The sequence below is a fragment of the Streptomyces sp. NPDC054796 genome, assembly GCF_053611545.1.
On sequence record NZ_JBSHAO010000022.1, the window covers coordinates 20,270 to 135,612 of the forward strand.

Here is a 115,343-nt window from a genome sequence, read left to right on the forward strand (position 1 = left end):
GCTTCCCCCCCAACATGTTGGTGTTTTTATGGGGCCTCACCCCCGCCGGGGGGGGGCGGGGGGGGACCGCGGGTCTCAGGTGGCGATCTCGACGGTGATCTTCAGACCGAGACAGTCGGCCGCGCGCTTGTTCAGCGCCTCGCGCTCCAGGGCGTCCACGGACAGTTTCCAGCGGGTCTTGGTGCTCACCCAGTCGGCCAGGTAAGGGCAGGACGCGCCCTTGGCAGGTACCCACCACTGGCTGGGGTCTTTATCAGCTTTCTGCCTGTTGTACTTCGCCGTCACCGCGACCAGCGAGCGGGGCGCATCGAGATCGTTGGCGTAGTGCATGCGACGGTCCGGCTTCCACTTCGCTGCACCGCTGTCCCACGCCTCCGCCAGCGGTACGACATGATCAATATCGAGCTTCGACGCATCGTTGATGACGGCGTCGTCGTAGTACGAGCGCCACTCGCCACCGGAGATCTTGCAACCGGGGCCGACCTCGGGCTTCCTCGTGGCCTCGCCGAGCAGGACCTCGGCCCTCGTGTGGCAACCGTCCTTGTCCTCGTCGATCCAGTGCTTGAAGCTGGTGCGCTTGTACCCGGTCCGGTCCTCCTTCGCCAACGGCAGCGCGGCAATCGCCTCGGCAACGGGCATCGACACCCGCTCCGGGCCGGGGACGGGCCCGGCGCCCGCGGGCGCGGCGGCAGTCAGGAGGGACGCGGTGAGGGCGGCGGCGGTCAGGCCGCGCACAATCATGATCATGAGAGCAGGAAGCCACGCCACTGCCCGTGAGCACCGCCTGACACCACCGGATTCACTCCTTCCGGGGACCGGTCACCGCAGTCACGGGCACACGCCCGCTCAGTCTCCTGATGGCCCGACGGCATCAGGTCACGCAGATTTCACGCCCCGGCATCTACACGCGCAGACCCGTGCGGGCCAGGATGGTCCCCGCACGGCCCTTCCCTGCTGTCCTCCGAGCACAGGAGTCGGTCCCATGCGTACCTCTCTCCGCCGCAGATCCCTCGCCGCGCTGACCACGGCCGCCACCAGCGTCGCCGTGGCCTTTGCTGTTGCCGCGCCCGCGCAGGCCGCGCTGCCCACCCCCATCAGCGCGAGCACCGCCCGCTCCTACCTGGCTTCGATGACCGCCGTCGCCGAACCCCCGCGCTCCGGCTACGACCGGGATCTGTTCCCGCACTGGATCACCATCAGCGGCACCTGCAACACCCGCGAGACCGTCCTCAAGCGCGACGGGACAGGCGTCACCACGGATGCGTCCTGCGCCTCCGTCTCCGGCAGCTGGTACTCCCCCTACGACGGGGCCACCTGGAGCGCCGCCTCGGACGTGGACATCGACCACCTCATCCCGCTGGCCGAAGCCTGGGACTCGGGCGCCAACACCTGGACCACCAGCCGCCGCCAGTCCCTCGCCAACGACCTCACCCGCCCCCAGCTGCTGGCCGTGACCGACAACGTCAACCAGTCCAAAGGCGACCAGGACCCCGCCACCTGGTGGCCTTCCCGCACCGCCTACCGCTGCACCTACGCCCGCGCCTGGGTCCACGTAAAGCACTACTACGGCCTCGCGGTCGACCCTGCCGAGAAGAGCGCCCTCACCTCCGTCCTCAACAACTGCTGACCGCCTCCGTCTCCCGCCGGACGAGCACACGGCCGCGTGGGTCCCGGCGGTGATGTGCGCGCCGCCTGATCGCAGGTGTCCGCACCCCCAGTACGGCTGGGCGCATCCGAAGACGGGGTCGGCGTGTTTGGCACCCGGGAGGCTTATGCGACGGGCAGTGTCGTTTCGGTGTGTCCGGGGGCGTTCTGCCAGCCGTAGGTGGAGTGGGTGTGGCCGTGAGCGATGTGGAAGAGAGCGGTGGTGTGGTAAGGCACGCATGCCTGCGGTGGCCGGCTCAGGGGGAACCAGTCGAGTCCGTCGCACTTGTCCGGCTCACGGATCTGGGGCTCTCCGCTCCAGGAGCGGGCACGGTAGAAGAACCCGAGACGGGGGTCCTCGCCGGGAGCGCGGTGGTCGATGAAGTGGACGAGTTCCAGCTCGCCGCTCTCGGCCTGGATGCCCAGTTCTTCCTCGCCTTCGCGGGCAGCGCCAGCCGCGGTGTGCTCGCCGGGTTCCAGGTGGCCGGAGGGCACGTGCCACAGCCCTGCGGCGTAGCCGCCGCGGCGTCGGCTGAGCAGCACGTGGTCGTCGCGGATGAGCAGGAGGTGGACGTCGCAGATGCGGTGGTGCCGCTGGCGGTGGACAGCTGTGCTCACGGTGTGCGCCGTTCCTTGTGGTGGACGTGGGCACCGCTGATTATGGCGAGTCGGCCGCGGCGGCGGGTGCGGTTCGCCACGTGGGTGAACGAGGGGGTCACGCCTGTTCGCTGCGCAGGAATGCTTCCGCTTCTTCTGCCGCGGACTGGACGGCGCGCAGGATGTGCCGCGGGAGCCGGGTGAACAGGTGGGTGCGGACTCTTCGGGTCTGTTTGTCCCAGTGCCAGGTGCCCTGGACGCGTCCGCCGAGGGTGATGGTGGCCCGGACTTCCCCGATCGGGTTGAAGGCGGCAGTGGCGTGCGCGGGATCCAGGTAGCGGTGCCGGGTGGTGAAGTACCCCTTCAGTGCGGGGCCTTCGAAGGCCAGCAGGCGTACATGGTCGTCGGGGAGGGGCTCGGCGGTGCGCAGGTGGTCGATCTGGTCGCTGAGGGCGAGGAGTTCCTCGTGGGTGCCCGTGAGGCGTACCGGGGCACAGGGTGGGGCCTGGTCGCGCTGACCGCGTGCGTGCTCGGACTCCTCGCCGGTCGGTGGACAGGCTGGTGGTGGCTCCGTTGGTGAGAAACGACAGCGTTTGTCGATCAGTTTCGACACCACCCGCCGCTCGCCGGACGTCGTGTCGATGAGATTCGGCAGCACGGCTCGCATGTCGGCTGACGTGCTCGAAGTCCCGACACGAGGGGCCGACTGCTCTCGGTTCTGACCGACACCCGCGTCGGCCGTTCGACGGTGGTGCTGCCAGAACTCGCCGACATCCGCTGCTGCTTCTCACCAACGGAGCCAGGTGGCCCTCCCCGTATCCGACGGTGGTCGACCTCGTCGGCGTGCCAGTGCTTCTCTCCTACGCCGTGTGGGCCCAGCAGCGCGTCGACCGCGGCAAGTGGGACTCAGCCGTCGCGGAGAAGCCGCGGCTGGAGATCGCGCTCGAAGATCTCGACGGCCTGGGCCACGAGGAGTTCGAATTCGCCGTACGGGATCTGCTGCGGCGCGACGGTTTCACAGCGGAGCGCGTCGGCGGGACCGACGACGACGCCTGTGACGTTCGTGCCGTGGATCTCGACCATCGGATCTGGGCGGTGCAGTGTAAGCACCGGAAAGCGGGGAGACGCGGCGACGCGGTCGATGTCCGCGTGGTCCGGGAGTTGAAGGGCACTGCCAGTGAGGTGCACAAGGCAACGTTCGCCGTGATCACGACCAACGGGCGGTTCACCAGCAAGGCCGTTCCCCAGGCTCGGCGACTCGGTGTCCACCTGGTCGACCGGGACCTGCTCGGACAGTGGGCCTCGGGACGTCCGCTGTGGGATTTGCTGGAGCATGTTCCACCGCCTCTGCGTCACCCTGCGGACGGTCGGCGCATGGCCCGCATGGCCGCATAGGCAGCACCACTTGCAAAGTCTCCCCAGCGCTACAGGCGCGAAGAGCTGGAGCGAAACGCTCTTCAGGCTGCGCAGGAACTGCTGAACAGCCGACTGGCCGGGACACCGTAGCCATGACAGCCAGGCGCGCTGCGTTACCTGCATACCCCAGCGCCACTTTCTCCGGATGCACGCTTCGGGAGTCGTAACGGCCGGGCTGCGATCTGCCGACGGGCCATTTCCCAGATCTCCTCGAACTCCGTAAGGGTTAGCGTCTCCGGATGATGGCCTTCCCACTCGGAAACGGGCAGTTCCGCAGTGAGCCCGAATCTGTCGTCATACTCATCGAGGCGACTTACGTCGCAGGCCCGCTGCCATTCCGCGAGCGAGGCAGCTGCGATCGAGGTCAGCTCAGGCCCTTCGAGCTCGATCTGCCGGATCACCCATCCTTCGTCATCGACCTCGAAGTAGAACCAGATGTCTTCCTCGCCCCAGTAGCAGCGCGTCCACGTCGTCATATGGCCATGATGGTGGCGAAGGGCTGTCCAGAGGCAATGCCGAAGCAGTCTTTCCTTCCACTCTCAGATGGTCGGCGAGGACAAGCGAGCGGCACACACCACCGTCCTGCACCAGGCCGCGCAACTGGTGGCCCTGCCCGACCTCCAGCAGCAGGCCGACCCACGCGCCATCGACCTGAGCGACCACCCGGAACTCCGGGACCAGGCCAGAGCCCTGAGCCACGCGATCAACGAGGCGGTGACAGCCCGCCGCCCCGCACCCTGGACCGCCCCGGGTGCATCCGGCCGCTTCCTCCCACCTGACCCGCCGATCCCCCGAGCCCGGTTCCACCGGCACGGTCGGGACGGTCGACCGAAGTCGAACATGTGTGTGGTTCAATGCGAGACATGGCACCGCGCTTCCCCCACGACCTGGTCACCGCACAGCGCGAGTGGCACCGTACGTACGCTGCGCTCGCCGCCCCCTCCCCCGCCGATCCCGCCGCGCTGCGCCGCCGCCTGCTGCACCTGTCTACCCGGATCTGGTGGCACCCGGCGTGGAACACTTCCATCTGCCCCACCGGCCGGGGCCCCGGCACGGCCGCGCTGCGCCGCCACGCCCGCCCAGCGGAACAGCGGCTGTGAGGCCCCCGGCGGGCCATCTGAGCAAGCGCCAGGAAGCGATCCTGCGCTTCCTGCGCGCACGGATCGCCGAGACCGGCGACCCGCCCTACCTCCGCGAGATCGCCGACGCTGTCGGCCTCTCCAGCCGTTCCACCGTCCACCATCACCTGCGGCTGCTGGAACGGCGGGGCCTGGTCGTACGGACCGACACCCACCGCCGCGGCTACCGACCCGCCTGACCGACATGAGGGGGCCAGAGCCGGTCGTGTCCCGCCAGTGGCGCCTGGGCATCGCCCAGGCTGGGGCCATGGAGGACGAGGTGGTGGTGCGACCGCCGGTAGAGGTGATGCGTCCGAGCGCGGCCCAGGTGCTGCCCGCGACGATGCCCGGCGGGATACAGGTCAGTTGGAAGCTGGACGGGTTCCGTTGCGTCGCCTTCGCCCTGGGCGGCGGAGCCGCCGTCCTTCAGTCCCGGACGGGCCGCGACATGGCCGCGGAATTCCCGACGATCGCGCATGCCGTCGGCGAGCTGCCCGCCGGCGTGGTCCTCGACGGTGAGCTGTGCGCGGTCGATCCGGACGGACGCATGGCCTTCCACTAGCTCCTGCGCAGCCGGACCGCGCGCGAACGCGACGGGATCAGGCTGGTCCTGGTCATGATCGACCTGATCGCGCTTCCCGGCCAGGACCTGCACGAACAGCCGCTCCGCGACCGGTTCGCGCTGGAGCGCGAGACGCTGGAGTCGGTGCCGCTGCCACTCCAGGTCCTCACCACCCTGCATCGTGACCAGGCGCTGCGGGTGTGGGAGAAACTGCCGGAGCTGGGCGTCGAAGGGGTGGTGTGCCGCAGCCTGGCCAGCCGCTACCGGCCCCAGGACCGCCGAGCCTGGATCAAGGTCAAGCACGCCGACACGCAGGACGCCTGGCTGATCGGCATCGTCGGCTCCCCGCAGCGGCCCCGCGCGGTGCTCCTGGAGCTCGACGACGGCCGCCGCACGCTCTCCCCCGCGCTCGACGCCCTCCAGCGATACCGCATCGGCGAGGCCGTGGCCACGGCCGGACTTCAAAAGGGCCCGCCTCGGGGCGACGTGCGGCTGCTCGCCACCCGCTGCGGGCCGAGGTCGCCGTCGGCAGCACCCAGGGCGCGCGCACCAGGTTCGTACGGCTGCGCGGTGGCGACTGAACCCCGTAGGCCGGGACCGTTCAGGGAGGTCCACTTCGGCGTGCACCTGCGCCTCGATCGCCCGGTTCTCGGCGAGGTGGCAGACGGACCAGCGAGCGCTCGGGCAGTGGTTTCGGTGCCGGCGGCGAGGAAGCTCATGATCTGGTCGTGCACTTCGAGGTCGGTCAGCGACCGCCCGTCGGGCGTGTGCGAGGTCGGGAAGGTGTCCAGCAGGTCGCCCCGTCGCGCTCCTGGGACATCGTCCTCCTTGCGGCAGATGTCCCCGAGGGTCTTGCGGCATCCGGCCACGCTGTGGTCGACGAGCAAGGCGCGGCGTTCCTTCTACGTTGCGAGGGCTGTTGCGGCGCGTTCGCGGAAGTCCCGTACGGCGGGGATGGCGGCCCTGTCCTTCATGTTGTGGGTCAGCTCGCGCAGGGGGCCGACGGCGCGGTGGGAGCTGATCTCTTCGGTGAGGTCGAGCGCCTGGTGGGCGGTGGCGCAGGCGCGCTCGGGGTCGTCCTGTCGCCATTGGGCGTCGGCGCGCCGTGCCAGGAAGAGAGCTTCGGTGCGTGCTCGCGCGCCTTCGCCGGGGAAGAGGGCGGCGGCTTCCACGAACGTGTCTTCCGCGCGGGCGGGGTGGTCCAGGTCGAGGTAGGTGGAGGCGAAGGCGCCCAGCAGTTCGCTCTGGTCGAACCAGGCGACCCATTCGGGGTCCTCTTCCTTGGCCTGGTCGGCTGCGGTGAGGAGTTCGGCGGCGCGGTCGAGGTCGGCCAGGGCGGCGGGGTTGTGCAGGTGTGCGCGGGCTCGGGCGCGGCGTGAGAGCAGCATGGCCTCGACGCGGGGTGTGGTGCGGCCTCGGGCTGCGGAGAGGGCAGCCAGGGTCATGGTTTCGGCGTCCTGGGCGCGGCCGGTGTTGTAGGCGGCGATGGACCAGAACGCGAGGATGTGGCTTCCGAGTGCGGTGTCCGATGAGGAGTGCGCGGAGCGCAGTGCGGCGTTGAAGGTGTGGTCGTCGCAGGTGTCGTGGACGTCGAAGCTGGCCCAGGCGTGCATGCGTGCCAGGTCGGCGGCGGCGGCGTGGAGGCGGGCGCCGTGGGCGTCGGTGTAGGAGCGGTCTTTCAAAAGCCGTACGACCAGGCGGAGGCTGGAGTCGGTCTCGGCGAGGAGTTGTCCGCCGCCGTCGATGTCGTCGGCGTGACGCAGGTAGCGGACGCGGGACTCGATGTGCGCGACGGCGGATTCGCCCAGGCGGCGGGAGTGGGCGATTTGGCCTGCTGCGGCGGGGTCGGCGGTCAGCCAGGCCCACAGTGTGGTGCTCAGGGTGGTTCCGGTCAGGAGGGTGAAGCGCCTGCGGTCCATGGTGGTCTCCCTTCCGGATACCTCTTCGAGTGCCTGGATGGCCCCGGCCGGGTCCCAGGGGTAGGGGGTGGGCTGTTGGAGCGGGTCGAGTGCCAGCCAGTGGGGCCAGCAGTCTGGACGCGCCTTCTCTCGCGGGATGTTCAGCAGTTCGGCGATGAGCTGCTGGGTGCGCGCGTCCGGGCAGCGGCCGGCTTCCCACCGGTAGACGCCGTCCTTGCCGGTGCCGACGGGGATGCCCCGTTCCGTGCCGAGGTCGCATAAGCGGCGGGCGAGTTCGGGCGCACTCCAGCCGCGCACCGTGCGTGCTCTCTCCAGCGGGTGTGTCATCGGCCCCCGCCCCTCGGAAGTCGGGCCTTCGGAATCCGGGACGAACACATCGACGGTAATCGCCCCGGCTGCTGGTGCGGAACACCGCCATCGGGTGCTGTGTGGGTGCTCTTACCCGCACCCGCACCGCACCCGCCGTCCTGCTTCCGCGGCGTGCCGGAGGCGAGGACGGTGTCGTCACAGCCGCTGCATCGCTCCCCGGCCGGATGCCGGACTCCGCGGGCGATCGGCGGAATCCCTGTTCGGAGGCATCCCCATGGACAACGAGGCCAGCGTTTCAGCCCCTGCGACCCGCGCCTACATCCCGGCCCAGGTGACGCCGTTCGGCACGGTCACCGGAGCAACGCTCGGTAACAAGCAGCACGACCCGGCCGACGACACCCAGTACTGGAACGCGAGCTGACCAGCACTCCCACGGTGATCGTGGACTGAGATCCGCGCCCGGGGCCGCCGTGCACACGACCGGCCGCCCCGGGCGCCCTCGCATGCCCAGGACGCTTTCACGAAGATGATCAGGAGCCAGGAATGCATCGCTTCATCGTCGGGAGACTCGCCGCCCACCCTGCTCCCTCTCATGCGGTGCCCCGCGAGGGCACACCGCTGGTCTCCGAGGCTGGATGCCGGGCGTGGAGCGTCGGTCACGACGCCGCGGAGACCTCCGTCACCCCGGCCGGAGGGCCAGGGCCCCGGCTGGTGACGGCCGGGCACTGCCTGGCCACCGACGCCGAGCGCCACTCGGCCCTGGCGGCGGGGTGCCGGGGTGATCTGCGGCCCGCGCTGCTGCTGTCCGGTTGCCACCTCACCGTGGTGATCGCCGAGGGGGAGGTGCGGGTGGCGGGGGACGGGGCCGGTGTGATCCCGCTCTACTGGCTTGAGGACGAGCGCGGCCTGTGGTGGGCGACCGCCGCCACACCGCTGGCCGCGCTCGCGGACGCCGCCCCCGATCTGTCCTGGCTACTGGGCGGTCTTGCCCTGGACGGGGTGGACTTCCGGATGCGCGGCGCCCCCTTCACGAAGCTCCGCCGCGTGCCGCCGGGGAGCGCGCTGGTGTGGCGCGGCCGGGCCGCACCCGCGGTGGTCTCCGTCTTGAACGAGAGTCCCGCGCTGTCGCGGCGGGCGGGGGCGGCGCAGTTCCGCGAGGTCTTCAGCACGGCGGTCGCACGGCGGACCCGCGGCGCCCAGCGGGTGACCACTGATCTGTCGGGAGGGGTGGACAGCAGCTCGGTGACCTCTCTGGCCGCGCGCGAACAACGGGTGCTGGCCGTCACCTACACCGATGCGCGCACGGCTGATGATGACGATGTCCTCTACGCCCGTCGGCTGGCCCGTGAGGTCGAGGGCATCACGCACCGGGTCATCAAGGGCGGGCAGGTCGCGGCAGGGCACTTCGCGGGGCTGGAGGACCCGGCGGCTGTGCCCGCAACGGACCTGCCGTCGTTGTCGATCGGCGTGCTGCCGGTGCTCGCCGCGCGGCTGGCTCCGGTCGCCGAGTACGGCTCGACGGCGCATCTGACCGGGCGCGGCGGCGACAACGTGCTGCTCTCGGCCAGCAGCCACAGGGTGGATCAGCTCCTCGCGGGCCAGCGCCTCCAGGCGGTGGCCCGTGCCGCCGACTTCGCCCGGACCGTGCGGATCGCGCCGTGGCGTGCCTGGCGACAGCTCGCCGGTGCGGCCTTCACCTCGTATCCGCGCGCGCTGGGACGCCTGGCCGACCAGCTCGGCTCTGCGCTGCCTGCCGCCTGGCGTCCCGGGCCGGAGACCGACCTGGGGTGGTGCGGGACCACCGCGGCGGCGCGGTGGCTGACACCGGCGGGCCGCCGCGCGGTGGCCGAGCTAGTGGGCTCCGGAGCAGCGCACGCTGCGGGGTGGGCCCGTCCCGCCGAACTGCACGACCGGCTCGCGCTGGAGTGGATGGCCGCCGAGCACGCCACGTTCGACGCCCTCGCCCGCCAGCGGTGGGGCGTGCCCATTCACGCGCCGTTCCTGGATACGGCGGTGGTGGAGACCTGCTTCGCCATCCCCCCGTACGAGCGGGTTCAGCCAGGGGTCTACAAACCGCTGGCCCGCGCGGCCCTGTCCGGGCTGGTGCCCGACTGGCTGCTGAGCCGCCAGACGAAGACGCTGTTCACCACCAGCGTGTTCGACGGCCTGGCCGCCAACGCCCCCGCGCTGCGGCGCATCCTCGCCGGCTCCCGCCTGGCCCAAGCAGGGCTGCTCGACGCCGCGCGGGCCGCCCGTGATCTGGAGGCAGCGGTCGCGGGGGCGCCCGCTCCTCTGGGCGCCCTGCACGCGCTGCTCGTCTCCGAGCTGTGGCTCGCCCGCCTCCCGGCCACGACCGACCCCGCCACCTGGTGGACCTCGTGGACTTCCGCCCCGGAAGGGGGGACACCGTGCCGGTGACTCCCAAGCTCTACACCGCCCGCCTGCCGGGCGGCGGCGCGGCGGTGATGGACATCCGCACCGGCCGTGGCCGCTGGCAGCACCTCAACAGCACCGCTGCCCTGCTGTGGCAGCGGCTCCTCGAAGGGGAGCCGCTGGAGCAGGCCGTCGACGACCTCACTGCCTCCTTCGCCGCCCAGGGCGCGGACGCCGAGACCGTCCGCACCGACCTGACCGCGTTGGCGCAACAGTGGCACCAACTCGGCCTGACCACCGCATCTGCGGCCCCGGCCCCCGACCCCGGCGAAGTCCCGGTACGCGCTGCGCTGCCCGGCGACACGCCGCTGGGCGCGGCCGACCGCGCCGCCGGGCTGACAGGGCTCGCCGTCGCCCTGGTCCTGCTGCACTGCGCACCGATCCGCGCCAGTATCCGTGCGGCCCGCCTCCTCGCCCGCGTTCCCCGGCGTGTGGCCAGCCCTGAACGCGCCGATCTGCTCTTCGCCGCCGTGCGCCGCGCAGCACGCCTGTGGCCGGGCCGATCTGCCTGCCTGGAGGAGTCCCTGGCCTGCTACGTCGCCGGGGTGATGCGCGGTGCCCACGTGGCGTGGGTGATCGGCGCGCGCACCGCTCCGGCCGCCGCCCACGCCTGGAACGAGGCCGGTGGCTGGGTCATCGGGCAGGACCTGGGAGACCGGGTATGGCCCTACGCCCCCGCGATACGCCTTCACCACGCCGCGCACGGGAAATAGGAATCGCATTCGCCACCCTCCGCCACGCGGGGGGACCGTGACACCCCTTCGGGTGGTTCGTTGGCGCAGGCGTGACGACCTCTGCGCCCTCATCACCCGAGCCACCCGCCACCCCGGCCCAAAAACGCCGTACTCGGCGACGTCCGGAAAGCGTGGTCATCCCCCGCTACACCGTCAGCGGCGAGCGGCACGACGACGCGCTGGACACCTCGTGGTGGACGATCGCCCGCCGCCTGCCCCGCCTCTCCGGCATCGCCCTCCGGCTGGCCTGGCAGGCGGCCCCGCGTGCGGTGGCGCTCAGTGGTCTGCTCCAGCTCGTCTCCGGCGCGGTCACCGCACTCGGCCTCTACGCCACCACCAACGCCCTGGCCCCCCTGCTGGCCACCGGCCCCACCGGCGAGCGGGTACGGGACGCGCTGCCCTCCCTGATCATCGTGACCGTGGCCGCCTGCGCGCGCTCCGTGGTCGCGGCGCTCACCGTCGCCACGACCGCCCGTATCGGCCCGCGGGTCGACGGCATCGCCGAGACCCGCTACCTGGAGGCCGCCACGAAGGTGCCGCTCGCCGCGTATGAGGACCCCGCCTGGTCGGACCAGTCCGAAGCCGCCTCACGAGCGGCCAAGGACACCCACCTGATGGTCGAATCCCTCACCACGGTGACCACCGCCGTGCTGTCCATCGCCGCCGCCGGCGGCATCCTCGCCCACCTCCACCCCGTACTGCTGCCCCTGCTGCTGCTCGCCGTCCTGCCACGCGGGTGGGCGGCCGTGCGCGCCGCCCGCGCCGCCTACTTCGCCGACCGCCACACCCTTGCCGACCGCCGCCTGCGGCACTCCGTCATCTTCGAGACCTCCAGCCGGGAGAACGCCCTGGAGGTCCGGGCCTACACCCTGCGCCCCTGGCTCCTGGGCCGCTTCCGCGACGTCGCGGCCCGGCTGGAAGAAGCAGCGGCCACCGTGGGCCGCACCTCCGCCCGCTACCAGCTCCTCGGCGACGCCGTAGCAGGCTGTGCGACCGGCCTGGTGTACGCGACGCTGCTGTGGCTCACCGCGAGCGGACGCATCCCGCCCGCCGCGGCCGGAACCGCGTTCATCGCCGTCCAGACCAGTACACGCCTCCTCATCAGCCTGGTCAAAGGCGCCAACACCACCTACAAGACCGGCCTCTACCTGGGCGACTGGGACGCCTTCCTCGCCGACGCCGCCACCCGCATCCGCCTCCCGGCCACACTTGAGCCAGTGCCCGCCGAGCCCCGGACGATCGAGGCGCACAACGTCACCTTCTGCTACCCCGGCAACGAGCTGCCCGCGCTGCACAACGTGTCGGTCCGCGTGCGCCGTGGTGAAGTCCTGGCCATCGTCGGCGCCAACGGTTCGGGCAAATCCACCCTCGCCAAGCTCCTGGCCGGCCTCTACACCCCGACCACCGGAGCGGTCACCTGGGACGACACCGACATCGCCCGCACCCACCCCGAAGACCTCTGGCAGCACCTCGCGATGCTCCCCCAGGACTTCAGCCGCTGGCCCGTCACCGCCAGAGACAACATCACCCTCGGCCAGGGCCCCCAGGACGAAGCGAGCATCACCGCCGCCGCCACAGCAGCAGGCGCCGACACCGTCCTCGCAGCACTACCCGACGGACTGGACACCAACCTCGCCCCCTCCTGGTGGGGCGGACGCGACCTCTCCAGCGGACAGTGGCAACGCATCGCCGCCGCCCGCGCCTTCTACCGCAACACACCCCTGCTCATCTGCGACGAACCCACCTCCGCCCTCGACCCCCTCGCCGAACAAGCCGTCTACCGGCGCATCCAGACACTCGCCGAGGACAGAACCGTCATCCTCATCAGCCACCGCCTGGGCTCCACCCGCACCGCCGACCGCATCATCGTCCTCGACGGAGGCCAGATCATCGAAGAAGGCACCCACGACACCCTCGTGGAACACCCCCAGGGCACCTACGCCAGCATGTGGCGCGCACAAGCCGAGACCTACGCAGGAAACCCGGCCTGATCTCATCCGCTTGCTTCTGCTGCCCAGTCCCCTGGTCGGGCAGTTTGAGAGGCATGCGCCGTCGGCAGTCGGACGAGCAGACGTGGGTGCGAAAGACCGGGCGCCGACTCCGTCTGCCGCACGTCCAGGACACGGTCGACGTCGTGGCCTGCTTCCTGGACTGTCCGATCACCCTGGGGACCGACTCGGGCGTTATACCGGGCCCCGGGACGACAGAACGGCCACCTCGACTTCACGGAGCCGCTGGAGCACGAGGCCGAGCACGTGGCCCGCTCCCTGACCCACGCACCTGCAAAAGTGCGCCGACCCCAGCCTCTTCGGGGCCTCGCCGTCGAGGTTCGTCAACCGGCGATAGCACCGGCGCCCTGCATCGGTGGCGCGAGCGCGCTGCGCTTGGGTCGGGCCGATGCCAGGAGTGGATGCGGCAGGCGCCATCAGCTGCTTGCCGCGGTCGTGTCGAGCCATCCGGGGACCGTTCGCCGACTGACAGTGATGATGTAAGTGGTGGTTCTGCTGATGCGTCTGACTCGCCGACTGACTGACGTCTTCGACTGTCCTGTTTCGGATTTGTCGGCGCATCGGTGGAGCCACCACGCACGCGGCCGGACGGGCGTTTGTGACCTTATAGGAGCTTGGTCCAGAAGCCCCGTCACTGTCTTGTCCACCCGCCCGACCGGCGCGTGCCGCCCTCGGAACGGACACGCAAGGACGGACATGACCAGCATGACGCACGACGGCCCGGAGATCACCGGCGGAGTCGACACCCATGGCCTGACACACCACGCAGCGGTGATCGACTCCATCGGACGGCACCTGGCCGACCGCGAGTTCCCCGCCTCCATCCGCGGCTATCGTGACCTGCTGGAGTGGATGCGCTCCCATGGCACGCTGACGGCGGTGGGAGTCGAGGGCACCGGCGCCTACGGGGCCGAACTCGCCCGCGTGCTGACCGCGGCCGGGGTCACAGTCGTCGACGTCGACCGGCCGGACCGCAAAACCCGGCGGATGAAGGGCAAGTCCGACCCGATCGACGCCTACGCCGCGGCGACGGCCGTACTGTCCGGCCGGGCCACCGGTATCCCCAAGAGCCGGGACGGCGTGGTCGAGGCGGTGCGGGTGCTGCGGACCGCGCGCCGCAGCGCCGTCAAGGCCCGCACCCAGGCGATGAACCAGATCCGCGGCCTGCTCGTCTCGGCCCCCGCGATGCTCCGCGAGCAGGTCGCCGGCCTGGAGCGGGCCGTGCTGATACGTACCCTGGCCCGACTGCGGCCCGGCGATGATCTCTCCTGCCCGCTGGCGGCGACCCGGGCAGCCCTTCGCCGCCTCGCCCGCCGCCACCAGGCCCTGGACGGCGAGATCACCGAGCTGGATGCCCAGATCGGCCCGCTGGTCAAGCAGGCCGCCCCCCAACTGCTGGAACTGTTCGGCGTCGGTCCCGAGACCGCCGGGCAACTGCTGGCCTCGGCCGGGGACAACCCGGAACGTATGCGGTCCGAGGGCGCGTTCGCGCACCTGGCCGGTGTCGCGCCGATCCCGGCCTCATCCGGCCGCACCCACCGCCACCGCCTCAACCGCGGCGGCGACCGGGCCGCGAACAACGCCCTGCACACCATCGTGCTGACCCGCATGCGCTTCGACGAACGCACCCGCGCCTACGTCGAGCGCCGCACCAAGGAAGGTCTGTCCAAGAAGGACATCATGCGCTGCCACAAGCGATTCGTCGCCCGCGAGGTCTACCGCGCACTGACCACCAAACCCACGGAACGAATCACTCAAACCGACCTCGCTCCAGTGGCTTGACAACCATAGGAGCATCCGGAGAGTGCGGACAGCCGGGTGGGGCCGGTTCCGTGGGCGTGCGCGTTGTTGAGGTGCCGCCGGACGTCCTCGTCGACCCATCTGAGCTCATTCAGCAGCAGGTGTCGGCGAACCCCGGCCAGGGCCAGGGCCTCATCTGGGGTCAAGGACGGGGAGGGGTTGGCTTCGCCCCAGAAATAGATCTCCTCGGCCAAATCGCTCCAGCGGTAGGGCTGTGGCGCCGCCACCTTCAACCCGCTGTCGGACAGCTCTTTCGCCCATGCCTCATCTTTCAGCAGCTTTTCGGGCGGAACGGGTTGGGCCCGCAAGGTCTGCGGGTCGGTCAGGTCGCGCCATGCCAGGTGCAGGCGATCACCGCGATCTGGCGTACGTTTTCCCTGCGCACGGTGCAGGCAAGCGCGTACACGACCTTCGCAGCGCGGCAAGCTGACGGGGAGAGGGATCCTCGCAAGCGGCGTGTTCGCCCCCGCAGAGCATCGGGATTGCCCAGGTCAGGACGTAGGCCGCGTGTGTGCCGCGGAAGCCGCACGCGTCGTCGTCCTCGTGCGGGGTCACGCGCATGAGGGGCGAATAGTTCGCCTCCTGGGCAGCGCCATCGCGCGTGGTTTCGACCTCGAACTCGCAGTATTTCAACCCGCCGATAAGCCCGCTGACGGGGGCCGCGTTCGGCCACTCCTCCACCAACACGTCCGCCACGTGTACCCCGTTCCCTTCGGCGGCGGGAAGGGCTTCCCGCCGTGTGCCGCAGGGTGTAGCAGGACGCCGAAGCATCACGCAATGACCAACGGGGGCCATGCCCTCAGCAGGGTGAATGCATCAGCCGAATGGCGCACAGCGGGCTTGTTCGACAGCGCCGCCGACTCACCCCGGGCGATCTTCTCGGACCGGGGGAAGCGCTGTCGACTCAGATGGCAGCGGCCAGGACTCGCCCTCGGGGCTGTCCAGCCAGGCGAGGTGCTGGTCGGAGTCCCTGGCAGTGATGCCGAGACGGTCGATACCGTCAGCATTCATTTCTATGCGAGCACGGGACGGCGTACAGGACGGGGAGAGCGGAGCCGTCGGCACCCTGCTCCCGCCGTTACTCCCGTCGCTGGACGCCACGACAACGTATCCAGCACCGAATGGCAGGACATGCCCAACGGAGTGTGACCTCGTTTCTTGGAATCCGGTGCGCCAGTCGGTTATGTCGCCACATGTGCCGACGGGAACCTTACAGATTTCTTTAGTGAGCCCCTTTCACGCCACATCAGCCTACCTGGCGACTGTTTTGAGTCTCGCAGTTCCCTCCCGGTGGAAGATCTACCGGGAGGGAGCCCACGATGTCCAGAGCCGTTGAACGCAGGGGGTCCAGATGGGTACACATGCTGAGGGGTATTCGGCCAGCGCTGATTCGATCGACAACAGCTCACACATCCTGGTGGAGCTTGCGGGGCTGCTGTATCAGGGGAGACCGGACGGTCAGATTTCCGTCGAGGCTCGCGTGCCACGGTCCCACCGGGAAGTATCCGACATTCTGGATAAATTTGCGCGTTTCAGCAACGATCAATTCCTGGATACTGTCTCTCTCCTGGTCGCTCTCTCCTCAAAGCTCACGTCGGCCGGAAACGCCTATACGGAGACCGACCGTGAGACTCGGCAGGCGTTTGGCGCGCTTCTGACCGAAGGCGTCTTCGTGCGTCCGGAAGACAGGTGAACGGTGTGACCTACCGAGCCGACGTCGATTTCCTTGATCTGTGCAACCCGATGTTGATCAAGAGAAACGCGCATGAGTTCCGTCGCCTTCACCGATTGCTGGACTCCGCTGACGAGGCGTTCCTCAAGGCCACGCGGACGCAATGGGTGAGCGAGGCGAAGGACCGCTACGTCAAGCGCTTGGGGGAAGCCGAAACACTGGCCACCCATCTTTCCGAGGCATATCGCACGACATGGAAGGCGCTGGAAGGGTACGGCGAGGCGGTCGAGACGGCAAAGGGGCACTACAGTGATGGTTTATCGAGTGAGGGGAAGCTCTCCGAGGTCATGGCAAGGGTGGCCGAACCTGTCACGGAAAAGGCACAGAAAGCCGAACCGATGAGGCAGTGGGAGGACCTGCGGAAACGTACAGGTGTCCTGGACTGGATGGCCGAGGTCACGGCAGACGTGGACGAGATCCGCGAAGAGGCCGAAGGCTACTACAATGCGACGGAAGGAAGCTATGCGGACGCCGCGCGGGTGGAGAGGGAGGCGCGGGAAAGCTGCGTCCTGCGCTTGATGAGGGCCTACGAAGGGTTGCCCGACTTCCGCGGCGACCTTCCCCACCCCAGAGAATTTCTCGACAGGATTCCTGATTTCAAACGCGAAGTCGGTGAAGCTGAGGACGATCCCAACGTGGCGTTGCCCGGCTCCGGGCCCAAAGTTGACGGAATCCTCGCCCAGGCAGGCGACAAACGGGTTTCGCCGAAGCTGGCGGAGATAAGAGCACAGATTGACGGGCTGCCCTCAGCCATGGAGAACAATTATTGGCTGCCTTCCTTCTCGGACGATGCTCGGCGCGAGTGGATACAAGCCAACCGTGATCACATCAGGTACGCGGCAGAGTACTCCGAGCTGCCGCCGGACGTGATTGCGGGAATTGCCTGGCAAGAGGTTGGAGGAGACCCGGGCGTGGCCGACGATGTCGCCCAGCAGTACCGGCAGCATCAGCATGAAGTGTGGCCAGAGTTCCAGGCAGTGGCCGAAAAGATGGGCATGGGAGGTGAGGAGGATGAGACATCCATGGGTCCGATAGCAGTTCAGTTGCGGCGTTCCGCGGAAGTCTTGGGATACGACCCGGAGAACATGTCCCGGGATCAATGGAATGAGGTCGAAAAGGCCACGCAGGATCCCACCACCAACATCTACATCGCATCCGAATACCTGGCGCAGTGCAAGGCGGAGAGCAGCTTCGCCGACGTGCCGTCACACGAGATGACGGATGAGCAGTACCAGGAACTTGCCGCTCGCTACAATGGCGGACCCTACTGGGAAGGCGACGACGCTCAGGGGTACGGTCGCGGATTTATGCTGAAAATCGACGAAGCCAGGCAGGCCCTCCGTGACTGATTCACCAGCGGTACCTCATGCGCGTAAGCGGTCGTCGCCACTGACAGTGGCTGTATGCGCCGTCGGACTGCTCGCCGTGCACGTAGTGGGAGGCTACTTCGTGCTCTACGCGTACCTGCGCAGGTCCCAAGGAGCCTGGGACGTCGGCGTGACGAGGACGGTCCGGGCCGTCGCCACTGTTGGCGTGCTCACCGAACTACTCGCGTTCGGGCTCACCGTCGCGTTCATCGGGCTCGCAGGCTTGCGGCGGTGGTGGTATGCGCTGCCGGGGGCGTTGATCCTGCTCGCCGTCGCGCGCCTGATCTTCGCCCCCAGTCCTTGAGAGGTGCGGCGGGAACTGGTCCGCGCCATACTCCTCGTCTCGCCGCTCGCGTTCCCCACGGCCTCACTCCGGGGCGATGGTCGGCGCCGAGAGCATCGTCGCCATCGAGGTGGACGGCGACACACCTCTCCTCCACCGTCGCCGTGCGCCGCATCCCACCGGCCTGGATCGCCCAGGCCCAGCCCGGAGGCATCATTGCCTTCCCTTCCACACCCGCCCCGCCCCCTACGGCCTGCGCGGATAGGGAGGTTTCCGTCGATAACGCGCCCGAGCTGGACGAGGGCGATATCGAGGCCGAGTGACCGGACTGATGTTCGCCCACCGCCGAGGGGGATCCCGCGCGGAGGAAGGGCCCACTTGTTGGAGAGTCCACGCGGGCTCGCCGTATTCCGCGACGAAGACCCGCGTAGTTTTCGGCATTGCCCGCCCGGCCGGCCCCGGGGGTGAGGCGCAAATTCAAGGAGGAAGTCGGCGCTTCCCGGCCACCGTCTGCGACCTCATCGGTCACGATTATCCCCAGACCCAAGCGGATAAGTCGCGGGGGTCCCGATACCCGATACGCCCGCTAAGCGGGGGACGGCGGACGCCTGCCGCAGCAGTAGAGGTTGCTGGTAGGCGGCAGGTAGAGCGGTGGCCTGCCGGGCCAGGATCGCGCGGGGAACCCGGCGCTCCCAGATACCGTAGGCGCGCGGGGAGCCATCGAGGCGGATGACGACATCGTGCGCTGTGGCGCGCACGATCACAACGCGTGCGCCTCCGGCCTGGAGTCGGGTTCCCACCGTCCACCGCGTGGGGACCGGCCGCCGGGCCCGGTGCACGGGCGTCGAGCACACCGCCCCGCTTCCGTGGGACGCATCACCGAGCCGCCGCCATGCAGGCTGGCCCCGCTCTGGCCTCGGATGCCTTGCAGGGCGACCGCGTCATCCTGCACTGGTGACTTCACCAGTAGCAGTCGAGATCGACGATACCGACACACAAGCCAGTAAAATCGCCCTGGGATAAACGGGGTTCGGGCGAACAGGGGTGGCTCGGATGGACGTGTATTTAGGTGGCCGATGGACGGGTATCCCGGTCGGCAAGGTCACCAGGGACGGCACCGTCATCCAAGGTGGCCGATGGACGGGCCTCACAGTCGGCAAGGTCACCAGGGACGGCACCGTCATCCAAGGTGGCCGATGGACGGGCCTCACAGTCGGCAAGGTCACCAGGGACGGCACCGTCATCCAAGGTGGCCGATGGACGGGCTACCGCGTCGGCTACGTCACAGGGATGACCGACATCCGCAGGGCCGGCGGGGCGGCCCTGCTTCTGCTGCTGAGCTGACCCCGCCGTTTGCGGCTGACGACACGGTTCTTACCGACACCCGAAGTGCCAACAGCTCATCTGTCCAGCTCAGCAGCGGTTAGACCTGTTGGAGTCAACAGGTCCATCACCCGGCTGAGTCGGCTCCGTGGCGGGCGGTGAGCAGTTCCTCCAGGAGCGCGAGGACCTCGTTGCGGGCGGCGACAGCCTCGGTACTGGCGGGCGGCTCGGCGCCGTGGGAGACGAGGATCGGCCGCAGTGACTTGAGCCGGGCGGCGAGGTCGGGCCCCTCCAGCTCGCGGTGCCAGGAGAGCAGCCGCTCGGCGGGGGCGGCGGGGGCAAGTCGCGGCCACGCGTCGTTGAGGCAGGCCAGGCTCCACACGGCGGCGCGCAGGTGGGGCTCGTTGTCCCGGCACCAGGCGTCACCGGCCCGCTCGGCGCGCTGCCGCTCGGGGTAGCGGTCGCCGCGGTAGCTGGCGGCATCGCGCCCCAGGCGCACGAACCGGCTCTCCACACTCGTACGGAAGCCCTGGCCGGTGGCCCTACGAGCTTCCCGTAGAGCCACCGGCCAGGGGTGTTTCGTTCAGCAGCGGATGGCGTCCTTGCACTCGCGCAGGGCCTCTTCGACATCCCGGCTCCACTTGCCGGGCTGGGGCCCGGTGGCAGGGTCGGGCGCCGTGGGGGGCACGGCAGAGCCCGTGCGGGCGGGCAGCGGCCCGGGTGACGGTGCGGCGCGCGGCTGCGGGGAGGCGCCGTGGGTGGAGATGGCCACCACGAGTTCGGCCAGATCGGTGTCGGGCAGCGGGAGTTCGAGGTCCTCGTCGACGAAGCCGACCACGGCGGGCACGTATTCGATCAGGGCCAGCACGGTCTGGGACAGCGGCTTGTCCTGGCAGCGGCGCAGGGAGGCCAGGATGCGCAGGGCCGTGGCGAGTTCCAGCTCGGTGCTGGTCTCGGAGGGGATGGTGGCCGGGGTGAGGTGGGTGTGTCCCAGCCACCAGTCGGCCTGGCCGTCCTCGCCGTGGGAGCGGTGGTGGAGGTAGAGGCAGTAAGAGGAGATGGTGTCGCCGGCGCCTGCGGCGTACTGCCACCAAAAGCGCGCGCTGTCCTCGCAGGCGGCCAGGTGGAGGATGGCGCCCAGGGCCCGGGCCCCCTCCGGTCCGGGCAGGCTGGTACCGCAGATGGCGGCCAGGCTCTCCAGGGCGCCGGGGCGGGTGAGGACGGTCTCGCACAAAGCCCGCAGGTTGCGGGCCACGGGGTTGACCCGGTCCCGGCAGACGGGCGGCACCGTGACGGTGCGCGGTCGGCCCGGGGCGGGAGCCGCGCCGCTGCGGCGGGCGGCGACGCGGGCGGAGATGCGTTCCTCGGCGGCCTCGATGTCGGCCGGAGAGTACGGGGCGGTGGGCCGTAGTCGTGCGGCGGCCAGCAAGCGGTCGATGTCGGTGGTCATCAGCGCTCCCCTTCTGTTTCTGCGGCGCGGTCGTAGATCTCGCGCAGGCGGTGTTTGGCGTAGCGGTCGGTGGAGCGCACGCCGGCTTCGGTGATGCCCAGGTGCGCGGCGACCTCCGCGGTGGTGTAGCCCTCGCAGTGCAGCAGAACGGTCACATCCTGCTGGCGCTCGGACAGTTGGGAGATGGCGTCGAACAGGCGCAGGTTCTGCTCCACCTCCCCGATCGGGTCCGCGGTCTTGTGGAGGGAGGCGGTCTCGAAGGCGGCGGCGTCCACCAGGGCGGGGCGCCGCCCGCGGGCGCGGGCGTGGTCGACGACGCGGTTTTTCATCACCTGCCAGGCGTAGGCGGCGGGGTTGTCGGTGCTCAGGACGTGGATCCAGGTCAGGGCGAGTTGTTCGAAGGCGTCATCGACGGCCTCTTCGGCGTCCGCGCGGCAGTGCAGGTAGCGCTCGGCCCACCGCAGGTAGCTCTCGCGGTGCATCTGGTGGAAGGCGGAGAAGTCCAGCGGCAGCTTCTCCGTCACCGGGGCAGGGCCGGGTGTGGCTGGGCGCAGGGAGGGTTCTTCCTGGGTCACCGCCTCTCCCCCTCTCCCGGTTTTCCCGTGGGGCGGTGCATCTCACTCACGCCCACGCGTACACCGGCCGCCGCGAGCCGGCGCAGCAAGGCCACGGCGCCGGGGCCGAAGACGCGCAGGGCGAGCACGCCTATCGCCAGGTCCCTGACGAGCTGTTCGATCGGGTAGTCCACGGACCGTTCGGTCCTCTCTGTCCGGCGAGCCGGGGCCGGCCACCACCCCGAGGGCCCCGGAGGATGCTCTGTGCACCCTCTGCCACGAATGGCGTCCGCCGCGCGCGATTCGTGCATGCCAACAGCCGGAAACTTTCGGAACCAGCAACTCCGCATCCACGCGGTGAACACCGCTGACCACCACGGCCCCCGGAACTGCACAGGCGAGAGCGCTTACCGGGCACATGTCGCCCACTCATGCCAAACCGGCTGGCCCAGAAATCCCCGGCGCACGCCCCCACCCCGCGCGCCCCCCTGAAGCCCTCGGAACGCGGTCCGGCCGGGCCCACCGACGACGCCGCGGCCGTCACCGCCGACGTGTTGCGGGCCGTGGTCGCAGAGCTGGTCGCCGCCGGTCAACGCCCGCTCCGGGGCCGCCTGTTCACATGCCCGTGGCTTCCGTATGCCTGGGGTTCTGCCCGGACCAGGAAATCGAGTACCGTCTGGAGCGGCTGCACCCCGCTGAGCGCGATACCTTCGCCCACGGCGTCGCTCCCGCCCTGGCCGCCGAGGCCAGCCAGGCGCGGGCCGCGTTGATCAGGGTGGGTGCGGAGCGGTTCGACGGGAGGCCCGCCAGTGCCTCGTCCAGGTTGTCCGTCAGGTTCAGCGCGTCGCGGGGCTTTCCGATGTCGACGGTCGCCGCGAACTCGTGCGTGAACGCGTTCTGCGGGCCGAAGGTCAGGCCATAGACGTCGAGGGCTGCGTCCATGCCCTGGGCGGCGGAGATGGCGGACTGGATGTGCGACGCGTCTCAGTCGGAGTCCGGCATGGCGCGACCGTCCGTTCAGGAGGCGTACAAGAAGGCTTCCGCGGCGATGGTGCAGGGGCGGCGACTGGTCGGGCCGTCGACGGGGACCTCGCCGTCGGCGATCTGCGTGATCAGCGGAGCGAAAGGTCGGTAGACGGCCCGCAGCCACTGCCGAGGCCACGTTCTGCGGTCCATTCAGGTGTCGCGGACCGGCGTGTGGATGTCGGCGCTGATCTGCTGCTCGGACTCCGCGGTCGCAGTGAGGTGGAAGTTGGGCCAGCGCCAGCCGAGTTCCTTCCAGGAGCGACGAGTGCGGTGGGAGCGCAGGAGCATGAAGTTGACGCCGGCCACCAGGTGCCCGCGCGCGCCCCCCTGCCCGTCGGCCTCCAGCCGTGCGAGTCCGTCCATGCCGAGCGGGGTCGCGAGGGGGGTCAACAGCACTCCGCCGGGGCTCAACTGCCTGACCCAGGCTGCCGGGATCTGCGTGACGCACGCGGTCGAGATGATCCGGTCGTATGGCCCCTCCCCTTCACACCCGTCCTCGCCATCGGCGCACACCACCCTCACGCCGGTTCCCTCCAGTCGTGCGCGGGCGCGGTCGGCGAGATCGGGGGCGATCTCCACGGTCACCACTGATGCGGTGCGCTCGGCCAGGAGTGCGGCGTTGTAGCCGGTGCCGGTGCCGATCTCCAGCACGCGCTGGCCGGGCCGGGGGTCGAGATGGTGGAGCATCTGCACGACCACCGCCGGGCACGAGATGGAGCTGGTGAACTCGTTGGAGTCGGTGGGTCCGTCCTCGGGCCGTACGGCCCCATCGCGGATCTGCGTGATCAGCGGTGCCCGCGGGCGGTACACCGCCTTCAGCCACCGGCCCGGTTCATGATCCGCATCGAGCATGGGGAACAGGCCGTCGTCCCCCCGCTTGGGCCACCACACTTGCCTGGGCACGTAGTGGTGGCGTGGCACGTCGTGGAAGGCGCGCAGCAGCCACTCGTGGCCGGTGAAGTACCCGTAGTCCTTCGCGATCTGGGCGGCGCACTCGCTACGCAGAGTCGAAGCGTCCGGGGCAATTGTCATTCGGGGGGTGGTCCCGGGTCTTCGTCCCGGTGCCCGTTACCGGTATCCGTCTGCCCGGTGTCCTTGATGTCGCCCTCCTCTTCCTGCGGGTTGTCCTGGCTGCCGTTGGTGCGGTCCACCGCGCTCCTCCTTAGCCCTGTGCTCCCGGGTGCTGCTGACGGTAGCGGCCCCGGCCGGGCATCCGACAGGGCGCACGCGAGGGCGGGTTACGCGACGCCCGGCTCGTTGCCCGGGGCGGCGGAGCAAGAACGGGCCCCGGATCGGGGAGCACCGTTAAGGTGCCGCAGGTGGCATGTACCAGGCCAACGGATCGTTGTTGCTGTCGTGCCGGGCCGGACCAGGCGGGCCCTGGTCGTTCTAGTCCTCGGCCTGCGGAGCCGAGAGTCTTGAGGCAGTGAAGCGGCCTTGAGAGGCCCGATGCGGCAAGGTTTTCCCTGTAGCCTCTCGGTAAGCGGTTCGTGACTGGGGGTTGCTCTGCGCAGTGGCTGAGGACGGGAAAGAGGAAGGCAGCACGCCTGTGGGATCGTCAGGGATGATGTTGGGCATCAGCGATTGTTTCTTCCCGTCCCGTCGGCGCGCGCAGGGCCTGGCGGGCGTTCCTCTCCTCAGTTTCGTGGCACGTTAGCGGGAGGAGGCGAGCATGCGGAAGGTTCGGTTTCAGCAGCTTCTGCACCAGCGGCGCTGGGAGAGCTACGAGACGTTCTGTCATCATTATCGGCAAGCCGCCAAGGCTGCGGCGGAGCTGGATGGCAACCCCAAGCTCGCGTCTGCCTTCGTCTCCCATTCGACTTTCGATCGCTGGATGACCGGTGAGATCAAAGGTCTGCCCCGGTTCCCTTCCTCCCGCGTCTTGGAGCACCTTTTCGAGGAGAGGGTCGATTCCTTGTTCGGTCCGCCCGCCGTCATGATTCCCGAGCAGGCGACACCGCACCTTGCAGCGCTGGAGTCCTTCCGGATGGCTGACCGCCAGCTCGGTGGTGGGCACGTGTACTGGTCGGTGCTGCATTACCTCAAAACTGCCGTCCTACCGGCACTCTTCGACGACGAAACGGGGCAGGACTCAAATGGTGAGGAAGCGTTCCGCGCCGCAGCGGTCCTGACCGAGATGGCGGGCTGGATGGCGCACGATGCCGGGCTGGACGAGGTGGCCAGCTCCCATTTCTCCCGTGCCCTGCGACTGGGGCAGTCGGTAGCCGACACCTCCGTCGCCGCGAACATCAAGATCGGTATGAGTCATCTGGCCTTGCAGAGTTCTCGCGCCGGAGAAGCCGCCGAACTGGCGCGGTCCGGAATTGATGACATGGCCTCCGCTCCACCCATGCCGGTCCTGTCCGCCCGGCTGTGCGCGATGCAGGCCCGTGCGCTCGGCCAGATGGGCGAAGCCTCCGGTGCTCGGCGCGCGTTGGAGGGCGCGGAGGAGTATCTGCGGGCAGGAGAGCCCTCGGCCGCGCCCAGTTGGGTCGCCCCCTTCGACGAGGCAGCTCTGGCCAGCGAGAGTGCCTCGACTCTGCTGGATCTGGGGTTGCTGTCGCAGGCGGAGCAGGAGGCGGAACGGGCCTTGAGCCTGCGTGATGCCACCCGGGCACGCAGCCGCGCCTTCGGTCAGATGACACTCGCCCAGGTCCTGATCGCGCGGGGGCAGGTCGACGCGGCATGCACCGTCGGACACGAGGTATTGGGAGCATGCCAGTCACTGGGCTCTCACCGCATCAGCCGCCGGATGACGGAACTGGGGGCGTCCCTCGCGCCGTTCGGTGACAGTCGGTCCGTGCGGGCGCTGGTTGACCGCATGGCGGAGGTCGAAGGGCACCGCACGCTGCTGCTCGCCAGCCTCACTCTCCCGGGAGGCCGCCCGTCATGAGCGGTGCGCCAGCGCCTGGAGAGCCGGGCCGTGAGGCATACCTCGCCGAAGGCAACGCGCGGCAGGCTCGCAAGCGTGTCGCGGCTGACTTCCTCATCCGTGACGTGCGCGGATATCTGCTGCTGGTGAACCCGACATACAAGGCTGGGTGGGACTTGCCGGGCGGGATGGCCGAAGCCAACGAGTCCCCACTCGCCGCGGTGATGCGGGAGCTGGACGAGGAACTTGGCGCGGAGGTCACCTCACAGGGACTGCTGTGTGTGGACTGGGTGGAACCGCACGGTCCCTGGGACGATCTGCTCGCGTTCGTCTTCGACGGTGGCGTCCTGAATCCCTCGCAGGCGGCGCGGCTGACGCCCAGGGATGCCGAGGTGTCCGAGCATCGCTTCTTCGATGTCGAGACGGCGCTGTCGCTGCTCCCCGCCCGGCAGCGGGCGCGGGCTGCCCATGCACTGCGGACGCTGGAGGACGGCGTGCCGCGTTACCTGCACAACGGTGCCCTCCAGCGGGGGCCGAGCGGATTTCACTGACGGCCGTCAGGGCAGCAGCCGGTCAGGCCCGCAGGCGCTCCGTGGATCGGTCCGCTGCGGCCTCGCGCGCGGCGATTCGCAGATGCGCGAAGGCGTCGCGCACCACCGTCATCTGCCGCTCGGACAACGGGGTCTCCAGACTGGCGAAGCACCCCTCGACATGCCGGGTGCCGCTCAGGCCCACGGTGACAACAGCGTGAGGAGCGGTCTGGAACAGGTACTTCAGCGCCAGCGACGCGAGCACGCCGGGCTCGCGCCCGAAGTCGGCCGCGAGGCTCCCCAGGCACCGTTCGAGCGCCGCCGCTACCGGCCCCTCGGGCAGATTCTCCTGCCGGTTCCCGGCGAGGAGACCATGGGCCAGAGGCGAGGCGATGATCAGGCGCGCTCCGTGCTGAGCGGTGAAAGCACACAGGTCGTGTCCGCTCTCGATGCATACGGCCGGCTGCAAGGCGTTGACCTGTGCCCATACGACGTCCGGCTGGATGCGGCAGAACAGTTCACGAAAACGGCTGACCGTGCTCTCGGGCTCACCGTGTGAGGGCCCGCGCAGTCCGATCGCTCTGATCTGGCCGAGAGCCTGCATCGCACGCATCTGCTCCACCGCGCACTCCAGGTAGCGGTCGCCGGGACCGAAATCCCAGGAATCGAAGGTGTATACCGCGAGTTCGTCCTGGTAGAGGTTCTCCAGCGTCTGTTCCAGCTGATGCCGGATGCGCGGTCCCGCGTAAGGATGGGGCGCCGAGCCGCACAGGTGCCCGATCTTGCTGGCCACATGCACCCGGTGTCCTTGATACTCGCGCAGGACCTTTCCGATCATTCGCTCCGCATGGCCGTCGCCGTGACTGTCGGCGGTGTCCACGAAGTCCGCGCCCAAGTCGAGAGCGCGTCGTAGCCCTTCACGGAACTGGGCATCGACCACCAGGGGTGGCTGTGGTCCGGCCCATCGGCTAGAGCCGCTGCTCACGCCGAGCGCCCTCACCGTCACTTCCGCAGTCAATTGCCGGGAAGGCAGGCGGGCCGCGGTCATCCGCACACTCCTCTCGGCCGGGGGGAGAAGCCGACACCGTCACCTTCCTGCCATGGCTCCACACGCCAGGTGGCATCAGCATGCGTCGGGGGCCGCACGTGCCGGACGGCGGAGCCTCTCGTGGCTGTCGCGGGGATGAGCACCCTTTTCTTCTCCTTGCACTGCGCACATCGCCCCGAAGGGCGAGGGGCGGTGGACCCCTCTGACCAGCCTGGCCCATAGGAGAGCCCGGGTGGTACCGGGACAGCCCTCCACTTCACCCCACTTACCCGTCCGCCCACCCAGCCCCGTGCAGACCCCGGGCGCGGCTCGGCGCCCTCCTCTAGTTGTTCCGTCGCCCGCAGACGGCTGTTCCGTCGTCCGCAAGGCCACCTTGCCCCGCTCCATCGCTCACCAGGTGTGACCTGGCAAGACGCACTACCGATCCGTGCAGCGCTCGGGCAGGATCACATCACGAACAGACGCCCCAACATGCAGGGAAACCTCTGTCAAGCCCTTTCGGTGAAGTGGGGCAGAGTGGGGAGCCCAGCGCCCCGCCGCTCTCACGCTTCTCCAGGCCACAACGGGACGGCCGTGGCGACGTCCTGAATGTGCGCATATGTATCGCCTCGTACCTCCGGATCGACAGCCGTACGTGTCTCCGCTGGAGCCGTGAAGTGGGGCGGAGTGGGGAGCTCAGGCACTGTCCCCGCAGCTTCTTCAACGGCAACGCTGGCATCACACGCCTTCCGGTTACCCACGGTTCCTTCGGATCGAGCCGAGCACGCGGCCCGGACAGGTGCACCAGTCCGCTCGTGTCCTGCGCCCACGCGCCCGCAGAGGAAGAAGCCAGATGCCGCCGCTCACGCCTCTTCCCGGCTCATCACCGGCCGACCGCCCGGCCGTGACCGTCTGCTGGGCCCAGAGCACCTATCCCCACGACAAGGGGGCGGTCGGTACGGCGCGCGACTTCGCCGTCGATGCCCTCACACGGTGGGGGCTGCCCGAGGAACTGCGGGAGGACGTGCGGATGTGTGTGTCCGAGGCGGCCACCAACGCGGTGATCCACACTGCGGCAGCCGAGGGTTTCGATGTGTCTCTCGACCTGCTGCGGACCGAGGCGGAGTTGCGGGTGCATGTCGGTGACGGTGATCCCGACCGGGTGCCGGTACGGGCCTGCTCCGGGCCGGAGGGCGTCAACGGCCGTGGCCTGCATCTGATCACTTCGCTGGCGCACGACTTCACCGTCACCGTCACCCCCACTGGCAAGACGGTCTCCTTCAGCTTCGGCATTCCGCAGCGGATTCCGGGGGCAGCGCGGTGAGCTGCGACGAGACCGAAGTGGGGTGGGTGCGGTGCCGGTTGTGCGGCTGCCTGGTCGCACTGCACACGGTGTACCCCTACTGCTTCACGGTGGACGACGAGCCGCAGGATCGGGTGCTGGTGAGGTGCCGAGATGCGGCGGCGTGCGCCGGGCGCAGCACGAGCACCGAGCGCTGGGACCGGCTCCAGGTCACCGTGCCGGCCCGCGAACCGGGTCCGGGGGCTCCCTTGTTCTGCTGCCTCGTGTGCCAGGTGGCCCTCACCGCTGACGAGGCTGAAGTCGCCCGGGTCGAGGATCGCTGGGGCTGGTTCACGGAGGTCGTCTGTAGGGATACGGACGCCTGCGAGCAACGTCAGTGGCACGACGAGCCACTGCGGTCCGACTCGCCGTAGCCCGCACATGCCCCTGGCTGTGGCCCCCTTGCTTCTTCCGTTCGCCCGCTTTGCCGGATTGGACCTCCTATGAGTACCCGTGAGGAACACGCCCTCACCGACCAGCACGCCACTGCCCCGGACCAGGCGGTGGCCCCCTCGCGGCCCCGGCCCGCGACGGATACCCCTGACGACGCCGACCAGGTTGCGCGGCCCCGCCAGCCCGCATCCCCGCCAGGGCGGGGCGAGGGGCTGGTGGCGGCCGGCCGGTGGTGGGACGCGGTGCAAATGCCCTCCTACCTGGGGGAGCGGGTGCTCACCCGGCTCGGGCAGCGGTCCGGGCCGGTGATACGCGACCCCTACGCCCACTACCTGCACTGGCTCGTCGTCCCCGGGAGCGCCGAGCCGTGGCGTCTGCCGGGGTCCTCGCTGGTGCGGGTCCTGGGCCGGGGCTGCTGGGTGATGGTGCCGCCCGGCGGGTGCACCCGCTCCCCCGGCCCGCACTGGACCCGCCCCCGTGCCGACGGTCCGCAGCTCACCCCTGCCGGCCCGCTGCTGGCCGCGCTCACCGCGACGGTCGCCGACGAACTGGCCGCGGCCCCGGAGACCCACCCCGCCGTGTTCGGCCAGGACGAGGCCCCGGCCGTCCTGGGCCTGCTGCGCGCTGCTTTACCCGACCTCATCGACGCTGTGGTTGTGCGTGCCGCCCAACTCCCGGTCGGTGATGCGCACCGGCAGTTGGCCACCACCAGGCAGGACATCGCGGAGCGGTCCCTGCGCCTCGCCGATGCCTCGGACTGCGGCGTGGGCGGGGCCCCCTCCCTTTTGGCGCGGCAGCTGGCTCATCACCACCGTGCCCTGCGCGATTCCCTCTCCGCCCTCCCCGCACGGTCACTGCCCGTTCAGCCCCCGGAGGCCGTCGTGCCGTCTCTCCCGCGAGGCCCGGAGACGGTCGGTACCGACGCGGTCGGAGAGGTCTTGCTCGATCACGGGCACGTGCGGAAGGCAGCCGTCGCCTCCTCTCACGACGGTCCGCTAGCCCCGGCCAAGGGGTGACGGACACCCCCACCAGACCCCCTTGGCCGGTCTACACCGGCCGTTGGGACGCGGTGCCCTCCCCCGTCTCCGGTCCGTACGCCGCCCCGTCGGTTGCGGCCCGGGGCGCGTCCCGGCGGCCCTCCCTCCTCTGCTTGTTCCTTCGACCCGACGACCGTCTGAGGCTCCATGACGATGACACCCACACCCGATCACCGCGCTCCCCGAGCCCGGCGCCGTCTGCTGACTGTGCGGGCCCGGCTGATGCTGGTCGCGGTCGTCTCCATCACCGCCCTGCTGGGGTTCGTGGTGGTGGACGCCTGGGGGGACTGGCAGCAGCAGACCGCGCTGCGCAACGACTCCGCCACGGGCGAGCTGGGCGGTGAGGCGTCCCTGCCGTTGTTCGTCGGGGCTCAGGCCGAGCGCAAGCTAACCGCCGCTTACCTGGCCCGGCCCACGAAGGCCGCGAAGAAGGCGCTGGATGAGCAGCGGGCCGTCACCGACAAGGGCGTCGCCTCCTTCCGGCACCTGTCCGGTACGGAGCTGGAGACCAGCCGCCGCCACAAGTGGGAGTACGTGGAGCGGGTCTACCAGCGGATCGAGGGCCTGGAGGAGAACCGGCGGGCGGTGGACGCCCGCACCGGCGATGCGGAGGAGGCCACCGGCTACTACACCGCCCTCCTCAGCTCGATGGTGGAGTTCTACCAGGCGCTCAGCGCGATGGATGACGCGCAGCTCACGCAGGAGACCCGCCCGTTGGTGGGGTTGTTCTGGGCGAGTGAGGGCGCCAGCCAGCAGGACGCGCTAGTCGCCAAGGCCCGTGCGGCGGGCCGCATGTCCGTCGGGGACCGCCGCGCGTTCGCCGAGGCGTACGGTGCGCAGCGGGTGATGTACACCCGCTGGATCGTCCCCTACCTGCCCGAGAAGGACCGGGCCACCTGGGACCGCATCGTCTCCACCCAGGCGTGGCGCACCGTGCAGGACATCGAGCGGGACGTGATCGCCGCCCCCACGAGCACCTCGGCGGGCAACGGCGCCGTGGAGGACCTGCCCTCCTCGGTCGGGCGGTGGGATGCCGCGTACGGGCAGGTCGCCCAGCAGATCGCCGGTCTCAATTTGTCGCGGACGCAGGGGCTGCTGGCCCACGGGTATGAGCGGGCGGAAGAGATCCGTACCCAGGTGTATGTGAAGCTCGGCATCTCCCTGGCCATCGTGATCGCGCTCGCGCTGCTGATCTTCGGGATCATCCGCTCCGTCCTCTCCCGCCTGCGGGGGCTGCAATCGCGCGCGGAGGAGACCGCGACGCGGCTGCCCGCGGTCGTCGACCGCCTCCAGGCGGGCGCGGAGGTGGAGGTGCACGCGGAGTTCCCCCTCCCGCAGCCGCGCGGGGATGAGTTCACCGGGCTGGAGAACGCGCTGGTCTCCGCCCAGCACACGGCCGTGCACATGGCGCGGGCCCAGGCCGGCGACCGCCGTGGCTTCGCCGCCTTCGTCGCCGTGACCAGCGGGCGCGCTCTCAACCTCCTCGGCGTGCAGTTGACGCGTCTGGCCGTGCTGGAGACGAAGTACGGGCGCAAGCCGCAGGACGCCCCCGTCCTGGAGGATCTGATCAGCGTCGACCATCCCGGTGTCGCCACCCGCCGTCACCTGGACAACCTGCTGACCCTGGCCGGCGGACACGACGAGCCCTACACCCAGCCCAGGGCGCTGGGTGACATCGTCCACGACGCCGCCGCCGAGACCGATTCCCCCGAGCGGGTCACCAACAAGGTCCGCGCGCAGGTGTGGATCCAGCCGCAGGCGGTCAACGCCGTCATGCACGTGATCGCCGCGCTGCTCGACAACGCCCTGTCCTTCTCCCGCGCCACGGTGACCGTCACCAGCCTCAGCCCGGTCCACGGGATCGCCCTGCACATCGAGGACATGGGCACCGGCATGACGGCGGAGGAGTTCGAGGCGGCCAACGAGAAGCTGGCCGCCCCGCCCACCTTCGAGTCGATGGCCCAGCACCACGACGGCCGCCTGGGCCTGTTCGTGATCGGGCACCTCGCCCGCCGCCACGGCCTGACGGTCCGTCTGCGGCCCTCCGACTACGGCGGCACCACCGGCGTGGTCATGCTCCCGCACAGCATCCAGTGCGACCAGCCCGTCGCACCACAGCCCGAGAGCGACCCTGCCACCACGCCTCCCGAGCCGCAGCCCGCGCCCGCCTCCCGCACGCCGCTGCCCGCCCGGCCCGCACCGAGCCCCTCTTCGCCGCCCGAGCAGCACCGGCCCGCGCGGCCGACCCCGGCTCCTTCCGCCGGAGCGGACAACGCGGTGAGGACCGATCACGGCGCACCACCGCTGCCCGTCCGCGAGCCCCAGAAGAACCTGGCGCCGCAGCTCGCCCAGCCCTCGGCGCCCCTCCCGGCCTACGACCCCGCGACCGACGTGTCACCCGAGACCGTCGGCGCCAACTGGAGCGCCTGGCAGGCCGCAGGCCGGGACACCGACCACACCCCCGCATCCGCACAGACCGAGCAGAAGGACGAGAGCCGATGAGCACCCCCAACCCCGAGATCCAGCAGATCCTCGACAGTCACGTCGAGAAGATCTCCGGCGTGCTCGGCGCCGTGGTGGCCTCCGACGAGGGCGCCCACATGTACTGGAGCATCGTGGACCACGACACCGCCGAGCGCCGCGCCCCCCTCGCCTCCTCGCTGGGCCAGACCGCGATCCGGTATGCCATCGAGGAAAACGGCGGTGCGGTACGGCGCGTGTTGATCGAGATGGACGACGGCTACGTCTCGATCAGCCGCCTCGGCAATCTCGCCTTCCTCGTCCTGCGCATCGACAGCGGCGCGAACCTGGGCACCGTCGGCCAGGAGGCCGCGCTGCTGAACAAGCGCCTCGCCTCCGTGCTGGACACCCACCTGCGCACGCGCAAAGAGGAGCGGACCTCCTCATGAGCGGCCACCACCCCGCGCCCGGCCGCCCCTCGCGTCCCTGGGCCGCGACCGGCGGCCGGGTGCAGGACCTCGCCCAGGATTCCGACATCCGCCTCGACACCCAGGTCACCACCCGCGACGACATGGCCACCCCTCCCACCGGGACCGGCTACCTGCGCATCGTCACGCTGTGCCGCACCCCCCGCGCCGTGACCGAACTGGCCGCCGAGCTGGACGTGCCGCTCGCGATCACCGCGGCGATGGTGGCCCGGCTGCGCGACGACGGCCACGTCCTGGCCCGCGCGCCCCTGGACGCCGCCACCAACGGCGTGGTCACCGACGCCCTCCTACGACGAGTGAAAGACAGACTGCATGCCATCTAACCCGCCACCCGATACCGTGAAAGTCCTGATCGCCGGGGGCTTCGGCGTGGGCAAGACCACCTTCGTCGGTGCCGTGAGCGAGATCGAACCGCTCTCCACCGAAGCCCAGCTCACCGCCGCCAGCGAACCGCTGGACGACACCACCCAGATCGGGGCCAAGGCCACCACCACCGTGGCGCTCGACTTCGGCCGCCGCACCCTGGGCGACCTCGTGCTGTATCTGTTCGGCACCCCCGGCCAGGACCGGTTCTGGTACATGTGGGACGACCTGCTGCGCGGCGCCATCGGCGCGCTCGTCCTGGCCGACACCCGCCGCATGGACGACAGCTTCGCGAGCGTCGACTTCTTCGAGCAGCGCGGTGTGCCCTTCATCGTCGGCGTCAACTGCTTCGACGACGCGCACAACTACGCGGCCGAGGACATCCGCGCCTCCCTGCAACTGCGCCCCGAAGTCCCCGTCGTCCATCTGGACGCCCGCGACACCCGCTCCTGCCGCGATGCCCTCATCACCCTCATCGACGCCCGCCTCAACCGGCACACCACCGTCACCGCGTAGAAAGGCAGCCCCCTCGTGTCCGTCACCGCCGACGTCGTCCCACCCTCCTCCAGCATCGACCTGTTCGCCGACGCCGCCCTGCGCGACCCTCATCCGCTGCACGAGACGCTGCGCGAGATGGGCCCCGCCGTCTACCTCCACAAGCACGGCGCCTGGGCCATCCCCCGCTACGAAGAGGCCCGCGCCGTCCTCAAGGACGCCGCAACCTTCTCCTCCGACGGTGGGATCGCCCTCACCGAAGAAGCCAACGAGCACATCCTCACCGGAACTGTGCTCGCCTCCGACGCGGTCGACCACGCCCGGCTGCGCCGCCCCCTCTCCCGCCAGCTCAACCAGCGCGCCATGCGAAAACTGACCGCACCGGTCGAGGAGCGTGCCGAGCAGCTCGTCGCCGAGCACCTGCGCTACGGCTCCTTCGACGCAGTCGCCCTCGCCCGCCAGTTTGTCGCCGACATCGTCATGGACCTGATGGGCCTGCCCGCTTCCACCCGCGCCCGGCTCATCGACGGTGCCGCCGCCACCTTCGAGTGCTTCGGCCCCGACAACGCCCGCTACCGCCAGGCGGCGCCGGTGGCCGCCGCGGTCATCACCTTCCTCCACCAGGAAGTGACCCGCCACAGCGTCGCGCCCGGCTCGTGGATGGCCGCCCTCTATCAGGCCGCCGACGCCGGACAGATCACCGAGACGGATGTCGTCCCGCTGATGAGCGCGTATGTCGCCGCCGGGATGGACACCACCATCTTCGCGCTCTCCACCGCCATCCATCTGCTGGCCACCCACCCCGAACAGTGGACCCGGCTGCGCACCGGCAAGATCAGCGCCCAGGCCGTCATGCACGAAAGCCTCCGGCTGGAAGCCCCCGTGCAGGGCTTCGGGCGACGCGTCACCCGCACCACCCGCATCGGCGGCATACCCATCAAGGCCGACGAACAGGTGTGGGTGCTCTACGGCTCCGCCGGACGCGACCCACGCCGTTGGGGCCCGACCGCCGACTCCTTCGACCCCACACGCGCACGCCCCGAGGACCACCTCGCCTTCGGCGCCGGACCACACCTGTGCGCCGGGAACCATCTCGCCGCCCTCGAAAGCCGCAGCCTGCTGACCGCCCTCACCCGGCACTGCACCCACCTGGAGCCCGACGGCGAACCCGTACGCGCCCTCAACAACACCCTGCGCGGCCACATCTCCATACCCGTCAAGGCCGCCCTCGCCCGCTCTCCCACCACCGGCCCCGACGGACCTCCGCCTGCCGCATGACCCCCCAGAAACGACCGGACACACACCCGATGAGCCCGATCAGCCTCCTCGCTCTCGGCGCGCTGCTCTCGGTCATCCTCCACCGCCGCCGACGCCGCCGCGCTCGTCCCCTCCACCCCATAGAACGCCTCGCCCGCCTGGAACACGCCATGACCACACCCGCCGACCACCTGCTGACCGACCTTCACGCCCTGCAGTCCGTACTCCGCCAGTTCGGCCCCTGACCCACCACCGAACCACCCGCATGGACTCTCCACACACCCATGACGATCGGAATGTCCACATATGCACCAGATAGCTGAGCACTTCGCTCCGGCCGACCACCAGATCGCCGGTGCGCCCGCGGCCGTGCAACCCACACACGACCAACATCCTCTTGGCGCCGCCTGCCTTCGGGCTCTGCGGCTGAGGGACACGGAGCCCGCGACCGGCGCAGCCGACCCCGCGCGCAACGTGCTGGAGGTCTTCGCCGGGGGGGCGGCCCGAGACCGTGCTCCCCCTCCCGTAATCGCGTGATGGCTCAATCCGGACCGGTCCCGCACACACGGGCTCGAACGCCCCCACTACGACGAGGAGGAACCGCCCCGTGGAGACCTCCGACATCGTCCTACGGGCCGACCGCCGACGCCTGGAGCACGGCCTCTCGCGGTCCGGCGCTCCCCGACCATCCACCACACAGAGGGACGCTCGGTGACCACGTCGAACCACCTGACCGGTCAGGTCGCGGGCCACGCCGTGCAGGCCGGTGCGGTGCACGGCGACATCGTCGTGCGTCCGGCGCCTCTTCCCCTGCCGCTGCCGCGGCAGCTCCCGCCGGTCCCGGCTTCCTTCACCGACCGGGAGCACGTGCTGGGGGCGATGCGTGCCCGGCTTGCCGGGCTGCCGCCCGAGAGCGTGCACATCGCCGCCATCAGCGGTCCCGGCGGGGTCGGCAAGAGCACACTGGCCTGCCGTCTGCTGCACACGGTGGCGTCGAAGTATCCGGGCGGGCAGCTCTACGTCCACGCCCGAAGCCACCACCCCGATAGCCCGGCCGGCGACGCCGAACTGCTGGAGGCGCTCACCAGGTCCCTGCGCCCCGAACCTCTGCCGGGCACGCTCTCCGAGCTGGTGGCCCTGTGGCGCTCGGTGACCGCGGCCCGCCCGCCGACCGCCCTGCTCATCGATGACGCGGTGCGCGCGGACCAGGTGCGCCTGCTGCTGCCCGGGGGCAGCGGCCACCTCGTCGTGGTCACCAGCCGCGAACCCCTGATGGACCTGGTGCCCACCGGCGCTCTCCTGCACCCGCTCGCACCGCTGGATGAAGCCGCCGGAACCCAGCTCCTGGCCCGCCTCATCGGCGAAGAGCGCGTCACCACCGCGTCCGTCGCCGCCCGAGCCCTCGTGCGAGCCAGCGGCGGACTGCCCCTGGCCCTGGGGCTGTGGGCCGCGCCCCTCGCCGCCGACCCCGACCAACAACTGCCCTCCGCCCTCTCCGCCTTGTCCGTATCCCCACCCCGCCCCGCAGGAGCTGCCATGAACGCCCTGACTCGCGCCTACGAACGACTCGATGATGACGCCGACCGCCACGTCTACCGGCAGCTCGGCTGCCTGTTCACCATCGATCTCGACCTGCCGACCACCGCCGCGGCCTGCGGCCTGACGGAAGCGGCGGCGCACGAGCACCAGACAACTCTGGCGCGCGCCGCTCTCCTGACCACCGCAGAGGAGGACCCGGTACGCGGCCCGCTGTGGCAGATGCACGACACCACCCGACGGCACGCCCGCGGCCTCGCCGACACGGGTGAGCAGCAGACCGTACAGCGGCGGGCCCTGGAGTGGCTCGTGACCGTGACCCGGGCAGCGGAGCGGCTGCTGACCCCCCACCACCAGAGGCTGGAATGCTCCCTCCCGCCCCAGCAGGTCGGCCTCCCCTTCAGCGACGAGAGCGGGGCGGAGGCGTGGCTGGAGGCGCAGCATCCGAACCTGATGGCTGGCCTCCGCGCGGCGTATAAGGCGGGCCTGGACCAGCTCACGTGTGTACTCAACAGCAGCATGTGGCCGTGGTGGCACCGCGGCCACCACTACTCCCTGTGGATCGAGGCGCACACCCTGGCCATCGCCGCTGCGCGACGCAGCGGCAACGTGGCCGCCGAACTGCAAGCCACCAACACGCGCGGCGTCGGATACCGGAACTCCGGCCGCACCGACGAGGCCCTGGCCGCCTTCGACCAGGTTCTCACCCTCGCCCGGGAGAACGGCGAGGACTTCTACCTCGCGCAGGCACACCACGAGCTGGGGGCCACCCACCGCCAGACCGGCAACGACACCACCGCCCACAGCCATTTCACCCGTGCCCACCAGCTGCGCGAAGGGCTCGGGCTCCCGCGCGGCGCGGCGCTGAGCCTGCACGGCCTGGCCGAGATCCACGTTGCCCGCGGCGAGCTGAGTGAGGCCATCGACGCGTTCAGCCGCGTCCACGACCAGCTGCTGGCCCTGGACCCCCCGGAGCGCTTCGATGCCGCCCGCGCCCAGGCATGGCTCGGGCGCGTCCTGTTCACCTACGGGCAGCCCGGCCGCGGCCATGGCGCACTGGAGCAAGCACGTGACGTCTTCACCTCGGGCGGCACCCGCTCCCGGCGCTGGGAAGCCCGCTGCACCGAGTGGCTCGGCGAGGGCGCCCAGAAACAGGGCGACTACACCGAGGCCGCCGACTGCTATGCCCGCGCCCTGGAGATCTACCGCGAGCTCGGCCGCCGGGGCGACATCGACCGCCTCGACGAGCGCCAGCGTTCCCTCTCCTGTCCCTGACCGCACCGGCCCGGTGCAACGCACGAGCCCTCGCATGGCCGGCGTCGGCCTGGGCGAACTGCGACGAGCCCGTGTCGGGGTGTCTGACCGCGCCCCACTGCACGGTGCGGCTGCGCAGGCGGCCCGCCCTGTACCGCACCTCGAAGATCGTATGAAGAGGAATCTGTGCCCGGCCCTGATATCGATCACACTGTCAGCAGCGCGCCACGACTGTGGCCGCACCAGCAGGAGCTGGTCTCCGCAGCTGTCCGCACACTCGCCACCGAGCCCCGGACCACGGGCGTGATGGCGTGCGGTCTGGGCAAGACGCGCGCCGCCTGCGAAGTCGCCTACCTCGTCGCTGCCGATGACCGTGTGTTGATCGTCGCGCCGACCATCGACCTGGTCGGTCAGATCCTGCGCGACTGGAGGGACTACCGGGGTGCCGCCCACCTTGGCCGCGTCGTCGCCGTGTGCTCCGACGACAGGGTCCTCCTGGACCGCGACGGCCAGCCGCTGACATCTCAGCCGACGATGGTGACCACCGATCCGCAGCAGCTCGCCGACTTCACCAAGGGCCCCGGCCGGGTGACGGTGGCCATCACCTATCAGAGCTTGCCTACGCTGGCCGCGGCCCATGCTGAGCACGGGCTCCCGCCCTGGCGCATCATGATCGTCGATGAGGCGCACCGCAGTGCCGGAGCCGCCGGAAAGACCTGGGGCATCGTTCACGACAACGTCGTCCTGCCGGCCGAACGTCGCCTGTATCTGACCGCGACCCCGCTGATCACCGGCGAAAACGCCATCAGTATGGACGACTCGAAGATCTACGGGCCCATCTGCAAGAACGTCCCGTTCTCCCGCGGTATCGAGCTGGGCATGCTCGCCGACTACCGCCTCGTCGTCGCTGTGGCCACCAGCCGCGAGGTACAGGCGCTCGCCCAGGAAGAGACCCACTTCCGCGTCGGGCAGTCCGCGGTGTCCGCCACCATGCTGGCCCGGCAGATCGCCGTCCTGCGCGCGGCACGTGAACACGACATCAGGAACCTGATCACTTTCCACCAACGTGTCACCGACGCCGAGTGGTTCGCCGCGACACTCCCGGCCGTCGCGAGCCTCCTCGGCCCGGACGAACGCCCCACCGGACCGCTCTGGGCCGGCCACGTCCACGGCGGCCAGTCGGGCCACGAACGGCGCGGGGTCCTGGAACGGCTCCGCACCCGCGAGAACGGCCTGAAGGTGGTCTCCAACGCGCGGGTCCTTACCGAGGGGGTCGACGCGCCGGACGTCGACGGGGTCGCCTTCCTCTACCCCCGCGAGTCGGTCAACGACATCATCCAGGGCCTCGGACGCGCCATGCGCACCGGAGGCCGCACCGGCAAGGTCGCATCCGTCATCGTGCCGCTCCTCCTCAACGACGGCGACGACCCCGAAGAGGCACTGCTGGGCACGAAGTTCGGGCCTGTCCTGCGGGTCGCCCAGGCTCTGCGGGCCACCGATGACACCCTCGGCAGGCGGCTCGACAGCGCACGCCGGTCCCTGGGCGTCCGTGACAACAGCACTCTGGACCTCGACAGGCTGGACGACTCCGATCCGCACGGAGCCCTCCCCGACTGGCTGAGTATCAACGGGATTCCCGTGCCGCCGGACTTCGCCCGGGCCATCACCGTACGGATCGTCCGGTCCGCCAGCAGCAGCTGGGCGGAGGGAATCGCCGCCTGCGCCGCCTACCGCGAAGCACACGGCGACCTGGAGCCTCCCCGCGGCTGGACGACCGCGGAAGGGCTTCCCTTCTACAGCTGGCTCGAATACCAGAAGAACCGCCACCGCAATGGCCTGATGACGCCACAGGAGAGCGCTGAACTCGAACGGTACGGCATGGTCTGGAACAAGCACGACCGCGCCTGGGAGCAATTCCTCACGGACCTGGTCGCATTCCGCGAGGAGCACGGACATCTCGATGTGCCCAAGACATACGTGACACCGGCCGGCCGTCCCCTCGGGATCCAGGTGATCACCCGGCGAAAGAGCTGGGAGGACCTGGGCGCCGAGCGTCAAGCCGAACTCCTCGAACTCGGCTTCATCCGCAGCTTGCCCGAGTACCACTGGAACCAAAACTTCGCGGCCTGGCTGGAGTTCAAGCAGGAACACGGCCACCCGGTCGTCCCGCGTGACTACACCACTGCCAGCGGAGTGAGACTCGGCGTATGGCGCATCCTGCAACTCCGGAATCTCAAGACCGGCGACCTATTGCCAGAACGCGCCAAATCCATAACCGCCAACCATCTCCACCTCGGTGCGCGCGAGTTGAACGAACTGCGGCATGTGCAGGCGCTTGAGAACTACCGCCAAGTACACGGAAACATCGAGGTGCCCTACAACCACGTCACAGCCGACGGGCTGAAACTCGGGCGCTGGTTCGTCAACCAGAGAAGGAACATGCGCAACAACACCATCAGCGCATACCTGGCCCAGGAATTCTCCCGGCTCGGCGTACGAGCCGTAACCCGCAAACTGCCAGGACGCGGCTGATACCGAAAACACCATCCCCGTGCCGATCGGTTCGCACGGGGATGAGCCCCAACAGGAACACGGCAGCCGAGCCGGACCCGTCACGGCCCGAGGCGATAAGCAGCCCCACCACCACCACCGAAACCGGGGAACCCGTCATGCCTGAGGAAGCGCAGGACCCGTTCAACAACCCGCCTCCCCTAGACGTTGGTGTCCACGCCCTCACCACAAGGGACGCCCAACTGCTCCTGGTCAGCCGCCCCTCCACCGTGGCCGCCTCTCAGCGAGGACTCCCGAACGGCACGGCCACCGCGAACGAGCTGCCCCGGCGCGCTCTGAGCCGTCATCTCGACGAGAGGCTGACCTTGCGCGCCAGGACCGGACACATCCTTGCCCTGGACCACGTCCCCGAGCAGCAGGGACAGCATCCGGACGCCGCCGTCGAAGCGACGAACACCGACGTAACCGTTCTCGGAGACCGTGCATGCCCCTGTGGCCCCACCAGCAGCAAGCCGTCCAGGACCTCCGCAGAAGATGGGCGTTTCATCGGCGACTGCGGCTGATCATGGCCTGCGGCACAGGGAAGACCCGGGCCGGGGCCGGGACATTCAGCGAGGTCACGGCCAGCCGCCTGATCACGGTACCGACCCGCGAACTGCTCGCCCAGCACCTGCACGACTGGGAGGCCACGGTGGGGCGGGCGGCGATGGGCACCGTGATGGCCATCTGCGGCCACGGCGCCAGCATGCGCCGTCAGATGGAAGAGGACGGGAGCATCCTGGATGTCCAGGTCACGCGGGACCCCCGGGCACTGGCCGAGGCCGCCCGAAGCGGCGGTCCGCTCACGGTGGCCACGACGTACGACAGCCTGCGTATCGTCTCCGAAGCACACGAGCGGCACGGCCTGCCCCGCTGGGACGGCATCATCGCCGATGAGGCACACCGCACCGTCAACATGCTCGGCCGCGCCTGGACAGCCATCCACGACGACGCGCGCGTGCCGAGCGCCCTGCGCCTGTACATGACCGCGACCCCCCGCGTCGTGAAATCCTCGGGCGCCGCCACGGACCTGACCACCGTCGCGAGCATGGACAACGAGCAGCAGTTCGGCCCGGTGGGGCACTACCTCTCGTTCGCCGAAGCCCGGCGCAGAGGGCTGCTGGCCGACTACCGCATCGTCGTCTCCGCCGTCTCGGACGCGGAGGCTCTCCGTCTGGCCCGGCGGACCCCTCGGCACGCGATGCCGGACCCCTTCCAGATCAACGACACCCGGGCGATCTCCGCCCCCGTGCTGGCGGCCCAGATCGCCCTGCTCCGAGCCGCCGACGAACACGGCCTGCGCAAGATCATCACCTACCACCACCGAGTCAAGGACGCGGTGTGGTTCGCGCGGACACTCCCGGAAGTCGCGGACTGGCTGGGATACGACCGCATCGCCGCCCGCCTGCGCACCGGCAGCGTCTACAGCGAACAGCCCCGCGAAGCGCGGCGCACGACCTTGCAGATGCTCGGCGACGACGAGCCGGGAGTGGTCATCGTCGCCAACGCCAGGGTATTGGCCGAGGGGATCAACGCGCCCGCCGTCGACGGAATCATGTTCGTCGACGCCAAAGGATCACCGATCGACGTGATCCAGGCAGTGGGCCGCGCCATGCGGCTGGGCGACGCCGCACACAAGACCGCCACCGTGATCATCCCTCTGCTGCTGCCGCCCGGACACAGCCCCGAGCACCCGTGCGTGGAGTCGCTGTGGGCACCGGTGTGGAGCGTGGTACGGGCGCTGCGCGCGCATGACGAAACCCTCTCCGCCTCCCTGGACGGGCTGCGCCACGAGCTCGGAGCCAAGGAACCCCGAGCCCTGTACGAGCTGCCCGACTGGCTGAGCGTGACCGGGATACCCATCGACCCCGGCTTCGCCCGGGCCATCTACACCCGGACCGTCCGCGCCAGCACACCTCTCGTCGAAGAGTATCTGGGGGCCGCCCACGCCTACCGGGAGCAGCACGGTGATCTGCTGGTCCCCTACACCCACCACACCCCCAACGGGCTCGCGCTCGGCGCGTGGAACCACGCGCAGCGGGCCGCCTACCGCGCTGGCACCATCACCCCGACCACCCGCGACCGACTCACCGCGCTGGGCATGGTCTGGGACGTCGAGCGTGAACAGCGGCGGCAGCTGATGGAGGGCGCCCGCGCGTACGCGCAGCGCACCGGCAGCCTCGCCACAGTCCCCTACCGCCACCGCGAGGGCGGTGTGGACCTGCACACCGCCCTCGCACGGATCCGATCCGGCGACGTGCGCCTGCCTCCCGAGGACTACCACGAGCTGGTGCGGCTGGGCATGCCGAACACGCCCGCCGTCTCCCGCCGGGCACGCCGAGCGGCAATAGTCGCCGCGGCCGTCGACTTCGCGGCCGAGCACGGCCACCTGATCCCCCCGCCACACCACCTGGTCGACATCGGCGGCGAGCTCATCGACCTTGACTCGGAGCTGGACCGGATACGCAAGCGCTACTGGAACGGCCAGCTCCTCACCGAGCACCTCCAGGCCCTGGAAGAAGCAGGCATCATCTGGAGCCGCCGCGATCTCCTGTGGGAACGCTTCTACCAGGACGCCCGCGCCTACCGCAGGCGACACGGAAACCTCTTCGTCCCCGTCGGCTACACCACCCCCGACGATCCTCCCCGGCTGCTCGGGGCCCAGATCTCCCGCAACCGCGCGAGCTGCCAGGACACCACGCGCCGCGAGCGGCTGACCGCGCTGGGCATGTTCTGGGAAGCACGCCGCCGCGCCCACTACCAGCATCTGGAAGCCGCCCGCATCCACGCCCGCGCGCACGGAGAGCTGGCAGTCGCACCCGACGAAGTCGTCGTCCTGGACGACGGCACCACCATCCACCTCGCCCGGTGGCTCACCACCCTCGACGACACTGCGCTCCAGCAGGTCCACGACCACGTCGACGCCGCCCTGAAATGGCCTGCCGAATGGTGGCCCGACCCCAACCGCGAAACAGCCGCCCGAGTACCAACCTCTCTTCATTCAACTATTTCGAAGGATGGCATTAATGGAGTCTCTTGACGCGGAAGGCTGGTCCCAGCTTTTCAGCTCGTGCCGCAAATCGGCCTGTCATCTGGAAATGCGCGACCATTACGCGGTGGCTGAGGAAGCCGCCGACATCGAAAAGTGGCGGGCCGGGAAGTGGGGGCCCGAGGAGGATGCCGCGAGCAAGGCCGGTTGGCTTGAGCTGATGCGGGCCACCGCGGCACGCGGCGTCCGGCTGCGCCGGGCGCGCATCATCTCCGAACCGGCCAGCGAATACATTCGGTTTGAGCACGAGGGGACGCCGCAGAACATCGAGGCCGGAGAAGACGTCCGCTGGCTGCCCCGCACGCGGGCCTCCGGACTGGCGTTGCCGGGCAACGACTGCTGGATCTTCGACAGCGAGACCGTGCTCTTCAACCACTTCGCTGGCGAGGGCGGTTGGGTCGGCACCGAACTGAGCAGCGAACCACAGGTCGCGAAACTATGCGCACGGGCATTCGAGTCCGTCTGGGAACTCGGTGTCCCCCATGACGAGTTCGCCTTGATCTGATGACCGAGTTGAGGAGTGTCACCACTCCGCCGTTGGCCGGGGCTGTATCGCCCCGACCAACTACGACCTGAGCGCATAACCCCTCCCCCTTGACCGGTGGCCGGGACGGCTCCGCGCTCACCGCCCTCCCGGCCACCGGCACGGCCCCCTGAATGACCGGCCGCAGGGGAACCCCACCGCTTTCCGACTTCGTCAATCCAAGGAACAGAGATGACCCCTGGCACGCCACGCACACGACTCACACCCGCCGAGATACAGGAGGCCCGGGACCTGCATGCTGCGGGATTGTCGATCCGTGCCATCGCCGCAGAGCTGGAGCGGTCCTATGGCGCGATCCACGGCACGCTGACGAGGGCCAACGTCACCATGCGCCCCCGCGGCGGCCGGCATCCGGGCAAGTGACGTCCTCGGGGTGCCCGGCTCTTCCCGTTCCATCCCCTTTGAGGAGGAACCATGACAGATCTTGGTTTACCGGCCGTGCCGACCAGGACACGGCAACCGGTCACAACCGGAGTGGAGTACGCGCGCAACGGCCACCACTTCGACGCGGACCCCGCCCTCGACGTGGAGGCGGCTGCCCACGCGGCCACCGTGCCGCTGTCGGTGATCGTGCAGGTCACCAAGCGGTGCGACTTCGACTGCAGCTTCTGCTCGGAGACCCTGCAACTGCCGGACCCCACCCTCGACCAGCTCGACACCATCCGCCGCAACCTCGCGGGAGTCCCCCGCATCTTCCTCTCCGGCGGCGAACCCCTCAGCCGCCGGGACCTCGGCGAGATCGTGGAGATGTACCACCACGACCACATCCTCGCCGTACCCACCAACGCCACCCACGGATGCGACCACGCCCGCCGCATCGCCGGGAAGATCGCGTACGCCAACATCGGGCTCGAAGGCCCGCGCGCCACCGTCCGCCGCGTCCGCGGCGACTACGACAAGCAGATGGCGGGGGTGCGCGCACTCCAGGACGCCGGTATCCCGCTCGCCCTCTCCGCCGTCGTCTACCGCTCCACCCTCCGGGCGCTGCCCTTCACGGTGCAGATCGCCGACGTCCTAAACGCGGGCAAGGTCAAGCTCATCCTCCCGCTGCGCAAGGGCAACGCCCTCAACCTCGCCGACTACGAGTTCATCACCCAGGACGAAGCCGAGACGGCCTTCGCGAAGCTCACGTCGCTGCGCGCGGAGTACCAGTGGTCCCCCGCACTGCGGATGACCACCTGGACCCCGCGCAACGAGGGGCACATGCTCGTCGTGGAGCCCAACGGCGTCACCCGGGCCTGGCCCGTCTACGACGCCAAGGACCTGTGGGAGCCCCTGGGCAACGTCCTCCAGGAGCTGGTCACGGAGATCTGGAAGCGTTACCCGTACAAGACCAACCACTACGCGAAGTACCTGGGCCGCTCGCTCCACCTCGTGCCCCAGGGGGTGACGTGACGTGCGGGACCTCTCCAATCAGGGGTGGCGGGAGACGCCCTTCGGGTCGGTCACCAGCCCGGTGCACCACCCGGCGACCTGGCTCACCGGCCTGTCCCTGCTGTGGGGCGAAGCGGGCACGGAGCCGACGCTCATGGGCGCGGCAGGGGTCTTCATGAAGATCCACCGCACCTGCTCGCTGCCCGTCAGCGCCCCGCTCGCCCACTTCGGCTACCGCGTCCTGGTCCCCGAGGCGGTCACCGACGGGCAGAACCGCACGCTGCTCGCCGCCCTGGACGTCCTCCTCGTGCAGGCGCGGCGTCTGGCCCAGGTGATCGCCTGGCACAACGGGGCCGACGACCTCCACCTCCTCCGGGTTTTGGCCGACGGCGACTCCAGCAGGCGCCATCCCGGCATCACCGCGACGGCCGACGCCTGGCACGACCGGGACCACCGTGAACCGGGGACCGCGCGCTGCGTGGACACGGCCCTGGACCTGGGCCCGGCCGGGCTCATCAGCGAGACAGGAGTCGTCCATGGCCTGGAGCCGGTCGAGCAGTTCGCCGGCCCCCGGCAGCAGGTCCACGCACAGCAGGCGTGCGAGGCACTCGCCGAGGGCCGGGGCGGCGACGCGCGGGAGGAGCTGGCGGTGTCCGTCCTCGCCGCCGCCCTGGTGACCGCGCTGCTCGGCGGCCGTCACACCGACCGGCTCCACTGGGATGCGCTCCTGTCCGTGCGCGGGTTGCTGGAGACCGTGGCGTGGGACATGGCGCCTTCCGTGCTCGGCGGCGTGCCGCACCCGCACAGTCAGTAACCTCCGGCGGGTGCCGCACACAACCGGTGCGCGGCACCCGCCCACCGCGCAGAGGAACACCCCGAATGATCATCACCAGCAGCCGTCCAGACGCCCCGACGGCGCCCCCACGGCAACGGTCCGACGTCCTGCGCGTCGCGTCCATCGATGTCGAGTGGACCAAGAACTACCGCATCAAGAACGGCAACCGGCCCTTCTGCTACAGCATCGTCTGGCTCGACCTGCCCACCACCGGCAAACCGGCAGACCTGGCCCAGCAGCCGTGGGCGTACACCAGCGTCTACGTCGAAGACCCCGCCGAGACCCCGGAACTGGTCCGCTCCGCCTCCGAAACACTCCGCGCCGCCGCACAGAGCGCCGACCTGCTCACCGGCCACCAGGTCTGCTCCGACCTCGCCGTCCTGGAAGCCACCGCCGACCACCCCCACCCACCCCTCGCCGAAGCCCGCACCCGCTGGAAGCAGCGCCGCGCCCAAACCCCCGACGGGCCCGGCCCCCGCTGGTGCGACACCCGCTACGACGCCGGACACCTCCTCACCGGAACCTCACGACGCCTGGTGGACGTGTGCACCGAACTCGGCCTGGATGTCACCCAGCCCGAACTGCGCGGCACCTCCATGACCGCCCTGCACCGCCGCTGGCTGGAGACGAGCGACCCGCTCGCCCGCGAGCGCATCAGCGTCCTGAACTTGCGCCACTCCCTCTCCACCGCCTACGTCGCCGCCCGCGCCCAAGGGCTCGCCCACTGGAGCAGCAGCGGCCTGAACGTCAACCGCGCGCTCGCCACCGGCGCCGACAGCGCCTGGCCCTACCTCAACACCCCCGCCTTCACCGGCCTCCTGGAGGAACCATGATCCGCACCTGCACCGTGATCGCCGTCGAAGGCACCCAGGCAGCGGGCAAGACGACACTCGTCCACGCCCTGACCGCGCACCTGCGCGAGCGGGGCATCCACGTCGCCTGCACCGGCGAGCCCGCCCGCGAGGCCCCCTTCATGGAGGAGATCGTCCTGCACGGCCAGGGGCACTTCGACCTCCCGGCCGAGATCGACCTCTTCGGCCAGCAGCTCACCGTCCCCTTACGCGCCGCCCGCCACCACCAGCTCCTGATCGCCGACAAGACCCCGGCCAACGTGATCGCCCTCGCCTGCCTGCTCCTCGACACCAACGTCGAGCCGGGAGCCGGGAGCGTCCTGGCCGCCGCCGAATCCTTCTGCCGCGCCTGGATGCCCCTGGTCTACGACACCGTCATCTACTGCCGCGACCGCTACGACCAGCGGGCCGGAGGCGACCGGATGCGGCAGAACGTCCACAACCTCCAGGACCAGGCCGACGAGCTGATCTACAAAGTGTGCCGGGACACGGGCGTACACCTCCTGGAGATGCCCACCGGCCTCACCAACCCCGAGCGTGTCCGCTGGGCCATCCAGCACGTTGAGCAGATGGGGCTCGCCGCGACCTGATCCCGCTACAGTCCCGCCGACACCAGCAGCCCCACGGTGGGAGAACCCCCAGTGCCCCAGCGTTCCGTGAACGACGTCATGCTCATCCTCCAACGAACCGACAGCACCCTCTGCCTCGCCGAACGGCAGGGCACCGGCTACGCCGACGGCATGCTCAACCTCCCCTCCGGCAAGGTCGAACCCGGCGAGGACATCTACGACGCCATCCGCCGCGAAGCGCGGGAGGAGATCGGCATCGTCGTCGAGCGCGGCGCTCTCCGCGTCGTCCACGCCATGCACTTCCGCAACCCGGAGGGCGAGACCCGCGTCGGCTGGTTCTTCACGACCACCCACTGGGAAGGCGAGCCCCGCAACATGGAGCCCCACAAATGCACGGGCCTGAGCTGGCACCTCCCCGACCACCTGCCGCACCACACCGTCCCCTACAACGCCCTGGGCATCGCCCACTACCTCAGGGGAGAACCGTTCTCCGTACACGGCTGGACAGACACGCAGGACTGACGGCCGAAGACAAAGGCGACGGGACCGCCCCGCAAGAGGGTGTAACAGATCCAGCGCTCTTGACACTCCGCGCGGCGAAAAGGGACTGATCATTGTGACAGCAGTAATGCACAGGTGCCCTCTTCCTCAGAGTCATCCGCACAGGTCAGCCCCGGAAGATGAAGGTCACACTCGTGATCACTTCCTTATTTTCGTTCTCGTCCGTGGCATAGATCCAGACAGGACCCCCGAACGTTGAATCCGGGATCTTCACGTCCTTCTTGAATTCTCCGTCGTCGCCGACGCGAAAAGTGGCCAAAGAGGTGCCCCATGGTATATCCCATCGGATTGCGATCTTCTGGCCAGGGGTAAAATCGGTTCCGGATATGACGACGATGTCACCCATCCTGCCCTCGTCGGGGGAAGCGTTCAGGTCAGGCTCTCCTGCTCCCGGCGTCGATGCGGAGGAGCTAGGCCCCGGCGCCTTGTCAGCCGGTTCTGTAGCCGATGTCGAGCGAGTCTCCGACAGGCCGGTCGGCGTAGAACTCGTGGACTCGCCATCACCACCGCCGCTGACCGCCAACGTCACGACCGCTGAGATCACCGCCGCGACAACGGCGCCAGCCGCTCCGACCCACGCAGCTCCCATGACACTCCGATGGCCTTCTGGAGTTGGTCTCTCGTCCCGCTGTCCATCGGCCCCAGTCGGCATCTCTTCTTCTCCCCGCAGAGTGGACAGGATGATGACCCAGGGCTACATCAAGGGCAAGGAGGCGCCTATGGCAAGGGCATCGACCACATCTCGTCGACTCCACGATCGATCCGCGCCAAACCAGTGCGGAGTGCCAGCGGTTCGCGTCGGCGCGTCCCGCTGACGTCAACGGTTCCAGCAGGGTGTACGCAAACTGCCGCGGAGGCCGCCTCATCCAAAGGGCCAGTACAGCGCTGTGGTGCCGTAGCCGGGTCAGCCGAGTGCGTCGCCGAGCCCGGTCAGCAGGACGCGCTCACACGCTCCCGCCCCGTCGACCTGGTCCACGAGTCGGCGATCTGCACGAGTGCGACCGTCATCGCGCGCGACTCGCTGTCGGGGACCGGCCCGGCCTCATCTCGCCACGCCACCGGGTCGCGTCCCTCGAAAGCGATCTTCACGACCTGGCGCACCATCGGGAGGTCGGACGGCTCCACGCCCCCCTCCCACTGGCCGACCTTGTCCATCAGGATAGTGGTGAGCCGCTCGGCTATCTGCTCGCCGCCGGGACGGCCGGCGCCGATCTGGTCCAGCGCGCCCGCGATGAGGAAGACCGTCCCCCGCAGGAGTTCCCCCGCACCATAGAGGGCCGTGGCCGCCGCGATGCGCTCGCTCAGCGCGGGCCACGCCCTCTGGTCATCTGCCGAGCGCAGGATGATCACCTGATCCCACGCCAACGAAAGAGCCGATGCAGACGGCAGCCCCCTCCGCCGGACCAACCACCCTCTTGCCACACCCGATGACCCCCGGATACGTTCAGTGGCCCGATACCGTCTTCGTCAGAACTTCGCAGGCGCCAGATTGTCCGTCCCGTCCGCGGCCGTGGTGGACACCCACGCGATGGGGCGGGGCACGACGGTCGCGGTCAGCAGCTTGTAGAAGTCCCGGGTGGGCATGGCCTGGGGGTCGAAATCAACGCGCATGATCACCAGTATCCCCCGCGGGGCGGTCGCGCGGGCCGACCGGGGTTCCACGAGGCCGAGCGCGTGCCCGCGCCTCTCCTCCGGCCGCTTCGGCCCCGCGCTTGCACTCGCACCCGCATGTGAATGCACATGCGCACAAGAATTCACGGTGTTCACGCCGTCGGGGCGCGGCCTCCCCTTCCCCGGGAATCGGACTCCGCGCTTATCTGTGGGAGACGGGCCGATGCGGACCTGACCAGTTCGTTATCGGGGAGGTGTGTCTGGAAGCGCCTCTCCAGGCCGCTCCGATTCACATGTCCGTCCACCGATATCACTCGTCGGCTCCCATTCCCTACGCATTTCCGCGAAGCCCACGGTGCGGTGTTCCCCGGCCCCGGAGAGAGGTATGTCATGACCGCTGATGCCTTTACGCGGGGCACGGACCTCGTGGACGGCACCCTCCCACAGCGAACCGCCCTGGAGAACGCGCACCAATTGCTGCACCGGGCGCGCACGCTCACCACTCCGCTCCTGCGTGAGTGGGTCGGCCAACTGGACCCGCCGCTGCGGGACATGGCCGAATACCACTTCGGCTGGAAGGACGTGCGGGGCCGGTCCTGCGGGGAAGAGCGGCGCGGGAAGGGCGTGCGGCCGGCGCTCGTCTTCGCCAGCGCCGAGGCGGTCGGCTGCCGCCCAGGACGCGCGCGTCCGGCCGCTGTCGCCGTCGAGCTGCTGCACAACTTCTCCCTCGTGCACGACGACATCATCGACGGCGATCAGTTCCGGCACGGCCGTCGCACGCTGTGGAGCGCCTTCGACAGCGCCGACGCCACGCTGGCCGGGGACGCCCTGTTCACGCTGGCCTTCCGGGTGCTGGCCGAGACTCCGGCTCCTCGTGTGGTCCCGACGGTGCTGCATCTGTCGGCCGCGGCGCACGAGATGGCCACGGGTCAGGCGCGCGAACTGGTGCTTCAGCGCGACGGCGACAGCGGGCTGGAGCAGTGTGTGGAGGCGGCGCTGGGCAAGACCGGCGCGCTCATGGGAGGCGCCTGCGCGGTGGGGGCGATCGCCGGAGGCGCCGATGAGGAGCGTGCCGCGCACTTTCGTGCCTTCGGCAGGCAACTGGGGCTCGCCTTCCAGGTGACGGACGACATCCTGGGGCTCTGGGGCGATCCGGCCACGACGGGCAAGGCCGTCGGCGCCGATCTGGCGGTGCGCAAGCTGTCCCTTCCGGTGGCGGCGGCGCTCGCGTCCGGCACCGCGGCGGGGCGCGAACTCGGTGAACGCTACGCCGCGCCGCACCCGCCCGGGCCGGGTGACGTGGCTCGGATGACACAGCTCGTCGAAGAGGCCGGTGGCCGGGACTGGGCGTGGAACAAGACCGCCGAATGCCTGCGGAACGCCTTCGAACACCTGCGGCATGTGAAGCCCGCTCCGGGCCCGGCCTGTCATCTGGCGTCGCTGGCCGCCGCGGCCTGCCGGCGCAGCGCATGACCGTCGAAGAGCACGCGGACCCGAGACCTCCGCACGAAATACCCCGCACGGAACATCCCGTAGGAAAGGCCCACAGGAGAGGCCCACAGGAAAGGGGAGACTCATGACACACATTCAGCCCCCGAGGGACAAGCCGTTTCTGCCGAGGCAGTGGCTCCAGCGGTACGACGCGGTACACCTGACCCGGGGGTCCGACGACGAGGTACTGGAACTCCCCGTCGGCAGCTCCATTCTGTCCTTCCTGGACTACAACCCCCGCTGGTTCGTCGACCGGCTCGTGGAGACCCGCGGCAATACGCTGTTCACGCTGGGCCTCGACATGACCAACTCGTGCACCGACGCCTGCCCGATGTGCTTCACCATGGAGAAGCGAAAGGCCGAAGGGCTCCAGCTCCATCTCGATCCCGACGTGACACTGCGCCGCATGGCGCAGCTTCGCGAGTGGTATCCCGACACCTTCCGGCTCGTCATGATGTCCGGTTCCGGAGAGCCCCTCAATCTGCCGGGTGTGGAAGATCTGCTGGACGGAGTGGCGGAACTGGGGCTGGCCATCCGCGTCTACACCGCGGGCAAGAAGCTCCGCGTGGAACGTGTCCGTCGCGCCCTGCTGAATTCGGCCGTGGCCGTGCGGTTCAGTGTCGATGCCGTGCGCGAGGAGACCTTCCAGCGAGTGCACGCCGCGAGCGGGCTGGAGGAAAGGCTCGACGCCATCCGTCATCTGGTGTCCGAACGCGACGGTTCCGACAGCGAGACTCTGATCGGCGCGCACTTCGTCATTCAGCGGGACAACTGGGACGAGATCGTCCCGTTCGCCGAGCAGACGCGCCGGCTGGGCTGCGACTTCGTCTCGTACAGCCAGGAAACCTATGGAAACGTGGCCGGAGGTTTCACCTCCGAGCAGTTCCGGAGCATGGTCGCCGATCTCGCGACGGTGGAGGGCATGCACGACGACGATTTCGGGGTCATGGTTCCCACACTGACCGCGCGTCCCACGGTGCTGAACTTCGACAAGGAGTTCACCGCCGGCCAGTCCGTTCTCGACGGCTGTCACCACAGCCGTCAGCACATCTTCTTCGGCGTGCGCAACGACTTCTCCGCATGCTGCCTGGCGGGCATGGACTCCGATTTCAAACGCGAATCCCACATCGGCCCGCTGGACGAGGAATCCACGATGGACGGCGTCCGCACCGTGGTCGAGCAGGGAGTGGGCAGCGCCCTGGGGCGGCCCGCGAAACTGAGCTGCAACTCCTGCATGATGAACGGCTACAACGCCGTCCTCGACAAAATCTTCCGATTCCTCGACGGCGAACACCGGTGGGACTGCGAACTGCGCCCCTACGTCCCCGGCCGCACCCGCGCTGACGACTACGAACTCGTGGTCAAGGGGGCCTCGGACCAGGACCGGCTGACGGCGAGCACAGCCGCAGCGGACGGCCGCCACGCCCTCCTCCCGATCGTCGAGACCGGCTGAGCGCCACGGTTCCGTCCGCGCCCACTCAGCCGAGCCCATCGGGAGGTCCCATGGAACAGCCCCTGCCCTATCAGTTCTGTGTCGCCGTACTCGGAATTTCCTGGATCGTGGTGTACGGGCTGATCATTCACCACGGATTCCGTGACCGGGTGTACGGGATGCCGCTCGTCGCCGTGTGCGGAAACCTGTCCTGGGAGTTCCAGTTCGCCTTCATCAGGCCCTACGAAGCGGTCCAGCAGACCGCTGACGCCATCTGGTTCGTGATGAACCTGTTCATCGCCGCGACCGTGCTGAGGTACGGACCCCGCCAGTTCCCCGGCCTTCCCCGGTCCGGCTTCTACGCGCTGTTCGGCACCGGAATGCTGCTCGCGTTCACCGGAATGCCGCTGCTGGCCAGGGAACTGGGAGACATGGCGAGCATCTACACCGGGTTCGGCGACACGCTGATGATGTCCGCGCTGTTCATCTCCATGGCCATCGGCCGCCGTTCACTGGCGGGACAGTCCCTCGCCATCGCGTACACCAAGTGGCTCGGAACGGCCGTCGGAAGCGTGGCCTACTACTTCTTCGACGAGGATCATGCGGGCAACGCGCTCATCGGCTACGCGGGCATCGCCATCTTCGTCCTCGACGGAATCTATGCGGCTGTCCTGCACTGGCTCAAGTCCACCGGGCGGTCGCCCCAACGACACAGTGAGGTGTGAGCCGATGGAAATGCGGCAGTACCGCGAAATCATCGAGGACCGGGAAGCACGCGGTGCGCGATACCGCGACATGCTCCCCGCCTTCTACGAATTCGCCACGACGGCCTACCGCAACAACTGGGCGGAATCCTTCCACCTGCCGCCCTTCAAGGGACACGCCTCCCTCGCGGAGGCCCTGGCCGCCCAGGAGCACGAGCTGGCGTCGGCGGCCGGGTTCCGGCAGGGGATGCGGCTCCTCGACCTGGGCTGCGGTATCGGCGGCCCCGCCCTGTCGATCGCCCGGCACACCGGTGCGCACGTCACCGGCGTGAACATCGTGCCGATGCAGGTCCGCCTCGCACGCGCCAAGGCGTCGGAGCAACAGCTCTCCGGCCAGGCGGAATTCGAGGTCGCCGACATGACGGACCTGCCCTTCCCCGACGCGTCGTTCGACGGCGCCTTCTCTTTCGACGCCATCTGCCACGCACCCGACAAACCGGCCGTCTACGCCGAGGCCGGCCGCGTGCTCAAGCCCGGCGCGGTGTTCAGCGGCTGCGACTGGCTGTGCGCCGACGGGCTGAGCGCGGCCCGGTACCAGGAGTCCATCGAGCCCGTATGCGCCTTCGCGGCGCTGCCCTCCGTGCTGACCCTCGGCGAGGTCTCCCGGGAGCTGACCGCCGCGGGCTTCACCGTCGAGGAGTGCCACGACCTCGCCGACGAGGGCGACATGGCCCCCAACTGGGAGCTGTTCGAGCGCGCCGCCGCCACCATTCCCGCGCCGCGTACCGGCGCCTCGGACGCTCTGTGGCGGCACGCGACGTCCACCGCCAGGGCCGGCCGTTCCGGAGAGTTCCTCGTCGGCGCATGGCGCGCCCGGAAGACCCGCGACAGCCAGTGAAACCGGCAGAGCAAGCAAGGCCAGAGCAGTGACGACAGGAGAGAAGATGAGCCGCTACGACACCCTGATCAAGAACGGCACCGTCATCGACGGCCGGCGCACCCCACGCGTGCGCGCCGACGTCGCCATCAAGGACGGCAGGATCGCCGCCATCGGCAAGGTGCCCGCCTCCGACGCCGAACGCGTCCTGGACGCCGACGGGCTGATCGTCGCCCCCGGCTTCGTGGACCTGCACACCCACTACGACGCACAGCTCTTCTGGGACCCGTATTGCAGCATCTCCGGCTACCACGGCGTGACGTCCGTGGTCATCGGCAACTGCGGCTACGGCTTCGCACCCGTACGCCCGGACGCCCGGGACGCGGCCATGCGGACGCTGACCCGCGTCGAGCAGATCTCCTACGACTCCATGAAGCAGACGCTGCCGTGGACGTGGGAGGACTTCCCCGGGTTCCTCGACGCCGTCGAAGACACCCCGAAGGGGGTGAACGTCCTTCCGTACATGGGCGTCAACCCGCTCCTGAACTACGTCATGGGAGAGGAGGAGGCCAAGACCCGGCACGCCACCGCGGACGAGAACGCCGAGATCGCCCGGCTCTTCGACGAAGCCCTGGCGGCGGGCGCCTGCGGCTGGTCGGCGCTGCGGTGTCCGCCGGACTCCTACTCCAGTGTGCATCGCGACCACGACGGGACCTCCTTCGCCTCCGACCTGATGAGCGACGAGACGGCGCTGGCCCTGGGCCGGGTGATGGCCGAGCGCAACACCGGGTTCATCGAACTGACCATGGTCTCCAACGATCCGATGGCCGACATCGCCCATATGGAGGAGCTGGCGCAGGTCAGCGGCCGGCCGATCCTCTGGAACACGCTGGTGGTCGACGGCGCCGACCCCGACCGGCACCGCATGGCCATGGCCTGGTTCGACAGTTGCCGCGAACGCGGGCTCCCGCTCTACTGCCAGGCCACCACGACGGACGTGAGCATGCCGTTCACCCTCGATGTGTGGAATCTGTGGGACGCCAACCCCGCCTGGCAGCAGGCACTCACCGGCACCACGCCCGAGCGCATGGCCAAGCTTGAGGACCCCGCGGTGCGCAAGGCACTGAAACAGGAAGAGGTGGTCCTCTTCCCGCTGCGCCTTGTCACTCTGATCCACACCGGACTCGACGAGTACAAGCAGTACGAAGGACAGCTCCTGCCCGAGATCGCCGAGCGGACCGGCAGCGACCCCGTCGACGTTCTCCTGGACATCTCGCTGGCCGAGGGCCTGCGCACGCAGTGGAAGGTCGACCTGCTGGAGCCCGACTCCTCCCTCCTGCGCGAAGTCATCCAGCACCCCTGGATGATCCCCGGGGTCTCCGACGGCGGCGCGCACAGCAAGATGCTGACCTCCGGCCGTTTTCCCACCGAGCACATCGAGACCTACGTCCGCGACTACCAGTGGGTCTCCCTGGAGGAGATGCACTGGAAGCTGTCGGCCTTCCCTGCCTGGGTCGCGGGCTTCAAGGACCGCGGCACGCTCGTCGAAGGCGCCCCCGCCGACATCGTCGTCTACGACTACGAGAACCTGCGCTCGCTGCCCGAGGAGATCGCCCACGATCTGCCGGGCGGCGACTGGCGCCGGGTGCGCCGCGCCGAGGGCTACCGGTACATCCTCGTCAACGGCGAGGTCACCTTCGCCGAAGGCCAGTGCACCGGAGCGACTCCCGGGCGGCTCCTGCGGCACGGCGCGTAGCCCGCCGGAGCAGGTGGTCAGCGATGACGGCTATGACGGCCGACACTCAGGCAGGTGAACCCGTGGCGGTCGTGGGTGCGGGCATCGCAGGGCTGACCGCGGCCTTCCGCCTGCGGCAGGCCGGGTGCGCCGTGCGCGTCTTCGACGCCGCGCCTCCCCAGCGCGTCGGCGGACGCATGGCAACGGAGGAACGCGGGGGCTTCGGCATCGATCTGGGCGCTCCGCTGCTGGGCCGCTCCTACCGCCGCATGCTGCGGCTCGTCCTGGACGCCGGACTCGCCCCGGAGATCCTGCCCGCGTCGGACCTGATCGGGGTGGCCCACGACGGAACCGTCCACCACAGCCGGACCGGGACCCCGGTCCGGCTGCTGGCCGGTGAGCTGCTGTCGTCCCTCCCGCTCAGCGACCGGGCCAAACTGCTCGCCGACCTGCGCAGGCTCCGGCCGGCCCTGCACCCCACGGACATGTCCGCCGCCGCGCCCCACGACTTCGACACCCTCGCGCGCTACGCCCTGCGCCGAGGGCTCGCCCCGCAGACCCTCGAACACTTCCTGGACCCCCTCAACACCACGCTCTGTCTCGGCGAACCGGAAGACACCTCCGCGCTCGGCGCGTTCCTCTACCTGGCGTTCCTGCTCTCCTCCCGCGGGCTCTTCACCTCCGCCCACGGCAGCGGCTTCCTCCCCCAGGGGCTCGCCCGGCAACTTCCCGTCACCCATCACGCGCACGTGACCTCGGTGGAGGAGCACGCCGAGGAGGTCCGCCTCACCTGGCGGCACCCCGGGGAGGAGGAGCACACCCACCGCGCCCGGGCCGCCGTACTCGCCGTACCCCCGCCTTCCCTACCCGCTCTCTTCCCGCAACTCCCGCCCGCGCAGCAGGACTTCTTCCGCGCCACCCGGTACTCCAGGCTCCTCCAGGTCACCTTCTGCCTGGGACGCCGCACCCGCGAGAAGGCCGTCCTGCTGCACGCCTCCCGCACCGAGTGCCCGCACATCGCGAGCTTCCTGCTGCCGCACAACCTCTCCCCGGCGCGGGTCGCACAGGGCCGGGGAATGATCACGACCTATCTGCGCGGTGCGTCCAGCGCACGCTATTGGGACCTCGACGACGAGACGATCGCCGACCATGTGCTGTCCGGTATGGCACAGCTCGGGGTCCTGCCGGAAGCGGCCACCCACGGCGTCGCCGTCCACGTCGACCGCATCGACCCGTGCGTGGTGCGGCGCGGGGCGGGCGACTACCGGCATCTGGCCCGCGCGGCCGTGACGCACCCCCTTCCGGGCCACGTACAGCTCGCGGGCGGAGACCACTTCGGCCACTCCACCACCATCGGCAGTCTCGTGTCCGGCGAAGAATCCGCCCGGCGCGTCCTGGCCCGGCTCCGGCCCGGACCCGGGTCCCACGGCCCCTGACCAGGAAGGCCCGCCATGCAGGCACCCTCCTCGCCTCCCGCTCCCCCATCTCCCGTCTCTCCCCCTTCTCCCATCCTCGTCACCGGCTGCTCCAGCGGCATCGGCCGGGCGACCGCGCTGCGGCTGGCGCGCGCTGGCCACACCGTGTACGCGACGGCGCGCCGCCCCGAGACGCTCCAGGAGCTGCGCGACCACCACTGCCGCCCGCTGCGTCTCGACGTGACCGACGAGGCGTCGATGCGCGACGCCGTGACGGCCGTGGAAGCGGCGCACGGACGGGTCGGCACGCTCGTCAACAACGCCGGCTACGCGGAGATCGGCCCCGTCGAACACCTCACGGCGGACCGGCTCCGCCGGCAGTTCGAGACCAACGTCATCGGCGCCCTGCGCCTGAGCCAACTGGTGCTCCCTGGCATGCGGTCAGCGGGCGTGGGCCGCATCATCAACGTCGGGTCGATCGGCGGCCGGTGCGTCTTCCCTCTGTGGGGCGGCTACACCGCCTCCAAACACGCACTGACCGCACTCACCGAAACCCTGCGCATGGAGGTCGCCCGCCACGGGGTACGGGTGGTGCTCGTCGAACCCGGTCTGACCCGGACCAACTTCGCAGCCGCCATCGACCACAACATCACCCGCCACGCGACCGGCCCCGCGCCCACCGGCACCCCCGATACCCACGGAGCCCCCGACCCCTACGAAGCCCCCTTGGAAGGGTTCCGCGCACTGGTGAGGGGAGTGCTCGGCGACACCACCGGCGCCGCGCCCGCCAGGCTCCGCGCCGGAATGCTGAGGCGGATCCTCAAAGAGCCCGACGCCGTCGTCGCGGTGCTCGCCCATGCCGCGACGGTGCGACGGCCGCACGCCCGCTACTTGGTGCCTGCCCACGCCCGCGTCGCCGTCGCCGCGCGGCGCCTGCTGCCCGCCTCGCAGTGGAACGCCCTGGTCTCCGCAGTCTTCCTCGGACGGCAGCGGCCACCGGACCCGGCAGGCGGGCCGGGAGGCCCTGCCGTCACTCCCGCAGGTCCTCCGCCTTGACGCCGACGAGCAGCAGGACGACCGCCAGCAGCACGATCCCCGCGCTGATCTGGAGGCCGAGGGCGAGGCTGCCGGTGCTGTGCTGGATGAAGCCGAGCAGCGACGGGGACGCCGCAGCGGCGAACGAGCCCATCGAGGTCACCAGCGCGATCCCGGTGGCGGCGGCCCGCTCCCCCAGGTAGATGGAGGGGATGGAGTAGAAGACGGTGAGGCCCGAGTAGTGGGCGGCGGCGAGAACCGCCAGGAGCGGCACGACGACGGTGACGCCGTCCGCGGTGAAGGAGAGGGCCAGCATCGCGAGCGCCGCGACGGTCCAGCTCAGTGCGGCGTGCCAGCGGCGTTCCAGGGTGCGGTCGGAGTGCCGCCCGACGATCAGCATGACCACGATGCCGAGCAGGGGCGGCAGGGCCGAGAAGAAGCCGAGGTCGAGGACGTCGCCGACGCCCGCCTCCGCGATGATCCGCGGGGTCCAGAACGACACGGCGTTGGCGAGGGTGTAGGCGCCGCAGGCGCAGAGGCCGATGATCCACAGCTTCGGGTCGCGCAACGCGAGGAGCAGTCCGCCGTGGCCCTTGCCGGCCGTCTCGCCAGCCGCCCCTTCCGTGCCCTTCCGCCGCTGGTCCGCTTCGAGGTCCGCGCGGACGGCGGCGCGCTGTGCGGGGATCAGCCAGCGTGCCTGTTCGGGGCCGTCGAGGAGCCACAGCAGGACGGCGCCCGCGAGCAGGACGGGCGGGACGCCCTCGATGATGAACAGCCACTGCCAGTCGGCGAGGCCGCCGACGCCGCCGAAGGAGTCCATGATGGCGCCGGACATGAGGGACCCGAGGACGCCGGAGACGGGGACGCCCGCGAAGAACACGGCGGTCATGCGGGTGCGCCTGGCCGAGGGGAACCAGAGCGAGAGGAAGTAGAGGGCGCCTGGGAAGAACCCGGCCTCCGCGATGCCGAGGAGGAAGCGGGCGAGGTAGAAGGTGATCTCGTTCTGCACCAGCGAGGTGGCGACGGTGATGACGCCCCAGGACGCCATGATGCGCACGAGCGTCATCCGGGCGCCGATCCGGGCGAGCAGCGCGCTGCTCGGCACCTCGAAGAGGATGAAGCCCACGAAGAAGAGGGTCACGCCGAGGCCGTAGACCGCGGAGCCGAACCCGAGGTCGCGCTGGAGCCCCTGCTGGGCGATCCCGATGTTGGTGCGGTCGATGAAGCTGACGATGTAGCAGATGACCAGGAGCGGCATCACACGCCAGGCGATGGTGCGGTAGGTCGCATCGCGGTCGACCTCGGCTGTGCCGGGGGTGCCCGGTGAGGAGCCCTGCGGGGAGTCCTTCGGGGAGTCCGGTGGTTCGGTGAAGGTTGACGGGTCGGCCACGACGTACGGCTCCTTTGCTGAACAGTCTCGCCGGAGGCGGCGGGCGCTGCGAGTCTCAGCCGCTTAAGTTGATAAAGTCAACACCTTGGACGGCACCGCCTAGGCCGGGGATACCATGCCGCCCATGGTGAAACGTGAGGATGGCCGAGACCTCGTGCCGATCTCCGAGCTGCTGTCCTACCGGCTGTCGCGCACGTCCTCGGCGCTGTCGCGCAGCGCGGCACTCCGGTACCGCCGCGAGTTCGACGTCAGCCTGGGCGAGTGGCGCACCCTCGCGCTCATCGCGGCCGATCCGACGCTGACGCTGAACCGGCTTGCCCGACGGGCGGGTCTCGACAAGGCGCAGATGAGCCGGGTCGTCCGCGGCCTGGTCGAGCGGGGGTTCGTGAACCGTACGGAGGGGACGGGGCGCAGCCGCCAACTGGCCCTCACCGAGGCCGGGGTCGAGGTGTACCGGGGGCTGATCGGCGCCGCGAACGAGCGGGACGCGGCCTTCGCCGCCGCCCTCACCGAGGAGGAGACGCGCGTCCTGGACCGGGCCCTGGACAAGCTCGCCGACCTCGCACTGTCCCTGGAACACCAGGAGCGGGAGCACTTCGACAAGGACTAGCCAGGGGCCGGGCAGGGACCGGGTGTCGACTCGCACATGTGTTGACAACATCAACAGGCGGGGGATAGTTCTGATCGGGTCATCCTGAAGGGGAGGTGGCTCGATGACCGACACGGTCACCATCTGCGAATGCTTCGCCCGGGACGGGCTCCAGCACGAGCCCGCGTTCGTGCCGACCGCAACGAAGATCGACCTGCTGGAGATGTTCGCCGACGCGGGCTTCCGCCGCGTCGAGGCGACGAGCTACAGCCATCCGCGCTGGGTCCCCGCCTTCGCCGACGCGAGCGAGGTACTGGCCGGTGTCACACACCGGCCGCGCGTGGCGTTCAAGGCGACGTGCCCCAACCCGCGGGCCGTCGAGCGGGCCCTGGCCGACCTCGAACTGGGCGTGGGCGCGGAGGAATTGAGCCTGCTGGTCTCGGCCAGCGAGAGCCACACGCGCAAGAACCTGCGCAGCACGCGGGAAGAGCAGTGGCGGCGGGTCGAGGAGATGACCTCGCTGGCCGGCGGCCGGTTCCGGCTCGTCGGAGTGGTCTCCGTCGCGTTCGGCTGCCCCTTCGAGGGGCGGATCGATCCGGGCCGCGTCGCCGAGGACGTCGCCCGCTTCGTGGGGCTCGGCGCCGACGCCGTCACGCTGGGCGACACCACGGGCGTCGCCACCCCCGGAGACGTCACCCGGCTCTTCACCCGGCTGGAGCGCGAGCACCCCGGGCTGCCGGTCGTCGCCCACTTCCACAACACCCGGGGGACGGCCGTCGCGAACGCGGTGGCGGCCCTGGAGGCGGGCTGCCGACACTTCGACAGTGCGCTCGGAGGCGTCGGCGGCCACCCGTCGAAGATCGGCTACGGCGCCGGGCTCACCGGCAACGTCTGCACCGAGGACCTGGTGAGCCTGTTCGAGGCCATGGGCGTGGACACCGGACTCGACCTGGACGCGCTCGCCGCCGCGTCCGCGGCCTGCGAGAAGGCGCTGGGCCGCCCGCTGCACAGCATGGTGGCGCGCGCCGGATTCCAGCGCTCCGCCGCCTGACTCCCCGCCTCTCCCCCTCCCCCACCCCCACCGCGTACCGCCCGACCGAGGAGAACCCTCCGTGACCGTCACGACCAGCGGACAGCCGACCGACACGGGCTCAACGGGCTCGACGGATTCGACGGGCTCAACGGGCTCGACGGACGCAGGCGTCCTGCGCGTCGAGGACCGAGGCCCCGTCCGCGTCCTCACCCTCAACCGCCCCGACAAGCTCAACGCCCTCGACACGGCCCTCACCCGCGCCCTCGACGACGCGCTCACCGCCGCGGAGGAGGACGACGAGGTGCGCGCCGTCGTGCTCACCGGCGCGGGGCGAGGCTTCTGTTCGGGCGCCGATCTGTCGGAGTTCTCGTCGCTCACCCCCGGCCGGCCCGATGCCGTCCTGGAGAGGGCGGCCCTCACCGCCCGGCTCCAGACGCGGATGCAGCGGATGGGCACACCGGTCGTCGCCGCGGCGCACGGTGCAGCGGTGGGCGGCGGCGCCGGGCTCGTCGTGGGCGCCGACATGACCGTCGTGGGCACGGACCTGAAGTTCGGCTACCCGGAGCTGCGGCACTCGATCGTCCCGGCGCTCGTCATGACCGGGCTCCAGCGCCAGTTCAGCCGCAAGCTGGCCTTCGAGCTGGTGAGCACGGGGCGGCTGCTGTCAGCGGCGGAGGCGGCGGAACACGGCCTGGCCAACCGCGTCGTCGAACCGGATCAGGTGGTCGAGGCCGCGCTGGAGATCGCGGAGCGGTGGGCTGCCGTGGAGCCCCGCGCGCTCCGTGCGGCCAAGGAGCTGTTCTACCGCGTCGCGGATCTGCCGACCGAGGCGGCGATGCGGGCCGGGCAGGACGTGAACGCGCTGATGCGGGGGTTCCGCCGGTGAACGCCGCCAGCGCCTCCGGCACCCCCGGCACGCCCAGCCCGCCCGGCCCGTCCAGCACACCCGGTTCGCCCAGCGCCCCCGCCCCGCTGGAGGGCGTCACCGTCCTCGACTTCTCGCGGGTCCTCGCGGCGCCGATGGCCACGCAGATCCTCGCCGAACTGGGCGCCACCGTCATCAAGGTGGAACGGCCAAGCGGCGGCGACGAGACCCGCGGCTTCGAGCCCCGCCTGCCCCAGGGCGAGAGCGCCTACTTCTTCGCGTTCAACCGAGGCAAGCGCTCCGTCACTCTGGACCTCAAGAACCCCCGAGGCCGGGACCTCGCCCGCCGCCTCGCAGCCGGCGCCGACGTCGTCGTGGAGAACTTCCTGCCGGGCGCCATGGACAAGCTGGGCCTGGGCTACGACGAGCTCGCCGCGCACAACCCGGGCCTGGTGTACGTGTCGGCCACCGGCTTCGGGCAGAGCGGCCCCGACCGCATGCGCAAGGGCTACGACACCATCTTCCAGGCGCTGTCCGGCGTCATGGCGATGACCGGGGAGCCGGACGGGCCGCCCAGCAAGGCCGGTATACCCGTCGCGGACATGACCTCAGGCCTCTGGGTCGCGATCGCCGCGCTCACCGGGCTCGCCGGACGCGGTGCCACAGGGCACGGGCGGCACTTCGACGTCTCCATGATGGACGTCCAGCTCAGTCTCCAGGCCCTCAACGCGGCCCGGCTGTTCGCGCTGGACGAGGATCCGTCGCGCACCGGCACCGAACACCCCGGGCGGGTGCCCTCCGCCGCCTTCCAGGCCGCCGACGGCGGCTGGCTGCACATCAGCGGAAGCGACCAGCACTGGGGGCCGCTGTGCTCCGTGCTCGGTCTCGACGGACTCGGCGAGGACCCTTCTCTGCGTCACAACGCGGGGCGCGTCGCCCACCGCGAGCGGGTGATGACCGCGCTGCGCACGGCGATCGCGGCGCGGAACCGCGAAGCGCTGCTCAAGGAGCTGTACGCCGCCGACGTCCCGGCGGGCGAGGTCCGCGGCGTACGGGAGGCACTGGCCGCCCCGCACGCGCGGGAGCGGGGCGTCGTTACCGGCTTCGACCACCCCGCCGAGGGCCCCTTCCAGGCCGTGCGCACTCCGCTGCGCGAGACGGGCGGCGAGCCCGCGCCCGCCGGGACTCCCCCGCTGCTGGGCGCCGACACCGACGACGTGCTCGCGGAGTTCGCCGGGCTCGACGACGCCGAGATCGAGGGCCTGCGGGCCACGGGGGTGATCTGAGGTGACCGGAACCGGCGAGCCGGCCGCCACAGCGGCGAATGCCCAGGACCCGCGTGTGCGTCACACGGTGACCGACGGCATCGCCCACGTCGAACTGGCCAGGCCGCGCGCCCGCAACGCCGTGGACCTGCCCATGTGCCGGGAGCTGAGGTCGGTCTTCGAGGAGATCGACGCCGACGACGGCGTCCGCGTGGTGCTCCTGTCCGCGCGGGGCCCCGCCTTCTGCGCAGGGGCCGACCTCAAGGAGCGGGCCGGGCAGGACGCCGCCTGGGTCCGCCGCCGTCGGCTCGCCTCGTTCGCCGCCTACGAGGCCGTCGAGCAGTGCCGCCGTCCGGTCGTCGCGCTCGTGCACGGTGCGGTCGTGGGGTCCGGCGGCGAGATCACGCTGGCCGCCGACTTCGCCGTCGCCGCCGAGAGCACCGTCTTCCGCTTCCCTGAGCCGCACTGGGGCACGGTCGGCGCCACCCAGCGGTTGCAGCGCGCGATCGGCAAGCGCCGCGCGAAGGAACTCCTCTTCACCGGACGCCCCATGCCGGCCGCCGAAGCCCTCGGCCTGGGCGTCGTCTCCCGAGTGGTCCCCGACGAGCGACTGGCCGACGCGGGCGCGGAGATCGCGGAGCGGATCGCGGAGGCACCGCCGCTCGCCATCTCGCTGACCAAGCGGGCCGTCGACCTCGGCGGCGAGACCGACCTCGACCGGGGCATCAGGATCGAGATGTCCGCGATCGAACAGTGCCTGGCCGACGGCGGCTGGCGCGACGGCGTCGACCGGTTCGCGCGCCGCGGCTCCGAGGACTCCCGCACCACCGACGTGGAGAAGTGATGAACCTCAGCAGGACGACATGCCCCCTCACCCCGCACGAGGCCCTGGAACGCGCCGCGTTCCTCGCGCCCGACGTGGAGGCCGTGGTCACGGCCGAGGAACGCGTCACCTACGGTGAGCTGGCCGCCGGGGTGGCCCGGATCCGGTCGGCGCTCTCCGCTGCCGGAATCGGCCGGGGCGACCGTGTCGGCCTCTGCCTCGGCAACGGTCCCCGCTGGGTCGCCCTGTTCCTCGCCCTGGGCTCTGTCGGCGCGGTGACCGTCCCCGTCAACACCCGCTGCACCGCCGACGAGGTGGCACACACCCTCGCCCACGCGAAGGTCTCCACGCTGTTCGTCGCGGACCGCGTCCTCCGCGTCGACTTCCGCACCGTCCTGGACGAGATCGGCGTCGGCACGGAGGCCACCGGCGGGGACGGCACCGTCGCCTGTGCCGCCCTGCCCGGCCTGGAACGCGTCGTCATGCTCGGCGAGGACACACCCGGATGGGCGACACCGTGGCCCGCGTTCCTGGCCGAAGGAGGCACCGGTGCGGCTCCCCCGCCGACAGGTGCCCCCGATGACATCCTCCTCGTGCAGTACACCTCCGGCACGACCTCCCGCCCCAAGGGCGTGCTGCTCACCCAGCGCGGCATGTGCGCCGACGCGTTCTTCTCCGGCGCCCGGCTCGGCCTGCGCCCCGGGGACCGCTTCCACAGCGCGCGGCCCTTCTTCCACGTCGCCGGGAGCACCCTGTCCGTCCTGGCGTGCCTCCAGCACGCCGCCACACTGGTCACGATGCCGAAGTTTGAACCGGCCGAGGCGCTGCGACTGCTGGAGGCCGAGCGCTGCACCCACTTCTCCGGCAACGACACCATCGCGCTGATGCTGCTCAACCACCCCGACCGCGCACACCGCACGCTGCGTCTGCGGGGCGCGTGGGTCGCCGCCTCGCCCACCGTCATCCGGCGGGTGATCGACGAGCTGGGCGCCACCGAGTGCGTCGCCGGCTACGGGCTGTCCGAGGCGTCCCCCAACGTCGCGCAGTCCTGCTGGTGGGAGGAGGACGAGGTGCGCGCCTCCGGCGCGATGCGGGTGGAGCCCGGCGTCGAGGTGCGCATCCGGGCCCTGGACAACACCCGCGACTGCGGCCCGGACGAGCCGGGCTCCATCCTGGTGCGCGGCTGGAACGTGATGCGGGGCTATCTCGACGCGCCCGAGGCGACCGCCGCCGCCATCGACCCCGACGGCTGGCTGGCCACGGGCGACGTCGGCGCCCTCGACACCTCCGGGCGGCTGCACTTCGTGGGACGCACCAAGGACATCATCCGGGTCGGCGGCGAGAACGTCGCACCGGCCGACGTGGAGGACACCCTGCACCGGCATCCGCTGGTGCGGCAGGCCGTCGTGGTCGGCGTCCCCGACGAACGGCTGGTCGAGGTCCCCTTCGCGTTCGTCGTCCTCACCGAACCGGGCGTCACCGAGCCGGGCAGCACCGAACCCGGCGTCACCGAGGACGAGTTGATCGAGTGGGCCCGCACCCGGATGGCGGGCTTCAAGGTGCCGCGCCATCTGCGGATCGTCGACGGGTTCGAGGGCATCGGCATGACCGCCAGCTCCAAGGTGCGGAAGAACCTGCTCGCCGAGCACGCCCGCACGCTGCTCGCGGGGCAGGACGACGAGGTGCCCGCATGACGCGCATCCCCACACCGGTCACCCGGCTGCTCGGCATCGACCTGCCGGTCGTCCAGGCGGGCATGTCCTGGGCGTCCTCGTGCTCGGCGCTGCCGCTCGCGGTCAGCAGGGCCGGGGGTCTCGGGGTCGTCGCCGCAGGACCGATGCGGCTGGCCGACCTCGCGCGCGTGCTCGACGAGACGGCGGCGGGCACCGACCGCCCCTGGGCGGTCAACCTCCCGCTCTACCGGCAGGGCGCCGAGGACGTCATCGAGCTGCTCCTCTCCCGCAGACCGCCCGTGGTCATCGCCTCCCAGGGCGGGCCGCGCCGCTATCTGGAGCGCTTCCACGACGTCGGCACCCGCTGCCTGCACGTCGTGGCCGGTGTCGAGCACGCCCGCAAGGCAGCCGAAGCGGGGGTCGACGGTCTTGTGGTCGTCGGCGCGGAGGCGGGCGGGCACCCGCCGCCCGCCATGGTGACCACCCAGGTCCTGGTGCGTGCCGTGGTCTCGGCCGTCCCGGAGGTCCCCGTGATCGCCTCCGGCGGGATCGCGGACGGCGCCGGACTGGCCGCGATGCTGGCACTGGGCGCGGGCGCGGCGCAGTTCGGCACCCGCTTCCTCGCGACGGAGGAGGCCACCGTGCACCCCGACTACAAGGCGGCGGTCCTCGCCACCGGGGTGGACGGCACCCGCACCGTCGGACACGGCCTCGGCGTCATCCGCGCCGTGGCGAACGACTTCACCGCACGCATGGGGCGTCTGGAGGAGTCGGCGGCCGAACTGGACGTGCGGCGGAAGGAGTTCCGGTCCGTCACTCTCAAGGACGCAGCGCTGCACGGCAGGGTGCGCGACGCCAAGGTGGAGGCCGGGCAGTCCGCCGGTCTCGTCGACTCGGTGCTCCCCGCGGCCGACGTCGTCGAACGCGTCGTCACCGAGTACCGCGCCGCGGTCGCCCGTCTCCCCCTTCCCGTCGAGCCGGAGTCGAAGTCGGAGACCCCGTCCGCGTAGCAGGCGCCGGGCCCGGACGGTGCCGCCGGGGCGTGTTTTACGGGGTCGCCCACCTCGTCGTATCACTACACGTATCCGGTACAACACCCTAAGTAGCCCCTGGGTGTGACTGATCCACCGTATGGAGTGATCATTCCGGACCAAGGCACATAACCCACACCTCCGCGAACCAAGCTCTCGGCGTGGCGATCGCCGGACGGCTCAACAGCCCTCCGTGCGGCCTGACATGGCTGTTCCCCGCCATGTCACTTCGGTCGAGAGGATGCGTTGGATTGCGCGGTACGACGAGCAGGAGACGGGGCGCCTGGAGGACGGCGTCGGTGGCGGCAGCGGTGCTGTCCGTGCTGGCGGGGCCGACCGCGGCGGGCGTGAGCCAGGCCGCTTCCGGGCCCGACATCATGAGCTGGGGCGCCGGACCGGCGGGCCAGTTGGGCGACGGCGGTACCGGTGACCGCTGGTCGCCTGGCCCGGTGACGGGGCTGAACCGGGGCGAGGTGCGGGAGATCTCCGCGGGCGGGACGGAGAGCGGCAACTCCTTCGCCGTCGCGCAGTTGGAGGACGGCACCGTACGGGCCTGGGGCAGCGACTCCGCCGGGCAGCTCGGCAACGGCACCCGGCACGACCGGGCCACCCCCGACACGGTGACCGGACTGCGGGATGTGACGGACGTGGCGGCGGGCGGCGCACACGCGCTGGCCGTCAGCAAGGGCCGGGTGTGGGCGTGGGGCGAGAACGGGGACGGCCAGCTCGGCATCAACCGCTCCGGTGACGAACAGACCGTTCCCGAACGGGTGCCCAGCGTCTTCATGGCCCGGCAGGTGGCCGCGGGCTGCGACTTCAGCCTGGCGGTCATGGAGGACGGCACCGTCTGGTCCTGGGGCAACGGCGACCGCGGCCAGCTCGGCACCGGAGACCGCGCGCCGCAGAGCGTGCCCCAGGAGGTCAAGGGGCTGCCGGAGAACATCGCCGAGGTCGCCGCAGGATGCCACCACGCGCTCGCCCGCACCGAGGGCGGCGAGGTGTGGGCCTGGGGCACCAATCTCAAGGGGCAACTGGGCGACGGCACCACGAAGGGCAGCAGCGCCGAACCGGTCAAGACACGGTGGCTGCGGGACATCAGCCGGATCACAGCGGGCGCCGACCACAGCTTCGCGCTCCGCAACGACAAGCGGGTCTACGGCTGGGGCAACAACCGGCACGGGCAGTTGCTGGAGCAGGACGCGAGCAGCGCGTCCGGCGCGGGGCACACCAACCGCAACACGCCCGTGGAGATCGACGCGCTCGACGGCGCCAGTGACCTGGCCGCGGGCCGCGAGCACGGCCTCGCCGTCATCGAGGACAAGGTCGTCGCGTGGGGCGCGAACGGCGTGGGTCAGCTCGGGAACGGCACCAACGTCGCCCGCTCCGCCTCTCCCGTGACCGCCGTGCGCGGGGACTTCCAGCACGTCGCCGCTTCGCTGGCGGGCAACTCCAGCTACGCGTACTGAGCGCTCACGAAAGGCATTCCCGCATGACGATGAGGACGAGAACGAGGATGAGGACGGGGACGATGAACCGGAAACACCGGCCCGGCCGGGGCCAACTGCGCGGCGCGTGCGGCCTGTTGGCCGTAGCGGCGGTGCTCTCGACGGTCGTGGGCGCCGCTCCCGCCGCGCCCGCCGCCGGATCACCCGACCCGTGGGTCTACTCCTGGGGCCAGAACGCCTCCGGCGAGCTGGGCAACGGGTCCACCGTCGAACAGCGCACCCCCGGTCCCGTGCAGGGGCTGGCCCGCGAGGACGTGAAGCAGATGGGCGCGGGCGGGGCGGGTACCAACGGCCCGTTCGGCGTCGCGCTGCTGAAGAACGGCACGCTGAAGTCCTGGGGCGACAACAAGTTCGGGCAGCTCGGCAACGGATCCGTCCAGTCACGCTCGTTCCCGGCCGCCGTCGGGGGGCTGCGCGGCGTCAGGTCTCTCGCCGTCGGCTGCCACCACGCACTCGCCGTGAAGGACGGACGGGTGTGGTCCTGGGGCCGTAACGAGCACGGACAGCTCGGCGACGGAACCACCAGCGCCAAGGACACCGGCTCCGCCAGGCCCGTCGCGGTACAGGGCCTGGACAAGGTCAAGGCCGTAGCGGCCGGTTGCCTGCACAGCCTGGCGCTGCGTCAGGACGGGACGGTGTGGGCCTGGGGCCACGGCAACCACGGGCAGCTCGGCAACGGGGCGAACACCGACCGCAACACCCCGCAGCGGGTGCCCGATCTGGACGGTGTGACCGGGGTTTCGGCGGGCGGGTACCACTCCACCGCTCTCACCAGCGACCACAAGGTCAAGGCGTGGGGCATCGGCACTGAGGGCCAGCTCGGCAACGACACCGTCGCCAACAGCAACAAGCCGGTCGACGTGCAGCACTTGGAGGACGTCGAGAAGCTCTTCTCGGGGGCCCGCTCCAACTTCGCGCTGCTGGCCGACGGCAGCGTCAAGGGCTGGGGCCGCAACGCCAGCGGCGAACTCGGCGACGGCACGAAGACCAACCGCACCTCCCCCGTGCCGATCGAGGGCCTCACAGGCGTCCGCGAACTGTCCGCGGGGCGCCACCACAGCGCGGCAATCCTCGACGACCGTTCCGTCGTCACCTGGGGAGCGAACACCAGCGGCCAGTTGGGCGACGGCAGTACGGACAACGCCGACAAGCCCGTGACCGCGCTTCCCGCGAACAGCGGCGTGAACCACCTGACCTCCGGCCGCGAAGCCAACTTCGACTTCGCCTACTGATCCCCGCTTCCCCTTCCGCAACGACCCCCGTACAGACAAGGAACCGCACATGAACCTCCGTACCGCATGGGCCCGCAGAGTCCTGGGCCTCACCGCCGCCGTCTGCGCCGCCACCCTCTACGGCGCCCCCGTTGCCGGTGCCGTCAGCGCGGCGCCACTCACCGCCGCGGCGCCCTGCGCCGCGAACGACACACAGTGCCTGGAACAGCAGAAGAAGCAGGAGGAGGAGCAGAAGAAGGAGAAGGAACAGGAGAACAAGCGCGAGCAGGGCGAGCGGACCGCGGAGTCCGGGCAGGACCAGGTCGCCGATCACAGCAAGGAGGCCGAGAAGGGCATCGGCGACGCCAAGGACCAGGTCGAGTCCTGCCCGCCGGGATCGCAGGAGTGCATGGGCAAGGTCGTCGGCGACGGCACCCAGCAGTACGAGGACACCGCGCAGGGCAAGGGCATGGGCGCCACCCAGCAGAAGATCGACGACTTCCACCCCGAGCCGCAGAACAACGCCGACGCGGCGGTGGACTCCACCTGCGACGGCTTCGCCGCCGACCTCCCGGCCTCGGCGCTGGAATCCAGCGACCCCGACGAGTCCCTCACGGGCGTCTGCGAGGCCATGGCCCAGTGAGCGACAGCCGTCAGGTGGACAGCCACCGTCCCGCCCATCCGTCCAGCCCCGCCGGCCCGGCGCGCGTCCGCCGCGCCGCACGCGCCCGGCTCCTCCCCGTCACCGCGCTGGCCCTGGCCGCGCTGCTCCCGGCCGCCGGTTCCGTGGCCGCCGAGCCCCGCCCTGAACCGCCCACCGTGTCCACGTCCGGCGCCCAGCCGGACTCGCAGAAGCGCCCCGCCATCCCCCGGGCGCGGGCGTACGACAAGAACAACAAGCTGATGTCCTCGACGAAGCCGATCGTGCGGCACTGCGGCAAGAACCCCAAGGACTGCCAGTTCAAGATGAACCGCGCGGTGCTGCCGCTCCAGTACTACAGCACCGTGAGATCGCTGGGCAACGCGGTCATCAACTGCACCAAGAGCGACATCGCTGTGGACCGCACCGTCAGCCTCGAAACCGGCAGCCAGGACAACCTCGGCGGTGAGATCACCGGGTCCATCGCCGTGGAGGGCAGCATCAACGCCAGCGGCGAGGTGTCGGCCGGGGTGAGCGGTGAAGGCCACGCGACCGCGAAGACGCCCGACCTCTCCAAGGGCCCGACGTCCGAGTTCGGCGCCAAGGGCGGCGCCAACGCCGGTGGCAAGGTCGGCGCCTCGGCGGGGCTGCGGGCCACCTTCTCCGGCGCGTTCAAGGCGCACTACGACAAGACGTGGACGTCCAAGCACACCGAGTCCACGACCTACCGCATGACCGTCAAGCGAGGCGACGCCCTGACCTTCGCGGCGAGCGCGGCCATGCAGCGCATCTCGGGCACGCTGACCACCAAGCGCGGCGATCGCATCACCAACGTCATCGTGGAGGGCCCCTCCACCGTCAACAGCAGCTCCCTCATCGCCAAGACCACCACCGCGGCGGGCAACACCTGCGACCGGCTCCGCCCCGGGAGCGGCGGCCCCCAGCCCCCGGACTTCTACTCGGCACCGGCCTCCGGACGCCCCGCAGCGGGTCCCGAGAGCAAGCGGTCCCCGTCAGGCCGCGTACCCGCCACGAAGACCAAGGAAGGGCTGACCGTCCTCCCCGCCGACCTCGCGCGAAAGGTGGGCCAGGACCAGTGATCCGAACCCGAACCCGTCCGCACCCTCGGCACACGCACACGCACACGCACACGCACACGCACCCGCACACCGCCCGCACGGCGCGCACCGCCACGGCACGCACCGCCGCCACGCTCACCGTCCTCATGACCGGCGCACTGCTGGCCGGGACCGTACCGCAGACCGGCACAGCAGCAGCGGCGGAACCCGGGGCGCGCACGGTACCCGTGATCAACGGGGACCTCACAGTGCCCGCGTTCACCGCCAGCGGCAGTGGTGACCGGCTCACCGGCTGGACCGTCCAGTACCCGTACCGGCTGCTGCCCGCCGACGCGCGCCACCCCGACGGGCTGCCCGCTCTGCTGCTGCGCAACAAGCGCGCAGCGGACCAGAGCGTCAGCCAGCGGCTTCGCGGCGTACGGGCCGGAGCGAAGGTGACCGTCACCTTCGACGACATGACAGGGGGCGCCAACCGCTCCTGCGGCAAGGAGCAGATCGACGCCGGTCAGCCGTACACCCTCCAGGGCTCCGGCGGCACGAAGCGGAGCTTCACGACCGAACCGGGCGGCACCGACTGGCGCCGCGACCAGAGCTACACCTTCACGGCGGACGAGAACGAGCCCCTGATCACCTTCGCCTCCGCGCAGACCAAGGGCCGCTGGGACTGCGGTCCGCTGCTCGCCAAGGTCCGCGCCAGCCAGGTGCCGCCCCCGGTGGACAAGACGATCCCCAAAAACCGGCTGCCCGAGCCCGAAGCCTTCCAGGGCAACGAGCGCATCACCGCGCAGAAGGCCGCCGACCACTGCGCGAGCGCCCGGAGCAACTGCGCCTTCACCGTGGACAAGGAGTACTCGTACACCTACTACGACACCTCACGGGTCGTCGGCGAGGCGTATCTCAACTGCACCCGCAACACCGTCAGCCACGAGCGGCCGGTCACGTACAGGGGACGCGCCTATGACAATCTGAGCCAGAGCACCGACATCGAGCGGCTGGGCAACCCCAAGGACAACCTGAACCAGCAGTTCACCTCCGGCTTCGACAAGAGTTCGCCGGAGCCCTGGCGCTGGTCCACGTCGACGGACCGGACGGTCCACGAGACCATCGAGGCGGGCGAGGCGGGCTGGATCGAGGCCCAGCCCGGCAGGCAGCGCGTCGACGGGTGGCTGGTGAGCAGCGGCGACGACCCCGACAAGCAGATCCGTCTGCACGTGGTCGCCGACGGTCCCTCACCACGGGTACCTGACCGCATCTACCAGCGCACGGGCCCGCGCGCCACGGGCGAGAAGGAACGCTGCCGCTCCTACCGCCCGAACGCGCCCACCCCCGTGGGCGAGGACGCGCCGGCGGCCGGAGCCGACCGGGAAGCCTGACCCCGACAGCACCGAGGGGCCCCAGGGGGTCCGAGGGGCGTGCCGCACATGGCGCCCCTCGGACCCCTCGCCTTTCAGTGGATGTGGGAGCCGCCGTTGATGTCGTAGGTGACACCGGTGAGGTACTCGGACTCGGGCCGGGCCAGGAAGGCGATGACGTCGGCGACATCGGTGACGGTTCCTGTGCGGCCCATCGGGATGTCGGCGACCATGGCGGCCTTGCGCTCCGGGTCGAGACGGCCGGCGGTGATGTCGGTGTCTATCAGGCCGGGCGCGACGGAGTTGACGGTGACTCCGGAGGGGCCCAGCTCACGGGCCAGGGCACGCGAGAAGCCGAGCAGGGCCGCCTTCGCCGCCGAGTACGCGACACCGCCGAAGACACCGCCGCCCCGCTCGGCCGAGACCGAGGAGAGGTGGACGATCCGGCCGAAGCCGCGCTCGGCCATGCCGGGCGCGATGCGCCGGGTGACGAGGAAGCTGCCGCGGACGTTGACGTCGAAGATGCGGTCCCACTCCTCTGCCGAGACGTCGAGGAAGCGGGTGGGCGAGGTGATCCCGGCGTTGTTGACCAGGGCGCCGATCGGCGTCAGCTCGGCCTCGACGGCGGCGACGGCGGTGTCCACCGCGTCGGGGTCCGTCACATCGGCGGCGACCCCCAGCGTCCGCACACCGTGTGTCCCGGCCACCTCGCGCGCGGTGTCCTCGGCCGCGCTCTCGTCGATGTCGATGACGGCGATGTCGTAGCCACCCGCCGCCAGTGCGTGCGCCGTGGCCCGCCCGATGCCACGCGGCGACCCCGCACCGGTGACGACGGCGGAGCGGGAGAGGGGGGACGAGGGAGTGGAAGGGGAGGTCATCGGGGTCTCCTTGGAGAAGCGGATGGGTGTGGGTGAGGTGATGTGGGCGGGTCGATGGGGTGGCGGCCGTGACGGTGCGTCAGTGGGCCGGCGCCGGTCCCGTACCGGCCTCGGCGAGCAGCCGGGAGATCACCGCTCCGGCGCGTGCCGCCTCGGCGGGCCGCTCCGCTTCCGGCACATCGTGCGTCTCCAGCTCCAGGCTGTAGTGGCCCTCGTAGCCGACGGCCGTCAGATGGCGGATCAGCGCGGCGAAGTCCACCTCGCCGCGGCCGATGCTGCGGTGGATGTCGCCGCGTACGGCATCGCGCAGATGGACATGGGCGAGGCGGTCGCCGAAGGCGCGGGCCGCCGCCACGCAGTCGCCTCCCCCGGCCACCACATGGCTGGTGTCCAGCACCAGCCGGACCGGGGTCCCCGCCAGTTCCTCTCGCAGGCGCAGGGCGCGGGGGAGGTCGTGGCACAGCCGCGAGAAGTGCGGGGCCTCGACGAGCAGTGCGAGTCCCGCCGGTGCCACCACCCGCTCGGCGGCGGCCAGCGCACCGGCGACGGCGCGGATCGCCGCGTCCTCGTCCCCGCGCGGAGGACCACCATGCGACGGCCCCTCATGCGACGGTCCCTCACGCGCCGGGCCCTCATGCGCCGGACCCTCATGCGCACCGCAGGGCAGCGTGACCGAGGGCGCACCCGTCAGCTCCGCCAGCCGCACCAGCGGCTCCAGCCGTGCGGCGACCGTCGGCGGAGTGAGCGCCGGGTCGTCCAGCGGGCCGATGTCCGCGTTGACGGTACGGACGCGCAGCCCGCTGTCGCGGACCAGTCCGGCGATCGGCCCGACCCGCTCCCCCGGCAGCGGGAAGGGCACGTGGTCGCAGACGCCGGGCAGGGCGCCGAGGTCGGTCGTAGCGAACCCGGCCCCGGCGATCTCCCGCAGCGCCTCGTCCAGTGGCAGCCTGCGCAGCGAGATCGTGCTGCATCCGACGCGCGGGTCGATCGGCTGCCTCCCCGATGCGCCCGTGACGGCCGTGACGGCCGAGGCGGAGGACGCGGCCGTCACAGCTCCGCCCGCACACGGTCCTTGACCGCGGCCACCGACAGGCCGTAGCGGTCGTGCAGGGTGGGCAGCGCTCCCGCGGCCAGGAACGCGTCGGGCAGGCCGATCGGCACGATCCGCGTCCCGGCACCCGCGTACGCCAGGCAGGAGGCCACGGACTCGGCGAGCCCGCCGATGACGGAGTGGTTCTCCAGCGTCACCACCAGCCGCCCCTTCGCCGTCTCGCGCAGGATCGTCTCGTGGTCCAGCGGCTTGATGGTCGGTACGTGCAGTACGGCGGCGTCGATGTGGTCGGCCTCCAGCTCGCGCGCGGCGGTGAGTGCGCGCGGTGTCATCAGGCCTGTCGAGACGAACAGCACGTCGCGTCCGGTGCGCAGCGTGGCGGCGCGGCCCAGCTCGAAGCGGTAGTCGTACTCGTCGAGCACGGTGGGCACGGCGCCGCGCAGCAGCCGCAGATAGGTCGGCCCTGGCGACGCTGCCAGTGCGGGGACGGCCTGTTCGATGTCGACGGAGTCGGCGGCGTCGACGATCGTCAGCCCTGGGACGCCGCGCAGGATCGCCAGATCCTCGGTGGCCTGGTGACTGGGCCCGTAGCCGGTGGTGAGTCCTGGCAGCGCGCCGACGATGTTCACGTTCAGGCCGGGTTCCGCGATGTCCAGGCACAGGAAGTCGTAGGCGCGGCGGGTGGCGAAGACGGAGTAGGTGGAGGCGAACGGGAGGAGCCCGACCTCCGCGAGACCCGCCGCGGCGCCGAGCATGGCCTGTTCCGCCATGCCCGACTGGAAGAACCGGTCGGGGTGTGCCTCGCGGAAGATGTGCATGTCGGTGTACTTGGCCAGGTCGGCGGAGAGTCCGACGATCTCCGGGCGCTCCTCCGCGAGCCGGGCCAGCGCGTGGCCGAAGGGGGCGCGGGTGGTGCGCTGCCCCTCCTCGGCGATGGAGGCGATCATGGCCGAGGTGGTGAGCTTGCGCGGCGCTTCCTTGGCTTGGGTCTTGTCCTTGGCCGTTGACGGGGCGGCGGTCATGCGGCGGTTCCTTTCCGGGGAGGGGCGGGCGAGTGGGGGACGGGGTGGGCTACTGGAGGTCGCGGCCCTGTGCCAGCTCGTCGCGCGCGAGCTGCCACTCGTGCTCCTCGACCCGCATGAAGTGCGCCTTCTCCCGCGTCTCCAGCAGCGGCACGCCGCGCCCGATCCGGGTGTCGCAGACGAGCACCGAAGGCGAACCCCGGTGTGCGCGCAGCGCGTCGAAGGCGTCGACAAGGGCTCCTATGTCGTTGCCGTCCACGCGTATCGCACGCCAGCCGAACGCCTCCCACTTCTCCGTGACCGGCTCGGTCCGCAGCACACCGGCCGTGGGGCCGTCCGCCTGGAGGGCGTTGACGTCGACGACGGCGGTGACATTGTCCAGCCCGTGGTGGGCGCAGAGCATCGCGGCCTCCCAGGTGGAGCCCTCGTCCAGCTCGCCGTCGGAGAGCAGGTTGTAGACCCGCGCCTCGCTGCCCTGGTGCCGCAGCCCGAGGGCAATGCCCGCCGCGATGCCGAGTCCGTGGCCGAGCGAGCCGCCGGAGATCTCCATGCCCGGCGTGTACGAGGCCATGCCCGACATGGGCAGCCGCGAGTCGTCGCTGCCGTAGGTGGCCAGCTCGTCGGTGTCCAGGATGCCCGCCTCGGCGAGCGCCGCGTACAGGGCGATGGCGTAGTGGCCGACCGACAGCAGGAACCTGTCGCGTTCTGGCCACTCCGGTTCGTCGGCGCGGTAGTTGAGCACGTCCTTGTAGGCGACGGCGAGGATGTCCGCGACCCCGAGCGCCTGGCCGATGTAGCCCTGGCCCTGTACCTCGCCCATGTCGAGGGCGTGGTGGCGGATGCGGTGGGCCGCGTCGCGCAGGGCACGGATCCGCGCCTCGCGTGGGACCCCGCGGGACGGGGCGGTGGCGGTCGCGGTCGTGGTGGGTGCGGGGGTGGACGGGGTCACTGGTGCGTCACTCCTCGGGGAGGTACGGGGTGGTCACGGGGAGCCGGGAGCCGGGGGCCGGGAGGTCTTCGGGGCGGCGGGTCAGCGGGTCAGCGGGCCGCGGCGGTGACCGGTTCCGCCGTGGGCGCGCCCTCTCCCGTGGCCAGGTCCACCGCGCTCTTCTCGCGCGGCCCCCAGGTCTCCCAGGTCACGAGCGTCGCCACGAGCCCCAGCAGCCCGTAGAGGCTGAAGAGCAGCGCGGGCCCCACCCAGCCGGTGCCGGAGTACAGGGCCGTGGCGATCATCGGGGTGAAGCCGGAGACGACCGCGGAGAGTTGGTAGGCGAGGGAGGTCCCGGCAGTGCGGGTCTTGGTCGCGAACAGCTCGGCGAACCAGGCGCCCTGGACCCCGGCGAGGGAGTTCTGGCACACCGCGTAGCTGACGACGAAGGCGACCAGCACCAGCGCCGCCACCTCGGTGTTGACGAGCAGGAACATCGGGACACCCCACAGGAACGTGATGACGCAGCCCGTCAGATACACCGGGCGCCGCCCGACGCGGTCGGAGAGCCCGCCCCACAGGACGGTGGCGAGGATGCCGAGGGCCGCGGCGGTCACCAGCGCGACGAGGCTGACGGTTCCCGAGACGTCGGGCGCCTTGTCGTCGTCGAGGTAGGAGAGGACGAAGGTGACGGAGATGGCGTATCCGGCGGTCTCGGTGCTCCGGAGGCAGAAGGCGCGCAGCACGTTGCGCCAGTCCTCGCGCAGCACCTCCAGCAGCGGGTTCCTGGCCACCTGCCCGGAGTCCTTCAGCTCCTGGAACTCGGGCGACTCGTCGATCTTGAGCCGGATGAGGATGCCCACGGCGATCAGTACGGCGCTGAAGAGGAAGGGCACGCGCCAGGCCCAGGTGTCGTTCAGGGTGTGGGCGCTGAGGAGGAAGGCGAGGTTCGCGAGCAGCAGTCCGACGGGGAAGCCCGCCTGGGTGATCCCGGTGTAGAGGCCGCGTTTGCGCCATGGCGCGTGCTCGTACGTCATCAGGATGGCGCCGCCCCACTCCGCGCCGAAGGCGAGCCCCTGGATCACGCGGACCACGACGAGCAGGACCGGGGCCCACACGCCGACCATCTGATACGTGGGCAGACAGCCGATGAGCACGGTGGCGACGCCCATGAGCAGCAGGGAACCGACGAGCACGGGTTTACGTCCGACGCGGTCGCCGAGGTGCCCTGCGACGATGCCGCCCAGGGGGCGCGCCGCGAAGCCGATGCCCAGTGTGGCGAAGGACAGCAGCGTCGCGGAGAGCGGGTCGGAGTCCGGGAAGAACACGTCGCCGAAGTAGAGCGCGGCGGCCGTGCCGAAACCGATGAAGTCGTACGTCTCGATGGTCGCGCCGACGCCGCAGCCGACGGCGACCCTTCGCCGCTCCGGCGATCCGTGCGCCGCGTGCCGCGCCGCCTGTGCGGGGGGCGGGGAGCCTGCCATGGGCGATCCTCCTTGATCGTCTCTGACGCGCCTGTCGGCGAGGGCATCGTTCAAGTGTCATGTTGACTGTTAACACTCAACAGTGACAGTGATCGATACTGTCGTCGCCACGTCGTTCGACGTCAACCTCCCCGAAACAACTTTTTTCGCTCCGGAGGCATGCGGGATTCCGCCCCCGTTCCCGCTCGTTGCCCGCAGGCGCGGCAGTGGGCCTACGGGCGTGAGGTGAGGGCGCGCCAGCCGTTGTCGAGGAGGTCGAAGGCGCGGGTCAGGGCCTCGCGGGGGTTGCCATGAGCGCGGGCCGCGTGGGGCGCTTCGAGGGAGAAGTGGGCCAGCGCCGTGCACGCGGGATCGTCCGCCGCGAGGCCGCTCTCGTCGGCGATGGCCGCGGCGAGGGCAGTGGTGTGGCGCAGCCACATGGCCTGGTGGTAATCGCGCAGGGCCGGGGTGTCGTTCACCAGCCTGAGGAAGGTGGCGAAGCGGGGATCGGCGTCGGGGGCGGCCTCGCGGCAGCGCAGGGCGTGCTCGCACAGCGCCGCCGGAATGGACTGGCCCCGGGGCCGCTCGTACACGGCGGCGAGCAGACCGGCCTCCATGTCGGCCTCCCGGTCGAAGACGAGGGCCTCCTTGACCGGGAAGTGCTTGAACAGCGTGGTCGTCGACACGTCCGCGGTGTCCGCGATCTCCCGGATGCCCACGTCGTCGTAACCGCGCTCCAGGAACAGGCGCAGCGCCGCGTCGGCGATGGCCTGGCGGGTGGCGGCCTTCTTGCGTTCGCGGCGCCCTATCGGCGCGGGTGCGGTGCCGCCGCTACGGGGATCGACGTCAGACATGTCCGCAACCTACCCCATTCGTTGCCCAGCTTCAAAAGTTGAGTTGTTGCACTTATTTAGTTGGTGTGCTCTTCTGAGGCGTCAGCCGTGCGGCACCGCCGCGCGACGCGACGCGACGACACCGCGTCCCGATAACACGACGTCACGACGTCACGAACGGAGCAGCACCATGAACACCACAGCCCCCATCCCCCGCATCGCCATCGTCGGCGCCGGTCCCGGCGGCCTGACCTGCGCGCGCATCCTGCAACGGCACGGCATCGCCGCCACCGTCTACGACCAGGAATCCGGCCCCGGTGCCCGCGACCAGGGCGGCACCCTCGACCTCCACGAGGACAACGGCCAGCTCGCCCTCCGCGAGGCCGGGCTGCTGGAGGAGTTCTTCCGGCTCTCCCGCCCCGAGGGGCAGGAAATGCGGCAACTGGACCGGGCGACGGGCGCGGTCACCTCCCATCACGTCCCGGCGGAGGGTGAGCGCTTCAAGCCCGAGATCGACCGAGGCCCGCTGCGCGATCTCCTCCTGAACTCGCTCCGGCCCGGCACGGTGCGCTGGGGCCACGCCCTCCGCTCCGTCGAGCCCGTCGGGTCCGGGTCCGTCCACGGGCAGGCGCGGGGCCCCCGTCGACTGCGCTTCGCCGACGGCACCACCGTCGAGGCCGATCTCGTCATCGGCGCGGACGGCGCCTGGTCCAGAGTCCGCCGCGCCGTCTCCCCGGCCCTCCCCCGGTACACCGGGATCACGTTCCTAGAAGCCTGGTTCCACGACGTCGACAACCGACACCGCGACATAGCCGGACTCGTCGGCCAGGGCAGCGCCACCGCCGCCGACGGCGAGCGCGGCCTGTTCGCGCAGCGCAACGGCGGCGGCCACATCCGCGTCTACGTCATCCAGCGGCTCCCCGCCGACTGGATCACCGCGTCCGGCCTCACCTCCCAGGACACCGGAGCGCTCCGCGCCCTGCTCCTGGACCGCTTCCGCGACTGGTCACCCCGTCTGCGGCGGCTGGTCGGCGACAACGACGGCGTATACGTCGACCGCCCCCTGCACGCGCTGCCCGTCCCCCACGCCTGGGAGCACGACCCCGCCGTCACCCTGCTGGGAGACGCGGCGCACCTCATGCCCCCGCTCGGCGTCGGCGTCAACCTCGCCATGCTCGACGCCTGCGAACTCGCCCTCGCCCTCGCGCACCACGGCACCGTCGACGACGCCCTCCACGCCTACGAGCAGACGATGCTGCCCCGCTCCGCCGAGATGCAGCGCCTGCTCGACGGCCGCGCCGCTGACCTGCTCTCCGACGAACCGCACGACCCCGCGCACGGCGAGGACAGCGGCCTGGCGTCCGGAGCTGCCTAGCGACCTAGCGGCCTAGCGCTTGCTGGAGGCCGGGCCGTCGGCCTCGGGCTGGAGCTTCGTCATGGCCGAGGTCATGTGCTCGTGCAGAACACCGACCGCGGCATCCGTGTCACCGCGCTCGATCGCCTCGACGATGGGCAGGTGGTGCCCGGCTGACATGGTGGCCTTGCGACGCTCGCTGGCGGCGCTCATGACCACCACGCGCGTCGGCCCCTCCAGATGATGCCAGGTCTTCACGAGCATCGAGTTCCCCGACAGCTCGCACAGCAGGGAGTGGAAGGCAAGATCCGCCTCCACCTGGGCCTCGAAGTTCCCGGGGTCCTCGAACGCCTCGTCCAGCCGCTCCAGTGCCTGCCGCAGCGCAGCCGCCGCACTCGTCCTGTCCTTGTCCGGCAGCGCGATGACCTGCGCGACGGCGAGCCCTTCCAGCGACCCCCGCACCTCGAACAGCTCGCGGACCTCCTTCGGCGACAGGCTCTGCACGCGCAGCATCCCCCGTACGCCCGCGACGACCAGCCCCTCCTGCTGGAGGTGGCGCAGCGCCTCCCGTACCGTGCCCCGGCTGACCGACAGCCGCGTGGCGATCTCCACCTCGCCGAGGTGGTCGCCCGGCCGGTACTGGCCTGTGGTGATCGCGGTGCGCAGCGCCATGAGGGCACGCTCCCGCAGGGTGGAGCGGTCGAGATTCGGCAGCGCCGGGACGGTCACGGGCGCGTTGCCCCCCTTCGAGGACGTGCGGCGACGGACAGGACGAGACGGGCAGGACGACTCGATGATTCTACTGTCGACTGTTGACTGTCGTCCTCCCCGCCGGCGGTGACCGGCCCCCGCCCGCACACCGGGGCGGGGCCGGGTCCCAGAAGGGGCCTACCGTTCGGGCGTCGTGAAGTACGCGGCGAAGGCCGAGACGATCTCGCTCTCGCCGATCAGCCCGTCCTCGTCCGTCGCGAGGGAGCGCGCCGCGGCACCGCAGCGCTCCTCGTCCACACCCAGCGCCTTGAGCGCCCGCTCGGCCTCCTGCGGGGTGGTGCGGCCGTCGCCGTCCGAGTCCGCGATGTTCACGACGGCGTGCAGGAAGGGACGGGCGATCTCGCCGAAACGGTCCGGGTTGTCGCGCAGCCGCTTCACCGCGCCGTTCACGAACTCCTCGCGGGTGATGCGCTGGTCGCCGTCGCGGTCCGCGATTCCGGCCATGCCCTGCCAGAACGCCTCGGCCCCGATGTGCAGGGCCTGGCCCCGCTCGGAGCGCGCCTTCACGCCGAATTCGCCGAGGATGGCCGCTGCCGCCGTCGTGAAGTCCTCACGGGAGATGTAGCCGTTGCCGTCCTGGTCGAAGGTGGCGAACCGGACGGCGATTCTCCGCGTGTGCTCGCTGCTGTCCATGGTGGTGCGTGCCGCCTCACATATCAGGTGGGTCCGTTCGTCAGGGGGTGTCGTCACAGTAGCGCCGTCCGGCCGTCAGGCGTCGCGGTCCAGACGGGACTTTGACGACACCCCCGAGGCAGCGTACGACGTGAGCGGGCGCGCGGAACGGAAAACGCGGTGGCCGGGCGGACGCTGTCACGTTTCTCACCGTGGCTCGATGTCCGTCCTCGTGCGGGAGATCACCCTCGCGGCGGTACGCGGAAGAGGACCGTACGTACCGCCGCGAGGGCGTGACACACCGGGCAGGCGAACGCCCGGTGGGCAGGGCGGGCTCCGGCGCGAGGCCACCTGCTTGCCGGAGCCCGCCGTTCAGGGGGGCCGTTGCGCCGTTACCGCCGCGTCGGCGTCGGCGGCAGTCCGGCCCGTACCGTGCGCGCCGCCTCGACCAGGTGCTCCAGTGAGGCGCGCACCTCCGTCCAGCCCCGGGTCTTCAGGCCGCAGTCGGGGTTGACCCACAGCCGTTCGGCGGGGATCGCCTCAAGTCCCTTGCGCAGCAGCGCCGCTGCCTCGTCCGCGCCGGGCACGCGCGGCGAGTGGATGTCGTAGACGCCGGGGCCGACCTCGCGCGGGTAGCCGACGGCGGCCAGTTCGTCCGCCACCCGCATGTGGGAGCGGGCCGCTTCGAGGCTGATGACGTCCGCGTCGAGCGCCTCGATCGCGGAGACGATGTCGCCGAACTCCGCGTAGCACATGTGCGTGTGGATCTGGGTGTCCGCGCGTACGCCGCTCGTGGTGAGCCGGAACGCCTCGGTGGCCCAGTCGAGATACGCCTCCCTGTCGGCGGCCCGCAGCGGCAGGGTCTCGCGCAGCGCGGGCTCGTCGACCTGGATGACGGCGGTGCCCGCGCCTTCCAGGTCCTGGACCTCGTCGCGCAGGGCCAGTGCCACCTGCCGCGCTGTCTCCCCCAGCGGCTGGTCGTCGCGCACGAAGGACCAGGCCAGCATCGTGACCGGGCCCGTCAGCATGCCCTTGACAGGACGGTTCGTGAGCGACTGCGCGTACGTGGTCCAGGCGACGGTCATCGGCTCGGGCCGCGAGATGTCGCCCGCCAGGATCGGCGGGCGCACATAGCGCGTGCCGTAGGACTGCACCCAGCCGTGCTGGGTGGCGAGGTAGCCGTTCAGCCGCTCGGCGAAGTACTGGACCATGTCGTTGCGTTCGGGCTCGCCGTGCACCAGGACGTCCAGGCCCGCCTCCTCCTGGAAGGCCAGCACCTCGCGGATCTCGGCGGCGATGCGCTGGTCGTACGCGGTGTCGTCGATGCGTCCGCTCCGCAGTTCGGCGCGGGCCGTGCGCAGTTCCGTCGTCTGCGGGAACGAGCCGATGGTGGTGGTCGGCAGCAGCGGCAGCCCCAGGCGGGCGCGCTGCGCCGCCGCGCGCTCCGGATACGGCTGCGAGCGGCGCGCGTCGGCCGGTGTGGCCGCCGCGCAGCGCGCGCGGACGGCGGGATCGCTGGTCAGCGCGGAGGAGGCGCGGGAGGCGAGGTCGGCGCGGTTGGCTGAGAGCCGCCCGGTGATGAGGTCGGTGCCGCCGCTCAGGCCGCGGGCCAGGGTGACGACCTCCTCGGTCTTCTGCCGGGCGAAGGCGAGCCAGCGCGCGATCTGCGGGTCGACGTCGCGTTCCGCGGCGGCGTCCAGTGGCACGTGCAGCAGCGAGCAGGACGGCGCGACGTCCACCCGTTCCGCGAGGCCGAGGAGGGAAGCGAGGGTGCCCAGCGACTTCTCCAGGTTGTTGATCCACACGTTGCGGCCGTCGACGACGCCCGCGACGAGCCGCTTGCCCGGCAGTCCACCCGCGCGTGCCAGGTCGTCAAGGTTGGCGGCGCCGGGCCCGGTGAAGTCCAGGGCCAGCCCCTCCACGGGCGACTTGGCCAGCACGGGCAGGGCCTCGCCGAGGCGGTCGAAGTAGGAGGCGACCAGCAGCTTGGGCCGGTCGGTGAGGGCGCCCAGTTCGCGGTAGGCGCGCTCGGCCGCGTTCAGTTCGGCCGCCGTGCGGTCCGAGGCGAGCGCCGGTTCGTCGAGCTGCACCCACTCGGCGCCCGCTGCCCGCAGATCGGCCAGCACCTCGGCGTACACGGGCAGCAGCCGGTCCAGCAGCGTGAGCGGCTCGAAGCCGTCCGCCACGCCGGGCGCGGGCTTGGCGAGAAGGAGATAGGTGACGGGTCCGACGAGCACGGGCCGCGCGGTGTGCCCCAGTGCCACCGCCTCCCTCAGCTCTCCGACGGGCTTGGCGGAGTCGGCGGTGAAGACCGTGCCGGGGCCCAGTTCGGGCACCAGGTAGTGGTAGTTGGTGTCGAACCACTTGGTCATCTCCAGGGGCGCGGTCTCCTGGGTGCCGCGTGCCATGGCGAAGTAGCCGTCCAGCGCGTCGGTGTCCACGGCGTCGCGGTGCCGCTCGGGGACGGCGCCGACCATCACGGTGGTGTCCAGCACATGGTCGTAGTACGAGAAGTCCCCGGTGGGAACCTCGTTGATCCCGGCGTCGGCGAGGCGCCGCCAGTTGTCCCGGCGCAGGGTGGCCGCGGTCTCCCGCAGGGCTTCTGCGGTGACCCGGCCCTTCCAGTAGCCCTCGACGGCCTTCTTGAGTTCCCTCTTGGAGCCCTGGCGGGGGTATCCGTGGACAGTGGCGCGGGTTGCCGCGGCTGCGGACTTGCTGGTCACTCAACTCTCCTTCGCGAGTCGTGTCGGTGACCCCGGAGGCCGAGCGAGGGGACGAAGGAAAGGCTCACGGGAGGCGCACGCCGTCCGCGCCCTTCCCGTACCGCCGACCCGCCCTCGAGGTCACCGAGATCTCCGCGCACGGGTTTCGTACGCGGACAGTTGGCAGGTCTTCGGACTCGCGGACCCGCCGGGCGCTTCTCGCCCGGCACCTACTGGCCGTCGCTTCCCGGACCCTTCCTGGGACCAGTGCTGATGACGGCGGTCGTTTCCGCTCACCGCTGCGGGGCAGCTCCGGATTCTCACCGGATTCCCTCTTGCGACGCGCCTGCCTGGAGGGCAGGGCGAACCGACTGCGCCGCCCACCCTACGTCGGCGGAACGGCACTGAACAGTGCGCCCCGGCCCGCCTGGTCCCCCGGCGCGTGGCGCAGTGGCGTGCGCGTCGTCGCCTGCGCGCCCTACTGAGCCCCGAGTTCCGCTGCCACGATGAGGCACCGGGGGGACGGCCATGGACCAGACGGGGATCAGAATCGCGAGCGGCGTCGCCGTCTGGATCTTCGCCGCCTTCGGCGGCCTGCTCATCATCCTGCTCTCCCGTGCCGTCACCTCGGCCGCGCAGTACCTCAGGGGACAGGGCCGCATCCTCCCCCTCGTGGTGCGCCCCGACCCGGGCGACGGCGAGGCGCCGGGCGAGACCGGGGGCGAGGGTGGAGGCGGGGGCGGGGGCGACGGTTCCGCCGCCGCGCGGCGCCAGGCGTGCCGTGAACTGGCCGCCCATCTCGCGGTGCGTCTGAGCGCCACGTCGAACGACTCGCTGCTCGCGCCCGGCGCCGCCTCGCCCACCCCCGTCGCGCCCTCGCCGCAGGCGTCGTCCACCCCGCACGGCTGGCTGGAGTCCGTGGTGCGGCTCACGGTGTCCAGACCGCGCGCGTTCCACGTCCACCTCACCGAGATGGAGCCGGTCGAGGAGGGGCTGCGCCGGGTATCCGTACGGATCGTGCGGGCGCCGCAGGGGCAGATCGTGGCGGCCACCGTCGTCGAGAAGCCGCGGGACGAGCAACTGGTGGAGACGCTCGCCTGCTACACCACCGTCAGCGTGCGCGGCCTCCCCGCGATGCGCCGCCGCATCCCCCGCTGGGAGCGCTGGGACCACGACGTGCGCGGCTACGCGCGGTTCCGGCACGGCGTCACCGAGCAGGAGAAGGCACAGGCGCGCGAACAGGCCCGGCCGCTGCCCGCGCCGCTGCTGGCCTACAGCGTCCCCCGGCGGTACGCCGCAGCGCTGCGCGCCTTCGCCGACGCCGCCGAGTACTCGCCGGGCAACCTCACCCTCCGCCTCCACCAGGCGGCGCTGCACGAACGGGTGGGCTCCTACCGGCCCAAGGAGTACGCGAAGGCCATCGACATCTACCAGCGGTGCACCGAGCTGTGGCCGGGCCACATCGAGACCGCGTACCGCACCGCCATCGCCTACTCGCGCGGCTCCACCCCGGTACGCAGGGGCTCCCCGCGCCTGTCCGAGAACGAGATGGAGCGCCTGCACGACACCGCCAACCGGCACTTCGACGACCTCGAACGGCGGCTGCGGCGGCGCGCGCTGGCGCGGTGCTGGGCCCGTACGGTCGTGCCCGGCGGACGGTGGAACCCGGGCGAGCGGCGCTACTGGTCGTCCTGGCTCACCCCGCTGCCGCTGCCCGCGCGGCGCAGCCGCCGCAGCACGTTCCGCGGCGCGATCGTCATCGCCCGCGCGGGCCACACCATGGGCGGGGCGCTGCGCACACCGGGCGAGTCGCCGCGGCTGCGCGAGATACAGCGCGAGGTGGAGACCGCGTTCGAGCGGGTCGCCCGCCAGGTGATGAGCGGCAGCCGTGGTCCCGGCCATCTGCGGCTGCTGTACCCGCAGCGCGGGCACTCGCTGCGCGGCGGCGTCCACGACGCGGCCTGGCACGCGACGCCGCTGCCGGGGCGCCCCACCTCGCGCTTCTGGGGCCCGCTGCGGCGCCCCGGCGTCGGATGGCTCGCGCACTACAACGCGGCCTGCTTCCTGGCCCTGGCCATCCCGCTCGCCCCGGCCTTCCGGCCGGGGCGCTACGCGGACGACGGCCAGTGGAGCGAGGACTGCGCCCGTGCCGCGCTCAACCAACTGGACAACAGCCTGCGCACACCGGACACCGAGCTGACCACGGGCTGGATCCTGCACGACGCCGACCTCCAGGCCCTGTGGAAGACCGGACTCGGCGCCCGCTGGGCCTCGTTCATGGGCGTGCCGCTGTCCAGAGCACGGTGAACGCGGGGGTGCGCGGGGGTGCGCTGTGGTGCGCGGGGCTACCTTCCTCGGGCCGCGCACCGCACACTGTGCCGATGGCCGAGCAGCGGGCAGTCGAGATGCGGGCACAGGACGAGCGCGGGGTGGCGGCGCTGTGGGACCGGATGGCGGTCGACGACCTGGTCACCGGTTACGCGGCGGCCGTCGACGACGGCGACTGGGACGAGTACCGGGCGCTCTTCGCGCCGGAGGGACGTGCCGACTACCGCTCGGCGGGCGGCGCCGAGGGCGACGTCGAGACCATGGTGCGCTGGCTCACGGAGACCCTGGGCCTCTTCTTCCCCATGCGCCAGCACCTGATCGTCAACCGCCACGTGGAGACCGACGGCGCGACGGCGACCGTACGGGCCGACTACTACAACCCGATGCGCTCCGGGAGCGCCGAGTCGGCAGCGCCGGACTTCGAGTGCGGTGGCCGCTACGCGTTCACGGCCCGGCGCACGGAGGCGGGCTGGCGCCTGACGCAGGTGGTGGCACACGAGAAATGGCGCCGCTGAGCCCCTCCGGGGTACGGCCACTTCACGGCTCGACGGACCCGCGCACCGCCCCCGCGCGGCCCCGTCACTCGCAGAAGACCTGCACCTTCGCTTCCCGGTCGTTGACGTCCACCGACACCTCCTCAAGGTGCTCGACAAGTTCCTCGATGTGCTGCGGCTTCAGCTCGGTGAGATCGATCGGCACCCCCGACTTGTTCAGCTCCGCGCTGACCTTGGTGAGCGCCTGCGGAGGGACGAGGCTCGCGAGCCGGACCCCGGCGCGCAGAAGCTGGAGCGGGACCTGGATGTTGACGTGGCTCGGCCCGTCGCCGTCCGCGGTCTCCGCCGAGTTCACCATCACGCGCAGGTACTTGGGCCGGGTCTTCGCGCGGGGCGCGTCCCCCGGCGCGGCCCGGGGCCGTTCGCGTTCGAGGGCGTCCAGCAGCCGCTCGGCCTCGTCCGCGCTGATCTTGCCCTCGGCCAGCATCTCCAGGATCTGACGGCTCTGCTCGTTCATGTCATTCATCCCCTCCGGCGCCAGTTCAACTGACAATTACCAGCAGGGCCGTGCGGCCCTGCTCGATCTCGATCCGGGTGCCGGGCAGCGCCCACAGCAGCCGCCCGGTGCCGCGCAGCGCTCCCCCCGGGCTCACCCGGAAGACGAGGCAGGCGACCAGCCCGGCCGGCACGGCGAGCAGCAGCAGCGGCGACAGCACCAGCAGCACCGGCGGGACCGGGACGTACAGCCGCCGGCGACGGCCGTCGGAACGGCGGTAGCCCACCGTCACCAGCAGCGGGATCACCGGGACCGCTCCAGCTCGGCCAGCGCCTCCTGGGCGCTGATCTCCCCCCGCCGCAGGCGGTCGACGACGTCCGCGCCGCTGGGCGCGGGATCGGTTTCGACGAACTCCAGTCGCTCGGCGATCCGGTTCAGGCGGGCCTTGACCGTCGGGTAGCTCACCCCGAAGATCCGCTCCATCTCCTTGATCGAACCGTGTGACCGCACGAACGCGGCGACGAACACCTGGTCGTCCACGCCGAGCTGCGCCAGTTGCGGCGGCTCGAACTGCCCCTCGACCGCGACGCCGCTGCCGGTGAGCCGGACCCGCTCGACCACGAACGGCTGCCCCTGCGTCAGGTCCGTCAGTTCCTGCCAGTCCACCCTCGGCTCCCCTGCTCTCGGTTCCTCGGTCCTCGACGACATGCTCTTAGTTTATTTTTATCTTCACTTTTTTAAGTTGTCAACGCGAAAAACTTAATTTATTTGATTCAGTCCTCAGTGGTGCCCCGGCCGACGCGCCCTCGGCGTCACTGCGGCCCCGTGGGCGCGCCCTCGCCCGTACGGACTTCCTCCCGCACACTGGTGATCTGCTGATCCGGCAGTCGGACCGCACATCAGGCGGGGCGAAGGAGGGCGCGGAATGCGGGTGGCGCTGGAGTCCCGGTGGGCGTGGGGAGCGCTCGCCGTGGTGGCGGGCGCCGTGCCCGCGCTGGCCTTCCCCGCGCCCGCGCTGTGGTGGCTCGCCTACGCGGCCCTCGTACCCTGGATGCTGCTGGCCCGCGCGGCACCGACAGGGCGCAGGGCGGCCTTCACGGGCTGGCTCGGCGGTACGGGCTTCATGCTCGCCGTGCACCACTGGCTGCTGCCGAGCCTGCACGTCTTCATCCTCGTGCTGGCGGCGCTGCTCGGTCTGCTGTGGGCGCCCTGGGGGTGGCTGGTGCGGCGGCTGCTGGAGGGGCGCCCCGGCCCGGCGCGGCTCGCCGCCGCCGTACTGCTGCTGCCCTCCGCCTGGCTGATGGTGGAGCTGGTCCGCTCGTGGCAGGGGCTGGGCGGGCCCTGGGGGCTGCTCGGGGCGAGCCAGTGGCAGGTGACGCCCGCGCTGCGGCTGGCCTCGGTCGGCGGGGTGTGGCTGATCAGCTTCGTCGTTGTCGCCGTGAACACCTCGCTGGCAGCGCTGCTCGCCGCGCGCGGCGCGCCCACCCGGCTGCCCGCCGTCTCGGCGGTCTCGGCGCTGGCCGCGGTGGCCGTGGTCGTCGGCGGTACGTGGGCGTGGGTGCCGCTGCCCGAGGAGGAGAGCGGGGACTCGCTGCGGGTGGGCGTCGTCCAGTCGGGCGGCGGCATGTCGGCGGACGCGCGCTTCACGCGCAACGAGGAGCTGAGCCGCTCCCTCGCCCGCGAGCACCATGGGCTGGACCTGATCGTCTGGGGCGAGAGCAGCGTCGGCTACGACCTGGCCGAGCACCCCCGGCTGCGCGCACGGCTCGCGGCTCTCTCCCGCGCGACGGGCGCCGAAATACTGGTGAACGTGGACGCGCGGCGCTCGGACAAGCCCGGCATCTTCAAAAGCTCGGTGCTGGCGGGCCCGGACGGGCTGACCGGGGAGCGCTACGACAAGATGCGGCTGGTGCCGTTCGGCGAGTACGTGCCCGCGCGCTGGGTGCTCGGCTGGGTGACCTCGGTGGGCCGGGCCGCCGGCGAGGACAGGCGGCGCGGTACGGAGCCGGTGCTGATGCGGGCCGACGGGGTCCGGTTCGGGCCGCTGGTGTGCTTCGAGACCGCCTTCCCCGACATGAGCCGCCACCTGGCGGGCGAGGGCGCCCGCGTCCTGGTGGCGCAGTCGTCCACCTCGTCGTTCCAGAACAGTTGGGCGCCCCAGCAGCACGCCTCGCTCGCCGCGCTGCGCGCCGCCGAGACCTGGCGGCCCATGGTGCACGCCACCCTCACCGGGGTGAGCGCGGTGCACGGTCCGCGCGGCGAGGCCGTCGGCGAGCGGCTGGGCACGGACCGCTCCGCCGCGGCGTCCTACTCGGTGCCGATGGCCACGGGCACGAGCCCGTATGTGCGCCTGGGCGACTGGGTCATCTATCTGACGGTGACCTCGCTGCTGGTCTACGGCGCAGCCGAGGCCCTGCGCGCGCTGCGCGAGGGGCGCCGGGGCGCGGTCACCTCCCCTGCGCCAGCGCGTCAGTGACGACCCGTTCGCACAGCTCGTGGGTGCGCAGCGCGTCCTCGGCCGAGAGCGGCTCGCCCGCGCGCACGGCGTCGAGGAAGGCCAGCACGGCCTGCTCGATGCCGCGCTGCCTGGCCACGGGCACCCAGTCGCCGCGCCGCCGGACGCTGGGCTGGCCCTTGTGGTCGACGATCTCGGCGAGGTTGCGGACCTCGCGCTTGGTGTCCTGGCCCGAGACCTCCAGGATCTCCTCGGCCGAGCCGGAGAGCCGGTTCATGGCCCCGATGGCGGTGAAGCCGTCGCCGGAGAGCTGGAGGACGACGTGGTGCAGCAGCCCGTCGCGGACGCGCGCCCGCACGTCGATGTGGTCGGGAGTGCCGGGGGCGAGGAAGCGGAGGGTGTCGACGACGTGGATGAAGTCGTCGAGCACCATGCGGCGCGGGTCCTCGGGGAGGCCGACGCGGTGCTTCTGGAGGATGATCAGGTCGCGGGGGTGTTCCAGGCACTGCGCGTAGCCGGGCGCGTAGCGGCGGTTGAAGCCGACGGCGAGGCCGACGCCGCGCCGCTGCGCGAGGCGCACCAGGCGCTCGGACTCGGCGAGTTCGTAGCTGAGCGGCTTGTCGACGTAGGTGGGCACGCCCGCTTCCAGCAGCTGTCCGACGAGCGTGGCGTGGGCGCTCGTGGCAGCGTGCACGAAGGCGGCATCGGGCCTGGTAGCGAGGAACGGTCCGAGTCCGGTGTGCCGCCGCTCGTCGGGGACGCGGTAGGCCGAGCCGAGCCGCTGGAGGGTGACGGGGTCGCGGGTGACCAGGTGCGGTTCCAGTCCCGGCCGTGCGGTGAGCACCGGCAGGTACGCCTTCTCCGCGATGTCTCCGAGACCGATCACGCCGATCTTCACGTGGGCTCCTCATCAGGTCGGGGTGGTCTCCGTACGGCCGCTGCGGCCCCCGGCCCCGGCAGGATACGGGTGACCCGGCGGGCTCCAGTCGGCGATGCCGTCGAGGGCGCGCAGGTCGCAGGGAGCGGACGGTGTCGCCGAGGCCGATCAGATCGAGGGCGCGCAGGGCGTTCGGGGTGATGCCGAGGCCCGCGCCGACGGCTTCGATGCGCGGGGCGCGCTCCAGGACGGTCACCGGCCAGCCGTCGCAGTGGAGCGCCGCCGCGGCGGTGAGGCCGCCGACTCCGGCGCCGATGACGAGGGCGCGGGGCGGGCGGGGTGCGCGGGGTGTGCCGGGCGGGCGGGGTGCGCGGGGTGTGCCGGGCGCTGGCATGGCGGCTCCTCTGGCTCCTTGTGCGGGCGTCCTGGGGCGAGCGCGGTGGCTCGGTCCGTGGCGGGCCAGGGGGCGGGCCGGGAAAGTCTCTCGCCTCGGGGCCGGGCCAGGGACATGATGACGGGCATGACGACAGAGACCGGGACGGCCCCCGAACGCAGCGTCCCCGAAGGGACGCTCTCCGAGCGCGCCATGCTGGAGGGCTGGCTCGACTTCCACCGCGGCACGCTCCTCCGCAAGTGCGCCGGGCTGGACGACGAGGAACTGCGGCGGGCCTCGGTGCCCCCGTCGGAACTGACCCTGCTGGGGCTCGTACGCCATCTGACCGACGTCGAACGCCACTGGTTCCGCCGGGTGTTCGCCGGAGAGGACATACCGACCCTCTACTACACCGACGAGGACCCGGACGCCGACTTCCGCGTCGACGGCCCCGGAACGGCCGAGGAGACTTTCGCCGCCTGGCACCGGGAGGTGGCACTCGGCCGCGCCCGCGCGGAGGGGCACGCGCTGGGCGCCCTCGGCCGTCCCGCGCACGGCGGGCCAGGGCCCAGCCTGCGCTGGATCTACACGCACATGATCGAGGAGTACGCGCGCCACAACGGTCACGCCGACCTGCTGCGCGAGCGTGTGGACGGGACGACCGGCTTCTGACCGGCGGCCGACCCGATGCTGAGCGGCTGCTGACCGGCTCTGAGCGGCACGGCAGCTTCGCGCCTCGCCCGTCACCCTCGTGGGGGCTGGTCACCGGCCGTGCTGACGTGCAGAGTTGCCGGAGTGCCACGATTGACTACAGCAATGGTGCTGGTCGGAGCCGCCCTCACGGCCGCCTCGGGCTGCGTCACCGTATCCGGTGAGCCGGGCGCCTCCCACGGCGCGTCCCCGTCGACTCCCTCCCCCGCCTCGGGCCCTCCGCCCAAGGCGGGGACGGACAGCGAGCGGGCGGAGAAGCAGGTCGTCCGCTCCCCCGCGCAGGAGGCCCTCTCCGGGCTCCCCGAGAAGAAGCCGGGCTCCGGCCGCGCGTCGTCCTCCGGGGGCGGCGGCGAGGAACGCGTGACCGGCACCGAAGCGCGTCCCGCGCCCCGGCCGCGCAAGCCCGCGCGGCAGGAGGCCCCCCGTCCCAGGGAACGGACGCCCGTCCCCGAGCCGCCCCGCATCGATCTGCCCGGCGCCTCCCTTCCCGACCACGGCAGGCCGGGCCGTCCGCCGTCCCGCGCCGAGCTGTGCAGGCTCGGGGAGCGGCTCGGCCACTGGGAGACGGGCGGCCGGCCCCGCGTGTGCCGCGAGCCGTACGGTGACTGATCCGCACCCACCCGCCCGACGGGTGACCCGCGAGGTGGCTGGCCCGCGAGGTGGCTGGCCCGCACAGCGGCTCATGTCCAGCGGCTCCCGCCCGGCGGCTACGAGCGGCTGCTGCCCCCTAGCTGGAGGCACAGCCGCTCGATACCGGCCCTGATCCCCGCCGCGTACTCGTCGTCGGCCAGCACGCCCGCGGCCCCGCGCGCCCTGGCCAGCTCCCTCAGCGCCGCACTCTCGTCACCGAGCTTGACGTGGTCCGCCGCGAGGTTGAGATAGAGCGACGGGTAGAAGGAACGCACCGCCCGGGTGTGCTCCCCCCACTTCGCCTCCTCCCGCGCGATGGCGTCCGCCGCCTCCAAGGCCCGCAGGTCCCACTCCAGCTCCGCCACGGGATCGTCCTGGGTGTCCGCCATGTAGTGCGCGATGGTGCAGCGGTGGAAGAGATCGCCCTCCTCGCCCGTCTCCTCCCAGAGCAGGCCGAAGCGCTTGCGTGCCTCTTCGCGGTCCCCTCCTCTGTGGAGGATGATCGCCTGCCCGATTCTCACCATCGTCGCGTCCGGGTCCGGGTCCGGGTACGCCTCCTGCTGCGGCTCCGCCACGGGACTCCTCCTGCCGTCCTGGTCGTCCGGCCCGCACATGCGCCGTCTCCTGTGCCCTGATGTGTGGCCTCTTGTCCTCCGACGCTAGCCGCCGCCACTGACAATCCGGTTCAGGCGCTCGCACCCCACCCCCGTCCGCACGCGTGCGACCCCCGGCCGGGTGTGCCCCGGGCGGGACGACCGGGCGGGAGGACCGGGCGGGAGGACCGGGCGGGAGGACCGGGCGGGAGGACCGGGCGGGACGACGGGGCAGTCACGCTCAGCCCAGGTCGGGGATGCGCCAGTCGATCGGGGTGTGGCCCTGGGCGGCGATGGCCTCGTCGATCTGGGTGAAGGGGCGCGAGCCGAAGAACTTCTTCGCCGACAGCGGGGAGGGGTGGGCGCCCTGCACCACGGCGTGCCGCTCGGTGTCGATGAGGGGCAGCTTCTTCTTCGCGTAGTTCCCCCACAGCACGAACACCGCGGGGTCGGGCCGGGAGGCCACGGCGCGGATCACCGCGTCCGTGAACTTCTCCCAGCCCTTGCCCTTGTGCGAGTTGGCCTCTCCGGCCCGCACCGTCAGCACCGCGTTCAGCAGCAGCACGCCCTGCCGAGCCCAGGGCATCAGATAGCCGTTGTCGGGCACGGGGTGGCCCAGTTCGTCCCGCATCTCCTTGTAGATGTTGCGCAGGGACGGGGGCGTCTTCACCCCCGGGCGGACGGAGAAGCACAGGCCGTGGCCCTGCCCCTCGCCGTGATACGGGTCCTGGCCGAGGATCAGCACCTTCACCTGCTCGTACGGCGTGGCGTCGAGCGCGGCGAAGACCTCCTCGCGGGGCGGATAGACGGGACCGCGCGCCCGCTCCTCCTCGACGAACTCGGTGAGTTCCTTGAAGTACGGCTTCTCGGTCTCCTCGCCGAGGACGCCCTGCCAGGACTCGGGCAGCATGCCCTGCGCGCCGTTCACTCGTCAGACCTCCGGTGTGCGTTCGTTCGCTCGTCGTTCCGCTCAGAACGTACCGTCGGCCACTGACAACGGGCCACGCGCGGCCCTGTCAGAGCGCTCGGTTCCCGCCGTTCCTCACCGCACCGGGCTCCTCACCGCGACCGCACCGGGTTCCTCACAGCGACCGCGCCGCCGTGCCTCACCAGCTCGACTTCTTGTGCAGCTCCCACACGCGCGGCAGCGCGGAGGGGTCGAGCAGCCACTCGACTCCGGCCATGTCCTTGAGCGAGGCGATGTAGAGCCTGCCCTGCCACAGCGGGATCAGCCTGGCGTCCTTGGCGATGATCTTCTGGGCACGGGTGAAGGAACGGCTCGCCACGGCGCGGTCGCTCTCCTTGCGGGAGCGCGGCAGCAGGTCGTCGGTGATGGCGGAGGTCTCGTACGGTGTGCTCACGGCGTTGTTCTGGCCCACGAACGGCGCGATGTAGTTGTCGGCGTCCGGGAAGTCGGGGAACCAGCCGCGTCCGAAGACCGGGTACTCGCCCTTGGCGTAGCCCTTCTGGAAGGAGTTCCACGGGCGGCCCTTGACGGTGATCGAGAAGAGCCCCGACTCCTCCAGTTGCCGCTTCAGCTCGGTGAATTCGCGCTCGGTCGCCGAGCCGTAGCGGTCGGTGGTGTACCAGAGGGTGAGCGGGACCTTCTTGCTGATGCCCGCCTGGGCGAGGATCTCCTTCGCCTTCTGCTTGCTGGGCTCCCCGTAGGCGTCGTAGTAGGCGCTGGTGTGCCCGGTGATACCGCCCGGGACCATGGAGTAGAGCGGGTCGGCCGTGCGCTCGTAGACGTTGCGCACCAGCGCCTTGCGGTCGATGAGCTGAGCGACGGCCTTGCGGACCGCCGGGTTGCCCGCTGTGGAGTCCTTGGGGTTGAAGACGAGGTAGCGGATCTCGGAGCCGAGCATCTCGCTCAGCTCGATGCTGTTGTTGCCGTTCGCCTTCGCTTCCTGGAAGCCGGTGATCTGCTTGGGGGTGAGGCCGCGCAGCGCGAGGTCGATCTTCTTGTCCTTGAGCGCGGCCACCATATTCGAGGAGTCCTGGAAGTAGTCGATGGTGACCGCGTCGTTCTTGATCTCGGCGGGGCCCTCGTAACCGGCGTACTTCTTCAGTACGGCCTTGTCGCCGTCCTTGTAGGACTCCAGCGTGTAGGGGCCGGAGCCGACGAGGTCGTTGCCCTTGCGCAGGCTGTTCGCCGGGTAGCTCTCCGGGTCGACGAGCGAGGTCGCGGGGGTGGCGAGGATGAACGGGAAGGTCGCGTCGGACTTCTTGAGGTGGAAGACGACCGTGCGCTTGTCCGGGGTCTCGACGCGGTCGAGGCTGCCGAGGAGACCGAGCGGGCCGGATTCGGCGTCGATCTGCGCGATGCGGTCGATGGAGTGCTTGACGGCCGTCGAGTCCAGCGCGTTGCCGTTGGAGAACTTCAGCCCGTCCTTGAGCGTGCAGCGGTAGACGCGGCTCGCGGAGTCCGTGAAGCCGCAGCGCTTGGCGGCGTCGGGCTCGGGCGAGGTGCTGGAGTTGGGAAAGTGCAGAAGCGTCTGGAAGACGTTCTTGTACAGCTCCCAGGACCCGTCCCAAGCTGCGGCCGGGTCCAGCACACTCGGTTCACTGGTGGTCCCGACGACCACCGAGTGCTCTTCTTCGCCGTCTTCCCCCGACAGCGCACTGCATCCAGCGATCAGTGACGTGGATATGAACACTGTCGCTGCGTTTTTCAAGGGCCGTTTCCGGTCGAACACCTACGCGCTCCTCAGTCGGCGGGGCCACTACTGCTGATGCGGTTCTTCGGGGGAAGTGCCGTCGGCCGGATGTTGCGTTCGTCTGCGACGGCGAGCGTCCGCACCCCGTCGCCACGCGGACCCGCTGGCCGGAGGCGAGAGAGACACTACCTCAGCGAGCGGACTTGGAGCATGCACAGATCAACTCTTTCCGAGGGTCTTCGAACATCCGTTGTTCGACGCTGAGTTGCAGGTCATCAGCCTGTAGTAGCCCTTGCTGCTGAGCGGTGGTGCGCATGCCCGGCGCGGGCGCGAACGGGCATGGCGGCGTCCGGCCCCCGGGCGTCGCGCGGCGGTCCGCGGAGCGGACCACGGAAGCCCGTCCGCCGACCGGACCGGCCCCGCCCGCCCACCCACTGTCCGCAGGCATGCTCGCGGAGCCGGTCCCGTGACGGGACCGGCTCCGCGAGCGTCGTTCAAAATGCGTCCTCAGTGCGTGGCGCTCACTCCACGCCCGAGTTGAGGAAGAGGCCCCCGTCGATGGTGAGGACCTGACCGGTGATCCAGGCCGCGTCGTCCGAGGCGAGGAAGGCGGCGGCTCCCCCGATGTCCTCGGGCACGCCGAGCCGCCCCATCGGGTAGCGCGCCGCGGCCTCCGCCTCGCGCCCCTCGTACAGCGCGGTGGCGAACTTCGTCTTCACCACGGCGGGCGCGATGGCGTTGACCCGCACGGTGGGCGCGAACTCGTGCGCCAACTGGAGCGTGAGGTTCACCATCGCGGCCTTGCTCATGCCGTAGGCCCCGATGAAGGGCGAGGCGGAGAGCCCGGCGATGGAGGCGATGTTGACGATGGAGCCGCCGTTGTCCTTCTGCCAGGCCGCCCAGGTGCGCTGCGCGAAGCCGAGCGCGGAGACCACGTTGGTCTCGAAGACCTTGCGCGCGACCCCGAGGTCCAGATCGGCGATGGGCCCGAACACCGGGTTCGTGCCCGCGTTGTTGACGAGGTGGTCGACCCGTCCGTACGCGTCCATGACACGCTCGACGGCCACGGCCTGGTGCTCCTCGTCGTGCGCCTTGCCCGCCACGTACATGGCGCGGTCGGGGCCGAGCCGCTCCACGGCCTCCTTGAGGGCTTCCTCGTTGCGCCCGGTGACGCAGACGCGGTCACCGCGGGCGATGAGGGCCTCGGCCACGCCGTAGCCGATGCCGCGGCTGCCTCCCGTGACGAGCGCGACCTTGCCGCTGTCCTTACCGCTGTTGTCGCTCATGAGCCTGTCTCCCTGTCCCTGCTTCCCTGAACCTGAACCCCCTGAGTCCGTACGGTCAGTTGAGCGGGCCGCCGGCCACGTACATGACCTGCCCGGAGACGAAGCCCGCCTCCTCGCCGGTGAAGAAGGCGATGGCGTTGGCGATGTCCTCGGGCCGCCCGACGCGCTGGACGGGGATCTGCGTGGCCGCCGCGGCCTGGAAGTCCTCGAAGCCCATGCCGACGCGCTCGGCGGTCGCGGCGGTCATGTCGGTGACGATGAAGCCGGGGGCGACGGCGTTGGCGGTGATGCCGAACTTGCCCAGCTCCTTGGCGAGGGTCTTGGTGAAGCCCTGCATACCGGCCTTGGCCGCCGCGTAGTTGACCTGGCCGCGGTTGCCGAGCGCCGAGGACGAGGAGAGGTTGACGACCCGGCCCCAGCCCGCGTCGACCATGTGCTTCTGGCAGGCGCGCGACATCAGGAAGGCGCCGCGCAGGTGCACGTTCATGACCGTGTCCCAGTCGGCGTCGCTCATCTTGAACAGCAGGTTGTCGCGGAGGACACCGGCGTTGTTGACGAGGACGGTCGGCGCGCCCAGCTCCTCGACGACGCGCGCGACGGCGGCCTCGACCTGGCCGGAGTCGGAGACGTCGCAGCCGATGGCGACCGCCTTGCCGCCGCTGGAAGTGATCTTGTCGACGGTGTCCTTGCAGGCCGCCTCGTCGAGATCGAGGACGGCGACGGCGCGGCCCTCGGCCGCCAGGCGCACGGCGGTGGCCGCGCCGATACCGCGGGCCGCGCCCGTCACGATCGCCACACGCTGCTCGGTGGTGGACATGCTGGTTCTCTCCTCGCCCTGGATGTGGTGAGCAACCGCTTAGTACCTACGGCTCACGTGACGCTATGAGGCTGGCCACGCTCTGTCAACGGTTGCCAGCGCGGGTGAGATCCAGCGCACCACCCGGATGCGCCACGGCGCCGCTCAGGTGCTGCTCCGGCGGCGCCCCGGCGGCGTCCCGGAACCGCTCAGCGCACCAGCAGCTCCAGCAGCCGCTCGGTCTCCGCCTCGGGGTCGGCCGTCAGCCCCGTGTGCACCGGGCCGGGCTGGACGACCGTGCTGCGGGGGGCCACGAGCCAGCGGAATCGCCTGCCCGCGTCGTCGCCCGCCGCCTGGCCCGCGTCGTCGCCGCCAGCGCAGACGCACTCGACGGCGCGAAGCGCGGCGCGCACCCCCGCGAGGTCGGCGCGCGGGTCGAGGGCGCGCAGCCGGTCCTCGTCCAGATGGGTGCGGGCCGCGACGAAGGAGCGGGCACGGCAGTAGACGACCACCCCCGCGTTGATCAGCTCGCCGCGCTCCACGCGCGGGACGACGCGCAGCAGCGCGTACTCGAAGACCTCGCGCGCCACGGGAGCCGCATCGGGCGCGGAAGGCGCGGTCGCGGTCTCGGCTGCCGTGTCAGGTGTCATGTCGGATGCGGTGTCCCGTGTCGTGCCGTTCACTTGACCTCGCCTGCCTCGCGGTGCGGGGCCAGGCGTCCGGTGAGCCAGCCGGGGGCCTGCGAGGGCCGATCCCGTGTGGGTTCGCCCAGGGTGACGCGTTCGTGGATCGTACGGGCGCGGGCCGCCAGCACCTCGGTGTACGCGCCGCGCACCGCGTCCGTGCTGTCGAACCCCGGCTCCCCCTCCAGCCACTCGTCGGGCACGTCCGCCGCGCACCGCGCGAGCAGGTCCTCCGTGACGAGGGGGGCGAGCCGCTCGGCGGCCGAGGCGAGGTCGGGGCCGAAGGGCGCGAGTGCGTGGTCGGAGGCGTCGTAGGGCTTCGCCGCCGAGGCCGCGGCCGTCGGCCAGTTGTGGTGCCAGATCATGGTGGCGCCGTGGTCGATGAGCCACAGGTCGCCGTGCCAGACGAGCATGTTCGGATTGCGCCAGGAGCGGTCCACGTTGTTGACGAGCGCGTCGAACCAGACGACCTCTCCGGCCTCGCGCGGGCCCACCTCGTAGGCGAGCGAGTCAAAGCCGAGCGCCCCGGGGAGGAAGTCCATGCCCAGGTTGAGGCCGCCGCTCGCCTTCAGCAGCTCCTGGACCTCCTCGTCGGGCTCGGCCTTGCCGATGACCGGGTCGAGCTGCATCCGTACGAGGTCGGGCACGCGCAGCCCCAGCCGCTGGGCGAGCGTGCCGCAGATGACCTCGGCGACCAGCGTCTTGCGGCCCTGGCCCGCGCCGGTGAACTTCATGACGTACGTACCCAGGTCGTCGGCCTCGACGATCCCGGGGAGCGAACCGCCCTCCCGCAAGGGCGTGACATAGCGGGTGGCGGTGACTTCGGGGAGCATCCCGTCAGCCTATACGGCGACGTGACCTCAAGATCCGCGGCTGGCCGCCGGGGCCGTCACCGGCGTCGCTGTGAGCGAGGGCGTTAACCCCCTCCGTACAGGGCATCTGCGTCAATGGATGCCGGCGACCCCGCCATCGTCGTCACCATCGCAGGAAGCGGGTGCAGGTCATGTGGCTGGTACGGCTCGTGCGGCGCATCCCCTCGGCGTTCAGTGGCTCGCTTCGGGCCCGGATGACGGTGCTCTACAGCGGCATGTTCACGATCATCACCCTGGGAGTGCTGATCGTCACGCAACGGCTCCAGCAGCGCGCCGTCAACGACAAGGTGGACAACTTCGTCTCGCCCGGCTCGATCGCCAAGATCCCCTGCCGCTACCGGCCTCAGGAGGCGCCGTGCTCGGTCCATCCGTACCTTCCGAACCCCACCAAGTCCGAGCCATCGGCCCTCGTCGTGAGCGAGAAGAAGCAGCTCCAGGAGGCGCTGGCGGACACCCAGCTCGTCATCAGCCTGATCACCATCGGGTCGCTGGTGCTCCTGGCCATCGTGGTGTGCTGGTGGCTCACCGGACGGCTGCTGCGTCCGCTGCACCGCGTCACCGCTACCGCCCGCCGCCTGTCGCTGTCCACCCTGCATGAACGCATAGCTCTGTCGGGCCCTGAGGACGAACTCAAGGAACTCGCCGACGCCTTCGACGCCATGCTGGACCGGCTGGATCGCGCCGTGGCGAGCCAGCGCCGTTTCGTCGCCAACGCCTCCCACGAGCTGCGCACCCCACTCGCCATCCAGCGGGCGGCGATCGAGATCGGCCTGAACGATCCGACGCCGGAGCGGGTGACCCGGATCCGCGAGGAACTCCTCCGCGCCACCAAGCGTTTCGAGCGGCTCATCGAGGGCCTTCTCGTACTCGCTCAGGGAGAGCAGGAGCTCACCTCCCGGGATCCGGTGGATCTCGCCACCGCGGTCGACCAGGTCATAGCCGAACAGCTTCCCCTGGCCGAGCGCCGCAACATCAGTCTCACGGCCGCCGCTCTTCCCGTCGTCGTCCCGGGTGACGAAGTGCTGCTCACCCGTCTCGTCGCCAACCTGGTGCAGAACGCGATCCGGCACAACATCGACGGCGGGCACGTTCTGATCGACCTGTCCCCCGACAGCGGTCTCGTGGTCTACAACACCGGCCCGCATGTTCCGGACGAGCAGGTCGACGAGTTGTTCATGCCGTTCCGGCGGCTGCGCGCGGACCGGACCGGTTCGTCCGAGGGCGCGGGCCTAGGGCTCTCCATCGTCGCCGCCATCGCCCACGCCCACGGCGGCAGCGTGCACGCGACGGCCAACCTTGAGGGCGGGCTCTCGGTCCGCGTGGCCCTCCCGGTACACGCCCCGGTGCTGTCCGCCTGATCCGCGGGCCGCCGGGAGCGAGCCACTGGCACCGGGCCGCCGGGACCGTCAGGTGGCCGGCACCTCCGGGCCGGGCCCGGCCCGGGGCCCCGCTCACGTCCCGGATTCCGCGCTCCTCGACTCCATCCAGGCGGCGATCGCCTCCCATGTCCGGCTCAGCATGTCGGGAAGCATGAGGTCGGTGTGCCGGCAGGGCAGGCCGACCGCTGACACCGAGCCGCGAACGTGGGGTTCCCAACGCCATAGTTGCGAGTCGCGCGGTTCGCTGTCCTCCGCGCCCTCGGTACTCTCGGCGCCCTCGGCGACGATGACCAGCATGTCGCCGTGGAAGACACCGGCCTCGTGGCGCTTTCGCAGCGTGGTGTTGTTGCGGAAGATCTTCATGATGAGGAGCAGTTCCTCCTCGGTGATTCCGTCGATGATGTCGCCGATCTCCCCTCGGACCCGCGCCGCGTCCTCCCGCAACCGCGTCTCGGGATCGCGTTCGGCCCCCTCGGGCCCCACGTCCTCGGGAGGCCGGACGGCCTCGTCTCCCCTGTGCTGGTCCGGGTAGGTGTCCATGACGACGAGCGCGGCGACGGTCTCGCCCGCCTGCTGGAGGCGAACGGCCACCTCGTGGACGGGAATACCGCCGAACGAGAACCCCACGAGGTGGTAGGGGCCGTGCGGCTGGATGGTCCGGATCTGTTCGACGTAGTCCGACGCCATGTCGTCGATGCTGCTCGGCAGTGTGCCGCTGCCGTCCATTCCGGCGGCCTGTAGCCCGTACAGCGGAATGCCGTCGGGTACGTAGCGTGCCAGCGGCCGGTAGCACCAGCTCAGACCGGAGGCGGGGTGGACGAAGAAGAACGGCGGCCGGTCTCCCTCGGCCCGGATGGGCAGGACCCTGCCGAGCGAGTCGCTCATCGACGCCAGGTTGAGCTGGCGGACGATGCCGGTGACGGTCGGCGCGGCGAACACGTTCCGCACCGTGGTCGAGATGCCCTGCTCCCGCAACCGCGTGACGAGGGTCACCGCCAGCAGGGAGTGGCCGCCGAGCCGGAAGAAGTCGTCGGCGAAGCCGACCTCGTCGACCCCGAGGACGTCGGCGAACACGTCGCTGACGACGTACTCCAGGCTCGTGGCGAGGTTCCTCTTCTCGTCCGCGCCGGTCGCTCCCGCGGTGTAGTCGGGGGCGGGCAGCGCTTTGCGGTCGAGTTTGCCGTTGGCGGTCAGCGGCAGTTCCGGCAGTGTGACGCACGCGGCCGGCACCATGTGCTCCGGCAACCGCTGGCCGACGAACTCCCGCAGGCCATCCGGCTCATCGCCGTCGACGGACACCACGTAGGCGACCAGGCGCTTGTCACCGGGGGTGTCCTCACGCGCGATGACCGCGGCCTGCGCCACCTCCGGGTGCGCGGACAGGACGGCTCCGATCTCACCGGGCTCGATGCGGAACCCACGGATCTTGATCTGCTCGTCCGCCCGGCCCACGAAGACCAACTGCCCATCCGCACGCCACCTGGCCACATCCCCGGTGCGGTACATCCGCTCGCCACCGGCCCCGTACGGGCAGGCGACGAACCGCTCACCCGTCTGCGACGGACGACCGAGGTAGCCGCGGGCCAGACCGGCGCCCGCGACGTACAGCTCGCCCGTGACGCCGACCGGCACCGGCTGGAGTGTCTCGTCCAGTACGAAGAAGCGGGTGTTGGCGATCGGCGTACCGATCGGCACCACCCCGCCGCCGACCGTCTTCGGCGTGAGTTCGGCCGTGGCAACACCGATCGTGGTCTCCGTCGGACCGTAGTGGTTGAACACCCGCCGGCCGCCGGCCGCGGCCGTCTCCACCAGCTCCTGAACCCAGCCGGGCGACCCGGCCTCGCCACCCAGCACGAGGGAACGTGCAGGCAGCAACGCCTCCACACCGGCCGCGGCCGTCAACGCCCGCAGATGCGACGGCACCGCCTTCAACGCGTCGATGTTCTGCTCGGTCACATACCTGGCAACCGCCTCCGGATCAGTCACCGACTCCTCATCCAGCACATGCAACTCACCACCCGTCGCCAGACTGGTGAACACCACCGTGTTGCCCAGGTCCGTCACCTGGGCCTGCAACAGCGCATACCGCGCCCCGGCCGCGGTCCAGCCGAGTCGCCCGGAGACCGACGCCACGTAGTTGGCCAGCGATCCGTGCGTGACCGCCACTCCCTTCGGCGTCCCCGTCGAACCGGAGGTGTAGATCACATACGCCAGTCCCGCCCGGTCCACCGCCATCTCGTCGGGCTCATCAGGCGAAGCGCCCGCGTAGCTCTCGAGCTGGGCGACGGTCGCGGGGTCGTCGAGGGCGATCGTCCGAACCCGGTCGGGCGAACATTCAGTCAGGGCCTCCTGGGTGCCAATGAGCAGCTGCGCGCGGCTGTCAGCCAGCAGATACGCCACCCGCTCGGCCGGCAACGCGCCATCGACCGGCACATACGCCGCCCCCGCCTTCCACACCGCCAGGATCGCCGTGATCATCCCCGCACCACGCGGCAGACACAGCCCCACCACCGACTCACGGCCCACACCCGCAGCACGCAGACAGCACGCCAGTCGGTTGGCCGCCGCGTCCAGTTCGCCGTATGTCAGACGCTCCCCGTCGGCGACCACGGCCACCGCATCCGGGACGGCACCCACCTGCCGCTCGAACAGGTCCACCACCGACGAACCTGCCACATCCGACGCGGTGTCGTTCCACTCCACCAGCATCCGGTCCCGCTCTCCGGGATCCAGCACGTCCACCGCTGACACAGCCACATCGGGGGAGGCCGCCACCTGCTCCAGCACCCGGCCGAACCACTCGGCCATACGTCCCGCCGCAGGCGCGTCGAACAGATCCGCCGCCACCGTCACCGAGCCGTGCAAGCCGGCGGGTCGGCCGTTGCCGTCGAGTACCTCGATGAATCCGAAGTTCAGGTCGAACTTGGCCGAGGACGGTGTCGCTTCGCCGGACGCCCCTATGCCCGCGCCGCCACCCATGCCCGGCGTCTCCTGCGAGGCATCGTCGCTGGTCTGCATCGACAACAAGACCTGCGTCAGCGGGTGCCGTGCCATCGACCGCGTCGGCGCCAACTCTTCCACGAGGCGCTCGAACGGCACGTCCTGATGCGCCAACGCCCCCAGACTCGCCTCCCGCACCCGGCCCAGCACCTGCCGGAACTCCGGATCACCGGCGAGGTCGGTACGGATGACCAGCGTGTTGACGAAGAACCCCACCAGATCGTCCAGCGCCTCGTCCGTACGGCCCGCGATCGGCGACCCGATCGGAATGTCGGTGCCGGCACCCAGCCGCGACAGCGTCACCGCCAGCGCCGCCTGCAACACCATGAACGTCGTCACGCCCTCGGCACGGGCGAGGTCCACCAGTGGCTGATGCACCTCAGCCGGTATCCGCACCGGCACCCGGTGTCCCCGGTGGCTTGCCGTTGTCGGCCGCGGCCGGTCGCCCGGAAGCGCCAGCTCCTCCGGAGCGCCGGCCAGCGCCTGCCGCCAGTATCCGACCTGCCGCGACAGCAGGCTGTCCGGATCGGACTCCTCGCCCAGCAACTCGCGCTGCCAGAGGGCGTAGTCGGCGTACTGCACCGGCAGCGGCTCCCAGTCCGGGACCTGGCCGCGCCGCCGCGCCGCATAGGCCGTGGCGACATCCCGGCTCAGCGGCCCCATCGACCATCCGTCACCGGCGATGTGGTGCATGACGACCATCAGGAGCTGCTCGTCCGGCCCGGCGTGGAACAGCCACGCCCGGATCGGCAGCTCGCTCGACAGATCGAACGCGTACTGCGACGCCTCCCGCACGGCATCCGCCATCCCGTCCCGTTCGAGCTGGCGGACCTGGAGCTCCCAGTCCAGGTCGTGCGGGTCGAGGATCTGCTGGTACGGCTTGCCGTCCTGGGCGGGGAACACCGTACGCAGCGACTCGTGCCGCTCGATCACATCCCGCAGCGCCTGCGTCAGCGACGCGGCGTCCACGTCACCGGGCAGACGGATCGGCGTCGGGATGTTGTACGTCGGGCTCGGGCCTTCGAGCTGGGCCAGGAACCAGAGCCGCTGCTGGGCGAACGACAACGGCACCCGCTCCGGACGTACCCGCGCCCGCAGCGGGGTACGGGCCTGCCCCGTGTCCTCCGTCAGCAGGGCCGCCAGTCCGGCCACGGTCGGGGCCTCGAACAACGCCCGGACCCTGACCTCCACGCCCAGCACCGCGCGGATCCGCGAGATCAGCCGGACGGCGAGGAGGGAGTGGCCGCCGAGCTGGAAGAAGTTGTCGTCGGCCCTGACCGACTCCACGCCGAGGATGTCGGCGAAGGCCGCGCACAGGATCTCCTCCTGGACCGTCGCCGGTGCGCGCCCAGTGCCGGTGGTGTACTTCGGCGCCGGGAGGGCCTTGCGGTCCAGCTTGCCGTTGACCGTCAGTGGCAGCTGCGGGAGCGTGACGAACGCGGCCGGGACCATGTACTCCGGCAGCCGCCCGGCCACGAGGGCCCGCAGGGAGTCACTGTCGAGATCGCCGGTGCCGACGTCGGCGTCGGCGCCGGTGTTGGTGCCGGTGCCGGTGGGGACGACGTAAGCGACGAGCCGCGTCTCTCCGGGGGTGTCCTCGCGGACGACGACGGCGGCCTGTGCGACATGGGCGTGTGCCGACAGCACCGCTTCGATCTCGCCCGGTTCGATGCGGAACCCGCGGATCTTCACCTGCTCGTCGGCGCGCCCGACGAAGAGCAGTTCGCCGTCCGGGGTCCACTTGACCAGGTCCCCGGTGCGGTACATCCGCTCGCCACCGGCCCCGTACGGGCAGGCAACGAAGCGCTCGCTGGTCAGCCGCGGGCGGCCCACGTAGCCGCGCGCCAACCCGGCACCGGCGATATACAGCTCACCGGCCACGCCGACCGGCACCGGCTGAAGTCCGGTGTCGAGCACGTACAGGCGGGTGTTGGGGATCGGGCGGCCGAACGGCACCGCACCCGGACGGCCGGCGTCCACGGTCCCGGCCGCCGCGATGACCGTCCCCTCGGTCGGACCGTAGGCATTGACCAGTTCACGCCCCTGCGACCAGGTGCGTGCCACCGTCCCGCTGACCGCTTCCCCGCCCACCAGCAGCGTGCCGACCTGGGCGAGATTCTGCGGATCCAGCACCTCCAGGAGCGGCGGCGCCATGAGACCCGTCCGGACACCCTCCAGCTCCGCAAGCCGCTGCGGCTCTTGACGCTGCTCCTCGCTGGCGATCCACAACGTGGCACCCGAGGACAGCGCCACCACCACGTCCAGTACGGAGGCGTCGAAGCTGAACGAGGCGAACTGCAACACCCCCACACCCGGCCTCGCGCCCATCACCGGAACGAACGCGGACATCAAGTTCGCCATCGAGCCGTGCGAGATGCCCACGCCCTTCGGCATGCCCGTCGAGCCCGATGTGAAGATCACATACGCCAGCGAGGCCGGGGCGATAGCCACCAGCGGTGCCGCACCGGAAGAGCCAGCCGACTCCTCCAACTCCTCCACACCAACAACGACCCCCACCCCGGCGTCGGCGAGCATGAACTCCACCCGCTCGGGCGGCAGCGCCGCGTCGACCGGCAGATACGCCGCCCCGGCCTTCCACACCCCAAGAATCCCCACCACCATCTGCGGACCGCGCGGCAGCCGCAGCCCCACCACCGACTCCCCACCCACACCCCGGCCACGAAGCCAATTCGCCAACCGATTCGCCGCCACATCCAACTCGCCGTACGACAGCCCCACACCCTCAAACACCACCGCAGCCGAATCGGGAGACTCGGCCACCCGCTCCGCAAACAACTCCGGCACCGTCACGGAGTCCACCAGCACAGCCGTGTCATTCCACTGCCGCACCACCACATCGCGCTCCCGCGAACCGACCACGTCCACCTGACGCAGCCGCAGCCCGGGGAACGCGGTCACGGACTCCAGTACGCGGCCGAACCACACCGCCATCCGCTGGGCGGTCTCCGCCTCGAACACATCCGCGGACGCCACCAGCGCACCCCGCAGCCCCGCCGGACGCCCCTCCTCGTCAACCACCTCCGACAACGACATCTCAAGGTCGAACTTCGACACCGCCGTCGAGCTGTCCAGCCGCACACCCTCAGCATCCGCGTCGACCAGCCCCAGCGCGGCGCGCTCGACGTTCTGCACCGTCAGCATCACCTGGAACAGCGGGTGCCGCGCCAACGACCGCTCCGGCGCCAGCTCCTCCACCAGCCGCTCGAACGGCACGTCCTGATGCGCCAACGCCCCCAGACTCGCATCCCGGACCCGGCCCAGCACCTGCCGGAACTCCGGATCACCGGACAGATCCGTGCGGATGACCAGCGTGTTGACGAAGAACCCAACCAGGTCGTCCAGTGCCTCATCGGTCCGTCCCGCGATCGGCGCCCCGATCGGGATGTCCGTACCCGCTCCGAGTCGGGACAGCGTCACGGCCAGGGCCGCCTGCGCCACCATGAACACCGTCGCGCCCTCGGCGCGGGCAAGACCGATCAGCCGCTCGTGCACCGCCGCCGGCACTCGAACCCGTACCGCGTGACCGACCCGACCGGTCACCGCAGGGCGGGGCCGGTCCACCGGCAGCACCAACTCCTCCGGAACACCGGCCAGCGCCTGCCGCCAGTAATCCACCTGCTGCGACAGCAGACTCTCCGGATCCGACGCCTCACCCAGCAGCTCCCGCTGCCACACCGCGTAATCCGCGTACTGCACCGGCAACGCCTCGAACACCGGAGCCTCACCACGTCGCCGCGCCGCATACGCCCGAGAGACATCCTCGGTCAGGGGACCGCGCGACCAGCCGTCGGAAGCGATGTGGTGCACGACCACGAGCAGCACGTGCTCATCCGGCCCTGCCTGGAACAACCACGCCTTGATAGGCAGCTCCGTCGACAGGTCGAACGTGTACCGCGACCCCTCGGCCACCGCCTCCGCAACACGCTCGGGGGCAACCTGCGACACCTCCAGCTCCCACGAGAGCTCGTCCGGGTGGAGGATCCGCTGGTAGGACTCGCCGTCCACGGCCGGGAACATCGTCCGGAGCGATTCGTGCCGCACGATCACGTCCCGCAACGCCGACCCCAACGCGTCGACGTTCACCTCACGCATACGGATCGGAATGGGGATGTTGTAGGTGGGGCTGGGGCCCTCCAACTGGGCCAGGAACCACAACCGCCGCTGCGCGAACGACAACGGCACCCGCTCCGGACGCACCCCCGCCCGCAACGGCGGACGAGCCCGCCCTGCGCGGTCGGCCAGCTCGCCCGCCAACGCAGCAACCGTCGGGGCCTCGAACAGAGCCCGGACCTCGACCTCCACCCCCAGCACAACCCGGATCCGCGACACCAGCCGCACCGCCAACAGCGAATGCCCGCCCAGATCGAAGAAGCTGTCGTCGACGCCGACGGACTCCAGGCCCAGAATCTCGGCAAACGCCCCACACAACGCCACCTCCACCGACGTCGCCGGGGCGCGCCCCGTGCCGGTGGCGTACTCGGGCGCGGGCAGTGCCTTGCGGTCGAGCTTACCGCTGACCGTCAACGGCAACTCCGGCAACGAGACAACCGCCGCCGGGACCATGTGGTCGGGCAACCGCGCCCCGACGAACTCCCGCAGACCGTCCGGCTCACTCCCATCCGGCGCGACGACGTAGGCGACCAGGCGCTTCTCCCCGGGGGTGTCCTCGCGGGCGACGACTGCCGCCTGGAGCACGTCCGGGTGGGTCAGCAGGGCAGCTTCGATCTCCCCGGGCTCGATACGGAACCCACGGATCTTCACCTGCTCATCAGCCCGGCCCGCGAACACCAACTGCCCATCGCACGTCCACTTCACCAGGTCCCCGGTGCGATACATCCGCTCACCGGCGCCGAAGGGGGAGGCCACGAAGCGTTCGCCCGTCAGCCCTGGACGGCCCACATACCCTCGCGCCAGTCCCGCACCGGCGACATACAGCTCACCGGTCACCCCCACCGGCACCGGCTGAAGGGCATCGTCAAGCACATACATACGAGTGTTGGCGATCGGGGTACCGACCGGCACCACACCACCAGCCACCAACTCCGGAGTCAGCTCGACGGTGGCGACGCCGATGGTCGTCTCCGTCGGCCCGTAGTGGTTGAACACCCGCCGACCCCCACCAGCAGCCGCCTCCACCAGCTCCCGCACCCAGTCGGCCGATGCCGCCTCGCCACCCAGCACGAGAGAGCGCCCCGGCAGCAGAGGCTCGATACCCGCCACGGATGTCAACGCCCGCAGATGCGACGGCACCACCTTCAACGCGTCGATGTTCTGCTCGGTCACATACCTGGCAACCGCCTCCGGGTCGGTCACCGACTCCTCATCCAGCACATGCAACTCACCGCCAGTGGCCAGGCTGGTGAACACCGTCGTGTTGCCCAGATCCGTCACCTGCGCCTGCAACAGCGCATACCGCGCCCCCGGAACCGTCCACCCCAACCGCTCAGACACCGAACACACGTAATTCGCCAACGCCCCGTGCGTGACCGCCACACCCTTCGGCACCCCCGTCGAACCCGACGTATAGATCACATACGCCAACCCCGCCGACTCCACCGCCACCTCCACCTCAGGTGACGCATCCGCGTACCCCTCCAGCAGCATGACCGTCGCCGGATCGTCCACCGCGATCATCCGCACCCGACCCACCGGCAGATCATCCAACGTATCCCGCGAACCCAGCACCACCCGCGCACAACTGTCACCCAGCAGATACGCCACCCGCTCCGTCGACAACGCACCATCCAACGGCACATACGCCGCCCCCGCCTTCCACACCGCCAACATCGCCGTGACCATCTCCACACCCCGCGGCAGACACAAACCCACCACCGACTCACGCCCCACACCCACATCACGCAGATAACACGCCAACCGACCAGCAGCCGCCCCCAACTCCCCAAACGTCAACGACCCACCACCAGCAACCACCGCCACCCCACCCGGATCCACCACCACCCGCCGCTCAAACAACTCCACCACCGACGAACCGCCCACCACCGACGCCGTGTCGTTCCACCCCACCAACACCCGATCCCGCTCACCGGCATCCAGCACATCCACCCCAGACAACCGCACCCCCGGAGTCTCGGTCACCGTCGTGAGCACCTGCACGAGCCAGTCGGCCATCCGCCCGGCCGTCGGCTCGTCGAACAGGTCCGCCGCGACCGTCACCGCCCCCCGCAGACCCGCCGGCCTGCCCTCGGTGTCAAACACCTCTCCCAGGGACACCCACAGGTCGAACTTCACCAACGCGGCCGTGTCGGCCGACCCCAGACCTGTGCCGCTGCCGGTGCGGACGCCGGGCATGTCCAGTGACGCGTTGCCGCTGGTCTGCATGGTCAGCACGACCTGCGCCAACGGATGCCGCGCCATGGAGCGGGACGGCGCCAGCTCCTCCACCAGCCGCTCGAACGGCACATCCTGATGCGCGAACGCCCCCAGACTCGCCTCCCGCACCCGGCTCAGCACCTGCCGGAACTCCGGATCACCCGACAGATCCGTACGGATCACCAACGTGTTCAGGAAGAACCCGACCAGATCATTGAGCGCATCATCCGTACGACCCGCGATCGGCGACCCGATCGGAATATCGCTACCAGCCCCCAGCCGCGACACCGTCACCGCCAATGCCGCCTGCAACACCATGAACGTCGTCACACCCTCGGCACGGGCGAGGTTCACCAGCCGCTGGTGTGCCTCGGCGGGAATGCGCAGCGGCGCCCGGTAACCGACGTGGCTGGCGACAGCCGGTCGCGGGTGGTCGGTCGGCAGCGTCAGTTCCTCCGGCGCACCGGCGAGCGTCCGCCGCCAGAACTCCACCTGCCGCGACAGCAGACTGTCCGGATCCGTGTCGTCGCCCAGCAACTCCCGCTGCCACAACGCGTAATCCGCGTACTGCACCGGCAACGCCTCGAACACCGGAACCTCACCACGCAACCGCGCCGCATACGCCGCCGACAGATCCCGGCTCAACGGCCCCATCGACCACCCGTCACCAGCAATATGGTGCAACAGCACCAAAAGCACCTGCTCATCCACTCCGGCCTGGAACAACCACACCCGGATCGGCAGCTCAGACGACAGGTCGAACGTGTACCGCGACGCCCGGCTGATGGCTTCGCCCAGCTCTTCGGGTTCCACCTGAGCGACTTCAAGGTCCCATTCGAGTCTGTCCGGGTCGAGAATCTGCTGGTAGGGCTCGCCGTCCACGGCGGGGAACACCGTCCGCAGCGACTCGTGCCGCGTGATCACGTCCCGCAGCGCCGCACCCAACGCGTCGACGTCGACGCCGCTCACACGGATCGGTGTAGGGATGTTGTAGGTGGGGCTGGGGCCCTCCAACTGGGCCAGGAACCACAGCCGCCGCTGCGCGAACGACAACGGCACCCGCTCAGGACGCACCCCCGCCCGCAACGGCAGCCGGGCCCGGTCCGCCTCTGGACCGGCGAGGCGCGCGGCCACCTCCGCTACCGTCGGGGCCTCGAACAGCGACCGCAGCGGCAGCTCAGCTCCGAGGACGGAGCGGATTCGCGCCGTCAGCCGGACCGCGAGCAGCGAGTGCCCGCCCAGGGCGAAGAAGCTGTCGTCCACCCCGACCGACTCCACGCCCAGGACCTCCGCGAACACCGCACACAGGATCTCCTCCTCCGGCGTCGCCGGGCCCCGGCCTGCTCCGGTGGCGTACTCCGGTGCGGGGAGCGCCTTGCGGTCGAGCTTGCCGTTCGCCGTCAGCGGGAACTCCGCCAGCTCCACCAATGCGGTCGGCACCATGTACACCGGCAACCGCGAGGCGACGTAGGCATGCAGGGCCTCGGCGTCGAGACCGGCTGTTTCTCCGACGACGTAGGCGACGAGCCGCCTGTCGGCCGGTATGTGTGCGCGGGCGATCACCACGGCCTGCCGGACATCGGCATGGGTGAGCAGCGCGGCCTCGATCTCGCCGGGCTCGATGCGGAACCCGCGGATCTTCACCTGATCGTCGGCACGTCCGGCGAAGCACAGCTCCCCGTCCGGGCGCCACTTCACCAGGTCCCCGGTCCGGTACATCCGCTCCCCGGCACCCGTCGCGAAGGGGCAGGCCACGAACCGCTCACCCGTCAACCCCGCACGACCCACATAGCCGCGCGCCACGCCCGCACCGGCCACGTACAACTCGCCGGTGACGCCCACGGGTACGGGCTGGAGGGTGTCGTCCAGCACATACAGACGGGTGTTGGCGAGTGGTGTGCCGATCGGCGGCTCGTCGCCAACCGCGAGGGGGGCCGACATCGACGCACACACCGTGCACTCCGTCGGACCGTACGCGTTGAGCATCCGGCGGCCCGGGGCCCACTGCCTGACCAAGCCCGGATCCAGCGCCTCGCCACCCACCACCAGCGTCCGCACGGATGCCAGGTCTTCCGCGCCGAGCGCGCCGAGCGCGGCGGCCGGCAGAGCCACGTCCGTCACCCCGTGGCGCGCCACGACCTCCGCGAGTCCGCCGCCCGGCAGCAGTTCGTCCGCCGGAGCCGTCACCAGGGTGGCTCCCGTGCCCAGCGCCATCAGCACATCCCCCACGGCGACATCGAAGCCGGCCGCGACGAACTGCAACACCCGCGAGTCCTGTCCCACGGCCATACGGTCGCGCTGCGCCGCCACGAGGTTCACCGCGCCACGGTGTGTGACCGCCACGCCCTTTGGTGTGCCCGTCGAGCCGGACGTGTAGATGACGTACGCCAGTCCCGCCGGGGCGGGGGACACCTCTGGCGCGGTGTCCGGGGCCTCCGACGATCGACGCAGGTCTTCCGGGCCGACGACGACGTCCGCTCCCGCGTCGGCGAGCATGAACTCCACCCGCGCGGGCGGCAGCGCCGCGTCGACCGGCAGGTACGCCGCCCCCGCCTTCCACACGCCCATGATCCCGACGATCATCTCTGGAGCGCGCGGCAGCCGGACGCCCACGACTGACTCCGGTCCCACACCCCGGCTGCGCAGGTGGTTCGCCAGCCGGTTGGCCGCCACGTCCAGTTCGGCGTACGACAGCTCCTCGCCGTCCCCCACCGCTGCTACCGCCTCCGGAGCGGCTGCCACCCACTGCCCGAACAACTCCACGATCGAAGAGAACGGCACGTCGAGCGCGGAGTCGTTCCACTGCCGAAGCAGCACGTCCTGCTCATTCGCTGCGAGCACGTCCATCTGACGCAGCCGCAACCCGGGGTTCGCGGTGCCCGTCTCGAGCACTCGGGCGAGCCAGTTCGCCATCCGCTCGGCTGTCTCCGCCTCGAACAGGTCCGCCGACGCAGTGAGCGCGCCACGGAGCCCGACCGGGCGCCCCTCGTCGTCGAGCACCTCGGACAGCATCACCTCGAGGTCGAGCTTCGCCGTCACCCTGGCCGCGCCGCCGACCACCGTCTGTCCGGAATCGGCCCGGGTGGTCCCGGCCGACTCGGCGGCCGCACGTTCCACGCTCTGTACATCCACCGTCACCTGGAACAGCGGGTGCCGCGCCATGGAGCGGGACGGTGACAGCTCCTCCACCAGCCGCTCGAACGGCACATCCTGATGTGCCAGGGCGTCCAGACCGGCTTCCCGCACCCGCGCCAGGACCTGCCGGAACTCCGGGTCACCGGACAGGTCCGAACGGATCACCAGCGTGTTGACGAAGAACCCGACCAGGTCGTCCAACGCCTCATCGGTGCGACCGGCCACCGCCGAACCGATCAAGATATCGGTACCGGCACCGAGCCGCGACAGCAGCACCGCCAACGCGGCCTGCACCACCATGAACGTCGTCACACCCTCGGCCCGCGCCAGCGCCACCAGCCGCCCATGCACCTCGTCCGGTATGCGCATCGGCACCCGGTGACCGACGTGGCTCGCCACAGCCGGTCGCGGACGGTCGGCCGGCAGTGCCAACTCCTCCGGGGCACCGGCAAGCGTCCGCCGCCAGTGCTCCACCTGCTGGGACAGCAGACTCTCCGGGTCCGAGTCGTCGCCCAGCAACTCGCGCTGCCACAAGGCGTAGTCGGCGTACTGCACCGGCAGCGGCTCCCAGTCCGGGACCTGGCCGCGCCGCCGCGCCTCATACGCCGTCAACAGATCGCGCCTCAGCGGCCCCATCGACCAGCCGTCGGAGGCAATGTGGTGCATGACGACATGAAGCAACTGCCCGTCCGAACCGTCCCGGAACAGCCATGCCTTAATGGGCAGTTCGTTGGCGAGCTCGAACGTGTACTGCGACGCCCGCCCCACGGCATCCGCCACACCGTCGGGCGCGACCTGGGAAACCTCCAGTTCCCAGGTGACATCGCTCGGATCCACGATCCGCTGGTAGGGCTCGCCGTCCACGGCGGGGAACACCGTGCGCAGCGACTCGTGCCGCGCGATCACGTCACGGAACGCCAGCTCAAGCGCAGCGGCGTCGACGTCTCCGTTCAGCGGGTGCGGCACGGTGATGTTGTACGTCGCGTTCGGCCCCTGGAGCTGGTCGATGAACCACAGTCGGCGCTGCGCGAACGAGAGCGGGACCCGCTCCGGCCGTACGTCCGCTCGCAATGGCGTACGCGCCTGCCCCGTGCCGTCGGCCAGATGCGCCGCCAGGCCCGCGGGCGTCGGCGACTCGAACAACGCCCGGACCCCGACCTCCACACCCAGCAGCGCACGCACCCTCGATATCAGCCGGACGGCGAGGAGGGAGTGGCCGCCGAGCTGGAAGAAGTTGTCATCGACCCCAACCGACTCCACGCCGAGCACGTCGGCGAAGGCCGCGCAGAGGATCTCTTCCTGGGCAGTGGCCGGTGCGCGTCCGGATCCGGTGGTGTACTCGGGGGCGGGCAGCGCGCGGCGGTCGAGCTTGCCGTTGGTGGTCAGCGGCAGCTCCGGCAGCGTGACGAACGCTGCCGGGACCATGTACTCCGGCAACCGCGAGGCGACCAGTTCCCGGATTCCTTCCGGCTCCCGGCCGTTGGGGACCACGTAGGCCACCAGCGCATCCTCGCGGGCGATCACCGCGGCCTGCGTCACGTTCGGATCGGTCAGCAGGGCGGCCTCGACCTCGCCCGGCTCGATACGGAACCCGCGGATCTTGACCTGCTGATCCGCACGGCCGGCGAACACCAACTGCCCGTCCGACGTCCACCTGGCCAGGTCGCCGGTGCGGTACATCCGCTCACCACCGGAGCCGAAGGGGCAGGCCACGAACCGCTCGCCCGTCAACGACGGACGACCCACATAGCCACGCGCCAGGCCCGCACCGGCAACGTAGAGCTCACCGGCCACCCCGACGGGCATCGGCTGAAGGGTGTCGTCGAGCACGAACATGCGGGTGTTGGCGATCGGGCCGCCGAACGGCACCGTGCCCGGACGGCTCCCGTCGACCGTGCCGATCGCCGAGATGACCGTCGCCTCGGTCGGACCGTAGGCATGCACCAGCCGACGTCCATCCGACCAGCGCCGCGCCACGCTCTCGCTGACCGCCTCCGACCCCACCACCATCGCACCCACCTGCGCGAGATCCTGCGGTTCCAGCACCTCCAGCAACGACGGCACCACGCTCGCCGCCCCCACACCCTCCAGCTCCGCAAGCCGCCGCGGCTCCCGACGCTGCCCCTCACTGGCGACCCACAACGTGGCACCCGACGACAACGCCACACACACATCCAGCACAGAGGCGTCGAAG

Annotated in this window: 99 protein-coding genes, 3 pseudogenes and 1 riboswitch (1 of these 103 cut by a window edge); of the genes and pseudogenes, 61 read left to right on the forward strand and 41 right to left on the reverse strand. The window is 70.6% G+C overall.

The features are described from left to right. Window positions 1–75: 75 nt before the first annotated feature. Window positions 76–747: an HNH endonuclease family protein gene (locus ACWGJ2_RS19645; protein ID WP_453347399.1), complete on the reverse strand. Its 672-nt coding sequence runs from the start codon at window positions 745–747 to the stop codon at window positions 76–78. Between the two features lie 235 nt (window positions 748–982). Here ACWGJ2_RS19645 and ACWGJ2_RS19650 point away from each other — a divergent pair, with 235 nt between their 5' ends. Further along, entirely contained in the window at window positions 983–1,627 is a 645-nt protein-coding gene (locus tag ACWGJ2_RS19650; RefSeq protein WP_453347400.1) for an HNH endonuclease family protein, read from the forward strand. 143 nt (window positions 1,628–1,770) lie between these two features. Here ACWGJ2_RS19650 and ACWGJ2_RS19655 read toward each other — a convergent pair whose 3' ends face one another. Together ACWGJ2_RS19655 and ACWGJ2_RS19660 are read right to left on the reverse strand one after the other, a co-directional pair. Continuing rightward, window positions 1,771–2,262, reverse strand: coding sequence for an NUDIX hydrolase (locus ACWGJ2_RS19655; protein ID WP_453347401.1), 492 nt, complete (start codon window positions 2,260–2,262; stop codon window positions 1,771–1,773). A gap of 97 nt (window positions 2,263–2,359) precedes the next feature. Further along, entirely contained in the window at window positions 2,360–2,908 is a 549-nt protein-coding gene (locus tag ACWGJ2_RS19660) for a DNA glycosylase AlkZ-like family protein (RefSeq protein WP_453347402.1), read from the reverse strand. A gap of 158 nt (window positions 2,909–3,066) precedes the next feature. Here ACWGJ2_RS19660 and ACWGJ2_RS19665 point away from each other — a divergent pair, with 158 nt between their 5' ends. After that, the gene (locus ACWGJ2_RS19665; RefSeq protein ID WP_453347403.1) at window positions 3,067–3,636 is read left to right on the forward strand and encodes a restriction endonuclease; all 570 of its coding nucleotides are present in this window, start codon (window positions 3,067–3,069) and stop codon (window positions 3,634–3,636) included. Window positions 3,637–3,770: 134 nt separating this feature from the next. Here the strand turns inward: ACWGJ2_RS19665 and ACWGJ2_RS19670 are convergent, their stop codons facing one another. After that, window positions 3,771–4,133 carry a hypothetical protein gene (locus tag ACWGJ2_RS19670; RefSeq protein WP_453347404.1) on the reverse strand — a complete coding sequence of 121 codons (363 nt, stop codon included), beginning with the start codon at window positions 4,131–4,133 and terminating at the stop codon, window positions 3,771–3,773. Window positions 4,134–4,520: 387 nt separating this feature from the next. Here ACWGJ2_RS19670 and ACWGJ2_RS19675 point away from each other — a divergent pair, with 387 nt between their 5' ends. The 3 genes and pseudogenes from ACWGJ2_RS19675 to ACWGJ2_RS19685 form a co-directional block, all read left to right on the forward strand. Further along, complete coding sequence (locus ACWGJ2_RS19675) at window positions 4,521–4,757, forward strand: hypothetical protein (RefSeq protein WP_453347405.1); 237 nt, start codon at window positions 4,521–4,523, stop codon at window positions 4,755–4,757. Then, on the forward strand, window positions 4,754–4,975 hold the full coding sequence (locus tag ACWGJ2_RS19680; RefSeq protein ID WP_453347406.1) for a LexA family protein: 222 nt from the start codon (window positions 4,754–4,756) through the stop codon (window positions 4,973–4,975). Before ACWGJ2_RS19675 ends, ACWGJ2_RS19680 begins: the two co-directional genes overlap by 4 nt. Before the next feature lie 143 nt (window positions 4,976–5,118). Further along, window positions 5,119–5,577: pseudogene (locus ACWGJ2_RS19685) on the forward strand (ATP-dependent DNA ligase); the annotation flags it as partial. Window positions 5,578–5,798: 221 nt separating this feature from the next. On the opposite strand, the gene ACWGJ2_RS19690 reads toward ACWGJ2_RS19685, so the two are convergent. Together ACWGJ2_RS19690 and ACWGJ2_RS19695 are read right to left on the reverse strand one after the other, a co-directional pair. After that, entirely contained in the window at window positions 5,799–6,224 is a 426-nt protein-coding gene (locus ACWGJ2_RS19690) for a hypothetical protein (RefSeq protein WP_453347498.1), read from the reverse strand. Window positions 6,225–6,239: 15 nt separating this feature from the next. Then, on the reverse strand, window positions 6,240–7,583 hold the full coding sequence (locus ACWGJ2_RS19695; protein ID WP_453347407.1) for an XRE family transcriptional regulator: 1,344 nt from the start codon (window positions 7,581–7,583) through the stop codon (window positions 6,240–6,242). Between the two features lie 256 nt (window positions 7,584–7,839). Between ACWGJ2_RS19695 and ACWGJ2_RS19700 the strand changes: the two genes are divergently transcribed. From ACWGJ2_RS19700 to ACWGJ2_RS19740, 9 genes are all read left to right on the forward strand, one after another. After that, on the forward strand, window positions 7,840–7,986 hold the full coding sequence (locus ACWGJ2_RS19700; RefSeq protein WP_453347408.1) for a hypothetical protein: 147 nt from the start codon (window positions 7,840–7,842) through the stop codon (window positions 7,984–7,986). Window positions 7,987–8,108: 122 nt separating this feature from the next. Then, complete coding sequence (locus tag ACWGJ2_RS19705) at window positions 8,109–9,983, forward strand: asparagine synthase-related protein (RefSeq protein ID WP_453347409.1); 1,875 nt, start codon at window positions 8,109–8,111, stop codon at window positions 9,981–9,983. Further along, a complete protein-coding gene (locus ACWGJ2_RS19710; RefSeq protein ID WP_453347410.1) occupies window positions 9,974–10,711 on the forward strand; it encodes a lasso peptide biosynthesis B2 protein in 738 nt (245 codons plus the stop codon). The genes ACWGJ2_RS19705 and ACWGJ2_RS19710 overlap by 10 nt, the downstream gene beginning before the upstream one ends. Window positions 10,712–10,863: 152 nt before the next feature. After that, window positions 10,864–12,723, forward strand: a complete 1,860-nt coding sequence (locus ACWGJ2_RS19715; protein ID WP_453347411.1) for an ABC transporter ATP-binding protein — start codon at window positions 10,864–10,866, stop codon at window positions 12,721–12,723. A gap of 714 nt (window positions 12,724–13,437) precedes the next feature. Next, the gene (locus ACWGJ2_RS19720; RefSeq protein WP_453347412.1) at window positions 13,438–14,523 is read left to right on the forward strand and encodes an IS110 family transposase; all 1,086 of its coding nucleotides are present in this window, start codon (window positions 13,438–13,440) and stop codon (window positions 14,521–14,523) included. A 1,369-nt stretch (window positions 14,524–15,892) separates the two neighbouring features. After that, complete coding sequence (locus ACWGJ2_RS19725; RefSeq protein ID WP_453347413.1) at window positions 15,893–16,234, forward strand: hypothetical protein; 342 nt, start codon at window positions 15,893–15,895, stop codon at window positions 16,232–16,234. Between the two features lie 5 nt (window positions 16,235–16,239). Beyond that, entirely contained in the window at window positions 16,240–17,622 is a 1,383-nt protein-coding gene (locus ACWGJ2_RS19730) for a hypothetical protein (protein ID WP_453347414.1), read from the forward strand. Window positions 17,623–17,698: 76 nt separating this feature from the next. After that, window positions 17,699–17,944, forward strand: coding sequence for a hypothetical protein (locus ACWGJ2_RS19735; protein ID WP_453347415.1), 246 nt, complete (start codon window positions 17,699–17,701; stop codon window positions 17,942–17,944). A gap of 1,032 nt (window positions 17,945–18,976) precedes the next feature. Next, window positions 18,977–19,267 (forward strand): hypothetical protein, encoded by a 291-nt coding sequence (locus ACWGJ2_RS19740; protein WP_453347416.1) that lies wholly within the window; start codon window positions 18,977–18,979, stop codon window positions 19,265–19,267. Window positions 19,268–19,373: 106 nt separating this feature from the next. Here the strand turns inward: ACWGJ2_RS19740 and ACWGJ2_RS19745 are convergent, their stop codons facing one another. The 8 genes from ACWGJ2_RS19745 to ACWGJ2_RS19780 all read right to left on the reverse strand — a co-directional run bounded on the left by ACWGJ2_RS19745 (window position 19,374) and on the right by ACWGJ2_RS19780 (window position 23,427). Next, a complete protein-coding gene (locus ACWGJ2_RS19745; RefSeq protein ID WP_453347417.1) occupies window positions 19,374–19,760 on the reverse strand; it encodes a hypothetical protein in 387 nt (128 codons plus the stop codon). Window positions 19,761–19,829: 69 nt separating this feature from the next. Continuing rightward, complete coding sequence (locus ACWGJ2_RS19750; RefSeq protein ID WP_453347418.1) at window positions 19,830–20,696, reverse strand: hypothetical protein; 867 nt, start codon at window positions 20,694–20,696, stop codon at window positions 19,830–19,832. Continuing rightward, on the reverse strand, window positions 20,696–21,271 hold the full coding sequence (locus ACWGJ2_RS19755; RefSeq protein WP_453347419.1) for a sigma-70 family RNA polymerase sigma factor: 576 nt from the start codon (window positions 21,269–21,271) through the stop codon (window positions 20,696–20,698). The genes ACWGJ2_RS19750 and ACWGJ2_RS19755 overlap by 1 nt, the downstream gene beginning before the upstream one ends. Then, window positions 21,268–21,444, reverse strand: a complete 177-nt coding sequence (locus tag ACWGJ2_RS19760) for a hypothetical protein (protein WP_453347420.1) — start codon at window positions 21,442–21,444, stop codon at window positions 21,268–21,270. The genes ACWGJ2_RS19755 and ACWGJ2_RS19760 overlap by 4 nt, the downstream gene beginning before the upstream one ends. A 421-nt stretch (window positions 21,445–21,865) precedes the next feature. Continuing rightward, window positions 21,866–22,192: a hypothetical protein gene (locus ACWGJ2_RS19765; RefSeq protein WP_453347421.1), complete on the reverse strand. Its 327-nt coding sequence runs from the start codon at window positions 22,190–22,192 to the stop codon at window positions 21,866–21,868. Window positions 22,193–22,267: 75 nt separating this feature from the next. Next, entirely contained in the window at window positions 22,268–22,426 is a 159-nt protein-coding gene (locus tag ACWGJ2_RS19770; RefSeq protein WP_453347422.1) for a hypothetical protein, read from the reverse strand. Beyond that, window positions 22,427–23,308 (reverse strand): methyltransferase domain-containing protein, encoded by an 882-nt coding sequence (locus ACWGJ2_RS19775; RefSeq protein ID WP_453347423.1) that lies wholly within the window; start codon window positions 23,306–23,308, stop codon window positions 22,427–22,429. Further along, entirely contained in the window at window positions 23,305–23,427 is a 123-nt protein-coding gene (locus ACWGJ2_RS19780; protein WP_453347424.1) for a hypothetical protein, read from the reverse strand. The genes ACWGJ2_RS19775 and ACWGJ2_RS19780 overlap by 4 nt, the downstream gene beginning before the upstream one ends. 521 nt (window positions 23,428–23,948) lie before the next feature. Here ACWGJ2_RS19780 and ACWGJ2_RS19785 point away from each other — a divergent pair. Next, complete coding sequence (locus ACWGJ2_RS19785; RefSeq protein ID WP_453347425.1) at window positions 23,949–25,169, forward strand: hypothetical protein; 1,221 nt, start codon at window positions 23,949–23,951, stop codon at window positions 25,167–25,169. After that, a complete protein-coding gene (locus ACWGJ2_RS19790; RefSeq protein ID WP_453347426.1) occupies window positions 25,166–25,699 on the forward strand; it encodes an NUDIX domain-containing protein in 534 nt (177 codons plus the stop codon). The genes ACWGJ2_RS19785 and ACWGJ2_RS19790 overlap by 4 nt, the downstream gene beginning before the upstream one ends. Window positions 25,700–25,721: 22 nt before the next feature. On the opposite strand, the gene ACWGJ2_RS19795 is transcribed toward ACWGJ2_RS19790, so the two are convergent. Further along, entirely contained in the window at window positions 25,722–26,726 is a 1,005-nt protein-coding gene (locus ACWGJ2_RS19795) for an aldo/keto reductase (RefSeq protein ID WP_453347427.1), read from the reverse strand. A gap of 832 nt (window positions 26,727–27,558) precedes the next feature. Between ACWGJ2_RS19795 and ACWGJ2_RS19800 the strand changes: the two genes are divergently transcribed. The 19 genes from ACWGJ2_RS19800 to ACWGJ2_RS19890 all read left to right on the forward strand — a co-directional run bounded on the left by ACWGJ2_RS19800 (window position 27,559) and on the right by ACWGJ2_RS19890 (window position 47,624). After that, window positions 27,559–28,029, forward strand: coding sequence for an ATP-binding protein (locus ACWGJ2_RS19800; protein ID WP_453347428.1), 471 nt, complete (start codon window positions 27,559–27,561; stop codon window positions 28,027–28,029). A 461-nt stretch (window positions 28,030–28,490) separates the two neighbouring features. Further along, the gene (locus ACWGJ2_RS19805; RefSeq protein ID WP_453347429.1) at window positions 28,491–29,456 is read left to right on the forward strand and encodes a hypothetical protein; all 966 of its coding nucleotides are present in this window, start codon (window positions 28,491–28,493) and stop codon (window positions 29,454–29,456) included. A 168-nt stretch (window positions 29,457–29,624) separates the two neighbouring features. Beyond that, window positions 29,625–31,979, forward strand: a complete 2,355-nt coding sequence (locus tag ACWGJ2_RS19810; RefSeq protein WP_453347430.1) for a nitrate- and nitrite sensing domain-containing protein — start codon at window positions 29,625–29,627, stop codon at window positions 31,977–31,979. Further along, window positions 31,976–32,386 (forward strand): roadblock/LC7 domain-containing protein, encoded by a 411-nt coding sequence (locus ACWGJ2_RS19815; protein ID WP_453347431.1) that lies wholly within the window; start codon window positions 31,976–31,978, stop codon window positions 32,384–32,386. The genes ACWGJ2_RS19810 and ACWGJ2_RS19815 overlap by 4 nt, the downstream gene beginning before the upstream one ends. Further along, a complete protein-coding gene (locus ACWGJ2_RS19820; protein ID WP_453347432.1) occupies window positions 32,383–32,748 on the forward strand; it encodes a DUF742 domain-containing protein in 366 nt (121 codons plus the stop codon). Before ACWGJ2_RS19815 ends, ACWGJ2_RS19820 begins: the two co-directional genes overlap by 4 nt. Then, window positions 32,738–33,304, forward strand: a complete 567-nt coding sequence (locus tag ACWGJ2_RS19825) for a GTP-binding protein (protein ID WP_453347433.1) — start codon at window positions 32,738–32,740, stop codon at window positions 33,302–33,304. Before ACWGJ2_RS19820 ends, ACWGJ2_RS19825 begins: the two co-directional genes overlap by 11 nt. A 15-nt stretch (window positions 33,305–33,319) precedes the next feature. After that, window positions 33,320–34,561: a cytochrome P450 gene (locus ACWGJ2_RS19830; RefSeq protein ID WP_453347434.1), complete on the forward strand. Its 1,242-nt coding sequence runs from the start codon at window positions 33,320–33,322 to the stop codon at window positions 34,559–34,561. Between the two features lie 29 nt (window positions 34,562–34,590). Next, the gene (locus ACWGJ2_RS19835) at window positions 34,591–34,785 is read left to right on the forward strand and encodes a hypothetical protein (protein ID WP_453347435.1); all 195 of its coding nucleotides are present in this window, start codon (window positions 34,591–34,593) and stop codon (window positions 34,783–34,785) included. A gap of 466 nt (window positions 34,786–35,251) precedes the next feature. Further along, window positions 35,252–37,351, forward strand: coding sequence for a tetratricopeptide repeat protein (locus ACWGJ2_RS19840; protein WP_453347436.1), 2,100 nt, complete (start codon window positions 35,252–35,254; stop codon window positions 37,349–37,351). Window positions 37,352–37,516: 165 nt separating this feature from the next. Further along, the gene (locus ACWGJ2_RS19845; protein ID WP_453347437.1) at window positions 37,517–39,862 is read left to right on the forward strand and encodes a Helicase associated domain protein; all 2,346 of its coding nucleotides are present in this window, start codon (window positions 37,517–37,519) and stop codon (window positions 39,860–39,862) included. A 137-nt stretch (window positions 39,863–39,999) separates the two neighbouring features. Further along, entirely contained in the window at window positions 40,000–40,404 is a 405-nt protein-coding gene (locus ACWGJ2_RS19850) for a hypothetical protein (RefSeq protein ID WP_453347438.1), read from the forward strand. Then, the gene (locus tag ACWGJ2_RS19855; RefSeq protein WP_453347439.1) at window positions 40,326–42,920 is read left to right on the forward strand and encodes a Helicase associated domain protein; all 2,595 of its coding nucleotides are present in this window, start codon (window positions 40,326–40,328) and stop codon (window positions 42,918–42,920) included. Before ACWGJ2_RS19850 ends, ACWGJ2_RS19855 begins: the two co-directional genes overlap by 79 nt. Continuing rightward, window positions 42,907–43,434, forward strand: coding sequence for a DUF6879 family protein (locus ACWGJ2_RS19860; RefSeq protein WP_453347440.1), 528 nt, complete (start codon window positions 42,907–42,909; stop codon window positions 43,432–43,434). The genes ACWGJ2_RS19855 and ACWGJ2_RS19860 overlap by 14 nt, the downstream gene beginning before the upstream one ends. A 210-nt stretch (window positions 43,435–43,644) precedes the next feature. Then, entirely contained in the window at window positions 43,645–43,836 is a 192-nt protein-coding gene (locus ACWGJ2_RS19865; RefSeq protein ID WP_453347441.1) for a helix-turn-helix domain-containing protein, read from the forward strand. Between the two features lie 51 nt (window positions 43,837–43,887). Beyond that, window positions 43,888–44,868 carry a radical SAM protein gene (locus ACWGJ2_RS19870; protein ID WP_453347442.1) on the forward strand — a complete coding sequence of 327 codons (981 nt, stop codon included), beginning with the start codon at window positions 43,888–43,890 and terminating at the stop codon, window positions 44,866–44,868. Window position 44,869: 1 nt separating this feature from the next. Continuing rightward, the gene (locus tag ACWGJ2_RS19875) at window positions 44,870–45,661 is read left to right on the forward strand and encodes a hypothetical protein (RefSeq protein ID WP_453347443.1); all 792 of its coding nucleotides are present in this window, start codon (window positions 44,870–44,872) and stop codon (window positions 45,659–45,661) included. 65 nt (window positions 45,662–45,726) lie between these two features. Then, window positions 45,727–46,515 (forward strand): hypothetical protein, encoded by a 789-nt coding sequence (locus ACWGJ2_RS19880; RefSeq protein ID WP_453347444.1) that lies wholly within the window; start codon window positions 45,727–45,729, stop codon window positions 46,513–46,515. Further along, the gene (locus ACWGJ2_RS19885) at window positions 46,512–47,123 is read left to right on the forward strand and encodes an AAA family ATPase (protein WP_453347445.1); all 612 of its coding nucleotides are present in this window, start codon (window positions 46,512–46,514) and stop codon (window positions 47,121–47,123) included. The genes ACWGJ2_RS19880 and ACWGJ2_RS19885 overlap by 4 nt, the downstream gene beginning before the upstream one ends. A gap of 51 nt (window positions 47,124–47,174) precedes the next feature. Then, window positions 47,175–47,624, forward strand: coding sequence for an NUDIX hydrolase (locus tag ACWGJ2_RS19890; RefSeq protein WP_453347446.1), 450 nt, complete (start codon window positions 47,175–47,177; stop codon window positions 47,622–47,624). Between the two features lie 145 nt (window positions 47,625–47,769). Here ACWGJ2_RS19890 and ACWGJ2_RS19895 read toward each other — a convergent pair whose 3' ends face one another. The 3 genes and pseudogenes from ACWGJ2_RS19895 to ACWGJ2_RS19905 all read right to left on the reverse strand — a co-directional run. After that, the gene (locus tag ACWGJ2_RS19895) at window positions 47,770–48,252 is read right to left on the reverse strand and encodes a hypothetical protein (protein WP_453347447.1); all 483 of its coding nucleotides are present in this window, start codon (window positions 48,250–48,252) and stop codon (window positions 47,770–47,772) included. Window positions 48,253–48,593: 341 nt separating this feature from the next. Next, window positions 48,594–49,028 (reverse strand): hypothetical protein, encoded by a 435-nt coding sequence (locus ACWGJ2_RS19900; protein ID WP_453347448.1) that lies wholly within the window; start codon window positions 49,026–49,028, stop codon window positions 48,594–48,596. Window positions 49,029–49,133: 105 nt separating this feature from the next. Then, window positions 49,134–49,274 (reverse strand): annotated as a pseudogene (locus ACWGJ2_RS19905) (flavin reductase family protein); the annotation flags it as partial. A 390-nt stretch (window positions 49,275–49,664) separates the two neighbouring features. On the opposite strand from ACWGJ2_RS19905, the gene ACWGJ2_RS19910 reads away from it, so the two are divergent. The 7 genes from ACWGJ2_RS19910 to ACWGJ2_RS19940 all read left to right on the forward strand — a co-directional run bounded on the left by ACWGJ2_RS19910 (window position 49,665) and on the right by ACWGJ2_RS19940 (window position 57,984). Continuing rightward, window positions 49,665–50,747, forward strand: a complete 1,083-nt coding sequence (locus ACWGJ2_RS19910) for a polyprenyl synthetase family protein (protein ID WP_453347449.1) — start codon at window positions 49,665–49,667, stop codon at window positions 50,745–50,747. A 103-nt stretch (window positions 50,748–50,850) separates the two neighbouring features. Beyond that, window positions 50,851–52,218 (forward strand): radical SAM protein, encoded by a 1,368-nt coding sequence (locus ACWGJ2_RS19915; RefSeq protein WP_453347450.1) that lies wholly within the window; start codon window positions 50,851–50,853, stop codon window positions 52,216–52,218. Between the two features lie 50 nt (window positions 52,219–52,268). Further along, window positions 52,269–52,922, forward strand: coding sequence for a transmembrane-type terpene cyclase (locus ACWGJ2_RS19920; protein WP_453347451.1), 654 nt, complete (start codon window positions 52,269–52,271; stop codon window positions 52,920–52,922). A gap of 4 nt (window positions 52,923–52,926) precedes the next feature. After that, complete coding sequence (locus ACWGJ2_RS19925) at window positions 52,927–53,799, forward strand: SAM-dependent methyltransferase (protein ID WP_453347452.1); 873 nt, start codon at window positions 52,927–52,929, stop codon at window positions 53,797–53,799. Between the two features lie 46 nt (window positions 53,800–53,845). Beyond that, window positions 53,846–55,534 (forward strand): N-acyl-D-amino-acid deacylase family protein, encoded by a 1,689-nt coding sequence (locus ACWGJ2_RS19930; protein ID WP_453347453.1) that lies wholly within the window; start codon window positions 53,846–53,848, stop codon window positions 55,532–55,534. Between the two features lie 23 nt (window positions 55,535–55,557). Continuing rightward, a complete protein-coding gene (locus ACWGJ2_RS19935) occupies window positions 55,558–56,949 on the forward strand; it encodes a protoporphyrinogen/coproporphyrinogen oxidase (protein ID WP_453347454.1) in 1,392 nt (463 codons plus the stop codon). Window positions 56,950–56,964: 15 nt separating this feature from the next. Further along, window positions 56,965–57,984: an SDR family NAD(P)-dependent oxidoreductase gene (locus ACWGJ2_RS19940; protein WP_453347455.1), complete on the forward strand. Its 1,020-nt coding sequence runs from the start codon at window positions 56,965–56,967 to the stop codon at window positions 57,982–57,984. On the opposite strand, the gene ACWGJ2_RS19945 is transcribed toward ACWGJ2_RS19940, so the two are convergent. Further along, entirely contained in the window at window positions 57,959–59,353 is a 1,395-nt protein-coding gene (locus ACWGJ2_RS19945) for an MFS transporter (protein WP_453347456.1), read from the reverse strand. The genes ACWGJ2_RS19940 and ACWGJ2_RS19945 overlap by 26 nt on opposite strands. A 124-nt stretch (window positions 59,354–59,477) precedes the next feature. On the opposite strand from ACWGJ2_RS19945, the gene ACWGJ2_RS19950 reads away from it, so the two are divergent. The 12 genes from ACWGJ2_RS19950 to ACWGJ2_RS20005 all read left to right on the forward strand — a co-directional run bounded on the left by ACWGJ2_RS19950 (window position 59,478) and on the right by ACWGJ2_RS20005 (window position 72,440). Beyond that, window positions 59,478–59,963 carry a MarR family winged helix-turn-helix transcriptional regulator gene (locus tag ACWGJ2_RS19950; protein WP_453347457.1) on the forward strand — a complete coding sequence of 162 codons (486 nt, stop codon included), beginning with the start codon at window positions 59,478–59,480 and terminating at the stop codon, window positions 59,961–59,963. 103 nt (window positions 59,964–60,066) lie between these two features. Beyond that, on the forward strand, window positions 60,067–60,993 hold the full coding sequence (locus ACWGJ2_RS19955; protein WP_453347458.1) for a hydroxymethylglutaryl-CoA lyase: 927 nt from the start codon (window positions 60,067–60,069) through the stop codon (window positions 60,991–60,993). A 61-nt stretch (window positions 60,994–61,054) separates the two neighbouring features. After that, window positions 61,055–61,861 carry an enoyl-CoA hydratase/isomerase family protein gene (locus tag ACWGJ2_RS19960; protein ID WP_453347459.1) on the forward strand — a complete coding sequence of 269 codons (807 nt, stop codon included), beginning with the start codon at window positions 61,055–61,057 and terminating at the stop codon, window positions 61,859–61,861. After that, window positions 61,858–63,126 (forward strand): CaiB/BaiF CoA transferase family protein, encoded by a 1,269-nt coding sequence (locus ACWGJ2_RS19965; protein WP_453347460.1) that lies wholly within the window; start codon window positions 61,858–61,860, stop codon window positions 63,124–63,126. The genes ACWGJ2_RS19960 and ACWGJ2_RS19965 overlap by 4 nt, the downstream gene beginning before the upstream one ends. Before the next feature lie 55 nt (window positions 63,127–63,181). Continuing rightward, the gene (locus tag ACWGJ2_RS19970) at window positions 63,182–63,949 is read left to right on the forward strand and encodes an enoyl-CoA hydratase/isomerase family protein (protein WP_453347461.1); all 768 of its coding nucleotides are present in this window, start codon (window positions 63,182–63,184) and stop codon (window positions 63,947–63,949) included. After that, window positions 63,949–65,622, forward strand: a complete 1,674-nt coding sequence (locus tag ACWGJ2_RS19975; protein ID WP_453347462.1) for an AMP-binding protein — start codon at window positions 63,949–63,951, stop codon at window positions 65,620–65,622. Before ACWGJ2_RS19970 ends, ACWGJ2_RS19975 begins: the two co-directional genes overlap by 1 nt. Continuing rightward, window positions 65,619–66,611: an NAD(P)H-dependent flavin oxidoreductase gene (locus tag ACWGJ2_RS19980; RefSeq protein ID WP_453347463.1), complete on the forward strand. Its 993-nt coding sequence runs from the start codon at window positions 65,619–65,621 to the stop codon at window positions 66,609–66,611. The genes ACWGJ2_RS19975 and ACWGJ2_RS19980 overlap by 4 nt, the downstream gene beginning before the upstream one ends. Window positions 66,612–66,931: 320 nt before the next feature. Beyond that, window positions 66,932–68,098, forward strand: a complete 1,167-nt coding sequence (locus ACWGJ2_RS19985; RefSeq protein ID WP_453347464.1) for an RCC1 domain-containing protein — start codon at window positions 66,932–66,934, stop codon at window positions 68,096–68,098. 62 nt (window positions 68,099–68,160) lie between these two features. Continuing rightward, a complete protein-coding gene (locus ACWGJ2_RS19990) occupies window positions 68,161–69,369 on the forward strand; it encodes an RCC1 domain-containing protein (protein ID WP_453347465.1) in 1,209 nt (402 codons plus the stop codon). Window positions 69,370–69,418: 49 nt separating this feature from the next. Then, entirely contained in the window at window positions 69,419–69,991 is a 573-nt protein-coding gene (locus ACWGJ2_RS19995) for a hypothetical protein (protein ID WP_453347466.1), read from the forward strand. Further along, a complete protein-coding gene (locus tag ACWGJ2_RS20000; protein ID WP_453347467.1) occupies window positions 69,988–71,088 on the forward strand; it encodes a hypothetical protein in 1,101 nt (366 codons plus the stop codon). Before ACWGJ2_RS19995 ends, ACWGJ2_RS20000 begins: the two co-directional genes overlap by 4 nt. Then, window positions 71,085–72,440, forward strand: a complete 1,356-nt coding sequence (locus ACWGJ2_RS20005; RefSeq protein ID WP_453347468.1) for a hypothetical protein — start codon at window positions 71,085–71,087, stop codon at window positions 72,438–72,440. Before ACWGJ2_RS20000 ends, ACWGJ2_RS20005 begins: the two co-directional genes overlap by 4 nt. Before the next feature lie 74 nt (window positions 72,441–72,514). Here ACWGJ2_RS20005 and ACWGJ2_RS20010 read toward each other — a convergent pair whose 3' ends face one another. The 6 genes from ACWGJ2_RS20010 to ACWGJ2_RS20035 all read right to left on the reverse strand — a co-directional run bounded on the left by ACWGJ2_RS20010 (window position 72,515) and on the right by ACWGJ2_RS20035 (window position 78,615). Next, complete coding sequence (locus ACWGJ2_RS20010; RefSeq protein WP_453347469.1) at window positions 72,515–73,297, reverse strand: SDR family NAD(P)-dependent oxidoreductase; 783 nt, start codon at window positions 73,295–73,297, stop codon at window positions 72,515–72,517. Between the two features lie 79 nt (window positions 73,298–73,376). Next, window positions 73,377–74,348 (reverse strand): sugar phosphate isomerase/epimerase family protein, encoded by a 972-nt coding sequence (locus ACWGJ2_RS20015; protein ID WP_453347470.1) that lies wholly within the window; start codon window positions 74,346–74,348, stop codon window positions 73,377–73,379. Beyond that, entirely contained in the window at window positions 74,345–75,370 is a 1,026-nt protein-coding gene (locus ACWGJ2_RS20020) for a transketolase family protein (protein ID WP_453347471.1), read from the reverse strand. Before ACWGJ2_RS20020 ends, ACWGJ2_RS20015 begins: the two co-directional genes overlap by 4 nt. Window positions 75,371–75,419: 49 nt before the next feature. Further along, a complete protein-coding gene (locus tag ACWGJ2_RS20025) occupies window positions 75,420–76,319 on the reverse strand; it encodes a transketolase (protein ID WP_453347472.1) in 900 nt (299 codons plus the stop codon). An 89-nt stretch (window positions 76,320–76,408) separates the two neighbouring features. Further along, window positions 76,409–77,782 (reverse strand): MFS transporter, encoded by a 1,374-nt coding sequence (locus tag ACWGJ2_RS20030; RefSeq protein ID WP_453347473.1) that lies wholly within the window; start codon window positions 77,780–77,782, stop codon window positions 76,409–76,411. 212 nt (window positions 77,783–77,994) lie between these two features. Further along, on the reverse strand, window positions 77,995–78,615 hold the full coding sequence (locus tag ACWGJ2_RS20035) for a TetR/AcrR family transcriptional regulator (RefSeq protein WP_453347474.1): 621 nt from the start codon (window positions 78,613–78,615) through the stop codon (window positions 77,995–77,997). Between the two features lie 169 nt (window positions 78,616–78,784). Here ACWGJ2_RS20035 and ACWGJ2_RS20040 point away from each other — a divergent pair, with 169 nt between their 5' ends. Continuing rightward, entirely contained in the window at window positions 78,785–79,969 is a 1,185-nt protein-coding gene (locus ACWGJ2_RS20040; RefSeq protein ID WP_453347475.1) for an FAD-dependent oxidoreductase, read from the forward strand. A 12-nt stretch (window positions 79,970–79,981) separates the two neighbouring features. Here ACWGJ2_RS20040 and ACWGJ2_RS20045 read toward each other — a convergent pair whose 3' ends face one another. From ACWGJ2_RS20045 to metE, 3 genes are all read right to left on the reverse strand, one after another. Beyond that, window positions 79,982–80,677, reverse strand: coding sequence for a GntR family transcriptional regulator (locus tag ACWGJ2_RS20045; protein WP_453347476.1), 696 nt, complete (start codon window positions 80,675–80,677; stop codon window positions 79,982–79,984). 159 nt (window positions 80,678–80,836) lie between these two features. After that, window positions 80,837–81,352, reverse strand: a complete 516-nt coding sequence (locus ACWGJ2_RS20050) for an EF-hand domain-containing protein (protein WP_453347477.1) — start codon at window positions 81,350–81,352, stop codon at window positions 80,837–80,839. Window positions 81,353–81,723: 371 nt separating this feature from the next. Continuing rightward, a complete protein-coding gene (metE, locus tag ACWGJ2_RS20055) occupies window positions 81,724–84,054 on the reverse strand; it encodes a 5-methyltetrahydropteroyltriglutamate--homocysteine S-methyltransferase (RefSeq protein WP_453347478.1) in 2,331 nt (776 codons plus the stop codon). A 144-nt stretch (window positions 84,055–84,198) separates the two neighbouring features. Continuing rightward, window positions 84,199–84,421, reverse strand: a riboswitch (cobalamin riboswitch). 140 nt (window positions 84,422–84,561) lie between these two features. On the opposite strand from metE, the gene ACWGJ2_RS20060 reads away from it, so the two are divergent. Beyond that, window positions 84,562–86,340 (forward strand): hypothetical protein, encoded by a 1,779-nt coding sequence (locus ACWGJ2_RS20060; RefSeq protein ID WP_453347479.1) that lies wholly within the window; start codon window positions 84,562–84,564, stop codon window positions 86,338–86,340. A gap of 74 nt (window positions 86,341–86,414) precedes the next feature. Next, window positions 86,415–86,876, forward strand: coding sequence for a nuclear transport factor 2 family protein (locus ACWGJ2_RS20065; RefSeq protein ID WP_453347480.1), 462 nt, complete (start codon window positions 86,415–86,417; stop codon window positions 86,874–86,876). 64 nt (window positions 86,877–86,940) lie between these two features. Here the strand turns inward: ACWGJ2_RS20065 and ACWGJ2_RS20070 are convergent, their stop codons facing one another. The 3 genes from ACWGJ2_RS20070 to ACWGJ2_RS20080 are packed head-to-tail and all read right to left on the reverse strand — an operon-like array spanning window position 86,941 to window position 88,059. Next, on the reverse strand, window positions 86,941–87,372 hold the full coding sequence (locus ACWGJ2_RS20070) for an SHOCT-like domain-containing protein (RefSeq protein WP_453347481.1): 432 nt from the start codon (window positions 87,370–87,372) through the stop codon (window positions 86,941–86,943). Window positions 87,373–87,397: 25 nt separating this feature from the next. Next, window positions 87,398–87,658, reverse strand: a complete 261-nt coding sequence (locus ACWGJ2_RS20075) for a hypothetical protein (RefSeq protein ID WP_453347482.1) — start codon at window positions 87,656–87,658, stop codon at window positions 87,398–87,400. Beyond that, complete coding sequence (locus ACWGJ2_RS20080; protein ID WP_453347483.1) at window positions 87,655–88,059, reverse strand: DUF2089 domain-containing protein; 405 nt, start codon at window positions 88,057–88,059, stop codon at window positions 87,655–87,657. The genes ACWGJ2_RS20075 and ACWGJ2_RS20080 overlap by 4 nt, the downstream gene beginning before the upstream one ends. A 217-nt stretch (window positions 88,060–88,276) precedes the next feature. Here ACWGJ2_RS20080 and lnt point away from each other — a divergent pair, with 217 nt between their 5' ends. Next, window positions 88,277–89,827 carry an apolipoprotein N-acyltransferase gene (gene lnt / locus ACWGJ2_RS20085; RefSeq protein ID WP_453347484.1) on the forward strand — a complete coding sequence of 517 codons (1,551 nt, stop codon included), beginning with the start codon at window positions 88,277–88,279 and terminating at the stop codon, window positions 89,825–89,827. On the opposite strand, the gene ACWGJ2_RS20090 is transcribed toward lnt, so the two are convergent. Together ACWGJ2_RS20090 and ACWGJ2_RS20095 are read right to left on the reverse strand one after the other, a co-directional pair. Next, window positions 89,799–90,704, reverse strand: coding sequence for a Gfo/Idh/MocA family protein (locus tag ACWGJ2_RS20090; RefSeq protein WP_453347485.1), 906 nt, complete (start codon window positions 90,702–90,704; stop codon window positions 89,799–89,801). The genes lnt and ACWGJ2_RS20090 overlap by 29 nt on opposite strands. A 118-nt stretch (window positions 90,705–90,822) precedes the next feature. Then, window positions 90,823–91,077, reverse strand: a pseudogene (locus ACWGJ2_RS20095) (FAD-dependent monooxygenase); the annotation flags it as partial. A gap of 117 nt (window positions 91,078–91,194) precedes the next feature. Here ACWGJ2_RS20095 and ACWGJ2_RS20100 point away from each other — a divergent pair. After that, window positions 91,195–91,728, forward strand: a complete 534-nt coding sequence (locus ACWGJ2_RS20100) for a DinB family protein (protein ID WP_453347486.1) — start codon at window positions 91,195–91,197, stop codon at window positions 91,726–91,728. 132 nt (window positions 91,729–91,860) lie between these two features. Then, window positions 91,861–92,376 (forward strand): hypothetical protein, encoded by a 516-nt coding sequence (locus ACWGJ2_RS20105; RefSeq protein ID WP_453347487.1) that lies wholly within the window; start codon window positions 91,861–91,863, stop codon window positions 92,374–92,376. Window positions 92,377–92,474: 98 nt separating this feature from the next. On the opposite strand, the gene ACWGJ2_RS20110 is transcribed toward ACWGJ2_RS20105, so the two are convergent. From ACWGJ2_RS20110 to ACWGJ2_RS20140, 7 genes are all read right to left on the reverse strand, one after another. Continuing rightward, a complete protein-coding gene (locus tag ACWGJ2_RS20110) occupies window positions 92,475–92,972 on the reverse strand; it encodes a hypothetical protein (protein ID WP_453347488.1) in 498 nt (165 codons plus the stop codon). A 259-nt stretch (window positions 92,973–93,231) separates the two neighbouring features. Next, window positions 93,232–93,900, reverse strand: coding sequence for a uracil-DNA glycosylase (locus ACWGJ2_RS20115; protein ID WP_453347494.1), 669 nt, complete (start codon window positions 93,898–93,900; stop codon window positions 93,232–93,234). 196 nt (window positions 93,901–94,096) lie between these two features. After that, the gene (locus ACWGJ2_RS20120; RefSeq protein ID WP_453347489.1) at window positions 94,097–95,686 is read right to left on the reverse strand and encodes an ABC transporter substrate-binding protein; all 1,590 of its coding nucleotides are present in this window, start codon (window positions 95,684–95,686) and stop codon (window positions 94,097–94,099) included. Between the two features lie 482 nt (window positions 95,687–96,168). Beyond that, window positions 96,169–96,933 carry an SDR family oxidoreductase gene (locus ACWGJ2_RS20125; protein WP_453347490.1) on the reverse strand — a complete coding sequence of 255 codons (765 nt, stop codon included), beginning with the start codon at window positions 96,931–96,933 and terminating at the stop codon, window positions 96,169–96,171. 55 nt (window positions 96,934–96,988) lie between these two features. Beyond that, entirely contained in the window at window positions 96,989–97,750 is a 762-nt protein-coding gene (gene fabG, locus ACWGJ2_RS20130) for a 3-oxoacyl-ACP reductase FabG (protein WP_453347491.1), read from the reverse strand. A gap of 188 nt (window positions 97,751–97,938) precedes the next feature. Continuing rightward, window positions 97,939–98,379, reverse strand: coding sequence for a DUF3037 domain-containing protein (locus tag ACWGJ2_RS20135; RefSeq protein ID WP_453347492.1), 441 nt, complete (start codon window positions 98,377–98,379; stop codon window positions 97,939–97,941). Window positions 98,380–98,408: 29 nt separating this feature from the next. Continuing rightward, the gene (locus ACWGJ2_RS20140) at window positions 98,409–99,245 is read right to left on the reverse strand and encodes a HipA family kinase (protein ID WP_453347493.1); all 837 of its coding nucleotides are present in this window, start codon (window positions 99,243–99,245) and stop codon (window positions 98,409–98,411) included. A gap of 170 nt (window positions 99,246–99,415) precedes the next feature. Between ACWGJ2_RS20140 and ACWGJ2_RS20145 the strand changes: the two genes are divergently transcribed. Beyond that, entirely contained in the window at window positions 99,416–100,642 is a 1,227-nt protein-coding gene (locus tag ACWGJ2_RS20145) for a sensor histidine kinase (protein ID WP_453347495.1), read from the forward strand. A gap of 93 nt (window positions 100,643–100,735) precedes the next feature. Here ACWGJ2_RS20145 and ACWGJ2_RS20150 read toward each other — a convergent pair whose 3' ends face one another. Then, window positions 100,736–115,343, reverse strand: the 3' portion of a protein-coding gene (locus tag ACWGJ2_RS20150) for a non-ribosomal peptide synthase/polyketide synthase (protein ID WP_453347496.1). The gene runs 6,293 nt beyond the window's last position; the window shows 14,608 of its 20,901 coding nt (coding positions 6,294–20,901); the start codon falls outside the window, past its right edge; its stop codon occupies window positions 100,736–100,738.

What these genes read in the sequence shown, in the direction of transcription:
- ACWGJ2_RS19860 (WP_453347440.1), top strand. Translation starts at nt 42,907, where the DNA reads ATGGAGTCTCTTGACGCGGAAGGCTGGTCCCAGCTTTTCAGCTCGTGC.
- ACWGJ2_RS20100 (WP_453347486.1), top strand. Translation starts at nt 91,195, where the DNA reads ATGACGGGCATGACGACAGAGACCGGGACGGCCCCCGAACGCAGCGTC.
- ACWGJ2_RS19650 (WP_453347400.1), top strand. Translation starts at nt 983, where the DNA reads ATGCGTACCTCTCTCCGCCGCAGATCCCTCGCCGCGCTGACCACGGCC.
- ACWGJ2_RS19825 (WP_453347433.1), top strand. Translation starts at nt 32,738, where the DNA reads ATGCCATCTAACCCGCCACCCGATACCGTGAAAGTCCTGATCGCCGGG.
- ACWGJ2_RS19705 (WP_453347409.1), top strand. Translation starts at nt 8,109, where the DNA reads ATGCATCGCTTCATCGTCGGGAGACTCGCCGCCCACCCTGCTCCCTCT.
- lnt (WP_453347484.1), top strand. Translation starts at nt 88,277, where the DNA reads ATGCGGGTGGCGCTGGAGTCCCGGTGGGCGTGGGGAGCGCTCGCCGTG.
- ACWGJ2_RS19645 (WP_453347399.1), bottom strand. Translation starts at nt 747, where the DNA reads ATGATCATGATTGTGCGCGGCCTGACCGCCGCCGCCCTCACCGCGTCC.
- ACWGJ2_RS19765 (WP_453347421.1), bottom strand. Translation starts at nt 22,192, where the DNA reads ATGGACGCAGCCCTCGACGTCTATGGCCTGACCTTCGGCCCGCAGAAC.
- ACWGJ2_RS19785 (WP_453347425.1), top strand. Translation starts at nt 23,949, where the DNA reads ATGCGGAAGGTTCGGTTTCAGCAGCTTCTGCACCAGCGGCGCTGGGAG.
- ACWGJ2_RS19885 (WP_453347445.1), top strand. Translation starts at nt 46,512, where the DNA reads ATGATCCGCACCTGCACCGTGATCGCCGTCGAAGGCACCCAGGCAGCG.
- ACWGJ2_RS19925 (WP_453347452.1), top strand. Translation starts at nt 52,927, where the DNA reads ATGGAAATGCGGCAGTACCGCGAAATCATCGAGGACCGGGAAGCACGC.
- ACWGJ2_RS19720 (WP_453347412.1), top strand. Translation starts at nt 13,438, where the DNA reads ATGACCAGCATGACGCACGACGGCCCGGAGATCACCGGCGGAGTCGAC.
- ACWGJ2_RS19990 (WP_453347465.1), top strand. Translation starts at nt 68,161, where the DNA reads ATGAACCGGAAACACCGGCCCGGCCGGGGCCAACTGCGCGGCGCGTGC.
- ACWGJ2_RS19880 (WP_453347444.1), top strand. Translation starts at nt 45,727, where the DNA reads ATGATCATCACCAGCAGCCGTCCAGACGCCCCGACGGCGCCCCCACGG.
- ACWGJ2_RS19895 (WP_453347447.1), bottom strand. Translation starts at nt 48,252, where the DNA reads ATGGGAGCTGCGTGGGTCGGAGCGGCTGGCGCCGTTGTCGCGGCGGTG.
- ACWGJ2_RS19670 (WP_453347404.1), bottom strand. Translation starts at nt 4,133, where the DNA reads ATGACGACGTGGACGCGCTGCTACTGGGGCGAGGAAGACATCTGGTTC.
- ACWGJ2_RS20065 (WP_453347480.1), top strand. Translation starts at nt 86,415, where the DNA reads ATGGCCGAGCAGCGGGCAGTCGAGATGCGGGCACAGGACGAGCGCGGG.
- ACWGJ2_RS20080 (WP_453347483.1), bottom strand. Translation starts at nt 88,059, where the DNA reads ATGTCGTCGAGGACCGAGGAACCGAGAGCAGGGGAGCCGAGGGTGGAC.
- ACWGJ2_RS19740 (WP_453347416.1), top strand. Translation starts at nt 18,977, where the DNA reads ATGGACGTGTATTTAGGTGGCCGATGGACGGGTATCCCGGTCGGCAAG.
- ACWGJ2_RS19995 (WP_453347466.1), top strand. Translation starts at nt 69,419, where the DNA reads ATGAACCTCCGTACCGCATGGGCCCGCAGAGTCCTGGGCCTCACCGCC.
- ACWGJ2_RS19930 (WP_453347453.1), top strand. Translation starts at nt 53,846, where the DNA reads ATGAGCCGCTACGACACCCTGATCAAGAACGGCACCGTCATCGACGGC.
- ACWGJ2_RS19795 (WP_453347427.1), bottom strand. Translation starts at nt 26,726, where the DNA reads ATGACCGCGGCCCGCCTGCCTTCCCGGCAATTGACTGCGGAAGTGACG.
- ACWGJ2_RS19695 (WP_453347407.1), bottom strand. Translation starts at nt 7,583, where the DNA reads ATGACACACCCGCTGGAGAGAGCACGCACGGTGCGCGGCTGGAGTGCG.
- ACWGJ2_RS19835 (WP_453347435.1), top strand. Translation starts at nt 34,591, where the DNA reads ATGAGCCCGATCAGCCTCCTCGCTCTCGGCGCGCTGCTCTCGGTCATC.
- ACWGJ2_RS20115 (WP_453347494.1), bottom strand. Translation starts at nt 93,900, where the DNA reads ATGCTGCCCGAGTCCTGGCAGGGCGTCCTCGGCGAGGAGACCGAGAAG.
- ACWGJ2_RS19920 (WP_453347451.1), top strand. Translation starts at nt 52,269, where the DNA reads ATGGAACAGCCCCTGCCCTATCAGTTCTGTGTCGCCGTACTCGGAATT.
- ACWGJ2_RS20020 (WP_453347471.1), bottom strand. Translation starts at nt 75,370, where the DNA reads ATGACCGCCGCCCCGTCAACGGCCAAGGACAAGACCCAAGCCAAGGAA.
- fabG (WP_453347491.1), bottom strand. Translation starts at nt 97,750, where the DNA reads ATGTCCACCACCGAGCAGCGTGTGGCGATCGTGACGGGCGCGGCCCGC.
- ACWGJ2_RS19815 (WP_453347431.1), top strand. Translation starts at nt 31,976, where the DNA reads ATGAGCACCCCCAACCCCGAGATCCAGCAGATCCTCGACAGTCACGTC.
- ACWGJ2_RS20060 (WP_453347479.1), top strand. Translation starts at nt 84,562, where the DNA reads ATGGACCAGACGGGGATCAGAATCGCGAGCGGCGTCGCCGTCTGGATC.
- ACWGJ2_RS20010 (WP_453347469.1), bottom strand. Translation starts at nt 73,297, where the DNA reads ATGACCTCCCCTTCCACTCCCTCGTCCCCCCTCTCCCGCTCCGCCGTC.
- ACWGJ2_RS19660 (WP_453347402.1), bottom strand. Translation starts at nt 2,908, where the DNA reads ATGCGAGCCGTGCTGCCGAATCTCATCGACACGACGTCCGGCGAGCGG.
- ACWGJ2_RS19790 (WP_453347426.1), top strand. Translation starts at nt 25,166, where the DNA reads ATGAGCGGTGCGCCAGCGCCTGGAGAGCCGGGCCGTGAGGCATACCTC.
- ACWGJ2_RS19955 (WP_453347458.1), top strand. Translation starts at nt 60,067, where the DNA reads ATGACCGACACGGTCACCATCTGCGAATGCTTCGCCCGGGACGGGCTC.
- ACWGJ2_RS19850 (WP_453347438.1), top strand. Translation starts at nt 40,000, where the DNA reads ATGCCTGAGGAAGCGCAGGACCCGTTCAACAACCCGCCTCCCCTAGAC.
- ACWGJ2_RS19975 (WP_453347462.1), top strand. Translation starts at nt 63,949, where the DNA reads ATGAACCTCAGCAGGACGACATGCCCCCTCACCCCGCACGAGGCCCTG.
- ACWGJ2_RS20030 (WP_453347473.1), bottom strand. Translation starts at nt 77,782, where the DNA reads ATGGCAGGCTCCCCGCCCCCCGCACAGGCGGCGCGGCACGCGGCGCAC.
- ACWGJ2_RS19775 (WP_453347423.1), bottom strand. Translation starts at nt 23,308, where the DNA reads ATGACAATTGCCCCGGACGCTTCGACTCTGCGTAGCGAGTGCGCCGCC.
- ACWGJ2_RS19855 (WP_453347439.1), top strand. Translation starts at nt 40,326, where the DNA reads ATGCCCCTGTGGCCCCACCAGCAGCAAGCCGTCCAGGACCTCCGCAGA.
- ACWGJ2_RS19910 (WP_453347449.1), top strand. Translation starts at nt 49,665, where the DNA reads ATGACCGCTGATGCCTTTACGCGGGGCACGGACCTCGTGGACGGCACC.
- ACWGJ2_RS19950 (WP_453347457.1), top strand. Translation starts at nt 59,478, where the DNA reads ATGGTGAAACGTGAGGATGGCCGAGACCTCGTGCCGATCTCCGAGCTG.
- ACWGJ2_RS19770 (WP_453347422.1), bottom strand. Translation starts at nt 22,426, where the DNA reads ATGGACCGCAGAACGTGGCCTCGGCAGTGGCTGCGGGCCGTCTACCGA.
- ACWGJ2_RS20135 (WP_453347492.1), bottom strand. Translation starts at nt 98,379, where the DNA reads ATGACACCTGACACGGCAGCCGAGACCGCGACCGCGCCTTCCGCGCCC.
- ACWGJ2_RS19725 (WP_453347413.1), top strand. Translation starts at nt 15,893, where the DNA reads ATGGGTACACATGCTGAGGGGTATTCGGCCAGCGCTGATTCGATCGAC.
- ACWGJ2_RS20050 (WP_453347477.1), bottom strand. Translation starts at nt 81,352, where the DNA reads ATGGACAGCAGCGAGCACACGCGGAGAATCGCCGTCCGGTTCGCCACC.
- ACWGJ2_RS19700 (WP_453347408.1), top strand. Translation starts at nt 7,840, where the DNA reads ATGGACAACGAGGCCAGCGTTTCAGCCCCTGCGACCCGCGCCTACATC.
- ACWGJ2_RS20125 (WP_453347490.1), bottom strand. Translation starts at nt 96,933, where the DNA reads ATGAGCGACAACAGCGGTAAGGACAGCGGCAAGGTCGCGCTCGTCACG.
- ACWGJ2_RS19980 (WP_453347463.1), top strand. Translation starts at nt 65,619, where the DNA reads ATGACGCGCATCCCCACACCGGTCACCCGGCTGCTCGGCATCGACCTG.
- ACWGJ2_RS20145 (WP_453347495.1), top strand. Translation starts at nt 99,416, where the DNA reads ATGTGGCTGGTACGGCTCGTGCGGCGCATCCCCTCGGCGTTCAGTGGC.
- ACWGJ2_RS20070 (WP_453347481.1), bottom strand. Translation starts at nt 87,372, where the DNA reads ATGAACGAGCAGAGCCGTCAGATCCTGGAGATGCTGGCCGAGGGCAAG.
- ACWGJ2_RS19675 (WP_453347405.1), top strand. Translation starts at nt 4,521, where the DNA reads ATGGCACCGCGCTTCCCCCACGACCTGGTCACCGCACAGCGCGAGTGG.
- ACWGJ2_RS19810 (WP_453347430.1), top strand. Translation starts at nt 29,625, where the DNA reads ATGACGATGACACCCACACCCGATCACCGCGCTCCCCGAGCCCGGCGC.
- ACWGJ2_RS19940 (WP_453347455.1), top strand. Translation starts at nt 56,965, where the DNA reads ATGCAGGCACCCTCCTCGCCTCCCGCTCCCCCATCTCCCGTCTCTCCC.
- ACWGJ2_RS19800 (WP_453347428.1), top strand. Translation starts at nt 27,559, where the DNA reads ATGCCGCCGCTCACGCCTCTTCCCGGCTCATCACCGGCCGACCGCCCG.
- ACWGJ2_RS19915 (WP_453347450.1), top strand. Translation starts at nt 50,851, where the DNA reads ATGACACACATTCAGCCCCCGAGGGACAAGCCGTTTCTGCCGAGGCAG.
- ACWGJ2_RS20035 (WP_453347474.1), bottom strand. Translation starts at nt 78,615, where the DNA reads ATGTCTGACGTCGATCCCCGTAGCGGCGGCACCGCACCCGCGCCGATA.
- ACWGJ2_RS19750 (WP_453347418.1), bottom strand. Translation starts at nt 20,696, where the DNA reads ATGACCACCGACATCGACCGCTTGCTGGCCGCCGCACGACTACGGCCC.
- ACWGJ2_RS19865 (WP_453347441.1), top strand. Translation starts at nt 43,645, where the DNA reads ATGACCCCTGGCACGCCACGCACACGACTCACACCCGCCGAGATACAG.
- ACWGJ2_RS19870 (WP_453347442.1), top strand. Translation starts at nt 43,888, where the DNA reads ATGACAGATCTTGGTTTACCGGCCGTGCCGACCAGGACACGGCAACCG.
- ACWGJ2_RS19935 (WP_453347454.1), top strand. Translation starts at nt 55,558, where the DNA reads ATGACGGCTATGACGGCCGACACTCAGGCAGGTGAACCCGTGGCGGTC.
- ACWGJ2_RS19805 (WP_453347429.1), top strand. Translation starts at nt 28,491, where the DNA reads ATGAGTACCCGTGAGGAACACGCCCTCACCGACCAGCACGCCACTGCC.
- ACWGJ2_RS20040 (WP_453347475.1), top strand. Translation starts at nt 78,785, where the DNA reads ATGAACACCACAGCCCCCATCCCCCGCATCGCCATCGTCGGCGCCGGT.
- ACWGJ2_RS19820 (WP_453347432.1), top strand. Translation starts at nt 32,383, where the DNA reads ATGAGCGGCCACCACCCCGCGCCCGGCCGCCCCTCGCGTCCCTGGGCC.
- ACWGJ2_RS20140 (WP_453347493.1), bottom strand. Translation starts at nt 99,245, where the DNA reads ATGCTCCCCGAAGTCACCGCCACCCGCTATGTCACGCCCTTGCGGGAG.